This window comes from Streptomyces sp. Je 1-332, assembly GCF_040730185.1.
GTDB lineage: Bacteria > Actinomycetota > Actinomycetes > Streptomycetales > Streptomycetaceae > Streptomyces.
In genome coordinates, this window is the sequence record NZ_CP160402.1 from 7,060,300 (window position 1) to 7,174,021 (window position 113,722).

Below are 113,722 nucleotides of genomic sequence, written 5' to 3' on the forward strand. Positions count from 1 at the left end.
GCGCCCGTCCTCGCCTTCGTCGGCGGGGCGGCCCTCGCCTGCGTGGCGGGACTCACGTCGTACGGCAGCCCGTGGGTCGTCGTCGCCGCGGTGATCTACGTCATTACTTCGGGACTCGCCGTCGCCCGCCCCCTCAAGGGCGCCCTCGACTGGCTCGTCCCGCCGTTCTTCCGCGCGGCCGAGTACGGGACGATCCTGCTGCTCGCCGCCAACGCGGACGTGAACGGCGCCTTGCCCGCGGCTTTCGGGCTCGTGTCCGCTGTCGCCTACCATCACTACGACACGGTGTACCGCATTCGCGGCGACGCAGGCGCGCCGCCGCACTGGCTGGTGCGGGCGATCGGCGGGCATGAGGGCAGGACGCTGGTCGTCGCTCTCGCCGCCGCTCTGCTCACCGACACAGATTTCACCGTCGCGCTCACGGCTCTCGCCGTGGCCGTGGCACTCGTGGTGCTCGTCGAGAGCATCCGCTACTGGGTGACCGCTCACAAGCGCGGAGCACCCGCCGTACACGATGAAGGAGAACCCGCATGATCGGCCTCGTGCTGGCGGCCGGCGCCGGACGGCGTCTTCGCCCCTACACCGACACGCTTCCCAAGGCCCTGGTGCCGGTCGACGGTGACACCACCATCCTCGACCTGACCCTCGGCAACTTCGCGGAGATCGGTCTGACCGAGGTCGCGATCATCGTCGGCTACAAGAAGGAGGCGGTCTACGACCGCAAGGCGGCGCTCGAGGAGAAGTACGGCCTCAAGCTCACGCTGATCGACAACGACAAGGCCGAGGAGTGGAACAACGCCTACTCCCTCTGGTGCGGTCGTGACGCGATCAAGCACACGGTGATCCTCGCCAACGGCGACACCGTGCACCCCGTCTCCGTCGAGAAGACGCTGCTCGCCGCCCGCGGCGACGGCAAGAAGATCATCCTCGCGCTCGACACGGTGAAGAACCTCGCCGACGAGGAGATGAAGGTCATCGTGGACCCCGAGAAGGGCGTCCAGAAGATCACCAAGCTGATGGACCCGGCGTCCGCCACCGGTGAGTACATCGGTGTCACGCTCATCGAGGGCGACGCGGCCGACCAGCTGGCCGACGCCCTGAAGACCACCTTCGAGCGCGACCCCGACCTCTACTACGAGGACGGCTACCAGGAGCTCGTCAACCGCGGCTTCAAGATCGACGTGGAGCCGATCGGCGACGTCAAGTGGGTCGAGATCGACAACCACGACGACCTCGCCAAGGGCCGGGAGATCGCGTGCCAGTACTGACGAGGCTCATCCCCTCGCCGGTCGTCGTGGACATCCGGCCGGGGGCGCTCAACGACCTGGCCGGTGTCCTCGCGGACCAGCGGATCTGCTCGTCAACCGGCAAGCTCGCCATCGCGATCAGCGGCGGCTCCGGCGCGGTGCTGCGCCAGCGGCTCGAACCGTCGCTGCCCACCGCCGAGTGGTTCGAGGTCGGCGGCGGCACGCTCGATGACGCCATCAAGCTCGCCGACGCCATCAAGAAGGGCCGCTACGACGCGGTCGTCGGCCTCGGCGGCGGCAAGATCATCGACTGCGCCAAGTTCGCCGCCGCTCGCGTCGGCGCGCCGCTGGTCGCCGTAGCGACGAACCTGTCGCACGACGGCCTGTGCTCGCCGGTCGCCACGCTCGACAACGACGCGGGCCGCGGCTCGTACGGAGTGCCGAACCCCATCGCGGTCGTCATCGACCTCGACGTGATCCGTGAGGCCCCCGTACGGTTCGTGCGCTCCGGCATCGGCGACGCCCTGTCCAACATCTCCGCGATCGCGGACTGGGAGCTCGCCGCCCGCGAGCGCGGCGAGGACATCGACGGCCTCGCGGCCGCGATGGCGCGCCAGGCCGGTGAGGCCGTCCTGCGCCACCCCGGTGGCGTCGGCGACGACGGCTTCCTTCAGGTCCTCGCCGAGGGTCTGGTCCTCACCGGCATCGCGATGTCCGTGTCGGGTGACTCCCGTCCGGCGTCCGGCGCCTGCCACGAGATCAACCACGCCTTCGACCTCCTCTTCCCCAAGCGCGCAGCCAGCCACGGCGAGCAGTGCGGCCTGGGCGCGGCCTTCGCGATGTTCCTGCGCGGGGCACGCGAGGAGTCGCTGTACATGGTGGAGGTGCTGCGCAGGCACGGCCTCCCCGTGACGCCGGAGGAGATCGGCTTCACCGTGGACGAGTTCGTCCAGGTCGTGGAGTACGCCCCGCAGACGCGCCCCGGGCGCTACACGATCCTCGAGCACCTCAATCTGAATTCCGACCAGATCAAGGACGCATACGCCGACTATGCCAAGGCCATCGGTAGCTGAACTCCGCCCCGTCGTTCACCCCGCAGGGGTGAAGGACCGGCGCAGCGGTGAGCACTGGGCGGGACGCCTGTACATGCGAGAGATTTCGCTGCGCTGCGACCGCTACCTGGTGAACACCAGGATCACGCCCAACCAGCTCACGTATCTGATGACCGTGGCCGGTGCCCTGGCCGCCCCGGCGCTTCTGGTGCCGGGGATCACGGGCGCCGTGCTCGGCGTGATCATGGTCCAGCTGTATCTCCTGCTCGACTGCGTCGACGGCGAGATCGCCCGCTGGCGCAAGCAGTACTCCATGGCCGGGGTCTACCTGGACCGCGTCGCCGCCTACCTGTGCGACGCCGCGGTCCTCGTCGGCTTCGGCCTGCGCGCCGCCGACCTGTGGGGTTCGGGCCGTATCGACTGGCTGTGGGCCTTCCTCGGCACGCTCGCCGCGCTCGGCGCCATCCTGATCAAGGCGGAGACCGACCTCGTCGGTGTCGCCCGCCACCAGCAGGGCCTCGCGCCGGTCAAGGAGTCGGCCTCCGAGCCGCGCTCCTCCGGCATGGCCCTGGCGCGCAGGGCCGCCGGAGCCCTCAAGTTCCACCGGCTCGTGCTCGGCATCGAGGCGTCCCTGCTGATCCTGGTCCTCGCGATCGTGGACTCGGTCCGGGGCGACCTGCTCTTCTCGCGCATCGGTGTCGCCGTCCTGGCCGGCATCGCGATGCTCCAGACCCTGCTGCACCTCGTGTCCATCCTCGCCTCCAGCAGGCTCAAGTGAGTGCGGCGGGGAGCCGGCCCCTGAAGGTCGGCGCGGTCATCATCACCATGGGCAACCGGCCGCAGGAGCTGCGCGCCCTGCTCGACTCGGTCGCCAAGCAGGACGGCGACCCGGTCGAGGTGGTGGTCGTCGGCAACGGCGCCCCCGTGCCCGAGGTCCCCGATGGCGTACGCACCGTCGAGCTGCCGGAGAACCTCGGCATCCCCGGCGGTCGCAACGTCGGCATCGAGGCCTTCGGCCCCGGCGGCACCGACGTCGACGTCCTTCTCTTCCTCGACGACGACGGCCTCCTGGCCAACACGGACACGGCCCAGCTGTGCCGCGAGGCCTTCGCCGCCGACCCCGAGCTCGGCATCATCAGCTTCCGCATCGCCGACCCGGACACGGGGGAGACCCAGCGCCGCCACGTGCCGCGCCTGCGGGCATCCGACCCGATGCACTCCTCCCGCGTGACCACCTTCCTCGGCGGCGCCAACGCCGTGCGTACGCAGGTCCTGGCGGAGGTCGGCGGGCTTCCCGACGAGTTCTTCTACGCCCACGAGGAGACCGACCTCGCCTGGCGTGCCCTGAACGCCGGCTGGATGATCGACTACCGCGCCGACATGGTGCTCTTCCACCCCACGACCGCCCCCTCGCGGCACGCGGTCTACCACCGGATGGTCGCCCGCAACCGCGTCTGGCTCGCCCGCCGCAACCTGCCGGCGCTCCTGGTCCCGGTCTACCTTGGTGTGTGGATGCTCCTGACCCTGGCCAGGAAGCCCTCGGGCCCCGCGCTCAAGGCCTGGTTCGGTGGCTTCAAGGAGGGCTGGACGACGCCCTGCGGACCTCGTAAGCCGATGAGGTGGCGTACGGTGTGGCGCCTGACCCGACTGGGCCGACCTCCTGTCATCTGACAAGCTCGGGTCTGAGAACATCTGGGCCATACCCCGGTCCCTGGCCCACGCCTACGCCCGACCGGCTGCGCATCTGAAGACGAAAGTTTCCACTCGTGAGTGAGACAACGCATGACGGCGGGGTCGCGGTGACCGCGCCTCCGTCGCCCGATGACGGGCTCTCCCGGGCCGATCTCGCCGCCAAGTACGGTCTGACCGTCAGTGGCGCACGGCCCGGACTTTTCGAGTACGTCAACCAGCTCTGGGGACGGCGCCACTTCATCCTCGCCTTCTCCCAGGCGAAGCTGACCGCCCAGTACAGCCAGGCCAAGCTCGGCCAGCTGTGGCAGGTGGCGACGCCGCTCCTCAACGCCGCGGTCTACTTCTTCATCTTCGGACTGCTGCTCGGCGCCAGGGACGGCATCCCGCACCACATCTACGTGCCGTTCCTGGTCACCGGTGTCTTCGTCTTCACGTTCACGCAGAGCTCGGTCATGGCGGGCGTGCGGGCGATCTCCGGCAACCTCGGCCTGGTCAGGGCCCTGCACTTCCCACGGGCCTCGCTGCCGATCTCCTTCGCGCTCCAGCAGCTCCAGCAGCTGCTGTTCTCGATGATCGTGCTGGTCATCATCATGTGTGCGTTCGGGATCTTCCCCGCCCTGTCCTGGTTCCTGGTCCTGCCCGCGCTGCTTCTGCAGTTCGTCTTCAACATGGGCCTGGCGCTGATCTTCGCCCGGATGGGCAGCAAGACGCCCGACCTGGCGCAGCTGATGCCGTTCGTGATGCGGACCTGGATGTACGCATCGGGCGTGATGTTCAGCATCCCGGCCATGCTCGCGACCAAGGAGAGCGTGCCCAGCTGGATCGGGGACGTGCTCCAGTGGAACCCGGCCGCGGTCTACATGGACCTGATCCGCTTCGCCATGATCGACGACTACGGCAAGGAGTACCTGCCGGAGCACGTGTGGTACATCGCCGGCGGCTGGGCGGTCCTGTTCGGCGTGGTCGGCTTCGTGTACTTCTGGAAGGCTGAGGAGCGTTACGGCCGTGGCTGACGAAGACAAGAGCGTCGACAAGACGCACATCCCCACCGTCATCGCCGACGACCTGCACATCGTCTACCGCGTGAACGGCGCGAAGACGGGCAAGGGCAGCGCCACCTCCGCGCTGAGCCGCATCCTCAAGCGCGGCGAGGAGCGGGGCGTGCGCAAGGTGCACGCCGTGCGCGGCGTCAGCTTCACCTCCTACCGCGGCGAGGCCATCGGCCTGATCGGCTCGAACGGCTCCGGCAAGTCGACCCTGCTCCGTGCCATCGCGGGCCTGCTGCCCGCCGAGAAGGGCAAGGTCTACACCGACGGCCAGCCCTCGCTGCTCGGCGTCAACGCGGCCCTGATGAACGACCTGACGGGCGAGCGCAACGTCATACTCGGCGGGCTCGCGATGGGCATGACGCGCGAGCAGATCAGGGACCGCTACCAGGACATCGTCGACTTCTCGGGCATCAACGAGAAGGGTGACTTCATCACCCTGCCGATGCGCACGTACTCCTCCGGCATGGCCGCCCGCCTGCGTTTCTCCATCGCGGCCGCCAAGGACCACGACGTACTGATGATCGACGAGGCGCTCGCGACGGGCGACCGGAAGTTCCAGAAGCGCTCCGAGGCCCGCATCCGCGAGCTCCGCAAGGAGGCCGGCACGGTCTTCCTCGTCAGTCACAACAACAAGTCCATCCGTGACACCTGTGACCGCGTCCTGTGGCTGGAACGCGGTGAGCTGCGCATGGACGGGCCGACCGACGAGGTCATCAAGGAGTACGAGAAGTTCACGGGCAAATAGCCCACCGCGTACACCCGAATGGGCCAGGGCCCCGCCGGAGTCAACCCGGCGGGGCCCTGCCGCGTCCTGTGTGTTCGGCAGCCCCTTTGGTCGCCTCAAGTCCCTTGGGCGCAGGGAAGATTGACGTCAATCGGTGTGTTGTTGTGATGCGCGGAACACCCCGACGGCGCATGCCGCGTTGTACAACGTAAGCTGTACCGGTGCTGATTCGCGGCAAGTGGGGCGATATCGCGCGGCGCCCCGGCTCATGGCACGGTCCGCCTCGCGGCGGGCCGGGCGGCGTGTCCGAAATAGGATGTATTGGGTCGGCAGTGTAGAACGGGAGATGTGACGGCAATGGCTACGGATGATCTCCAGCTGCGCGACGCATCCGCCGTCCTCGCGAAGGCCGCGGACGAGAACTTCCCCGTGGCGCCCTTCTTCCTGCCCCGCGCCTGGCGCGACGACCTCATGGCCGTGTACGGCTACGCCCGCCTCGTCGACGACATCGGCGACGGCGACCTGGCCCCCGGCGGCGCCGACGCCCGGTACCTCGGCGTGGACCCCGAGGCCGCCGATGACCGGCTCGCTCTCCTGGACGCTTTCGAGGCCGACCTGCACCGGGTCTTCGACTCCACGCCGCGGCACCCGCTGATGCGCGCCCTCCAGCCCACTGTGCGGCGCTGCCGCCTCACCCCCGACCCTTTCCTCGGCCTCATCGAGGCCAACCGCCAGGACCAGCTCGTCGCACGCTACGAGACGTACGACGACCTTCTGGCCTACTGCGAGCTGTCCGCCAATCCGGTGGGCCGCCTCGTCCTCGGCATCACCGGCACCGCGACGCCGGAGCGGATCCGCCGCTCGGACGCGGTGTGCACCGGCCTCCAGATCGTGGAGCATCTGCAGGACGTCGCCGAGGACCTGGGACAGGGCCGCATCTACCTCCCTGCCGAGGACATGAAGCGATTCCATGTCCAGGAGCGGGATCTGACCGCACCGACAGCAGGCGCGTCGGTGCGCGCACTGGTTGCATATGAAGCAGAACGCGCCCGCTGCCTCCTGAATGAAGGCACCCCCCTGGTGGGTAGCGTCCACGGCAGGCTGAAGGTGCTGCTTGCAGGTTTCGTGGCTGGGGGGAGGGCGGCGGTCTCCGCGATCGCCGCCGCCGGATACGACGTACTTCCTGGACCGCCGAAACCCACCAAACCGCGTTTGCTGCGCGAGGTGGGGGCGGTTCTGCGAGGAGAGGGGTGAGCCGGACCGTGGAGTCAGGCCCGAACGTGTCCGCGCCGGTACTCGCCGCATACAGCTACTGCGAGGCCGTCACGGGGCAGCAGGCACGCAATTTCGCGTACGGCATCAGGCTGCTCTCGCTGCCCAAGCGCCGCGCGATGTCGGCGCTCTACGCCCTCTCGCGGCGCGTGGACGACATCGGCGACGGCGCGCTCGCGCCGGAGATCAAGGCCGAGCGCCTCGACGAGACCCGGGCCCTGCTTGCCCGGATCCGCGCGGGGAACGTGGACGAGGACGACACCGACCCGGTGGCGGTCGCGCTCGCGCATGCCGCGGAGCACTTCCCCATCCCGCTCGGCGGGCTCGACGAGCTGATCGACGGGGTCCTGATGGACGTCCGCGGTGAGACGTACGAGACGTGGGAGGACCTCAGGGTCTACTGCCGGTGCGTCGCGGGCGCCATCGGACGGCTCTCCCTCGGCGTGTTCGGCACGGAGCGGGGGGCGCTCAACGCCGAGCGCGCGCCGGAGTATGCCGACACGCTCGGCCTCGCGCTCCAACTCACCAATATCCTCCGTGACGTTCGCGAGGACGCGGAGGGTGGCCGTACCTATCTGCCAGCCGACGATCTCGCCAAGTTCGGCTGCTCCGCCGGGTTCTCGGGTTCCGAGCCGCCCGCCGGTTCCGACTTCGCCGGGCTCGTGCACTTCGAGGTGCGCAGGGCGCGGGCGCTGTTCGCCGAGGGATACCGCCTTCTTCCCATGCTCGACCGACGGAGCGGGGCCTGCGTCGCCGCAATGGCGGGCATCTACCGGCGCCTCCTGGACCGCATCGAGCGGGAGCCGGAGGCGGTCCTGCGCGGCCGTGTCTCGCTGCCGGGCCGCGAAAAGGCGTACGTCGCCGTGCGCGGTCTCTCCGGTCTCGACGCGCGCACCATCTCCCGACAGACCGTCAGGAGGCGTGCTTGATGGGCATCCCCGGCGAATGCGGTGAACGTAGGGCAGCCCCCTGCAACCGGCGGGCAACCCTCCGCCGCGCCCCGGCGTCCCAGACTGCAACCGCCCAGGGGGAAAGCGCATGAGAGACGATGACACGCGATCGGCCGCGGACGCCGACGGGCCTGCGGGCCGCGGTGCCGCCGTGGTGGTCGGCGGCGGCCTCGCCGGCATCACCGCGGCGCTGTCCCTCGCCGACGCGGGGCTGCGCGTGACGCTGCTCGAAGGACGGCCGCGCCTTGGCGGACTCGCCTTCTCCTTCAAGCGCGGCGACCTGACCGTCGACAACGGCCAGCACGTCTACCTGCGCTGCTGCACCGCCTACCGCTGGTTCCTCGACCGCGTCGACGGCGCTGCCCTCGCGCCCATGCAGGAACGTCTCGACGTGCCCGTACTCGACGCCGACCGGAACCGGCTCGGACGGCTTCGCCGCACCGCCCTGCCCGTGCCGCTGCACCTGGCGGCGAGCCTCGCCACGTATCCGCACCTGTCGCTCGCCGAGCGCGCCAACGTAGGCCGCGCGGCGCTCGCCCTCAAGGGGCTCGACCCGGCCGACCCCAGGCTGGACGGCCAGGACTTCGGCAGCTGGCTCGCCGCGCACGGCCAGTCGCCGCGCGCCATCGAGGCCCTGTGGGACCTCGTCGGTGTGGCCACGCTGAACGCCGTCGCGGGGGACTCCTCGCTGGGGCTCGCCGCGATGGTCTTCAAGACCGGACTGCTCTCGCAGCCGGGCGCCGCCGACATCGGCTGGGCGCATGTGCCCCTCGGTGATCTCCATGACACGCTCGCCCGCAAGGCGCTCGACTCCGCGGGCGTGCGAACCGAACTGAGGACACGAGTCACCTCCATCTCCCGTACGGAGAACGGCGGTTGGCAGGTCGAAGTTCCCGGCGAGACGATCGAGGCACAGACCGTCGTGCTAGCCGTTCCGCAGCACGAGACCCACGATCTGCTCCCGGACGGCGCCCTGGACGAGCCCGACCGGCTGCTCGACATCGACACCGCGCCGATCCTCAACATCCACGTCGTCTACGACCGCAAGGTCCTCAAGCGGCCCTTCTTCGCGGCCATCGGCTCGCCCGTGCAGTGGGTCTTCGACCGGACCGAAGCCTCCGGGCTCACCGAGGGCCAGTACGTCGCGCTGTCCCAGTCCGCCGCCCAGGATGAGATCGACGCGCCCGTCGCCGCGCTGCGCGAGCGCTATCTGCCGGAACTCGAGCGGCTGCTGCCCGCCGCGCACGGCGCCGAAGTACGGGACTTCTTCGTGACCCGGGAGCGCACCGCGACCTTCGCGCCGACTCCCGGGGTGGGCCGGCTGCGGCCCGGTGCTCGCACCAAGGCTCCCGGCCTTTACCTCGCCGGGGCGTGGACCGCCACGGGGTGGCCCGCGACCATGGAGAGCGCCGTCCGCAGCGGCATCAGCGCCGCAAGGGAAGCTCTCTCCGCACTAGACCGCCCACGCGATCACCTCTTCGACGTCGAGGAGGCCGCGTGAAGCCAGGCCCTGTCTCCCCGATCCCTGCGGGGAGACAGGACCTGGCCCTCCTGGGGTCAGGTCCCCAGGAAAACAGCACCGGAACAACCAGTACCGGAACAAGAGGAGAGACTGTGCCGACTGTGCCCTCGGCCGAATCGGCTGCCGACACGGTGGACGTGACCTCACTGCTCGAGCGCGGAAGGACGCTGGCCACCCCGGTGCTGCGGTCCGCCGTGGACCGCCTCGCGCCGCCCATGGACACCGTCGCCGCCTACCACTTCGGCTGGATCGACGCCGAGGGCAACCCGTCGGACGGCGACGGCGGCAAGGCCGTGCGCCCCGCCCTCGCCCTGCTCTCCGCGGAGGCGGCCGGCGCCGCGCCGGAAGTCGGCGTGCCGGGAGCTGTCGCGGTCGAACTGGTGCACAACTTCTCGTTGCTGCACGACGACCTGATGGACGGCGACGAACAGCGCCGCCACCGCGACACGGTGTGGAAGGTGCACGGCCCGGCCCAGGCCATCCTCGTCGGTGACGCCCTCTTCGCGCTCGCCAACGAGATCCTCCTGGAGATCGGCACCGTCGAGGCGGGCCGCGCCACGCGCCGCCTGACCACGGCGACCCGCGCCCTGATCGACGGCCAGGCGCAGGACATCTCCTACGAGCACCGCGAGCGGGTCACCGTCGAGGAGTGCCTGGAGATGGAGGGCAACAAGACCGGCGCCCTGCTCGCCTGCGCCGTTTCCATCGGCGCCGTACTCGGCGGCGCCGACGACCGCACCGCCGACATCCTGGAGAAGTACGGCTACCACCTCGGCCTCGCCTTCCAGGCCGTGGACGACCTGCTCGGCATCTGGGGCGACCCGGAGTCCACCGGCAAGCAGACCTGGAGCGATCTTCGCCAGCGCAAGAAGTCGCTGCCCGTCGTGGCCGCGCTCGCCGCGGGCGGGCCCGCGTCCGAGCAGCTCGCCGAGCTGCTCGCGGCCGACGCCAAGAGCAACGACTTCGACAGCTTCTCCGAGGAGGAGTTCGCCGCACGCGCCGCCCTGATCGAGCAGGCGGGCGGCCGTGAGTGGACCGCCGACGAGGCCCGGCGCCAGCACACCATCGCCATCGAGGCGCTCGACACCGTCGAGATGCCCGACCGGGTGCGGGAGCAGCTCGTCGCGCTCGCCGACTTCGTCGTCGTACGAAAGAGATGATCACTATCGGACGCATATGACTCGCAGTCGCCGGCCGGCGCCCAGCGCGTCGGCCGACGGCGGACCCACAGCAGAGAAGACGACTGCACGAAGGGGAAGCCATGACAGCGACGACCGACGGAAGCACCGGAGCGGTGACGCCCCGCGCAACCTCGGCCAGCCAGCCACTCGACCTGACCACGGTGACGGCACCAGGTCCACGTGACGCCGCCGCGCGCGCCATACAACGCTCGACCGAGTTCCTGCTCTCGCAGCAGGATGCCCAGGGCTGGTGGAAGGGCGATCTCGAGACGAACGTGACGATGGACGCCGAGGACCTGCTGCTCCGTCAGTTCCTGGACATCCGGGACGAGAAGACCACCCGCGCCGCCGCGCTCTTCATCCGCGGCGAGCAGCGCGAGGACGGTACCTGGGCCACCTTCTTCGGCGGCCCCGGCGAACTCTCCACCACCATCGAGGCGTACGTCGCGCTGCGTCTGGCGGGCGACGCCCCGGACGACCCGCACATGGCGAGGGCCTCCGCCTGGATCCGCGACCAGGGCGGCATCGCCGCGAGCCGCGTCTTCACCCGCATCTGGCTCGCCCTCTTCGGCTGGTGGAAGTGGGACGACCTGCCCGAACTCCCGCCGGAGATTCTCTACTTCCCCAAGTGGCTGCCCCTCAACATCTACGACTTCGGGTGCTGGGCCCGCCAGACGATCGTCCCGCTCACCGTCGTCTCCGCCAAGCGACCCGTCCGCCCCGCACCCTTCCCGCTGGACGAGCTGCACATTGACGCGCGCGTACCGAACCCCGCCAAGCCTCTGGCGCCCATGGGGAGTTGGGACGGCGTGTTCCAGCGCCTCGACAAGGCCCTGCACCTCTACCGCAAGGTCGCCCCGCGCAAGGTACGCAAGGCCGCGATGAACAGCGCCGCCCGCTGGATCATCGAACGCCAGGAGAACGACGGCTGCTGGGGCGGCATCCAGCCGCCGGCCGTGTACTCCGTGATCGCTCTCCACCTGCTCGGATACGACCTGGAGCACCCGGTCCTCAAGGCGGGCCTGGAGTCGCTCGACCGGTTCGCGGTCTGGCGCGAGGACGGCTCTCGGATGATCGAGGCGTGCCAGTCGCCGGTCTGGGACACCTGCCTCGCGACCATCGCGCTCGCCGACGCGGGCGTACCCGCCGACCACCCGCAGCTCATCAAGGCGGCGGACTGGATGCTCGGCGAGGAGATCGTACGGCCCGGCGACTGGTCCGTGCGTCGCCCGCAACTCGCCCCCGGCGGCTGGGCGTTCGAGTTCCACAACGACAACTACCCCGACATCGACGACACCGCCGAGGTCATCCTGGCCCTGCGCCGGGTGGAGCACCCCGACCGCCCACGCCTGGAGAACGCGATCGAGCGCGGCATGCGCTGGACCCTCGGCATGCAGTCCCGCGGCGGCGGCTGGGCCGCCTTCGACGCCGACAACACCAGCCCGTTCCCCAACCGGCTGCCGTTCTGCGACTTCGGCGAGGTCATCGACCCGCCGTCGGCCGACGTCACCGGGCACGTCGTCGAGATGCTCGCCATCGAGGGCAAGTCGCACGACCCGCGCACCCGGCGCGGCATCGAGTGGCTGCTCGCCGAACAGGAGCCGGACGGCTCGTGGTTCGGCCGCTGGGGCGTCAACTACGTATACGGCACAGGGTCCGTGGTGCCCGCGCTCACCGCGGCGGGGCTGCCGGCCTCGCACCCCGCGCTGCGCCGCGCCGTCGGCTGGCTGGAGTCGGTGCAGAACGACGACGGAGGCTGGGGCGAGGACCTGCGCTCCTACCGCTACGAGGAGTGGCGGGGCCACGGCGCCTCCACCGCGTCACAGACCGCCTGGGCGCTGCTCGCGCTGCTCGCGGCCGGAGAGCGGGACACCAAGGCCGTGGAGCGCGGCGTCGCCTGGCTGGCCGAGGCACAGCGGGACGACGGCTCCTGGGACGAGCCGTTCTTCACCGGCACCGGCTTCCCCTGGGACTTCTCCATCAACTACCACCTCTACCGGCAGGTGTTCCCGCTCACCGCCCTCGGCCGGTACGTCAACGGGGAGCCGTTCGCGGGCCTCTCCGCCAAGGGGGGCTGATGGAGAGGACCCCGGCCGTGCCGGGCCCCGCGCCGCTGCTGATCGCCTGCGCGCTCGGCATCGAGCACCTCGCCCTGCGCACGGGCGATCGCGGCGGCGCGCACGGGCGGCCCACCGTGCTCCGTACGGGCATGGGCCCCAAGAACGCCGAGCGTGCCGTCACCGGCGCCCTCGGCAAGGAGCCGCTGCGCCACGCCGCCGTCGTGGCCACCGGCTTCTGTGCCGGGCTCGCACCCGGCATGCACCCCGGCGATCTGGTCGTCGCCGACGAGACCCGTCACGCGGACGGCCACACGCCCTGCGTCGGCACTGATCTGCTGGTCAAGGAGCTGGAGCGGGCCGTGCCCGGCCGCACCGTGCACACCGGCCCGCTCACCGGCTCCGACCATGTCATCCGCGGCCACGAACGGGCCGCTCTGCTCGCCACGGGCGCGATCGCGGTGGACATGGAGTCGGCCGCGACGCTGCACAGCGCGCTGCGGGCGGGAGACCGTCCTGTTGCGGCCGTCCGGGTGGTCGTGGACGCCCCACAGCACGAACTCGTCCGCATCGGCACGGTGCGCGGTGGAATATCAGCTTTCCGTGTTCTCCGTTCCGTGCTTCCCGCGTTTTTCGAATGGCACCGTTCTTCTTTGCTCCCCCGGAGGTGAGCCAGATGGCCATGCCGCTGCGCCAGACCATCAAGGTCGCGACGTATCTCTTTGAACAGAAGCTCCGCAAGCGTGACAAGTTTCCGCTGATCGTCGAGTTGGAGCCGCTCTTCGCGTGCAATCTCGCGTGCGAAGGATGCGGCAAGATCCAGCACCCGGCCGGTGTGCTCAAGCAGCGCATGCCGGTGGCCCAGGCCGTGGGCGCCGTCCTTGAGTCCGGTGCGCCGATGGTGTCGATCGCCGGTGGCGAACCGCTGATGCACCCTCACATCGACGAGATCGTGCGGCAGTTGGTGGCGAAGAAGAAGTACGTCTTCCTCTGCACCAACGCCATGCTGCTGCGCAAGAAGATCGAGAAGTTCACGCCGTCCCCGTACTTCGCGTTCGCTGTGCACATCGACGGAATGCGGGAGCGGCACGACGAATCCGTCGCGAAGGAGGGCGTGTTCGACGAGGCGGTGGAAGCCATCAAGGAAGCCAAGAAGCGCGGCTTCCGGGTCACCACCAACTCGACCTTCTTCAGCAACGACACCCCGCAGAACATCATCGAGGTCCTCAACTACCTCAACGACGAGCTGCAGGTCGACGAGATGATGCTGTCGCCCGCCTACGCCTACGAGAAGGCGCCGGACCAGGAGCACTTCCTGGGCGTCGAGCAGACCCGCGAGCTCTTCAAGAAGGCCTTCGCGGGCGGCAACAGGCGGCGCTGGCGCCTGAACCACTCGCCGCTGTTCCTCGACTTCCTGGAGGGCAAGGCGGACTTCCCGTGCACCGCCTGGGCGATCCCGAACTACTCGCTCTTCGGCTGGCAGCGCCCCTGCTATCTGATGAGCGACGGGTACGTCCCGACGTACAAGGAGCTCGTCGAGGAGACCGACTGGAGCAAGTACGGCCGCGGCAAGGACCCGCGCTGCGCCAACTGCATGGCGCACTGCGGCTACGAGCCGACCGCCGTCCTCGCCACCATGGGCTCCCTGAAGGAGTCCATCCGCGCCGCCCGCGAAACGGTCTCCGCGAACCGCGCGGGGTGACGTCATGAGCCTCGGAACGCCCGTCGCACCGGGCCTTCCCGAGCTGCCGGTCCGGCCGATCTCGGAGCGCCGCCTCTCGCGGCACATCGAGGTCGGGCCGGTGGCGGTCATGGGGTGTGTCGTGAACGGGCCGGGGGAGGCCCGTGCGGCGGGCCTCGGCGTCGCGTCCGGCAACGGCAAGGGGCAGATCTTCGTCAAGGGCGAGGTCATCAAGACCGCCGTGAGCTGAGTTCAACCAGAGAGGGGGACGAGCATGACCATTCTGGAATCCATCCGGGGGCCGCGCGACCTGAAGGCGCTGACCGAGGACGAGCTCGACGAACTGGCCGGGGAAGTCCGGGAGTTCCTGGTGCACGCGGTCGCCAGGACCGGAGGCCACCTCGGGCCCAACCTGGGGGTGGTGGAACTCTCCCTCGCCCTCCACAGGGTCTTCGAGTCGCCGCTCGACCGCATCGTGTGGGACACCGGCCACCAGAGCTACGTACACAAACTCGTGACCGGCCGGCAGGACTTCTCCAAGCTGCGCGGCAAGGGTGGTCTCTCCGGCTATCCCTCGCGGGCGGAGTCCGAGCACGACATCGTCGAGAACAGCCACGCCTCGACGGCGCTCGGCTGGGCCGACGGCCTGGCCAAGGCCCGTCAGGTCCTCGGAGAGCGGGGCCATGTCGTCGCCGTCATCGGGGACGGCGCGCTCACCGGCGGCATGGCGTGGGAGGCACTCAACAACATCGCGGCCGCGAAGGACCGGCCGCTGATCATCGTCGTCAACGACAACGAGCGTTCGTACGCGCCCACCATCGGCGGTCTCGCGAACCACCTGGCCACACTGCGCACCACCGACAGCTACGAACGGGTCCTGGCCTGGGGCAAGGAGATACTCCAGCGCACCCCCGTCGTCGGGCACACGCTGTACGAATCGCTGCACGGCGCGAAGAAGGGCTTCAAGGACGCCTTCGCGCCGCAGGGCATGTTCGAGGACCTGGGCCTCAAGTACGTCGGTCCGATCGACGGGCACGACACCGGGGCCGTCGAGTCGGCACTGCGACGTGCGAAACGCTTCCACGGGCCCGTCATCGTCCACTGCCTCACCGAGAAGGGGCGCGGCTACGAGCCCGCCCTCGCCGACGAGGCGGACCGGTTCCACACGGTCGGCGTGATGGACCCGCTGACCTGCGAGCCGCTCGCACCCTCCAACGGCCCCTCCTGGACCTCGGTGTTCGGCGACGAGATCGTACGCATCGGGGCCGAGCGCGAGGACGTGGTGGCGATCACCGCGGCCATGCTGGGCCCGGTCGGCCTGACGAAGTTCGCCCAGTCCTATCCCGACCGTGTGTGGGACGTCGGGATCGCGGAACAGCACGCCGCGGTGTCGGCGGCCGGGCTCGCGACCGGCGGCCTGCACCCCGTCGTCGCCGTCTACGCCACCTTCCTCAACCGCGCCTTCGACCAGCTCCTGATGGATGTCGCGCTGCACGAGTGCGGCGTCACCTTCGTCCTGGACCGTGCCGGGGTCACGGGCGTCGACGGCGCCTCGCACAACGGCATGTGGGACATGTCGATCCTCCAGGTCGTTCCGGGGCTGCGGATCGCCGCGCCGCGTGACGCCGACCAACTGCGCGCGCAACTGCGGGAAGCGGTCGCCGTGGACGACGCGCCGACGCTGCTGCGCTTCCCCAAGGAGTCGGTCGGACCTGCGATTCCCGCGGTCGACCGGATCGGGGGCATGGACGTGCTGAGTCAGGAACCCCAAGTCGCCGACGCAGACGTGCTGTTGGTGGCGGTCGGCGTGATGGCGCCCGTCTGTCTGCGGGCCGCGGAGCTGCTGCGGGAGCGGGGACTCGGCTGCACGGTGGTCGACCCGCGCTGGGTCAAGCCGGTCGACGCCGAACTGCCCGCCCTGGCCGCACGGCACCGCGTCGTGGGCGTCGTCGAGGACAACAGCCGCGCGTCCGGGGTCGGCGCGGCGATCGCCCTCGCGCTCGGGGACGCCGAAGTCGACGTACCCGTCCGGCGGTTCGGCATCCCCGAGCAGTTCCTGCCGCACGCCAAGCGGGCCGAGGTGCTCGCCGACATCGGACTCACCCCGGTCGAGATCGCGGGCCGGATCAGCGCCACACTGGCAGCCAAGGAGCACGGAGCATGACCAAGGAGTTCGACCTCGGCAGACTCCTCGCCGAGCGGGGCGCCGAGCGCTACGAACTGCACGCGCGGCATCTGAACCACCAGCTGCCGCGCATGCTGCACACCATCGGTTTCGACAAGGTCTACGAACGGGCCGAGGGCGCGTACTTCTGGGACGCGGAAGGCAACGACTACCTCGACATGCTCGCGGGCTTCGGGGTGATGGGCCTCGGCCGCCACCACCCCGTCGTACGCAAGGCGCTGCACGACGTCCTGGACGCCTCGCTCGCGGATCTGACCCGCTTCGACTGTCAGCCGCTGCCCGGCCTGCTCGCCGAGAAGCTGCTGACCAGAAGCCCGCACCTGGACCGGGTGTTCTTCGGCAACAGCGGCACCGAGGCCGTCGAGACCGCGCTGAAGTTCGCGCGGTACGCGACGGGCCGACCGAGGGTGCTGTACTGCCGCCACGCCTTCCACGGCCTGACGACCGGCTCCCTCTCGGTGAACGGCGAGTCGGGCTTCCGGGACGGGTTCGCACCGCTGCTCCCCGACACCGCCGTGCCGCTCGGTGATCTGGACGCCCTGCGCAAGGAGTTGGCGAAGGGGGACGTGGCCGGGCTCATCGTCGAGCCCATCCAGGGCAAGGGCGTGCACGAGCCGCCGCCCGGCTATCTGCTCGCCGCCCAGGAGCTGTTGCGCCGGCACAAGGCGCTGCTCATCGCCGACGAGGTGCAGACGGGCCTCGGCAGGACCGGTGAGTTCTACGCCTATCAGCACGAGGAAGGCGTCGAGCCGGACCTGGTGTGTGTCGCGAAGGCGCTGTCCGGCGGCTATGTGCCGGTGGGTGCGACGCTCGGCAAGGACTGGATCTTCAAGAAGGTCTACTCGTCCATGGACCGGGTGCTCGTGCACTCGGCGAGCTTCGGGTCCAACGCGCAGGCCATGGCGGCCGGGCTCGCCGTCCTCTCCGTCATGGACGACGAGAGGATCGTCGAGAACGCGCGCGTCACCGGCGAACTCCTGAAGTCGCGGCTCGCCACGCTCGTCGACCGCTATGAGCTGCTGAGCGAGGTACGCGGCCGGGGCCTGATGATCGGCATCGAGTTCGGGCGGCCCAACTCACTGAAGCTGCGCAGCCGTTGGACGATGCTCCAGGCGGCACGCAAGGGTCTCTTCGCGCAGATGGTCGTCGTGCCGCTGCTGCAGAAGCACCGCATCCTCACCCAGGTCTCCGGTGACCATCTGGAGGTCATCAAGCTGATCCCGCCGCTGACCATCGGGGAGCGGGAAGTCGACCGGTTCGTGGAGGCCTTCACCGCCGTGATGGACGAGGCACACAGCGGGGGCGGACTGATGTGGGACTTCGGCAGGACGCTGGTCAAGCAGGCGGTGGCGAACCGCTGAAGCCCGAGCCCACCTGGCCGTAGAACTCCCTGGGACGAACCCGCCTTTGCCTCAGGGGCAAAAAAGTTGCCGCAAAGGCAAGGGGCTGGCTCAATCGAGGCATGAGCAACGCCGAGCCCGAACCGCTCGACCCGGAAGCTGCCGAGGCCCTGCCCGCCGTCGCCCCGCAACTGCGCGAGCTGCGGCGCCGCGCCGCGCTGACGCTGGAGGCGGCGGCCAACGCCGCCGGGCTCTCGCCGGCCCACCTCTCCCGTCTGGAGACCGGGCAACGCCAGCCGTCCCTGCCGCTGCTGCTCGCGCTGGCCCGTACCTACGGTACGACGGTCTCGGAGCTGCTCGGCGAGACCCCCGCAGGCCGGGACGCGGTCGTCCGGGCCGCGGACATGGAACCGACGCGCGCGGGCGGCTGGACCTACTGGCAGGCGGGCGCGCAGGCCCGTGGCATGCAGGCGCTGCGGGTGCACGTGCCGCACGGGGCGCAGGGCGACATCGTGCGCGTCCATCCCGGCGAGGAGTGGCTGTACGTTCTTGAGGGGCGCCTGCGACTGCGGCTCGGCGACACCGCCCACACGCTCGAATCCGGGGACAGCGCGCACTTCGACTCGCTGACCCCGCACCGGATCGCCGCCGCGGACCACGCCGGCACCGACCTTCTCTTCGTCCACACCCTGCTGCAGAGTCCCGCCACTGCGCTGTGCCTGGGCGGGACCTCGCGCAACCCCACCATGGGAGAGACGCGATGACGGAATCCGAAGAGCGGCGGCCCGACTCCGCTCCCGCTCCCGCTCCCGCGAAGAAGGCGATGTCCCTGGAGGAGAAGCTCCCCCGCGGACTCTGGATCCGGCTGATCGTCTACGTAGCCGTGGGCCACCTCTTCGCGGCCTTCGTCTACCTGTTGTTCTCGCTGGGCGCGCAGAACCAGTAGCGGGCGGAGGCGACGCGCAGGGTCAGTCCAGGAGGTGCTCGCGCAGCCGCTCGCGGGTCTCCGGGGCCAGCTCGAGGCCCTCGGTGAGGTAGGTCTCCGTGTCGCCCCAGAGCTGCTCGATCGTTTCGAAGGCCGCGGTCAGATACTCGATGCGGGCCTCGAAGAGCGGGCTGAGCAGCTGCATGACCTCGGGGGACATGCTGGGGGAGTTGTCGCCGCGGCGGACCTTGTAGCGGCGGTGGGTGGCGTTCGACTCCAGGTAGTCCGCCTCGATGGCGTCGCGCTCCACACCGACGGCGAGGAGCGTGACGGCTATGGAGAGGCCCGCACGGTCCTTGCCCGCGGCGCAGTGCATCAGGGCGGGCACGCTGTCGGCGGCCATCTCGTGCAGCACGCGGCTGTGCTCGGCGGTGCGGTCCCTGATGATCTCGCGGTACGTGTCGGACATGCGTCCCGCGGCCTGCCCGTCGGCGAGCACCTCGCGCAGTTGGTCCAGGTCGCCGTCGCGGACCATCGTCCAGAACTCGGCGCCGTGGGCCGGGTCGGTCAGCGGCAGGTTCACGTTGCGCACGCCGGGCAGCTCGACGTCCGGGCCCTCGAGACGCTGGTCGGCCCCGTTGCGGAAGTCGTAGATCGTGTGCAGCCCCAGGGTGGCGAGGAACGCCGCGTCGGCCGCCGTGGCGTGCGCGAGGTGACCGCTGCGAAAGAGCCGGCCCTGCCGGACCCGTCGGCCGTCCGCGGTCGGAAGTCCGCCCACGTCACGGAAGTTGCGGACTCCGGACAGCGTGGGCTCCGACAGCTCTGTCGGCGGGACTTGCTGCGTCACGGGGGCTCCTCCCCTCCGGCCGCCGGCGCGACTCGCCGGTGGGGTGCGGCTTCGACCATACGACATGGGTTCCTGAGGCAATCACTGCCCGCGCATGAGCGTTGCCTCACGGGTGGCGGTTGATGGGGGCCGAGACCGAAGGCGGCGAGCCGCGGCTCTAGTTGGCTCCGCCGGGGACCCTGACGCGGCGGTGCTCCGCGTCCGCCGGGTGTGAGCGGTGCGTCGCGCGAGAGGCGCGTCCGCCGGATGTAAGAGGCGCCCGGGCCGCTGCGTATTCCTTGCTTGGGTGAAACTTGACCGGTGGCTTATCTCACCCCCCGTCAACCCCTCCCTACGGTGGCGTAGGTCACTTGGCGAGGAGAAAGATACGACGACGTGAGAGCAGAGTCGACAACCTTCATCCCTGACCCATTCACCTCCTACGCAGCAGTCGGCGACAGCTTCACCGAAGGCGTGGGGGACCCCGGCCCCGACGGGGCGTTCGTCGGCTGGGCCGACCGTCTTGCCGTGCTGCTCGACGACCGGATGCCGGAGCACACCTTCCGGTACGCCAACCTCGCCGTGCGCGGCAAGCTGCTCGACCAGATCGTCGCGGACCAGGTGCCCCTCGCCAAGGAACTGGCCCCCGACTTCCTGACGTTCTGCGCGGGCGGCAACGACATCATCCGCCCCGGCACCGATCCGGACGAGGTCGCCGAGCGGTTCGAGCGGGCCGTCGCCGACCTCACGTCGTCGGTCGGTACGGTCATGGTGACCACGGGGTTCGACACCCGCACAGTGCCGGTCCTCAAGCATCTGCGCGGCAAGATCGCCACGTACAACGGCCATGTCCGCGCGATCGCCGACCGGTACGGCTGCCCGGTGCTCGACCTGTGGTCCCTCAAGACCATCCAGGACCGCCGCGCCTGGGACGGCGACCGCCTTCACCTCTCCGCCGAGGGGCACACGCGCGTGGCGCTGCGCGCGGCCCAGGTCCTCGGCCTCGAGGTCCCCGCGGACCCGGACCAGCCGTGGCCGCCGGAGCCGCCCCGCGGGACGCTCGAGGTGCGGCGCGACGACATCAACTGGGCGCGCGAGTACCTGGTGCCGTGGTTCGGGAGGCGCCTGCGGGGAGAGTCGTCGGGGGACCACGTGGAGGCGAAGGGGAGCGTGGACCCGTACACGGTGCGGATGCACATCAAGGCGGCGTCCTGAGCGGAGTCCGCCCGGCGGCCGGCCCGGCCCTAACCGCCGGGCAGCCTATCCACCTCTCGAGCGTGCGTTCGCGTACCAGCGACCGGCAAGCGGGCGCTCGGTCGGCGATCACGGCGCGGGGCCCGCGCGCCGCGCACCTAGATCTCCGCGCCGACGACGACAAGCAGCTCCGTATAGCGACCGGGCTGCTCTCCGGCCCCGTGCCTCCGGCGCGGGCGCGTGCGTGGCCGGTGTGGGGGCCTCCGGACGGCCGCTGTCGGAGGCGGCGCCCATAATGGAGATCTGACCTACCCCTTCCAGGAGGTGCTGTGTCCCGTTCGCTGAGCTATGGGCTCCGTTCGCTCAGGACCGCGCCCTTCGGCGCGGATCCGGCCGGTGAGCGGCTCGCGAGGATCCGCCGATCGCCGAACTTCGCTGATGGGTCCTTCCAGAACCCCGACGGCGCGCGGATCCGGCCCACCGGTTCGACACTCGAGTTCGCGAAGATCTACTTCCGTAAGGAGGAGCGGATCCGGCGCGGCCCCATGGGCACCGTCCCGGTGCATGCCACGACCCTCGCCGACCTCGCGAAGCCCTCGGCCAGTGGGCTGCGGATCACCTGGATGGGGCACTCCAGCGTGCTGGCCGAGATCGACGGGCGCCGGGTGCTCTTCGACCCGGTCTGGGGAGAGCGGTGCTCCCCCTTCTCCTGGGTGGGGCCCAAGCGGCTGCACCCCGTGCCGGTGCCGCTCGCGGCGCTCGGCCCGGTGGACGTCGTGGTGATCTCGCACGACCACTACGACCACCTGGACATGCCCACGATCCAGGCCCTGGCGGGCACGGACACGGTCTTCGCGGTACCGCTCGGCGTCGGCGCCCACCTGGAGCGCTGGGGCGTCCCCGCGGACCGGCTGCGCGAGCTCGACTGGAACGAGGCCGCGACGGTGGGCGGCCTGACCCTGACGGCGACGCCCGCGCGCCACTTCTGCGGCCGCGGTCTGCGCAACCCGCAGCACACGCTCTGGGCGTCCTGGGTCGTCGCGGGACCCGAACACCGCGTCTACCACAGCGGGGACACCGGCTATTTCTCCGGCTTCCGGGAGATCGGCGCCGAGCACGGCCCGTTCGACGTCACGATGATCCAGATCGGGGCGTACAGCGAGTTCTGGCCCGACATCCACATGACGCCCGAGGAGGGCGTCCGCGCCCACCTCGACCTCCAGAGCGGGGACCGTCAGGGCGGGCGGCCCGACGGTGTGCTGCTGCCGATCCACTGGGGCACGTTCAACCTCGCGCCGCACCCGTGGTCCGCACCGGGCGAGGGCACGGTCGCGGCGGCGGGCCGCGCGGGGGCGAAGATCGCGTTGCCCGTCCCCGGCGAACCGTTCGAGCCCGCTTCGGACGCCGTTCCCGCCGAGCCGTGGTGGCGCGGCATCGCGATCGAGCCCGAGGGCGGCTGGTCCCTTCCGGACGTCACCGCCGCGGCCGCCGAGCTCTCCGCACCCGCCGGACGCGCGGAGGGCACCGGTGAGCCCGAGGCGGCGCGCATCGGCTGACACCGGCTGACGGGGAGCCGCGGCTCGTCACCGCCGGCCGCCGAACTCCCAGTCGTGGACCTCGATGCCGTCGTACAGGTCCGGGGTCAGGACCGCGCGTGCCGCGTCCGGGTCCGGCGCCCGGACCAGCGCCGCCGTGCCCAGCCAGGCGGCGCCGTCGTCGGACAGCAGCGGCCCGTACGCGATCAGTCAGTCCCGGTCGCCCGGCACGTCGAGGTCGGCGGTGTGCCCGGAGCCGAGGCCGATGACCGCGTACCGGCGGCCACCGCTGCGGCCGCCGGGGAAGTCCCACATGGTGCGCCCCAGCGTGTTGCGCCACCGGCGCAGCAGCACGTCCCGGAACGCGCCCGCCTGGTAGCAGGGCTCATCGAAGGCGAACGCGCGAGCGGCGGCGGGATCCGGCAGGTCGACGATGTGCACGCTGCCGCTGGGCGTCTGACCGTCGGCGGCGAAGGTCGGCCCCCGGGCGATCAACTCCGCCGCGTACCGGTCCATGTAGGACCAGTGGTCCTCCACCAGCTTCTCGCGCAACGTCGTCGAGCCGGGCCGGTCGCGGTGATAGCAGAAGAACTCCATGCCGGGGACTCTCGCCGACGTACGGCGGAGGCTCAACAGGATTCCGTCCTCGGATTCGGACGGCCGTGCGACGTGTCATACCAGAGCGGGACGCTGGGTGCCGGACTTTGTCAACTGCCTCCCGCACATGAAGTGTTGGTGACTACCGTGAGTGTCCGCCGGTCGACGCAGGGATCATGGCAGCGGTCCTGCCTGTGCACCTGCCGACCGGTACGGCGATGCCGCGAAGCCACCGGTCGCGCGCCCGTCGGAGCCCGTTCCCCGACCGAGGACGCTGATGTCTCACCTCCGTGCACCGGCCGCCCGCGCAGACCGCCGTGAGGGCGGGCGGCACGGCAGGCCCGGTGGCCGACCCGTCACGGCGCTGCCCGAGGCCCGGATACGGCCCCAGCTCCTGCGTATCGCCGTGCTGCCCGCCGTCGCGGTGACCCTCTGCGCCGCGGCAGCCGTGCTGTTCATCGTCCGGTCGACCCCCGGCCCGTTCGAGCCGGCCCTGTTTCTCATCCTCGCCGCCGCCGGGGCCATCAGCCTCGCCAGCGTCGTGATCGCCGCCATCGCGGCAGGCCGCACCGCGACCTCCGTACGCGAAAGGGTCGGCACCCTGCGCCGCACCACCGCGCGCGGCCAGGCCGAGCTGCGCGAAGTCGTCGAGCAGTTGCGCCGCGGCGACGGCCCGCCCCCGCGCAGGACTCCCGTCAGATCCGCCCCGGAGGGCGACGACTTCGGGCTGCTCGCCGTCGAGCTCTCCCGGGCCCAGGACGTCGCCGTCACCGCCGTCGTGCAGGCCTCGCAGCTCTCCAGCCACGCGGGAAGCGAACAGAAGGTCGAGGTCTTCGTCAATCTGGCCCGGCGGCTGCAGTCCCTCGTGCACCGCGAGATCTCGATCCTCGACGAGCTGGAGAACGAGGTCGAGGACCCGGAGCTGCTCAAGGGCCTCTTCCACGTCGACCACCTGGCCACCCGCATCCGCAGACACGCCGAGAACCTCGCCGTGCTCGGCGGCGCCATCTCGCGCCGCCAGTGGAGCAACCCGGTCTCGATGACGGAGGTGCTCCGCTCGGCCATCGCGGAGGTCGAGCAGTACTCGCGCGTCAAGCTGGTGCCGCCGATCGCCGGCACCCTGCGCGGCCACGCCGTCGCCGACGTCATCCACCTCCTGGCCGAACTCGTCGAGAACGCCACGGTGTTCTCCGCCCCGCACACCCAAGTCCTGCTGCGCGCCAACGTGGTGACCGCCGGGCTCGCCGTCGAGGTCGAGGACCGCGGCCTCGGTATGCCGCTGACCGAGCAGAACAAGATGAACCACCTGCTCGCCGACCCGGACCAGGTGAATGTCGCGAGCCTCCTCCAGGACGGCAGGATCGGCCTCTACGTGGTCTCCGCGCTGGCCCGGCGCCACGGCATCGCGGTCCGCCTCCAGACCAACATCTACGGAGGCGTGCAGGCTGTACTGATCCTGCCGCAAGGGCTGCTCGGCACCGAGCCGCAGAACGAGCCCGTCACCGCGGGGGGCCCACAGCGGACCCCGGAAGCGGTGGCCGTGCCCCGGCAGCCGCAGCGGGACGCGCCACCGCCACCGCCCCCGCCGCCCGCCACGCGACCCGCTCCCGTGCCCCACGGCTCCCCGCCCGCCCCGCTGCCCGTACGGGGCCGGGAGGGCAGGGAAGGCAGGCCGACGCCGGCCGAGGCCGTGCCGGGGATCCGCCCCGAGGACCGGCAGGCCGCCGCCCAGAACGCGGGGGCACCGCCCACGCCCCTCAACGGCGACGCCGTACGCGGCCGGGTGGGCAAGCCCCAACTGCCCAAACGGCGCGCCCAGGAACACATCGCGCCCCAGCTGCGGGACGCGCCCTCGCCCCGCCCGGCGAGCGAACAGCACGTGGGCCACGACCCGGGCCTGATGGCGGCCTTCCAGCGCGGCATCGGGCTCGCCGCCGCACAGGAGACGCGCGACCCGGCGCCGCGGCCCGACCTCCATGTCCCCCACGACGGGGGCGACCAGGGTGGCTGAACCGCACCACCCCGACGGCACCACGTCTGCCCCGGCAGACCCTCGTACCTCAAGGAGTCGATCCACCATGGCGAGCGATGCGCCGACCGGGCAGGTTTCCGACCTCGACTGGCTGATGAGCGGACTCGTGCAGCGCGTGCCGCACACCCACAGCGCGGTCCTGCTCTCCTCCGACGGACTCGTGAAGTCGGTCCATGGCCTCGACCCGGACAGCGCCGACCACATGGCGGCCCTCGCCTCCGGGCTCTACTCACTGGGCCGCAGCGCGGGCATCCGGTTCGGGGACGGCGGCGACGTACGCCAGGTCGTCGTGGAACTCGACTCCACCCTCCTGTTCGTGTCCACGGCAGGCTCCGGCACCTGTCTCGCGGTGCTCGCCGGGCGCGACGCCGACGCCGCTGTGCTCGGCTACGAAATGACGATGCTGGTCAAGAGCGTGCGCCCCTACCTGCTCACCGCACCCCGGCAACCCGCCGGTGAACCCGCCCCGATGAGGCATTGAGCGTGGCGGCCCCGCACGACGGGCCCTGGCTCGACGAATCCGCCGGACGGCTCGTCCGGCCCTACACGGTCAGCGACGGGAGGACCCGGCCGACCGCCCAACTGGACCTCCTGACACAGGTGTTGGCCACCGGGAGCCCGGTCGTCGGCTACCTCGGCCCCGAGCACACGGAGGCGCTCGGGCTCTGCGCGGCACCCACATCGGTCGCGGAGATCGCGGCGCAGCTGAAGCTGCCCGCGGTCGTGACCAAGGTGCTGCTGTCCGATCTCGTCGACTGCGGGGCGCTCACCCTGAGAGCCCCGGACTTCTACCACAACCCCACCGACCGGTCCCTGTTGGAGGCAGTGCTCGATGGATTACGACGACAGCTCTGACCCCTTCCCCACCGCACTGAAGATCCTGGTCGCGGGAGGTTTCGGGGTCGGCAAGACGACCTTCACGGGCGCGGTGAGCGAGATCGCGCCGCTCAGCACGGAGGAACTCCTCACCACGGTCAGTGAGGGCACCGACGACCTGTCGGGCGTGGAGAACAAGACCACCACGACCGTGGCCATGGACTTCGGCCGCATCACCCTCGACCCGGAGCACGTCCTCTACCTCTTCGGCACGCCCGGCCAGGAACGCTTCTGGTTCATGTGGGACGAACTCTCCGAAGGCGCGCTCGGGGCGGTGGTCCTCGCCGACACCCGCCGCCTGGAGGACTGCTTCGCGGCGGTGGACTTCTTCGAGCAGCGCGGCATGGGATTCATCGTCGCGATCAACGAATTCGACGGCGCCCACCGCTACGAGCCCGAAGAGGTACGGGCCGCCATCGACCTGGACCCGCAGGTGCCCGTCGTGCGATGCGACGCGCGCATCTCCAGCTCGGGCATCGCCACCCTCCTCACCCTCGTCAAACACCTCCTCGCCCACGCCCCGGCCGCCACGAGCTACGGAGCCCACACCTGATGTACGACTCGACCGCGCCCCTGCTGCTCACCCCCGTCGACCGGGAGGCGCCGAGCCGGGTGCGGCGGCTGCGCAGGCTCGGCATAGGACACCGTCCCGACCTCGCCTTCGACGCCTTCGCCGACCGTCTCGCCGAGGTCACCGGCGCCCCGTACTCCATGGTCAACTTCATCGACGAGAACCGGCAGTTCTTCGCCGGCCTGCACACCCCGGACGCCTCCAGGGAAGGCTCCGAACTGACCTCGACGGCGGCCGCGGAGACCACGGCCTTCCGCTACATGGCGCGCGATCACGGCTACTGCCCGCATGTGATCGTGCGGCGCAAGGCCCTCGTCCTGGAGGACGTCTGCGACTATCCGCGGTTCGCGGGCAACCCGGTGGTCGACGAGATCGGCATCCGTTCCTATCTGGGCGCCCCGCTCATCGACCGCACGGGCATCGCGCTCGGCACGGTCTGTGTCGTGGACGTCGAGCCACGGCCCTGGGGCAGAGCGGGCCTGGAGACGATCAAGGCGATGGCGGCGGAGCTCGTCGAGCAGATCCACCGCCGGGAGGACGGCGGGATCTGACGCTCACACCTCCAGCAGGGTGCCGTCGGGGAAGCGGATGCTGGCGGCGTCGCCCTCCACCGTGCAGGTGATGGACTCCCTCAACGCCCAGGGCTGAACGGCGTCTTGAGACAGGGCGACCAGCGTTACGTGGGTGCTCGCGCCGCCCTGGTGGCCGCTGAAGGTCAGGTATGGCGTCGCCGAATGCGGCCCGTATGCGTTGGCGGCCACCTCACGGGCGATGCCCGCCTCCTCGTCCCAACCGTGGAGTGCGACGACGGCGCTGGTCAAGCCGGCCTCCGTACGGGTGAGGGCCCAGCCGGGTCCCTGCTCGGCGTACGGCTGCGTCCCGTCCGCGACCGCGTAGCCGCCCTCGCGGACCGTCACGCCTGCCGGGGCGTGGACGCGGTGGACGCGGATCTCCCAGGGGCCGTGCAGCGCGCTGGTCGACTGGATGGGGAACTCGCCTTCGATGCCCGGCAGTTGTGCGTCGTGGCGGGAGGTGGCCGTGCGTCCCTCGCACCGCACCGGGTGGATCCGGCGGCGGCGTGACGGTGTGCCGTCCGGCGCGAGGAGCGCGAGGTGGTTGTCCACGGTGCGCTCCCACGCGCTCGGAGCGGTCTCGGGGGCGGTCGCCGTGGAGTAGCCGAACTTGGCGTAGTGCGGGTCGTCGGCCGCGGCGCCTTCGAGCGGGTTGTGGTCGCTGCCGTGGTTGATCAGACGGACGATGCCGTCGTGACGTGTGCCGTGCAGGAGCCAGCCGGGCTGGGGCAGCGCCGTGTACTGGTCGGACTCCTCGACCGGGAGCGGGAGTTCGCGCTCCGTCCACACCGGGTGGTCGGCCGGCAGGAGCAGACCGAGGAAGCCCTTGCTCGCCCAGTACGGGGACGCCGGACCCGAGTACGCCTGGGTGGACGGCAGGAACGTCCCGTACCAGCCGAGCGGAAGCAGCCCTCGCTCGTCGGGCACGCCACGCTCCACGAAGTGCCGTGCGGTGCCGGACGCGAGGCGCCGGGTCAGGCCGGGCGCCAGGGGAGTGCAGTTCGCCAGGGCGCCCATCCAGACAGGGGCGGTCGCCGCGAAGCGGTACGTCAGGGAGCGGCCCTGGTGGACGGGGGCGCCGTCGGCGCCGAAGAAGTGCGGGTAGGAGGCGAGAAACTGGGTCAGCCGCTCGCGGTAGACCTGAGCGCGCCCCTCGTCGTCCGGGCCCGCCATGCGCGCCCAGAGCAGGGGGTAGAGATGCATCGCCCAGCCGACGTAGTAGTCGAAGTTGCGTCCGTCGCCGTCGCTGTACCAGCCGTCGCCGCGGTACCAGTCCTCGATGCGGTCGAGGCCACCGTCGATGTCCGCCCGGCTGTACGGCGCGCCGACGGAGGCCAGGAACTGCTCGGACACCACCTGGAAGAGCCGCCAGTTGTTGTCCCACATCCTGCCGCCGACGAACCCGGAGAACCAGTCGACGACCCGCTCCTGGACCCGGGGATCGAGCTTGTCCCAGATCCAGGGGCGGGTCTCGTGCAGCCCGATCGCGATCGACGCCGCCTCCACCATCTGCTGCGAGCAGTCGCTGAGTTCGGGCCACGCCTCACCGCCCGCCGCTTCGCGGTCCGTGCCCGTTGTCAGACCCTGCGCGTAGCGTTCGAGGAGGTGCGGATCCACCTCGCCGCCCGCTCCCGCGATCCGGAAGGAGGCAAGGAGGAATGACCGTGCGTACCCCTCGAGGCCGTCCGACACGACCCCCGACCAACTGCCACGCCCCGGCAGGCGGTACTGCGCGAAGTTCGGCGTCGCGTACGGGACGAGTGCCTCCAACTGCCGGTCGGCGAGCGCCTCCCAGTGCGCGCGGGTCCAGCCCGTGAGCGGGGAAAGGACCCGGTCGGTCGGCGGCAGCGGCAGGTGCGGTGCGGGCATGGTGGGTCGGTGCTTCCTGTGCGGGGGGGCTTCCTGTGCAGGGGGTGCTTCCTGTGCGGGGTGCTTCCTGTGCGGGGTGCTTCCGGGCGACAGAGCCCGTCACCTCAGGTGTGCGGTGTGCGTGTGGCCGCGTGAGCCCTCGACGCGGACGGTGACGACGGGGCGGCGGCCCGGGGTGACGGAGACCGTGTCGTCGGCGCGGACCACCTTCCGTACGGGGAAGGGAAGTTCCAGGGTGACCGTGGTGCCGGTGCGGCCCGGGTCGGCCACGGCCAGCGACATGCCGTCGCCGCCGCGTCGCGCGAGCACGGTGCAGGGCCCCGATGCCGATATCCCCGCCGCGCTGCCCGGCCCCCAGAAGTGGAGGGCGACGAGGCCGTGCCGCCGGGCCTCGACGGCCTGGGCGGTGGCGTTGTTGGCGATGACGCGGACCGGCCGTGCGTGGGACCAGACGGCGGTCGCGGTGGCGCTCGCTCCGGGCAGCAGGACATAGGCGTACGACGAAGCGGTGGGGGAGGTGCCGTGGTCGAGCCACAGGGTCAGATAGCGGCGGGTGAGGGGAGTGGTGCTGCCGCCGGTGTCCGCGCCGGTGTTGATCTCCCGCCAGGTGCCGGTGCGCTCCTCGCGCAGGGCGTGGAGGCGGGCGCCGTCCCTGCCGTGCGCAGGCCGGGCGGGGTCGTCGGGGAAGACATAGCCGCCGGTGCCGTCCAGGTGGGCCCAGCGGGCGCCGGGCAGGGGCGCGGACCAGCCGGTGTGCGAGGGCTGCCGCCGACCGTCGACCGTGAAGCGGGGTGCCCCGTCCTCGTACAGATTCCGGTTCTCGACGATCGTCTCGATGGTGCGTCCGTCGCTCGCGGTGATGTCCGCGCCCAGGGCAACGACCGCGTTGTCCAGGAAGAACCACGCCTTCCTGGCCCGGAGCGTGCTGCCGTCGGCGAGGAGTTCCATCGCGGCAGCGCCGAATCTTTCGTCGAGCACAGCGCCGCCCGCGACGGCGTTCTTCGGCAGGTAGGTCGCCGTCCCGCCGCCCGAACCGATGTCGGCGCGGGTCCGGGTGTCCACGGTGGTGCCCGGCAGGCGGTACGGGTCGACCGTCGCCCAGAAGCCGTCCCCGAACTGCCCCAGGTCGTCGCCGTCGTAGAGATACGTCATGCCGTCGCCGGTGTACCAGCCGTGCAGGTTCTCGCCGTTGCCCGCCTCATAGGCGGCGATGCGCTTCGAGGAGAGCGAGAGCGTGAGTGCCCAGCCGGGGCGCCGGTGCACCACCCGGTCCATGTCGGCGAACGCGAAGTGCCCGGTGAGCCGCTCGGTGGCGGGCACGGTGGTGTCGTCGAGGACGGCCTTGGCGCGGGCGAGAGCGGGTACGCCTACCAGGCTCAGATAGGGGTGGGACTTGTTACGCCTCATCCACCCCTTGGCCAGCGCGCGCCAGCGTGCGGCGTACGCGGCGGGCGCTCCGTCGGCCAGTTGCAGGATGTTGGTGAGGGCCGCCGCGCCGTCCTTGTGGTCCGGTGCCTTTTCGCGAGACGTCGCCCGGCCCCGCACCGCGTCCATCATCAGTCCGTCGAAGACCACCGGCGAGAAGGTCCGCTCCACCGCCTCGTACAGCACGGACGTCTTCGGGTCGGTGACGGCCCACTCGGAGTCCGCGAGCAGCGCGATCAGCACGCCGGCGCTGCCGAGCAGGACACTGCCGTACGTGCCCGTGTACGCGACGGAGCCGTGCTGCACGAACGACCCGTCCTCGTAGAACCCGTCGCCCGAAGTGACGTATGTGAACAGGCTGTTCTTGCCCTTGTCCCGGACGTCGGACAGGCCGTCGCGTGCGAGCGCCAGGGTGGCCGCGTCCTTCGCCAGGAGCCCGCGCAGGGCCACGATGACGGCTTTGTCGGCGCGGTTGGCACCCGTCTCGGACAGCGTCGGGATGCTGGTGCGGCGGTCGGGGTCCGGGCAGAACTTCGCCACCGTGGAGACGTACTTCGCCAGGTCGGCCGCGGGGATCTTCTCGTGCAGCAGCACGCAGGTGTCCATCAGGGCGCGGGGTGCGCCGATCTCCCAGAACCACCAGTTGCCGGTCTCGGGGCGATCCGGGTTGTAGGCGTCGGCGTGCAGGAAACGGAGGGCTTCGAGCAGAGCGTCCGCCGCTTCGGCGCTGTCGCTGAGGGACGTGCCGGGGGTGGCCCAGGCCGTCGCGATCGTGCGCAGTCGGGTGTAGCTCTGGCCGAAGTTGCCCGGGTCCTTGGCGGGGGAGAGGTCGGCCCACAGGGCGCTGCGGCCCGCGGACCGGTCCAAGTCCCGCCACCAGTCGGCCGCCTGGGTGTCGAGAGTCTTCATCGCCGCCGCGAAGTCAGGGTCGGCGGCGTCGAAGTCGCCTCCCGTGAGTTGCGCGGCGGCGCGGGCGAGCAGGGGGTCGAACGGGTCCGCGTCCACGTCCGTCTCCGCGGCCCACGCCGCACCGCCGGTCGACGGTGCCACCAGAGCGGATGCGGCACTCGCGGCGAGAAGCGTGCGGCGGCTGGGACCGGTGGAGCCGGAGCGAGGCGTGCGCATAGGGAACTCCCGTGAGGCGTCGGGGCGTCGGAGTGTGCGGAGCGACGGACGTGAGCGATTGCGCGACAGCATGTAAGCGGTTGCTACGCGGGGGCAAGGGGGTGCGGCATCTTTCTACGTTCTTTCTGTCCGGGCCTGGCCTCGGGGAGGAGAGGTCGTGTTGACGCTGACGGTAAGCGATTACTACGTTGCGGGCCCATGGCTGAGAACAGGACCCGAACCGCACGTGCTCGCAGTAACCGCACAGTTTGTGCCGCGACAGCGACCGCCGCGGCGGCCGCCACCCTCGCGCTCGCCCTCCCCGCCCAAGCGGCGCCCTTCGACCCGTCCCCGGGCGCGGACGGCGTCGGCGACCCGTTGTTCCCGACGCTTGGCAACGGCGGCTACGACGTCCGCCATTACGACCTCTCCTTCGACTTCACGCCGGTGACGTACGACTTCACCGGCACTATGAGGATCAAGGCGCGAGCCACCCAGGACCTGTCGTCCTTCAACCTCGACGTCGACTCGCTGGCCATCGACGCCGTGCAGGTCAACGGCAAGAAGGCCACCTGGGCGATCACGCCGGGACAGAGCGGCCAGGAGCTCACCGTCACCCCGGCGGGCGGTCTGCGCGACCGCCGGACCTTCGACGTCGAGCTGACCTACCACGGCAACGGCAGGACCAAGCCGATCAGCCAGCCGGGCTGGCGTTACATGTCCGGCGGCGGCTTCGCCTCCGCCGCCCAGGCCTCCCGCGCCGACACCTTCGCGCCGGTCAACGACCACCCCTCCGACAAGGCCACCTGGTCCTTCCACCTCACCGCCCCCGACGGCTGGACGCCCGGCGCCAACGGCAACCTCACCAAAACCCGCGACGCCGGAGCCAGGAAGACCTGGGACTTCTCACTCAAGTCCCCCATGGCGCCCGAGCTGTTGAGCATCTCCGTCAACAAGCAGGCCTACCTCTACGGCCGAGGCCCCCACGGAGTGAAACTGCGCCACCTCGTCCCCGAGGACCAGCAGGCCAAGTACAAGCCCATCGCCGAGGAGACCGGCGGGCAACTGGCGTGGCTGGAGAAGACCCTCGGCGTGCGCTACCCGTTCGACACGTACGGCGTGCAGATCGTGCGGGACGGCTACAGCGACGCGCTGGAGAACCAGACCCTCTCGCTCTTCGGCCCCTCGTGGTTCGACAAGCCCACCTACTCGACCACCATGATCCACGAACTGACCCACCAGTGGTTCGGCGACTCCGTCACCCCCGCGACCTGGCAGGACGCGTGGCTGAACGAAGGACCCGCCGTCTACTACGCGGCTGTGTGGGCGGAGCAGAAGGGCTTTCAGCCCATCGAGGAGAAGATGAAGACCGCGTACGCCGAGCTCGACGCGGTCCGCAAGACCGACGGGCCGCCCGGAAAGCCCACCGGACTGGGCGGCTTCAACATCTACGACGGTGCGGCCGTCTCCCTCTACGCCCTCCACCAGCAGATCGGGCAGGGGAAGTTCGACGCGGTCATGAAGGCGTGGCTGACCGGACACCGGCACGGCAACGCCTCCACCCAGGACTTCATCGACAACGCCGTCGAGGTCACCGGTGACGACGCGGTCGGCACGTTCCTCGAGCACTGGCTGTTCGACCTCGACAACCCGCCCATGCCGGGCCACCCGGACTGGGGAGTCGCGAAGTGAAGCCGCCGCGCATGACCGTGGGGGCATGCGCCTTCGCGGCCCTCGCGGCGGTCATCGCACCGCAGAGCGCCGCCCAGTCCGCCCAGGCAGCCCCCAGGCCCAAGATTTTCCACGTGGCCCCGGACGGCTCGGGAGCGTCCTGCACCGCCACCCGGCCCTGCTCCCCGCAGGCCGCGCGTGACGCCGCCCGCACCGTCAGTGGACGTGACATACGCGTCGAACTGGCCGACGGTACCTACGAGATGAGCCAGCCGCTCGAACTGGGCGCGGCCGACTCCGGGCGCGACGGGCACACCGTCACCTGGACCGCCGCGCCCGGCGCCCAGCCCGTGTTCTCCGGTGGCCGCGCGCTCACGGGATGGTCCGAAGCCGCCGATGGCACCTGGACTGCTGACGTTCCCGAAGGGGTCACCCCGCGCCAGCTGTTCGTGGACGGGAAGCGGGCCGTGCGGGCGCGGGGCGATGCGTGCGCGGCGACCACCTGCGACGCGACGAAGACCGGCATGACAGGGGCCACCGCCACCGGGATCGACAAGTGGCGGCGCCCCACCGGCGCGGAGGCCGTCATCAAGATCCGCTGGCGCGACTACCACTGCCGGATCGCCTCCGTGGACGGCGACCGGATGACCTTCGCGCAGCCCTGCTGGACCAACTCCGCCAGCGGCACGGACCGTACGGGCCCGGCGTGGGACTCCACCACCGTCGACTCGGCGCGCTACTCCGGAGTGGCATTCTTCGAGAACGCCCGCGAACTCCTGGACAGGCCGGGTGAGTTCGTCTGGAATGCCGACGACCGCACCGTCACCTACCTCCCGCGCAAGGGCGAGGACATGCGGCGCGCGGGCGTGCTCACCCCGGAGACCGAGCGCCTCATGGTCGTCGACGGCGCCCACGACCTCAGGGTCCAGGGCATCGGCTTCGCCCACGCCGCGTACGCCCAGCCCTCCACCGACGAGGGCTACGCGGGCACGCAGGCCGGTCTCACCCTCACCGGAGCGAGCGGCCCGGTCGATCACGCGGGCCGCCACTACACCAAACCGAGCGCGGCGCTGACGGTTCGGGGCGGTCGCCATGTGGCGGTCACCGGGGCCGAGTTCACGCAGCTCGGCGGCGCCGGAGTCATCTTCGAGGAGGGCACCAAGGACTCGTCGGTCACCCGCTCCCGCTTCACGGATCTATCCTCCGGCGCCGTCTACGTCGGCGACACCGAGCCGAAGCCGGACGCGGACCTCGCAGGTGAGCGGAACACGGTCGCGTACAACACGATCCGGCGCACCGGCGTCGAGTACACCGACGCGGTGGGCATCTGGGCCGGATACGAGGCCGGGCTGCGCGTCGACCACAACACCCTCGACGACCTGCCCTACTCCGGGATCTCCGTCGGCTGGGGCTGGAACCAGCCGGAGGCCCAGAAGTCCGTCCTGCGCGACAACCGGATCACGGCCAACCGCATCACGAACGTGATGCGCGTCGAGCACGCCCAGCACGACGGCGGCGCCATCTACACGCAGGGCGCCCAGCCCGGCACGGTTGTCTCCGGCAACTACATCAACCGCTCCGCCTACGGGAACACCGAACGCGACGGCAACGGCATCTACCTCGACGAGCAGTCCTCGTACATCCGCGTCGAAGGCAACGTCATCACCCGCGTCGGCTACAAGTGGGTCTCCAACTGGGCCGATTACGGCATCCGGAACCACGCGACCGGCAACTGGACCGACACCGACGCACCGGCCCTCACCGGCACCGGATCAACGATGAAGGACAACCACACCAAGCTCGACCGGCTGCCGTCGCGGGCACTCGCGGTGGCCGCACGCGCGGGCGCGCACGGAGCGCCGGCCGAGCAGCTGCGCCCCGACCTCGCCCGTGCGGGCACGGCGTCCCAGTCCTCCACGGACGGCGCGGCGGCGGCGTACGCCACCGACGGGGACACCTCGACCGACACCCGGACCCTTTCGCGACCGGGCGCCTGGTGGCAGGTGGACCTCGGCGAGACGCGCGGCGTGGGGCAGGTCGAGATCTGGAACGACACCTCCATGACCACGGCCGACTTCGACGTGCAGCTCGCGAGGAGCGCGGACTTCTCCGACGCCACGACCCTGCACTTCACCGGGCGAGCACTTCGGCCCACACTCCTCGACACGGACGCGGAAGCCAGATACATAAGGATCAAGCTCACCGGCACGGGACGCGTGGCGCTCGCCCACGTGCTCGTGCATCCTGCACGTACATAGCAACACCCGCACCCGCACAGGCATGTGCACAGGTATTGGTACGGAAAGGCACACCATGACCGACCTCCGTCTCGGCGTCCTCGGCTACGGCTTGCGCGGTTCGCTCGCCCGCACCGCACACCGGCCGGGCGCGGGCTCCCGCGTCACCGCGCTCGCCGACCTCGACGTCACCGCGAGGACGGAGGCGGCCGTGGCCTTCCCCGGAGCACTGATATCCACCGACCACCGCAAGGTCATCGAGGACCCGGACGTCGACGCCGTGGTGATCCTCACCCCGGACCACACCCACGCACAGCTCGCCTGCGAGGCGCTGCGCGAGAAGAAGCCCGTCTTCGTGGAGAAGCCGCTCGAAATCGGCATCGAGGCCTGCGACGAGATCCTGCGGACCGCGTACGAGACGGGAACGCGCCTCTACGTAGGCCACAACATGCGCCACATGCCGGTGGTCAGGCTGATGCGCGACATCATCAGGCGCGGAGACATCGGCGAGGTCAAGACGGTCTGGGTGCGCCATTTCGTCGCCTACGGAGGCGACTGGTACTTCAAGGACTGGCACGCCGAACGGCAGCACACCACCAGCCTGTTGCTCCAGAAGGCCGCCCACGACATCGACGTACTGCACTGGCTCGCGGGCGGCTACACGCGCCAGGTGCAGGCTCTCGGCGACCTCATGGTCTACGGCGACAACCCGCACCGCCGCGAGCCGGGCGAGCCGAAGTCGGACGACTGGTACACCAAGGACGGCCACTGGCCGCCGCACACCCAGCGTGACCTCAACCCGGTCATCGACGTCGAGGACGTCTCCCTGGTCAACATGCGCCTGGACAACGGGGTGTTGGCCTCCTACCAGCAGTGCCACTTCACCCCCGACTACTGGCGCAACTACACCGTCATCGGGGACGCGGGCCGCCTGGAGAACTTCGGCGACGGCCCGGGGGGAGTGGTGAAGGTCTGGAACGCGCGCCGCTCGACCCACCGCCCCGAAGCCGACGCCGAGTACGCGGTGCCTGACTCCCAGGACGAGGGCGGGCACGGCGGCTCCGACCCGCTCCTTATCGAGGAGTTCGTACGGTTCGTGCGCGAGGGAGGGCGCACCGACACCTCGCCGGTCGCGGCCCGGATGGCGGTGGCGGCGGGCGTGCGCGCCACGCAGTCGCTCCGGGACGGGGGCACGCCGCGTGAGGTGCCGGACCTGGACCCGGAGCTGGTCGCCTACTTCGAGCGGGGGCAGAGCCGGGCCTGAAGAAGGGCCTCAGGAAGGGTCCGAGGAAGGGCCTGAAGGAAAGCTGCGGCGGCGCTTAAGAAATCCTCGATGGACCAGGGCGCCGCCGTAGGGAAGATTCCTGTGTCGTCGGTGGAAGAAGCGACGTACGACAGGAGCCGCTGCGTTGAAGGCGCTGGTCAAGGAGAAAGCGGAGCCGGGTCTCCGGCTGATGGACGTACCGGAGCCGGTCATCGGCCACGGGGACGTCCTGATCAAGGTGCTGCGCACCGGGATCTGCGGGACCGATCTGCACATCCGGGCCTGGGACGGCTGGGCGCAGCAGGCGATCGCGGCGCCGCTGGTCGTCGGGCACGAGTTCGTCGGCGAGGTCGTGGAGACCGGGCGTGACGTCGTCGACATCAAGGTCGGCGACCGGGTCAGCGGCGAGGGCCACCTCGTCTGCGGCAAGTGCCGCAACTGCCAGGCGGGCCGCCGCCACCTGTGCCGCGCCACGGTCGGCCTCGGCGTCGGCAGGGACGGGGCGTTCGCCGAGTTCGTCGCGCTGCCCGCCGCCAACGTGTGGGTGCACCGCGTCCCCGTCGATCTCGATGTGGCCGCGATCTTCGACCCGTTCGGCAACGCGGTGCACACCGCGCTGTCCTTCCCGCTGGTCGGCGAGGACGTGCTGATCACCGGCGCCGGGCCGATCGGCCTGATGGCAGCCGCTGTGGCCCGGCACGCGGGCGCCCGCAACGTCGTCATCACCGACGTCAGCGAGGAGCGTCTGGAGCTCGCCCGCAAGGTCGGCGCGAGCCTGGCGCTGAACGTCGCCGAGACCTCGATCACCGAAGGGCAGCGCGCACTGGGCCTGCGCGAGGGATTCGACGTCGGCCTGGAGATGTCCGGCAACCCCGTCGCGATGCGCGACATGCTCGCCAACATGACGCACGGCGGCAAGATCGCCATGCTCGGTCTGCCGGCCGAGGAGTTCGCCGTCGACTGGTCCCGGATCGTCACGTCCATGATCACCATCAAGGGCATCTACGGCCGGGAGATGTTCGAGACCTGGTACGCCATGTCCGTGCTGCTCGAAGGCGGCCTCGACCTCGCTCCCGTGATCACCGGGCGCTACGGCCACCGTGACTTCGAGGCGGCCTTCGACGACGCGGCGAGCGGCCGCGGCGGCAAGGTCATCCTCGACTGGACCTCCTGAACCCCTTCTGACCTCCTGACCGACCTCTTCTTTTAAAGGAAGTCACCATGTTCGACTCCGTACGGGACGATCTCCAGGCCACCCTCGACGAGATCCGCGCCGCGGGCCTGCACAAGCCCGAGCGCGTCATCGGCACCCCGCAGTCCGCCACGGTCGCCGTCACCGCGGGAGGCCGCCCCGGTGACGTACTGAACTTCTGCGCGAACAACTACCTCGGCCTCGCCGACCACCCCGAGGTGATCGCCGCCGCCCACGAGGCCCTGGACCGCTGGGGCTACGGCATGGCGTCCGTGCGCTTCATCTGCGGTACGCAGGAGGTGCACAAGGAGCTCGAAGGGCGCCTGTCCGCGTTCCTCGGCCAGGAGGACACGATCCTCTACTCGTCCTGCTTCGACGCCAACGGCGGAGTCTTCGAGACGCTGCTCGGCGCCGAGGACGCGGTCATCTCCGACGCGCTCAACCACGCGTCGATCATCGACGGCATCCGGCTGAGCAAGGCCCGCCGCTTCCGGTACGCCAACCGCGACATGGCCGACCTGGAGCAGCAGCTGAAGGAGGCCTCCGAGGGCGGCGCCCGCCGGAAGCTGATCGTCACCGACGGCGTCTTCTCCATGGACGGGTACGTCGCCCCGCTGCGGGAGATCTGTGACCTCGCCGAACGTTACGACGCGATGGTGATGGTCGACGACTCGCACGCCGTCGGCTTCGTCGGCCCCGGCGGTCGCGGCACGCCCGAGCTGCACGGCGTCATGGACCGCGTCGACATCATCACGGGCACGCTCGGCAAGGCGCTCGGCGGCGCCTCCGGCGGTTATGTCGCCGCCCGCGCGGAGATCGTCGCGCTCCTGCGCCAGCGTTCGCGCCCGTACCTCTTCTCGAACACGCTCGCCCCGGTGATCGCGGCGGCCTCGCTGAAGGTCATCGACCTCCTGGAGTCGGCGGGCGAACTGCGCGAGCGGCTCGCCGCGAACACGGCGCTGTTCCGCTCGCGGATGACCGAGGAGGGCTTCGACATCCTGCCGGGCGACCACGCGATCGCCCCGGTGATGATCGGCGACGCCTCGGTCGCGGGCCGCATGGCCGAGCTGCTCCTGGAGCGCGGCGTGTACGTGATCGGCTTCTCGTACCCGGTGGTGCCGCAGGGCGCGGCCCGTATCCGCGTCCAGCTGTCGGCCGCGCACTCCACGGAGGACGTGAACCGCGCGGTGGACGCGTTCGTGGCGGCGCGGGCGGAGCTGGACGCCTGACGGTGCCGGGCTCCTCGGGTGACTGACTGGGCACCCTCGGGTGACTGAGGGGCCCGGCAGGACCGCTGGTGTCGGTGAGCCCGGCGGTTTGGGACAATCGACCCCATGATCGAAGCGCGGCGGCTGCACATCCTCCGTGCGGTGGCAGACCACCGCACGGTCACGGCCGCTGCCGCCGCGCTCTATCTCACGCCGTCGGCGGTCTCCCAGCAGCTGACCGCCCTGGAGCAGGAGACCGGCCACCGCCTGGTCGAGCGGGGTGCCCGCGGGGTCAGGCTGACCCCGGCGGGCGAGATCCTGCTCTCCCACACGAACGCGGTCCTCGCCCAGCTGGAACGGGCCGAGGCGGAGCTGGCCGCGTACAGCTCGGGCGCGGCGGGGACGGTCACCGTGGCGTCCTTCGCCACGGGGATCGCCCTGGTGGTCGGCCCCGCCCTCGTGCGCCTTGCGACCGCCGCGCCCGGTATCCGCGTACGGGTCCAGGACGCGGAGGGTGACGCGAGCCTGCCGATGGTGCTCGACCGGCAGGTCGACGTCGCCGTCGCGGTGGAGTACCGGGGCGCTCCGGGCGCGGACGATCCGCGGCTGACGCGCGTCCCGCTGTACGCGGAGCCGTTCGACGCCGTGCTCCCGGAGGCGCACCGCCTCGCGGACGCGGAGCGTGTGCCCCTCGCGGAGCTGGCCAAGGACGCCTGGATCGGGCCCTTCGTCGGCAACCCCTGCCATGACGTGGTGATCCTCGCCTGCGAGGCCGCGGGCTTCCAGCCTCTGCTCGAACACTGGTCGGACGATTTCCGTGCGGTGGTCGCCTTGGCGTCGGCCGGCGCGGGCGTGGCGCTCGTGCCCCGGTCCGCGCTGCGGGGGATGGACGTCTCGGGGGTGGTGATCCGCCCGGTGGAGGGCGCCGCTCCTACCCGCCGGGTCTTCGCCGCGGTGCGGTGCGGGGCGGAGGAGCATCCGCTGATCCGCCCGGTGCTCGACGCGCTGGGGGAAGCGGCGGGGTGATACCGCCGGGCGGTGGTTGCGTGCGGGTGTCCACCTGGGGGGGGCATCAACTGTCCGTTGAGAAGGGCTAGTTGGTGAGTCGCTCAACTCACCTCCGGCGAGATCGAATTGAGGTACCGGGCCAACCCTCCCGATACGGGTAAGGGGTCCCCGCCCCCGTCCGTATCTCCGTCCGCCTCCTCGTGACGCAGGACCCAGTCGTCGAGGTCGCGTGCCGCCTCCAGGGGATTGCCCGCCGTGTAGGCGCGCCACCAGCCCGAGCCGTCGAGGGCGCCGGTGGCCCGATCGGGCGAGCGCAGTTCCTCCCGGAAACGGGACTCGGCCGCGGCGAAGCGTGTCCGCGCTGTCCGCGCGTCCACACCCAGGGTGTCGCCGACGACCTGCCAGCTCGCGCCGCCGAGACGCTCGCACACGGCGGCTGCCCCAAAAAACCGGTGCGCGGCCCTGAGCACGTGGGCGGCGTCGGCAAGCACCGATCCGGGGGAGCGGCCGGCGCCGTCGGGGCGCAGCTCGTGCTCACCGACCGGTACGGCGGTACGCGCGAGCCGGGCCAGCTCGCACGCCTCGTAGGCCATCGCGAGGCGCGCTCGGGCCGCGTCCGCGCAGTCCTGGTCGGTCATGTCGATCAGCCTCAACCACGCACATCGCGCACGAAGTACAGGGCGGTCATCGTCACGGCGGAGGTCAGGATGATGCCGCGCAGCAGCCGGTCGGAGAGGCGGCGCGCGAAGTGGGCGCCGGTGAAGCCGCCGGCCAGCGCGCCGATCAGCATGGTGGCGAGGGTGAGCGGAGCGCTCAGCGCGTCCGAGGCGACGAGGAGCAGTGCGCTCGCGCTGAGGTTGATGGCCGCGATCTGCGTGACCCGCATCGGGTTGCCGGCCGCGGTGTCGAGGCCGAGGCCGATGCCCCACAGGGCGAACATCATGATGCCTACGGCCCCGCCGAAGTATCCCCCGTACAGAGCGAGGCAGAACTGGCCTGTCAGTACGCCCCGCGCGCCGATGCCGATCTCGCGGCCGAGCCTGCCGCTCACCGCGCGGGACAGGCGGCGGCCGAAGGCGAGGACCACCGTGGCGAACGCGAGCAGCCACGGCACCGCGGCGTCGAACGACGCCGCGGGGAGGGCGAGGAGCAGCGTGGCGCCGAGCCCGCCCCCGACCACGCTGACCGTGGTCAGCGCTTTCGTGGACGTCGCGCCGAGCGGGGCGAGTTCGCGTCGGTAGACCCACCCGCTGGCCACGGCTCCGGGCACGAGGGCGATGGTCGAGGTCGCGTTCGCCGTCACGGGGGACAGGCCGACCGCGACGAGGGCGGGCAGCGCCACGAACGTGCCTCCGCCGCCGACGGAGTTCAGCGCTCCGGCGGTGACGCCTGCCACCAGTACGAGGAGAAGTTCTGCCACCCGCCGAGCATCGGCCCGTGGCCGGTGTGCCCACAATGCGTTATCGGTGTACCCAGCCTAAGGCTGTGCCATAGGCTCCCGAGCGTGCGCTACGACCTGGACGATCTGCGGCTCTTCCTCGACATCGTGACGGAGGGGTCGATCACGGCAGGCGCCCGCCGCATGCACCTGAGCCTTCCTTCCGCCAGCGCCAGGGTTCGCTCCCTCGAACAGCAGGCCGGTGTGGAGCTGTTGATCCGCGGGCGGAGGGGCGTGCGCCCCACTCCGGCGGGGACCACGCTCGCCCGGCACGCGCGCGAGGTCCTCGCCCAGACGGTGCGGCTCGAGAACGCCGTCGCCGGGTACAGCCGCTCTCCGGCCGCTCCGCTGACGTTGCTGGTGGGCGGTTCCGCGATGCACCGTCTTGTGCCGCGCGCCCTGATCTCGTTCCTCCGGGCGCACCCGGACGTCGACGTCACGGTGTCCGAGAGCCGTACGCCGAAGACCGTGCGGAGGCTCGCGGACGGCGAGGCGGACCTGGGTGTGGTCGTCGACGACGAGGCCCGCGACTGCGGCCTGGCGATGGAACCGCTGGGCGACGACTCCCTCGTCGTGATCGGCCAGGCCGGCGGCATCCTCGCGGGCCGGACCGAGCTGACCTACCGCGAGGCGGCGGAGCACCCGCTGGTCGGTCTCTCCCCCGACTCATCGCTGGGGCGCTGGATCGAAAAGCACCTCGGCCCGCACGCCCCGGTCGCACGCCACCGGACCAGCGTCGCCCACCTCCACGCGGTAGTCGCGCTCGCGGCGGCGGGCGTAGGCCTCGCGGTGGTCCCACGCCACGCCATCGACCCGAGCAGGCCACTCGACATCTGCGAACTACAGGACCCCTGGGCCCGAAGGCAGCACCTACTGGCATGGGGCGCCAGGAACCCATCACCGTCCCCGGCGACGGAGGCCCTCGCCGAACACTTGCGGGCGGCAGCACTGCCGTAGTCCGGGCGGGGGGAGCTGCTGGGGGGCGAGGGGGAGTGGCCTGGTCGGATGGTGACGTGAGGGTGGGGCAATCGTCCGAGAAGCCGGACCCTACCCCGGCGCAACTGTGCTGGCCCGCAGCACGACCTCCCCCCGCACCCTCTCGACCCGCGACCTGGCCGCCCGTTCGCGCAGCGCCAGGGCCATGACGTCTCGGCCCATCTGCCTCAGCGGCAGCGCCACGGTGGTGAGGGGCGGCGTGAGTTCCCTGACCAGTGGGATGTCGTCGAAGCCCGCGAGCGATACGTCGTCCGGCACCCGGAGTCCCCGCTCGCGCAGGGCGCCCAACGCCCCCACGGCCATCACGTCCGTCACCGCGAAGACGCACGTGGGCCGCTGCCCCCGCCGCAGCAGTTCGAGCGCGGCCGCATGGCCGCCGTCCCGGGTGAAGGCGCCCTCCACGATCCGCTCCGGGGGAAGGGGGACGCCGGCCTCGGCCAGTGCCGCGCGGAAACCGGCCAGGCGGTCCGCGACCGTGGTGAGGCGTTCGGGGCCGGTGAGGACGGCGAACTCCCGGTGGCCCAGGGCCAGTAGAGCCCGCGCCAACGCACCTGCCCCCGCCCGGTTCTCGGGCTGCACCGTGTCCACGCGGAGGCTGCGGTGCCGGCTGACCACGGCGACGCGGCCGCCGTCTCGTATGTAGGGGGCGAGCTCGGACTCCAACGCCCGTTCCCACGCCGGGTCCTGGAAGCCCGAGCCGATCAGCAGGATCGCGCGCGCCCGCTGCGCCCGCAGCATCGAGACGTACGCGATCTCCCGCGCCGGAGCGCGGAAGGTGCTGGCCAGCATGACGAGCAGGTCCTGTTCGGCCGCCGCGGCCATGACCCCGCTCGCGATGGCCGCGAAGTAGGGGTCGCCGACGTCGTGACAGATGACGCCCACGGTGTTGTTCGACGAGCTGGCGAGCGCCTGTGCATGGGCGTTGGGGATGTAGCCGAGTTGATCCGCCGCTTCGAGCACCCGGCGCCGCAGGTCCTCGCGCACGCGCGTCGTACCGTTCAGGGCCCGCGAAGCGGTGGCGGGGGAGACCCCGGCGGTACTGGCCACGGCGTGCAGCGTGACGTGCGACCCGCCTTCGCGTCCACGCCCGGGGGGCGCGGCTTGCTGCTCACGGGGCTGCCCGGCTCCAGGCGGACCCGCGTGCTCCCGCCGCCCGGCTCCAGGCGTAACCGCCTGCCCCCGCCCCGATTCAGGCGCATCCGGGCGCCCCGGCCCCCCTCCGGGTGACCCCCCTCCAGGCAGCCCCCCGTACCCCCGCCCCGCCCCGGGTCCCTGCTCCCGCCCCAGCGCCACCGCGCCCCCTTCGTCTCGCCTCGCGAAACTTCGAGCCGACCTATTGACCCTGCGGTCAGCCAGTCATTAGCGTGGCGGTCACCTTATCAGAAAGCGCTTTCTGAAAGCGGTTTCCGGCACCATCGAAGCTCCGTATCCGCCTCCGAAGTTCGCTGACTGCCAGGGGAGTTCACCGTGAGCCAGAGCGCACTGCAGGCAACTCCCGTGAAGACCGCGGGCGTTGTGGAACGCAGCCGCCCCACCCTGAGGCAACGTACCGCCGAGGCGGCCGAGAAGAGCTGGCGGCCGCTCGTCCTGCTGCTCGTCTGTTTCGGCGCCTGGTGGCTCGTCGCCGCCACCGAGATGGTCGAGGCGTACCTCGTGCCCTCGCCCGGCGCTACCCTCGACGTGATCCTCGACAAGCCCGACTACCTCTGGCAGCACAGCTGGGTCACCACGTACGAGACCCTGCTCGGCTTCGTCATCGCCGTGGGCGTCGGGATTCTCGCCGCGGTCCTCATGGTCTATTCGACGACCGTCGAGAAGACGCTCTACCCGATCCTCCTGTTCGCCCAGGTCGTCCCGAAGATCGCCATCGCCCCGCTCTTCGTCGTCTGGCTCGGCTTCGGCATCGCCCCGAAGATCCTCATCGCCGTGCTCATCGCCTTCTTCCCCGTCGTCATCTCGATGGTGACGGGCCTGAAGGCCGTCGACCCGGAGATGCTCCAGCTCTCCGCCACCATGGGCGCACGGCCCTGGCAGACCTTCCTGAAGATCCGCTTCCCGGCATCGCTCCCGCATCTCTTCTCCGGCCTCAAGGTGGCCGTCACGCTCGCCGTGACCGGCGCCGTCGTGGGCGAGTTCGTCGGCGCGAACGAAGGCCTCGGATACGTGATCCTCCAGGCCAACGGAAACCTCGACACCCCGATGCTCTTCGCGGGGCTGCTCGTCATGTCGCTGATCGGTGTCGTCCTCTTCGTGCTCGTCGAGATCGCCGAGCACCTGCTCCTGCCGTGGCACGCGAGCCGCAGGGACGCGGCAGCCACCACGGCGTACTGACCCCCGCACACGCCCAGCCCTCCCCCCCAACTCCCCGAGCCCCCAGCCATGTCCGTCGTACGCGAAGAAGGGCCGTTCCATGCACGCGCGCAGACTGCTCACCGGCCTCGTCCCCCTGAGCCTTGTCGCGGTGACCGCGACGGCCTGCGGCGGCGATGACGACAAGACGAGCACCAGCGACTCCGGCAAGAAGCTCGACAAGGTGACGCTGACGCTCAACTGGTACCCGTACGGCGAACACGCGCCGTTCTACTACGGCAAGCAGCAGAAGATCTTCGAGAAGCACGGCATCGACGTCGACATCAGGGCGGGCCAGGGTTCGCAGAAGACGGTGCAGGCCACGGGCGCCGGTCAGACCGACTTCGGCTGGGCTGACACCCCGGCGGTGCTCGCGGGTGTCGACCAGGGCGTCAAGGTGAAGAGCCTGGGTGTGTTCCTGCAGACGACGCCCGCCTCGGTGCAGTTCTTCGAGGCCCAGGGCGTCAAGTCCCCCGCCGACCTCAAGGGCAAGACGATCGCGGGCACGGCGGGTGACGCGCTCACCAAGACCTTCCCGATCTTCCTCGCGAAGAACGACATGGAGCTCTCCGACGTCAACGTCCAGAACACCGACCCGGCGGGCAAGATCGCCGCGGTGATCTCCGGAAAGACGGACGCCCTGCTGGGGTACGCGAGCGACCAGGGCCCCACCATGCAGAACAAGGCCAAGAAGGACGTCTCGTATCTGCGCTTCTCCGAGAACGGCCTCAACTTCTACTCCAACGGTCTCATCGCCGGGCCCAAGACCCTTCAGGGCAGGGGTGATCTGGCCAAGCGTATGACCGCCGCGGTCAGCGAGTCGTGGGCGGTCGCCGAGAAGAACCCGGGGCCCGCGGTCGACTCGATGGAGGGCGCGTCCGAGCAACTGCCGCCCAAGGAGGTGCTGTCCGAGCAGTTCAAGACGACGCTGACCCTGCTGCACACCGACGCCACGAAGGGGAAGGCGCCGGGCGCCAACACCGAGGCGGACTGGCAGCAGACCATCGACGTCTTCGCGGAGGCGGGCATGGTCAAGAAGGCCAAGCCCGTCGCCGAGTACTGGGACGCGGCCAAGGGCATCAAGGGCTGAGGGGCGGCAGAGGAATGGCCAAGGATGCGACTCTCAAGATGAGTGACGAGCCACGCGCGACGGCGGGGGCCCCTGCACGGGAGGCGGTACGCCTCGACGACGTCGCCGTCCGCTTCCGTACGAAGAAGAAGGACGTCACCGCGTTGCGGGACGTCTCGCTCGGTGTCGGCGCGGGCGAGTTCGTGGCGATCGTCGGGCCTTCGGGCTGCGGCAAGTCCACCCTCCTGAAGCTGATCGCCGGCCTCCTCGCGCCCTCTTCGGGCGGTGTGCTTCTCGGCGGCGAGCAGGTGCGCGGGCCCCGCCGCGACATCGGTTACGTCTTCCAGCGGGCGGCGCTCCTCGACTGGCGCACCGCACGCCGCAACATCCTGCTCCAGGCGGAGATACGAGGAATCCCGGGAGCCGAGGCACGCGCGCGTGCCGACGAACTGATCCGCATGACCGGACTCGGCGGCTTCGAGGACGCCTATCCGCACGAGCTGTCCGGCGGCATGCAACAACGCGTCGCGCTCTGCCGGGCGTTGCTGCACGAGCCCCCGGTACTGCTCATGGACGAGCCCTTCGGGGCGCTCGACGCGCTGACGCGCGAGCAGATGAACGTCGAGCTGAACCGGATCTGGCGCGAGACCGGAACGACGGTGCTCCTGGTGACCCACTCGATCCCCGAGGCCGTGTACCTGGCGGATCGCGTCGTCGTGATGAGCCCGCGCCCCGGCACGATCACGGAAATCATCGACGTCGGCCTTCCTGCCGAGCGTTCCTACGCGACGACGCTGGCGACAGCGGAGTTCCGCGAGGCCACCGGGCGTATCCGCGAGCTGCTGGGGGCGGTGTCCGCGCACGAGTGAGGCATGGTCGCCGCGACGGCCGGTGCGTACACCGGGATTCGATTCGGATTCCAGCGCGGCGACAAGAGCCAGCTGTAGTTGGTGACTACGTTGATGAACGAGCCCTGAAGCGACGCTAGTTCGGCCATCGCGCGCGACTGGCACCGTTGTTCCGTTGTGCCCAGGTGCGGCTGAGCCCCCTCGGGAGCCCAGCCGCACCCCGCGCGCTCAGTACCGCAATGCAGCCAGATACGCGTAACTGTTCCGTGCCGTGGCGAACGGGTCGGTGGGGCTGTCGTGCTCCACCAGCCACTGCTTGACGCCGCCCGCGTGCGCGTGGGCGAACATCGCGGCGAAGTCCAGCGTCCCCGAGCCGACGTCGGCGAAGCCGCCGTCCGGGGCCATGTCCTTCACATGGAGCGCGGGGAAGCGCCGGCGGTGCCGCACGAAGTACGTCGCCGGATCCGCGCCGCCCTTCGCCGCCCAGTACACGTCCAGTTCGAAGCCGACCAGATGCGGGTCGGTCTCGGTGACGAGGATGTCGTACAGGCTCGTGCCGTCCACCACCACATGGTCCGTGCCGTGGTTGTGGAACAGCACCGGGCCGAGTCCCGCGTCGCGTGACGCCTGCCCGATGCGGTTGAACTCCCGTGCCGCTTCCCGGAATCCGTCCGGCGTGTGCAGCGCGCCCGGCAGACTCGGCACCACCGGCCACTTCGCGCCGAGGGTGTACAGATCCTCCAGAGCCTGGGGGAGCCCGCTGCCCTTGAGTGTGTCGTACGCGACGTGTTCGAGTACCGCCTTCAGGTCCACCGCGTCGAGCATCCGCCGGATGTCGGCCGCGCTGTTCCCGTGCCGGCCGCTCACGCCCACCGTCGCGTAACCGATGTCGGCGAGCTGTTCCAGTGTGCCCGCGAAGTCCCGGGCGAGGGCATCACGCATCGTGTAGAGATGCATGCCGATGCCCCCGCGTGGGATGCGCCGGCACCGTGACGCGTCACCCGCGCGCGCGGGCAGTGCGGTACCGACCGCTGCCGCGAGCCCCAACGACGTACCGAGAAAGGCGCGTCTGGTCCCGTTGAGACCGTTTCTCTTCATGGATGTCATGGCTGTCATGGGTGCCCCCTCACTTCGCCGTGATCCGGACCGCGCCGGTCGTCGTGTCGCCCTTGTCGTCGGTGACGGTCAGATGCGCCGTGTACGAGCCCTTGCGCGCGTAACTGTGCTCGGCGCTGCCGCTCTCCGTCCCCGAAGGCTTGGCGTTGTCGCCGAAGTCCCAGTGGTACGAGGCCGCGGTGCGGCCCTCGGGGAGCTGCACCGTGCTCGTGAGTTTCACGGCGAGAGGCGCGGTGCCGTCGGCCGGGGCCGCCTTGACCGTCACCTTCGCGCCGGTGTTCTTCTCGACTCCGGGGCCGTTGAAGTGCAGCCAGTCGACCGTCAGGAGATCGGCCTTCTCCGGCGACCACTCGGGGTTGGTGAAGACGGCGTACAGCTTGGTCGTGCCGGCGTGGTCGGCCAGGTCGGTGGTCGGCGAGATGAAGTTGCCCCAGCCGCCCGTGTTCGGCACGCTCACCTTGCCGAGCAGCTTGCCCGTGGGAGACCCGGCGCGGAACTCGATGTCACCGCCGAGTCCCGCCGAAGCCGCGCCCACCGTCACGGAGTCGACGCCCTTGAGGTTCACCGGGTCGAAGGAGACCCAGTCGCCGTCCTCGATCTCGATGAGCCGCTTGCCGCCGGAAGCGTCCGCGCGATCACCGATGTCCGCCCCGCCGTGCGCGCCGCCGGTCGCGGTCCGGTGCTCGGCCTCGCGGTAGGAGGTCCGCAGCGTCAGCGAGGAGGAACCTGTCAGTGCGGGCACACCCGACGCGCCCTTGTCCTCGTACTGGGCCGTGATCCCGTAGTAGAGATTCTGGCCGGGCCCGTGGCTGTCGCCCGCGTCCGTCACGATCTCGCCCGCGCAGCCGGTGTAGTTGTCCAGCGGATGCAGATGGGTGTCGTGCCCGAGCTGGGACTGGACGACGACCCGCTTGCAGTCGATCTTCCCGTCCTCCTTGTCGGTCACCTTGATCTTGAACGGAATCGTGTCCCCGAAGCTGAACATCCCGCCGTTGGGCGGTTGCTGGATGGAGACCACGGGACGGGTGTTCCCGACGGTGACCTCCTGGACGGCGAGACCGCTCAGCTCGTCCGGGCCCGTGACCTTGAGCCGCGCGCTGAACTGCCCCTTCTCGGTGTACGTGTGCGTCGGGTTGGCCTCGGTCGAGTCCGTCGTGCCGTTGCCGTCGAAGTCCCACGCGTACGTGACGGGTTTGTCGTCCGGCAGCCCCGAACCCTCGCTGGAGAACTTCACCTCCAGGGGCGCAGCGCCGTTGTCCGGGGTGGCCGTGACCCGGGCGTCCGGCAGCCGTCCGTCCGCCACGTAGTCGATGCGGTAGATGCCCGCGCCTTCGTTGCTGCCGCCACGGCCCGTGCCGCTGCCGAGACCGAAGTCGATGACGTACATCGCCCCGTCAGGCCCGAAGTCGGCGTCGAAGGGCTGGTTCCATTTCATGTCCGGGAAAATGGAGTTGATCGAGTTCAGATCGCCCGCCTTGGCCGGCTCGAAGCGCGGATCGGTGAACGTCTGGTCCTTCTCCTGCATGGAGAAGACCTTGAACCACTGCCTGGTCAGCTCGTAGTTGAACCACTTCCCCTCGAAGTACTCGGGGAACTTCGTCTTGTACGTGTTGTCGGCGTCGTAGTCGTAGACGGGACCGCTCATCGGGCCGCCGCCACCCGTACCGAGTTCGGGGAACTGCTCGGAGGCGGAGTAGGCGTACCAGACGTCCGCGGCCTGGGCCGGCGGCAGATCACGCAGACCCGTGTTGTTCGGGGAATCGTTCACGATCTTCGCGCAGTCGAATTTCGCGCCGGACTTCTTCGTCGCGAAGTCGTAGTCGTTGAACGGGGTGTTGTTGCCGATGCAGTAGGGCCAGCCGTAGTTGCCCGCCTTGGTGATGCGGTTGTACTCGACGGTCCCCTCGGGACCGCGGTCGGCGACCGCCGCCTTCGCGTCGGGCCCGTAGTCCGCCATCAGCAGGGCGCCGCTCAACGGGTCGGTGGTGATGCGGAAGGGGTTGCGCATACCCATCGCGTAGATCTCGGAGCGGGTCTTTTCCGTTCCCGGCGCGAAGAGATTCCCGTCGGGAACGGAGTAGGTCCCGTCGTCCTTCGGTGTGATGCGCAGGACCTTGCCGCGCAGGTCGTTCGTATTGCCGGAGGTGCCCTGCGCGTCCCAGGCGCGGCGGCCTTCACGCTCGTCGATCGGGGCGAATCCGTCCGACGCGAACGGGTCGGTGTTGTCACCCGTCGCGATATACAGATCACCCTTCTTGTCGAAGGCGATGGAGCCCGCCATGTGCGAGTTCGCCCGGCCTTCACCACGGAAGGTGGGAATGGAGAGGATCCGTTTCTCCGTGGCCGGATCCACCTTTCCGTCCGCTTCGGTGAAGCGGGAGAGGTTGATGCGTTTCTCGGTCTTGTCGGAGTTCAGGAGATAGACCCAGTGGTTGTCCTGGAACTTCGGGTCGAGCGCGAGGCCGAGCAGCCCGTCCGACTGGCTCGTCATCTCGGGGGTGTAGTCGAAGTCGAGCGCCGTGGAGACCTTCAGCGTCTCCTGGTCGATGATCTTCAGCTTCCCGGTGCGCTGGACGAAGAACACCCGGCGGTCCGGGGCGACGGCGAGCTCGAAGGGGTCGGCCAGGTCGTTCGTGGCGAGCGGCGTGCGCTGGAAGGCGCCGGTCTTGGTGGCGGTGCAGTCGCCGGGCTTGTTGCCGGCGGCCCACTCGATGCCGCCGAGCAGGTGCTTGAGGAAACCCTCTTCCTGGAAGGCCGACTTGGCGTGCCCGCCCGCCGTGTACCAGGAGCGCCCGCCGTCGTAGTTCTGGCACCAGGACCACGGCTGGTCGACACCCTCGTCGAGGCCGTTCACGCCGTCGCGCACCTTCACCTGTGCGAGCGTGTGCACCTTCCCGGTCGGATTGGCGCGCCAGTTGTACCACTCCTCCGTGCGCTCCCAGAGCTCCGGGAGGCCCTTGGTGGAGGGGTGCGCGTGGTCGAGCACCTTGATCCGCCCGGTCTGGACCTCGGGGTGCTTGTCGAAGATCGCGCCGACCAGACCCTCGTACCAGCTCCAGTCCCGCTCGCTGGCCGACGCCGCGTGCAGACCGACCCAGCCGCCGCCCCCGCGGACGTACTTCTGGAAGGCCGCGCGCTGCGCGGCGTCGAGCAGGTCACCCTTCTCCGGGGTGGAGTTGGTGTTGTTGAAGACGATGGCCTGGAAGCGGGCGAGGTTGGTGTCGGTGAAGGCGGCCGCGTCGTCGGTGGCCTCCACTTCGAAGCCGTTCTCGGTGCCGAGCTTCTTGATGGCCTCGACGCCCGCGGGGATCGAGTCGTGGGGGAAGTTCGTGACCTTGGAGAAGACCAGGACACGGAAGGGGGCCGCCGCGGGCTTCGGATCCGCCTGGGCGGTGGCGCGGTGCGGCGCGGTGAGGCCGAGGCCGATGACGAGGGCCAGCAGGGCGATGAGCGCGAGCCAGGGGCTCGGCGTGGTGGGGCCCGGTCTCGACAGGGCGGGTCCGCGTCTGGGCGCGGTGGGACTCGTGGAACTCATGGCGCTCCCTGGGCTGGGCGGGTGGACGGCTGCCGGTAGCCGGGTGTGCGGTGAGTGCGAGTTACGGGGGGTGCGAGTTGTGTGTGGAGGGGGCGAGTTACAGGGGTTGCTGGTGTGGGTGGTGCCTGGCTTGGAAGGCGGGTTAGAAAGCGCTTTCCCGTGCGCGTTGTTCAGCGTAGGTTCCTCGCTGATGGGGGGTCAATGGGTCGGAAGGGCCTGGCGTGAGAAGGGAGTCACGGAGAGGCACTGGTATGAGGGCGCGTGTGCGGGGGAGGGTTTCAGGAGCAGGGGACCCAGCTCTGCAGAAGTCGATCAAGAGCCCATCCCAGATGTCGTACAGGGGAGCCTTTCGCAATGCCTGACCACGCCTCGACGCCCGCCCCTGCCGCGTACACCGCCGGACTCGTGAACGCGGCGGACGGCGTCCCCGTCGCCACGTACACCTGGCTGCCCGACGGCGGCAGGCCGCGCGCCTTCGTGCAGATCGCGCACGGCGCCGGTGAACACGCCCTGCGCTACGACCGGTTCGCGCGCCATCTGACGGCGCACGGCTACGGGGTGATCGCGTCCGACCACCGGGGGCATGGCGCGACGGCGCAGGCGACGGGTGGATACGGGGTGACGGGCTCGTCATCCGACGCGGGAGCGTCCGAGCCGGCGGCGGCTTCCGGGGCGGCGGCCTCCGGGGCGGCGGCTTCCGGGCCGGGGGCTTTCGACAGCTGGCGCGCCATCGTCGACGACCTCAAGGCGATCGGCGACCAGGTACGCACGCTGCATCCCGGAACCCCGCTCTTCCTGCTCGGCCACAGCATGGGCTCGCACCTGGCCAGGGACTACGCGCAGGAGTACCCCGACGGGCTCGCGGGCCTGATCCTCTCCGGCACCTTCCGCTCCCTGCCCGGCGTCGGGATCGACGAGTCGATCGTCCGCCTGGAGCGCGAGATCGCCGAGGACGGCCGCGAGTCGCTCTCGTCGTACCTCCCCGAACTCTTCGCGTCCTTCAACGATCCGTACCCGCACCGCACCGGTTTCGAGTGGCTCTCCCGCGACGAGGCCGAGGTCGACGCGTACGTCGCCGACGAGCGCTGCGGCTTCCCCTTCTCCGCCGGGCTCTGCCTGGACTGGGTGCGTGCGGTGCGCAAGATGAACGACCCGCGGAACATCGCCCGGGTCCCGGCGGACCTGCCCGTCCATATCGCCGTCGGCACCGAGGACCCCTGCAACCAGGGCATGACGCTGGTGCACGAACTCGTGGAGGACTACCGGTACGTGGGCCTGGACGACCTCACCTTGAGGGGGTACGAGGGAGCACGGCACGAGATCCTCAACGAGACCAACAGGGACGAGGTGCAGGAGGACCTGAGGTCCTGGCTGGACAAGCACGTGCTGTGAGGTGGGTCGATTCAGGGCGCCGCTGTCAGTGGCGTTGGCTACGGTTCAGACATGTCTCGAGCTCATGCCAAGGCCCAGGTCACGGGTGACGACGTCCGGCGTATCGCACTTGCCCTGCCGGACACGACGGAGAAGGTCGCCTGGAGCATGCCCACCTTCCGGGTGGCAGGAAAGATGTTCGCCACGCTCCCCGAGGACGAGACGTCCATCGCCGTGCGGTGCCCGAAGGAGGAGCGCGACGAGTTGGTCCTCGCGGAGCCCGACAAGTTCTGGATCGCCGACCACGAGGCGATGTTCGCCTGGGTGCGGGCACGGCTCTCGGCACTCGACAAGGACGAACTGACCGACATCCTCGCGGACTCCTGGCGCCAGGCCGCCCCCACCCGACTCCTGGACGCGTACCCGGAGTTGGGCCTCCCGCCGACGAGCTGAATCTCAACGGCCACTGTCAGTGCCGCGTGGCATGATCCGTGCAGGGTTGGAGAGCGAGGGGCTCGTGGGGACGACGGGCCTTCGCTGTCGACCGGGGAGGGCCAGTCGCCAGGGGAGGGAACAGCGGTGCAGTCAGGGGGCGGGGCTTCGGGGGCCGGTGACGGGGAGGACGGGGTCGCCGAACGCGGGTGCGGTGAGGGTGGGTGCGACGAGGGGCTCCCTGCGGAGGGGCGGGGCAGGGGCGCCCGGTCCGCTCGCGAGGCCGAGCAGGGCAGGGGCATCCGGTCCACGCGCGGGGCAGAGCAGGGCAGGGGCATCCGGTCCACCACGCGCGGGGCAGAGCCGCCGCCCACTGGTGGCGAGGCTTCCGCTTACGTGGCTGGGCGGACGCTGGCCGGTGGCGAGGCTTCGCCACCGGCGGCAGGCCGGGAGGCCAGGTCGGTGGCAGCGGGCCACCAGGCCACCGGGGCGGGCGCCGACCGTCAGGCCGCGGGGACGGGCGCTGACCGTCAGGCCGCGGGGGCGGGCGCTGACCGTCAGGCCGCGGGGGCGGGCGCTGACCGTCAGGCCGCGGGGGCGGGCGCTGACCGTCAGGCCGGGGAGGTGTTCTCCGACCGACAGGCCGGAGAAACGGTCTCCGACCGTCAGGTCGTCGGGGTGGCCACCGGCCGTCAGCCCGTGGGGTCATCCGCAGACCGCAACAGCATCTGGTCGCGGGACTTCGGGTTCTTCTTCGGTGCGCGGACCATCGCCAAGCTCGGCGACACGATGCTTCCCGTGGCGCTCGCCGCGGGGTTGCTCCAGCACGGGTACGGTGCGGGCGCCGTCGGGCTCGCGATGGCCGCCACGACGGTCTGTTTCGCCGGCCTGGTGATCTTCGGCGGGGTCTTCGCCGACCGGTTCAGCACCCGCCTGCTGATGATCGGCGCGGACGTGGTCCGCCTCGGCACGCAGTCGGTCGCGGCGGCCCTCTTCTTCACCGGCCACGTCGTCCTCTGGCAGATCTGCGTGATCGGCGCGGTCAACGGCGCCGCGGGCGCGCTCTTCCAGCCCGGCGTCGCCAGCACGGTCCCGCGTCTGGCGCACGACGTGCAGAAGGCCAACGGCGCGATACGGGTGGCCGAGTCGGCCGCGGCCCTGGCCGGTCCTGCCGTCGCGGGCGTCCTCGTGGCCTTCGCCTCGGCCGGTTCCGTCTTCGCGGCGCACGCGGGGACGTATGGTCTGAGCGCCCTGTGCCTGCTCCTGCTCCGTCTCCCGCCCGCGCTCCCCGGCTCGCTCCCGCACAGCAGCGGTTTTCGGGCCGATCTGGTGCAGGGCTGGCGGGAGTTCAGGTCCCGCACCTGGCTCTGGGGCGTCATCGCGATCTTCTGCGTACTGATGATCACGACCACGGGCCCGCTGACACCACTGGTCGCCACACTGGTCGTCCAGGAGCACGGTTCAGGGGCGTACGGCCTGGTGAACTCCGCCCTGGGCGCCGGCACCGTGCTCGGCGGCCTGGTCGCCCTGCGGCTGCGCCCTCGCCGCATGCTCCGCGCCGGTTCCGTGGCCCTGATCGGATACTGCGCGTTCCCGGCGGCCGTCGGCGCGCAGCTCGGCGTCCCGTTGATGGCCGCGGGCGCCGCGGTGGCGGGCGCGGGGCTCTCCTTCTGGGGAGTCATGTGGGCGACGAGCGTCCAGACCCAGGTGCCGCCCGACGTCCTCAACCGCATACACGCCTACGACGTCGCGGGATCGATCGCCCTGCTGCCGGTCGGCCAGGCACTCGCGGGCCCCGCCGCGAGTGCCTTCGGCGCGGAGCAGGTACTGATCACGGGCGCCGTGACCACGGTCTTCGTCTGCCTGGCCCTGCTGTCGGTACCCGCGATACGCGGGTTGGTGCGAGTGGACGGCCGAGCACCCGTCCAGGGCGGGGGAGCCCGTCCCGGACGGTCGGATCGAAAGGCGGCTATACGAGAGCCCGCGCCCCCAGGAACCCGGTGACCCGCTCCCGCAGCGAGCGGACGTCGAGCCCGTGCGCCGCCATGTGCTCATCGACCTGCCCGTAGCGGCGCAGCTCGGCACGCCCCACGCCGAGCCCGAGCACCCGGTGCGGCACATCGCCGAGCGCGTCGTTCGCGGCGGCGGTGGAGGTCCCGGCCAGATAGGGCTCGACGACCACGACATCGGCAACGGCTTCTGCCCCCGTCGCGCGACGCAGTGCCTCCGCGTCGAAGGGCCGCACGGTGGTCGCGTACAGGACGGTGAGATCGAGGCCCTCGGTCGCGGCAAGGACGTGGTCCAGCATCGGCCCGACGGCGACCACCACCCCACCACGACCTTCGCGCACCGTGAGGAAGCGGGCCCCGTCGACCGGCAGAGCCCGAGCATTCGACTGCACGGAGAGCCGGACGTACACCTTGTCGTCGCCCGCGGCGACCGCGTGCCGCAGCAGCGTCTCGGCCTCGTCAGGATGCCCCGGCACATGAACGGTCCACCCGTCCAGGGTGTCGAGGAGCGCCACATCGCCCGGCGACATGTGCGTGTAGCCGCCGGCGGGCCAGTCGAAGGAGGCGGCGGCGCTGACCAGCACGCCGCCCACCCCCTGGTGCCCGAAGTCCAGCTTCACCTGCTCGAACGGCCGCTCCACGAGAAAGCTCGCGAAGGTGTGCATCACGGGCCGCAGCCCGGCCAGCGCGAGCCCGGCCCCGGCCCCGACGAGCAGCTGCTCCCGGATCCCCACATCGACCACCCGCTTCGGGTGCTTGCGCTGAGCCCCCGCGAACCCGTCCGAACCGATCACGGCGAGGACGACGGCGACGCGCGGATCCTCGTCGAGCAGGCGCGAGAGGGTGGGGGCGAAACGATCACGCATGGTGTCCATGACGAAAAACTCCAAATCGGGCGAAGAAGCAGAAAGGAAGAAGCAGAAAGAAGGCCGTCGTGCGGCACGACGACTACGGGCCTTTCGGCTCGACCCGGGCGATGACGACGCGTGGCTGCCCGGGATGTGGGGCGGTGAACGCCGCGTACAGGGCGTCGTGATCACGCCCGTCGACGGTCTCGGCGGACCACCCGGCGGCCTCGAAGCGCGCGGCGATGCCGCCGGGCCTCGCGTGCCGGGCGGAGGCGTTGTCGATCACGACGGTGTGCAGCTGCTCGAGCCCGGCGGGCCCGGCGAAGGCGATGGCCTCGTGATTGCTGCCCTCGTCCAGCTCCGCGTCCCCGACGAGCACCCACACCCGGGCGTCCACGAACCCGCTCGCCCCAAGCCCCAGCGCCGTGCCGACCGCGATCGGCAGCCCGTGCCCGAGAGACCCGCTCCCGATCTCGACCCCCGGCACGAGCACCCGGTCGGGGTGGTGCCCCAGCGGAGAGTCATACGCCCCGAACCCCTCGAGCCACTCCACGGGCACGAAACCCTTGGCGGCGAGGACGGCGTAGTACGCCATGGGTCCGTGCCCCTTGGAGAGCAGGAACCGGTCGCGCCCGGGGTCGTCCACCTGCTCGGGTGTGACGCTGAGCACCCGGTCGTAGAGGACCCAGAGCGCGTCGAGGGTGGACGTCGCGGCGGGCCCGTGCTTCTCGTCCCCCGTCATCCGCCCCATGAGGCGGGGCAGGTCCGCGTATCCGTATCCGTGCGCGCGTTGCGTTGTCGTCGTCATGCCACAGAGCGTGCAACCTCAAGTCCGCTTGAGGTCAACAGTGCGGGAAAGGCGTGAGCGATCACGCCTCGGAGTGCGGTATTGTTTCGGTGCACGTTCGGCCAGGGGAAACCCCAGGTCACACGGGCACCGGGACGTGGCGCAGCTTGGTAGCGCACTTGACTGGGGGTCAAGGGGTCGCAGGTTCAAATCCTGTCGTCCCGACAGTGATGTCGGTATGAGTCGCAGCTCAGGGGCCATCTTCGGATGGCCCCTGAGGCGTTTCCGGGGACTGTTCGGTGGACGGCCGCAGGAAGACGTGGTTATCGCGGTCGCCCTCTCGCTTGAGCTGTCGGCGTGAAAGGGGTCAGCCCTCGCAGCCGTCGACGTCGTCCTCGCATCCGTCCACCTCGTCGGAGGCGATCGTGGTCAGGCGCCATGCGACGAGGCCCGTACCGTGACGCCGGCCGTTTCCGCGGTCTCGCAGTGAATGGCTGGTGCCCCCTCCTCCTCCGCTACCCCCAGTGCGACGTCTGGTAGCTCACCATGTCGTCGCCGTGGAGCTGGCGTGACGCGTTGCCGATGCGCACCCAGAACTCCGTCGCCGTCCGTCCGCCGTCCGGCTTGGCGAACACGGGTTTACCGGAAGCCGCTACGGAGACCACGCACACCTCATTGCCGTCGACGGTTTCATAACGGATCCGCACGACGCTCGCGGTCTGCTGGGACAGGCTGGTGTCCAGAAGTTGACGAAGCCAGAGTTCGTACCCGTCGTGGTTGCCCCGTGGTCCGAGGGTCTTCCAGTCCGAGCCGAGACCGAGGACGTTCCCGCTGTCGTCCACGCCGATGAGCAGCGAGCCACCCTCGGCATTGAGCAGGGCGCACACGGTCTTGACGATGACGTGCTCGAGCTTGCGGTCGATCTGCCCGGCCCTGATGCTCCACCGTGCCGTGGACTTGAACTCGACGGTCTGGGACTCGCCGGCCTCGATCAGATCTTCGACGGTCGCCGAGGGTGAGGGAGACCGGTCGTTCCAGAGCCGGCTGAATCCGTCGCGGATCACCTGAGCCATGAGCCCTCGGCGACGTTCCACGAAGGTGGCGTAGTCGAGCTGTTCCCAGCCGACGGGCAGCGCGTGCCAGTACGTCTGGCGCTTCAGCCGCTCGGGCCCCAAGTCGTGGATCATGGCGGACCAGTAGTCGACGGGGTTGCCGGTGCCGATCTTGACGTTCTCCGGCCAGTCCATGAAGGCCATGTTGGCAATCGCGTTGACCTGCCTGCTGTGGGTGATGCCCTGGTCCGCGAGGAAGGATTTCGGGAAGAGGTGGTGGCGCTCCACCGACCGCGGTGTGACCACGTCGGGTGTCATCACGTCACGGATCTTCAAGCCGCTGAACAGCAGCTCGGCGTCGAGCAGGTTGAGGGCGGCGTAGTACGCGTACAGCGCCGGCGACCGGGACGCTGAGGTGTCCAGACGGTTGGGCAGGGAAATCTCCCAGTAGTCCCCGGTGAAGTTGGACCGCACCATCCGGTCGAGCTCTGCGCGGAAGGCGTCAGGGTTGCCGGGCTCGAGCGCGGCGATGCGCGCGAGGTCGGCCTCCACCTGGCTCTCCGGGGAGGTGGTGTAGCGGCCGGTGGTGTGGGCCATGAAGAACCAGCGGCTGATGACTGCGCGCAGGGCCGGGTAGTCCAGGGCGAAGCGGCGGCGCCCGATCAACCACAGGATGTACGTGAAGATGACCGCGTTCTCCGACGTGATCATCCTGCGGCCCCGGAATCCGGCAGCGGTCAGGCATTTCAGGTACTCGTGCCAATTGGTCAGGTCGATGACGTCGTCGTGGGCCTGGCGAAGGAGTTCGAACTGCGCCCTGCGACGCTCGGGACTCACACGCCCGGTCTCCAGGTCCTTGCCACGCAGCATGCTGTAGACGTGCTGGAGCCGACCGCGGTTGAAGGCGAGCCCCACCCCGACCCGCAGCAACTGGTCAGGGCTGGGTTCCAGGTACGGGTTCCTCGGTGAGGGGCCCGACAGGGCGGGGTCGACGGCCGCTCGGCAGAAGGCTTCCAGTTCGCGTCGGCCCTTCTCCCAGTGCACCGACATCAACGTGAGGATGAAGTCTGCCTGGTTGAGCTTCACGCCTTCCGAGTTGATGCGGACGAACACCTCCGCCACCTGTTCCTCGTCGGCGGTCACTCCGAGTTCGATCACTTGGAACCGGAAATCGCGGAGGTCACGAACTCGGTCGACCCGCTCCTCCAGCAGGTCCTGCTCGCGGTCGCTCAACGTGCCGTCCCTGCCGTCGGCGAGCCGGTTGAAGAAGGTGCGGACGGTGGACTTGTAGCCGCCGTTCCACAGCGTCGTGATGTCGGCGATGAACTCGGGGTCCTTCTCGATGGCCGCGTCAGTGACCTCGAATGTCTCGTCGGACGGGCGGAACGCAAGACGGATGCGGCGTTTCTCGAACGTCTTGGTGATCACGTGCTCTCCGGTCAGCACAGCGAACAGGGACGTCAGACGCTGCTGTCCGTCGACGACCAGCAACCGAGGGACGCGATCACTGTCGCGGCCGCCGATCTGCCGCGTCCCGACCTCGGCGCCGGTTTCCCAGAACATCAGCGTGCCGACCGGGTAGCCCCGGTACATCGAGTCGAAGAGGTCTCTGATCTTGGCGGTGGACCAGACGAACGGACGCTGGATGTCCGGGAGCGCGATGCTGCCGTGCTTGATCTCTTCGATCAGATGCGACAGGGCGTAGTTGGTGTCTCGGTACAGCGTCGCCGCCATGCTCACTACCTCCAGTGACCGGAAGCGGGGTAACGCCGTCATCCCGAGACGGCGACCGCGTACTGATTTCTATCAACTACCGCTACCCGCGTCCCGGTTTCGCGTCGACGTCGTCCTCGCATCCGCTGGTGATTAGAATCTTCTCTCATGTCGAAGCCTGACGAACTGCTCGTTGACATCGCCGCCCTGGTGGAGTCCGGGCAGAGCAATCAGATGTCCCTGACCGTGGTCGCCTGTGGCGCTGTCATCACGGGCCGGCTGGCTCCAGAATCGGTCTGGAGGCAGCGGGTGTCGGAGGTTCTGGCGGACTCGGCCCGCCTGAGCGATTTCTCCGCCATGTTCACCGCCGCGGCGCGTGGCGAGGGGCCGCCGAGGTACCTGCATTTCCACGTGGCCCGGATTCTGCAGGGCACGGTGGGGATCCCGGAGACCGGTGGGATGTACCGCGTGGCGATCGAGGATGTCAGCGCCTGGACCATCGGCGACTTCAGCTACTCCGACCACTGATCCGGGACTTCAGCTACTCCGACCGACCACTGATCCTGGACTTCAGCTACTTCGAACAGCGAGCCCGGACTTCAGCCGCCGAACCGCTGAGGGCCGGGCGCCACCCACGCGTTGAGGGGCCCGGGCGCCTTATGGCACCCGGGCCCCGAAGGAACTGCTACACCATCTGCCGACCTTGGAACTGCGTCGGCCTTCTGTTTCCGCAAACCCGGCTGGGATGCTGCCGGGGGTACGGGGATCGCGGTTGCTTGACCGAAGACCACCTCGCTATCGATGTCCTGCGGTACCCGGACTCAGGACTTCCGTCCGGGCGATCCTGATGGCGCCTTGCTCCTCCGTTCTTTCCCTCTGATCTTGCTGACTTGCTGAGCGGGAACTACAGGTACTGCGGTACTGCGTACTGCTCACGGCGGCCCCTGATCACCGCGGGCCGCCCGGTCCGGTCGTCAGCCCGTCGCCGTCCTGCGACTGCTCTGGCTTCGAAACTCCACCACCGCACCGTCCTGCGAACTGCTTGTACTGCTTGCACTGCTTGTACTGCTTGTACTGCTTGTACTGCTCGGAACTTCCTGTACTGCTGCCCGGCAGTTCTTGTCTGCCGGGCCTTGCTCGATCGCGACTACGAGAGAAACCATAACCACACCACCACCCAATGTCTACTACGGCCGACATAGATTTTCGCGTGTCGGACGGGCAGGTGTCGGGCGGAGGCGGTGGGTGCGGGTCGGGTCACGCCCCCGCGTCCAGCCTGAAGTGGAAGATCCCCCAGGTCAGGTGGGCGTCACGGCCGCCGACGATCCAGTGCCCGAGACCCTTCTTCATCTGGGTGAGGTAGTCGTGGCTGATCTTGTCGGCCAGCCCCTCGGCCTCCTCGCGCTCGGTCTCCTCCAGGACCCGCGTGTAGTGGTTCACCAACTGCTCGCGGTGCTCCTCGAAGCCGCCGTCGACGGCGGTGAAGCCGAGCCGGTCGAGCTCGCGCGTGTAGAAGCCGGGCGAGCCCATGTCGTCCAGATGGATCCGGTCGAGGATCGGCTGCAGCACATCGGTGCGGCCGCCGTCCACCGCCGCCATCGGGTCGGTGAAGATGAGGTGGCCGCCGGGCCGCAGCACCCGGGCGATCTCCGCGAGGACCCGGACCCGGTTCCCGCTGTGCAGGAAGGCGTCCTGGGACCAGATGACGTCGACGTGGTCGTCCGGGTACGGGATGTCCTCGAAGGACCCGTCCACGACCTCGATCCTGTCGGTGAGCGAGCGGGCCGAGTTCAGCTCCATGTGGCGCTGGTTCTCCACCTCGCTGAGGTTGAGGGCAAGGACCCGGCAGCCGTACGTCTGTGCCAGATATCGCGCCGAGCCGCCGAACCCCGAACCGAGGTCGAGCACCACGGATCGCCGGGTCAGCTCCAGCTTCGATGCCATCCGCTCGACGGTGCGCCTGCTCGCGGCCGCGATGGGTTCCATGGGGCTTTCGTACAGGCCGATATGGATGTCCTCGCCGCCCCACACCGTGGCGTAGAAGGTGTCGGCGTCGGGCGAGTTGTAGTAGCTGCGGGCGGTGCCCACCGCGCCCTTGTACCGGCCCTCCTTGTGCCGGCCCTCGTCCTTCGTCCGGTACTCCTTCTCCGCCACATGTACGAAGAAGTCCGGCTGCTCGCCCCGGTAGGTGTGCTGGAAGTCGCCGTAGGTCGCGATGTGCTGGAAACCCACCTCGGACATCAGCCGCCGCGTGTAGTCCTTGCGCAGCGGGAACATGTTGAGGTGGTAGATGGAGTTGTCCGGGAAGCTGTACCGCATGCGGCACAGGCCCTCGTCGACATACTCCGGCTCCACGATGACGTCCTCACCGCAGTAGTAGTACCTGTGCTTGCTGGTGGTGTAGCCGTCGTCCAGGACCGCGTCGTAGTTGCGCTGGTCGAGGACGAGGATGCCGTCGTGCTTGAGCATCGCGTAGAACTCGGCAAGCGCCTTGCGCCGGTCTCGTTCCGAGAAGAGATGCGTGAAGGAGTTGCCGAGGCAGACGATGGCGTCGTACTCGCCGTGGACGTCTCTGTTGAGCCAGCGCCAGTCCGCCTGGACGACCCGCAGGATGTGCCCTCCCTGCTTGGTGCCGTTCTCGAACGCCCTCGCCAGCATTTCCGCGCTGCCGTCCGCGCTCACGGTCTCGAATCCGGCGGCCAGCAGCCGTACGGAATGAAATCCCGTGCCCGTCGCGACGTCGAGCACGCTCCTCACCCCCCACTTGCGCAGCAGGTCGATGAAGAAGTTCCCTTCGCTCTCCTCCCTCTTCTCCCAGTCGATGAGGGAGTCCCACTTCTCGACGAAGCTGGGGACGTACTCCTCGGTGTAGTGCCCGGTTTCGCGTACTTCGACAGGGTTGTCGCCGAACTCTTGGGCCGGTCGCACGATGATGGGGACCCTTCAGCTATGAGGAATCCTGCCCTGGCGCGGCAGCCCGGCCGGCGCGTGCCGCAGGCCTGGGGTGCCGCGTGGTGTGAGCGGATTGCTATCCAGGACTGAGAGGTCTGATGCCTCCAACTTTCGTATACGGTACGGGAGTTGGCCCCTAAAGCGGGTTTGGCCAGCGCCGCTCCGGCCTCAAAGTTTTTTGCGGCACAGGGGGGGGCGGGACAGGGGCACGGCGTTCTGCGCGCCCTGGGGTGACCGGGGTGGCGGACTCCGCGCGGCCGAGCTCTCGGCTGAGGCCCCTGGGGTTATATGGAGTGCAGGTGCGAGTATGGGCCGCATGGATATACAAGCCAGGAACAATGTGACGGTCACGGGGCTGGCGGACGGGCCCGCGGTGGTCCTGGCGCACGGCTTCGGCTGTGACCAGAACATGTGGCGGCTGGCTGTGCCGGCGCTGGCGGAGCGCTACCGAGTGGTCCTCTTCGACTACGTCGGCTGCGGCGGTTCGGATCTGTCGGCCTGGGACCAGGAGCGTTACGCGTCACTCGACGGCTACGCCCAGGACGTGGTGGACGTCTGCACGGATCTCGGCCTCGAGCAGGCGGCCTTTGTCGGGCATTCGGTCAGCGCCATGGTCGGGGTGCTCGCCGCGCGAATGGCGCCGGAGCGGATCGGGTCGCTGGTGATGGTGGCGCCGTCGCCCTGCTACATCGACGGCGACGGCTATCGGGGCGGCTTCTCGGCAGAGGACATCGACGAGCTGCTCGCCTCGCTCGAATCGAACTATCTGGGCTGGTCGTCCCAGATGGCACCGGTGATCATGGGGAATCCGGAGCGGCCGGAACTGGGTCAGGAGCTGACCAACAGCTTCTGCGCCACCGACCCGGACATCGCCCGGGTCTTCGCCCGCACCACCTTCCTGTCCGACAGCCGCGAGGACCTGAAGAGCGTCACGGTGCCGACCCTGGTGCTCGAGTGTGCACAGGACGCGATCGCGCCGCGCGAGGTCGGCGCGTATGTGCACGCCGCGATCCCGTCATCCAGCCTGGTCACCCTGGACGCCACCGGGCACTGCCCACAGCTGAGCGCGCCGGAGGCCACCAACGAGGCCATTCTCGAATTCCTCGGGGCCCGGATTTGATGAGCCTCGGAGGCGACGAGCCCGAGCCTGCGGAGATCGGGGACGCCGCGGGGACGGACGCCGCGTTCACCGCGCTCCTGGAGGACAGCGCCGATGACCTGTACGAGACGGCTCCCTGCGGCTACCTGTCGACGCTGATGGACGGCACCATCGCCAAGATCAACACCACGCTGCTCGACTGGCTCGGTATGAAGCGCCAGGCAGTGGTGGGGCAGATCCGTTTCGCCGATCTCCTCACCGTCGGCGGCAAGCTCTACCACGAGACGCACTTCGCACCCCTGCTGCGCATGCAGGGTGAGCTGCGCGGCATCGCGCTCGAACTCAAGGGCGCCGACGGGAGTCGGCTGCCGGTGCTGGTCTCCTCCGTGATCAAGCACGGCAGCGAGGGCGAACCGCTGCTGATCCGCACGACCGTCTTCGACGCCTCCGACCGGCGGGCCTACGAGCAGGAACTCCTGCACCGCCGCCAGGAGGCCGAGCGGGCGCGGGCCGAGGCCGAGCGGGCGCGTGCGGAGGCGGAGGAGGCCCGGCGGCAGGCCGAGGCCGACCGGCAGCGGCTCGCGGACTCGCTCGCCGTGCTGCAGCAGTCCCTCGTGCCCTCCTCACTGCCCCCCGTGCCGGGCCTCGAGGCTGCCGTCTACTACCACACGGCCTCTCCGGACCGTCTCGGCGGCGACTTCTACGACCTGTTCGCCCTGGGCGACGGCCGGTGGGCCTTCTTTCTCGGGGACGTGTGCGGCAAGGGCCCACAGGCGGCTTCACTCACCTCACTGACGCGCTACACCCTGCGGGCCGCGGCGCTGCACGACCCCGAGCCCGCCGCTGCCCTCGCCACCCTGAACTCCGTCCTCCACGAGCGCTACGGCGCCAGTGGTGACCCGCGCTACTGCACGGTCATCTTCGGTGTCATCCAGCCCGGCGCCGAGGACGGAGACATCACCGTGCGCCTTGCGTCCGGCGGCCACCCACCGGCGCTGGTCCTGCGGGCCGACGGGACCGCCGACTACCTCACCACTCCCGGGGGGCTGCTCGTCGGCGTCCTGCCCACCGCCCGGTTCACCACCGCGGAGACCACGCTCGCCGCCGGTGACTCGCTGTTGCTGTACACCGACGGGCTCACCGAGGCCCGTACCGGCTCCACCCGCGAGAGCCTCTTCGGCGACGAGGCCCTTCAGGCCTTCGCCGCCGACCACGCCCCCACCACACCCCACGAGATGATCGCCGCTCTGACCGGGCTCCTGGAGAGCTTCGGCGACGGCCTGGACGACGACACCGCACTGCTCGCACTGGGCGTCCCCGCCGCCCACCCGGCAACGGATCACGCACAATGAGCGCTCTGAACATCACCTACCGCAGCACCGTCACCGGACCCGTTCTGCACGTGGCCGGCGAACTCGACTACGACCGGGCCACCGACCTGCGCGAACAGGTCGACTGTCTCGCCCTGGCCCGGGGCCAGAACCTGACCATCGACCTGTCCCGCCTGGAGTTCTGCGACTCCACCGGGATCAGCGTCCTGCTCGCCGCCCGCCACCGCGTGCAGGCGGCGGAGGCCGAGCTGATCCTGGTCGGCGTCCCCGCCGACACGCTGCGCATCCTGCGGATCGTCGGCCTGGACCAGGTCTTCACCATCCACCCCGCGAGCGAGACGGTCTGAGCTGTACGGCGAGGCCATGGGCCCCGCCCCGAGGGCTCAGGACTGCTGCGCGGGGCAGAGCCGGTGGGGCCTCGGCTCGTTCTTGAGCTGTGCGTCCACGCAGCCGCCCGGCAGTGACCCGTACGCCTTCTTCCCGAAGTTGGCGGTCACGGTCAGCTTGCCGTCGCCGAACTCCGAGCGCTGCACCGTCCCGTCAGCGGTGAGCCGCCGGAAGTTGGTCATCCGCTCGGTGCCCGCGGCCTTGTGCAGGGGCTCGAAATAGCGCTGGAGCGTCGCCATTTCCTTCCCCGTGGACTTCAGGTTCTTGTCCCCGAGCGTGAAGTTGAGCGGGGTGTTGTAGAGGGCGGACATCAGCGCTCGGTCGGTCTTCTGTGCCGGGAGTTTGTTGTACGGCATTTCCCAGCGGTCGGTGTTGATGACGGAGCCGTGGAGCGCGGTTTCGTACAGGGGGACGCGGTAGCGCGGGTCGTACATCGCCTTGGCCAGGGCGGGCGGCAGCTCTGCCTCCTTGAAGAAGAATGCCGGCTCGCCCTGCGGTGCGTAACCGCCCCAGTTCTCCTTGTCCTTCTCCACCTTCCACAGCCCGTCGGCGACCGGCGTCTGCCCACCGTGGTTAAAGGCGAGCACCGGGGCGGCCCAGGCGCCGGCGGACTCGGAGCCGAGGACGTACTTGTCGTCCGAGGCGAGCTTGCGCATGCGCTCGAGGCGGTTGGCGCGGTCCTGCTTCTTGTTCATGCGGTGGCCCTCGCTGCTGTCGGTGAACAACTCGCCCGCCGCGTCGACATCGAGGAAGTAGCTGTCGGCGCCGTTGGACGTGATCTTCTTCGCCCGGTCGGCCAGGTAGTGCTTGCCGGGCTCGGCCTGCTTGAACGCCTGCGAGCTCACATAGCAGCCGCGGCCGCCGAAGCCTTCCTTGATCACTCCCTTCCAGTCGCGTACGCAGAAGTCCGGGTAGACCGATCCGGGCCACTTCGAAGACGGGTTGTCGGCGCTCTTGGACGGCTGACCGTTGGCGTAGGAGTCGTACGGGCCGACCAGGTAGCCGTGCCCCTGCGCGGCCCGCACGGCTGCCTTGTCCATCGGCTGGTCGTCGGCGTCGTAACCGAGCCAGAGCCGGGAGACGCCGAGCTCGTGCAGCTCCTCCACGCCCTTGGCGGTACGGGCGCTGCCCCAGGCGTAGGCGTGCACCGCCCCGAGCAGCCGCCCGATCTCGGGGTTCTCCTTGATCTTCCGCGCCAGGGAACGCAGCTTGCCGTGTGCGTCGAGGTAGGAGCGGTAGTCGGCGGCGGAGGAGACCGAGGAGGAGCCGGTGAGGGAGAAGTGCACCGTGTAGTCGCGGGTCTGCTCGCGCCGCGAGAACTCGTGCCGGGCCGTGGAGTTGAGCCGGTCACCCTTCGAGGCGAAGCCGAGCGATGTGCCGACCTCCTCCGGCACGATGTAGCTGACACCGTGCTTGCCCTGGGTGTAGCCCCACGCGGGAAGGGTGAGGCCACCCGAAAGTTCGACCTCCGAGTCCTTGAGACCCGCATCGCCGGAGTTCCAGAAGGTGTCGCTCACCGGGACGCGCAGGCCCTCGCCGCGCGGAATCTGCAGGGCCCCGTCGGCACCGGGCGCGGTACTGGGCCAGGACAGCTTCTGGTCGGCGTCGGAGTGCACCGTCATGCGCAGCCGGCCGTGGTCGCTCTTCGCCGTGACGGTGAGCTTCTTGTCGGGGTACGACCAGCGGGCCGTGTCGCCGTCCACGCTGACCGCGCCGGGCTTGCCGAGCTGCTGTGCCGCCGCGCCGGACACCGGGAGCGATGCCCCGTCTTCGGCGCGCCCCGTGACGCGCAGCGAACCGGTGTCCACGCGCGCGGTGCCGCCGCGCACAGTGAAGTCGACCGTACTGCCGTGCACTTGGGGCGGCGCGTCCGGCGTACCGCCATCCGACGGGGGCTCGGCCACGGCGAGGTAACCGGCCGACGCCGTGGTGGCGGCGAGCACGACGGCCGCGGCGATGCCGTACGTACGGAAGCGGCGCCGACGCCGCGCGCCCGCGATGTCACTGTGCCGGGCTTCCCGCGGCAGGGTCTGACTGCTGTTGCTCTTCGCGTAGTTCACGGGGAGAGCGTCGGGGGTGGGGGTAAGAAGTTTCTAAGACGGGGACATCGCTGGCGGAACATCGGCATCTTCTGGCAGATTCTCGGAAGTGCGACACGGCTTCCGGCGTCGACGATGACGGGGTGCGAAGAAATGCCTCCATCACTCTGTTGTCCGCCGGGCACGCCTGCGTCGATCTCTACCAGGGCGCCGTCGCGTCCCTGGTGCCGTTCTTCGTCGCCGAGCGCGCCTACAGCTACGCCGCCGTGTCCGGCATCGTGCTCGCTGCCTCCCTGCTGTCCTCAGTGGCGCAACCGGTCTTCGGGCTACTCACCGACCGCTGGGCGATGCCGTGGTTGCTGCCGGTCAGCACGCTGCTGGGCGGGGCGGGCATCGCGCTGAGCGGCGTGAGCGGCTCGTACGCGCTCACCCTCGCGTTCGTGGCGCTGTCAGGAGTGGGCGTCGCCGCCTATCACCCCGAGTCCGCACGCGTCGCCCGGCTCGCGAGTCGCGGCAGCCACCGCGGGATGGCCTGGTTCTCACTCGGCGGCAACCTCGGCTTCGCGGTGGCTCCGCTCCTGGTCACCGCGGTCGTGGCGACGGGAGGTCTGCGCCTGACGCCCCTTCTTGCGCTGCCCGCGCTCGTCGGCTCCGTCCTGTGCCTGCCCGTGCTGCGCGCACTGGAGAAGCAGCGGCAGGCAGCCGGGGGCAGTGCCGAGGTGACCGCCGGGGAAGACGACCGGGCGTCGTTCGTGAAGCTGTCCCTGGCCGTGGTGTGCCGGTCGATCGCCTTCATCGGACTGAGCACGTTCCTCGCCTTGTTCGCCAAGGAGCGCATGGGAGGCAGTACGGCGGCGGGCACCGCGGCGCTGTTCGTGCTCTACCTCGGCGGCGCGGTGGGCTCCGTGCTGGGCGGCACGCTGGCCGACCGCTGGGATCGCGTCACCGTGGCGCGCTGGTCGTACCTGCTCACGGCCGGATGTGTCGCGGGTGTGGTGTTCGTGCCCGGCCCGGCGATGTATGTGTGCGTGGCGCTGACCTCGGCCGGTCTCTACGTCCCGTTCTCGCTGCAAGTCACGCTCGGGCAGGACTACTTGCCTTCCCGCATCGGGACCGCGAGCGGGATCACGCTGGGTCTGACCGTCAGCGTCGGCGGGCTGGTGAGTCCGTTCATCGGCAGCCTCGCCGACGCGACGTCCCTGCGGACCGCCTTGGCGCCTCTCGCCCTGATGCCCGTACTGAGCTGGCTGCTGTTCCGCACCCTGCCCGAACCGGCCGTTCCAGAGTCCGCCGTTCCAGAGCCTGCCGTTCCAGATGCTGCGGGGAGGGGCTCCGGCTGATCCGGAGCCCCCCCGATCCCCGCCGGTGCGGCTCAGTAGATGTTGGCCTCCACCGCGGGCCCGTCGCCCCGCGTGCTGTTGATCTGTGCCCGCAGCGAGATCTCGTCGTACACACGGAACTCCCGTACGATCCGGCCGTCCTGGATCAGGAACTGCGAGACGCCGAGCATCGTCACCGGCTGGTCGGTCAGCGGGCCGAAGTCCGGCGTGCCCCGGTAGGTGCCGTGCATGGTCCAGGTGACGGCCACCCGCAGTCCGGCGTACCGGGGCGAGTAGTTGGTCTGCACGTCCCGTACCTCGAACCGGGCGTCGGGGAAGGCGGCGACCATGGCCATCAGGTCGCTCTGGTACCGCTCCGGGCGGATGACGGTGCGGTCGCCGATCGTGTGCAGGAAGAGGTCACGCGTCATGAAGTCGTTGACCTTCTGCAGCCGGCGCTGGGTCCACACCTCGTCGATGAACTCCAGGACCATCTCGCACTCGGGCCGGAACTCGTCGGGCCGCGGTCCGCTGACACCGGTCAGCAGGACGTCCTTCGGCGCCTCCTCGGTCATCGATCCGCTGTAGCCCTGGAACTGCAGGGCGCGGGCCGCCTCGTCCGGGTCGTCGCCGCGCTGCAGACAGGTGGCCAGCTCGTCACGGACCACCCACTCCTCGACCATCCGGCCGCGGCGGTAGAGGCAGTTGGCGACCGTGCGCTTGCGGATGCGGATGTTGCGGCCGTCGACCAGGTGCTCGTCGTTGGAGAAGACGAGGTGCGAGCTGAGGAAGGCGTCGTTGCCGCGCGCCTCCCACACCACGTCCTCGGCCTGGCCGATGTGACCGGGCGTGCTGCCCATGCGCATCGTCGTGCCCTCGATCACGCCGTCACGGCCGACGACGGTGCCGAGGCTCGTGTGGACGATCGAGTCCGGCTCGTAGTTGTCGACGATGTACGAGATGTCACGGCCGACCCAGATGCGGTCGGTGACCTCGCGGATGAAGTCGTCGGGGTCGGCGTAGGGGAGGTAGGCGACGGGGTCGAGGGACATGGTGGGTACCTTTCGATCTGATGCTGCGGCGACGCCGGTAGGCGCAACGGGGTGCGAATGCGTATGTACGAGTAGGGGGAGCGACTCAGGCGGAAGTGGTTCGGGCCGAGGGGAACTTGTCCGCTCCCAGGTGGCTCCGGTACGTCTCCGTCATGAAGGCGCTGACGACCACGAGAGCCAGGATCGCGGCGGCCGCGAGGTAGACCCACACGGCGTAGATGGAGTCGAAGCTGCTGACGAGCAGGGCGGCGACGAACGGGGTGATCCCCATGAAGATGGAGAACGAGCTGTTGTACGCGATGGCGCTCGCGCTGAACCGGGTGCGCGTCGCGAAGAGTTCGGCCGTGAGGACGGTGACGATGCCCGTCAGGAAGAACTCGGGGATGATGTAGATGAGTTGGCTTGCCACGGCCGCGCCGAACGTACCGCCCTCGCCGACCCAGAAGGCCAGCGGGACCAGGACGATGCAGGCGATGGCGCCGCTGATGAGCATCGGCTTGCGGCCGATCCGGTCCGAGAGGATGCCCGCCAGGGGCAGCAGCGGCATGAGCACGGCGACCGATATCGCGTTGGACGCGAGTGCCATCCAGCGCGGCAGGCCCAGCGTTCCGGTCAGGTACTCGGGATAGAACGTGACCCAGCTGTAGGACAGGATCGCGAGCATGATGGAGACGCCGCACAGCGTGAGGATCGGCCGCCACTGCGTGCGCAGCGCCTCCCGGATCGGGGCCTTGACGACGTCGACGCCGCCTTCCGTGGCGCGGACGAACTCCGGCGACTCCGAGATGTGGCGTCGCAGCCAGATCCCGACCGCGCTCAGCGGCAGCGCGAGCAGGAACGGGATGCGCCACCCCCAGGAGTCGAGGGCGGGTCCCTGGACGAGCCAGCTGGTGAGCGCGGCGGTGCCGGCGCCGGCGAGGATGCCGGCGAAACAGCTGTTGGAGGCGTACGAGGCGTAGTAGGCGCGCCGGTTGGGCTCCGCCCACTCCACGATGAAGGCCACCGCGCCGACGTACTCACCGCCCGAGACCATGCCCTGGACGACGCGCAGGAGCAGGAGGAGCAGGGGCGCGAGGACCCCGATCTGCTGATACGTCGGCAGGGCCCCGATGAGGGCCGTGGTGACGCCCATGAACACGATGGTCCACAGCAGGGTCTTCTTGCGGCCCACGCGGTCGCCCCAGCGGCCGACGAGGGTGCCGCCGAGCGGGCGGAACAGACAGGCGATGGCGATGATCGCGTATGTGCTGAGCACGGCCACGGCCTGGTTGCTCTGCGGGAAGAAGGCGGGGGCGAGGACCGGCGCCATGTAGCCGTAGAGGCCGTAGTCGAACTGTTCGACGAAGTTTCCGATGCTTCCCGCGCCGATGGCACGGCGTATCGCACTCCGCTTCTCCGCCTCGGCCCGTTTGGGGCCGGCTGCGGTGGTGGGCGGCGCTACAGCGGACATGACTTCTCCGATCGCGCGGTTTCATGACTGTGCTTACGAGCTGTGCTTACGAGCTGTGCATACGTATGAACTTCCGCCGAACACTAAGGAGCGTGACGGGGGTCGTCAAGAGGTGGAGGAGAGGCTTCCGGAGACTTCTCGTGACGCGTGCCGGGCGTCGCGAGGGACCGGAAGGTGTCCATCAGGACCTGCGCCATGTTGAAGAGCACCAGTTGTGCTCCCGCACGCTCGGCGGCCCTCGCGCCCTCGGCGCCCGGCACGATGGTCATCACGGCCCTGCCCGCCTCGCGAGTGGCCCGGTGGGCCGTCGCGACCAGCGCGTCGACCGTGTCCTGATCCGGGAAGCCGCAGTCCGCCGCCAGGTCGGCGGGGCCCACGAGGACCGCGTCCACACCCTGGGTCGCGGCGATCTCCGGAGCGGCGGCGCAGGCCTGTTCCGTCTCGATCATCACCACCACCAGGGCGTTGCGCGACGCGGCCACGTGCTCGGCCGCCGTCACCGTGCCGAAGAGGCCCGCTCTGCTGTAGGTCGCGAACCCCCGGCTCCCCAGGGGCGGGTAGTGGACCGAGGTCACCGCCCGCCGTGCGTCCAGCGCGTCGTCGACGTGCGGATGGATGATTCCCGCTGCCCCCAGGTCCAGGCAGCGCAGGGCGAGAGCGGGCTCGGACGTACCGACGCGCACGAGGACGTCGATGCCCTGTGCCGCCGCGGCCGTCAGGTGGTGCTGGAGGAGCGCGGTGTCGGCGGGACCGTGCTCGCAGTCGATGACCACGTAGTCGAGGCCCGCCACCCCCGCCATCTCCACCAGCGTCTCCGAGGGAAGCCGCAGCAACGCCCCATACAGCCGCTCACCGGCCGCCAGCCGTTCCTTGAGGGGGCGGCGGCCCGGGAGCGGAACGGGGTTCCGCCCCCGGGGGCCTGTCTCCGGGCCCCTCACCGCGCGACCATCCCCGCCGAGAGGTCGATGTCGGCGCCGCACAGCCCCGGCATGCGGAGCATCGCGCTGACCGCCGCGCCGACCTCCTCCTCGGTGACCATCCGGCCCAGGGCCGACCGTGACACGAACGCCTCCTCGGCCTGCGCGTAGCTGCCGCCGGTGCGTTCCGCCTCCAGGCGGAAGTTCCGTTCCATCCTGGGGCCCGAAACCGGCCCGGGGGACAAGGAGTTGACCGTGACGCCCGCGGGCCCCACCTCGCCCGCCAGGGTGGTGGTCAGACCGATGACCGCCATCTTGGACGCGCAGTACGGCGTACGCCGCAGCAGGGGCCGCTTGCCCGACACCGATGCGATGTTCACGACGTCGCCCGCGCCCCGCGCCGTCATGGCGGGAAGGAACGCCCGGCACATCAGGAACACCCCGCGCACGTTCACGTCGAACACCTCGTCCCAGTCCTCGGGAGAGATCTCGGTCAGCGGCGCCACCGGCCCCGCGATCCCGGCGTTGTTGACGAGGACCGAGATCTCCTCGTCCGCGAGACTCGCGGCGAGCGCCTCGACGTCCTCGGGCCTGGAGACGTCGCAGACCCGGTGGACCACGCCAGGGCCAAGGCGTGCGGCGGTCTCCTTCAGGGCCTGCTCGTTGCGGCCGGTGATCACCACCCGGGCCCCGTCCGCGAGCAGGGCGCGGGTGATGGCGGCGCCGAGTCCGCTGCCGCCACCGCTGACCAGCGCGGTGCGCCCGGTCAGCGGGCCCGTCGCGCCGCTCACGCGCCCGCCTCTTCGTTCCACGGCAGCGTGCCGTCGCCGTACTTGGCCGCCCTGACGTCTCCGGAGCGGGCGTGTCCCTCGAACAGCTCGACACGCGCGGCGCGCCCGCACACCTCGCCGAGCAGCGCCGACGACGCGGTGTCCGTGACCTCTTGGTAGGTGACGGTCTTGAGGTACTTCCCCACCCACAGTCCGCCCGTGTAGCGCGCGGCGCCCCGGGTCGGCAGGACGTGGTTGGTGCCGATGACCTTGTCCCCGTACGAGACGCAGGTGCCCTCCCCGAGGAAGAGCGCGCCGTAGTCCCGCATCTTGTCCAGCGCCTGGCGCGGGTTCTCCGTCAGGACCTCGACATGCTCGCTGGCGTAGGAGTCCGCGATCTCGAAGGCCTCGTCGAGGGAGTCCGCGACGACGATCTCGCCGTGGTCGCGCCAGGCGGGGCCTGCGAAGTCCTTGGTCGGCATCCCGGGCAGCAGCCGCTCCACGTGGGCCTCGACCGCGCGGCCCAGCTCCTCGGACGTGGTGACGAGTACGGCCGGGGAGTCCGGGCCGTGCTCGGCCTGCGAGAGGAGGTCGACAGCCACCACGAACGGGTCGGCGTGCTCGTCGGCGATCACCAGGATCTCCGTCGGGCCCGCGAAGAGGTCGATGCCGACCTCGCCGAACAACTGCCGCTTGGCCTCGGCGACATACGCGTTTCCGGGGCCGGCGATGAGCGGCACCCGGCCGACCGACTCGGTGCCGATGGCCAGGGCCGCCACGGCCTGGACGCCGCCGAGCAGGTAGATCTCGTCGGCCCCGGCCAGATGCATGGCCGCGACCGTCGCGGCGGGTATCTCACCCCGGATCGGCGGGGTGCAGGCGGCGACCCGCTCCACCCCCGCCACCTTCGCCGTCACGATCGTCATGTGCGCGGAGGCGGTCAGCGGGTAGCGCCCGCCGGGTACGTAGGCTCCGGCGCCGGCGACCGGGACATGCCGGTGGCCGAGGCGGACGCCGGGCAGGGTCTCGATCTCCACGTCGTGCAGGGAGTCGCGCTGCGCCTGGGCGAACGTGCGCACCTGCCGCTGGACGAAACGGATGTCCTCCAGGACCGTCTCCGGCACACCGGCGACGATCTTCTTGATCTCGTCCGGGGACAGGCGGAAAGACTCGGGGCTCCAGTCGTCGAACTTCTCGGAGTACTGCCGGACCGCTTCGTCACCCCGGTCGCGGATGTCGTCGAGGATGGCGCTGACGCGGTCCGCGACATCCGCGCGGGCGGCGCTCACCGTGCCTGCGGGGACGGGGGACTTGAGGAAACGAGGCATGACGGCTCTCTTTCTCGGGTTCTCGGGCTTCAAAAAGGGGGGAGGTTCGTTCATTCAGATGTGCGGCCTGGCGTGGTGGCCTACAGCCGGGTCTCCCGCACCCGCGCCAGCAGGTCCCGCAGCGCGGCGGAGACGGCGTCGGGGCGCTGCCACGGCAGGAGATGCCCCGCCCCCGGGACCTCCCGCAGTTCGGCGTCGGGCAAGGCGTCGGCGATCGTCCGGTGGAAGTCCGGCGGGCACAGCGCGTCCCGCGTGCCCGACAGGACCACGGCCGGGCATCGCGCGCCGCGCAGCGCACCGACCGCATCGCGGCGGGTTGCCTGGGAGGCGAGCTGGGCACGCGCGGCATCGGGGCCCACGGCGTGCGCCATCCGCCGGTAGCGCTCCGCCGACTCGCTCGGTGGGCGTGGGGAGGGGAACATGCCGGGCAGCGTCTGTTCGACGACGTCCGGGAACCCGCCGTCCGCGATCAGGACGTCCATCGCGCGCCAGGCTTCGTACTGCTCGGGGCGTGGCGCTCCCGCGTTCGTCGACATGACGCAGAGCCCGGCGATCCGCTCCGGGGAGCGACGCAGCGCCTCGAAGGCGACGATGGCCCCGAGGCTGAGCCCGACCGCCACGAACGGTCCGGACACCGAGGCCAGCAGGTCATCGGCCAGGGCTCCGATGTCCGGCTTCCCCAGTTCGAGGTGGCGGACCGGATGGCCCTCGGGGAAGTCCACCTCCGACCATAGGCTCGGGTCGCACAGCATGCCGGGGACCACCACCAGCGGCAGCGGATCGGACGACGGCTCGACGCGGGGCACGGCGCTCACCAGCGGCGCGCGGAGCGGGGGAGGAGGGCGTACGGCGCCACGTAGCCGTTGTGGTCGATGCCGAGGCCCGCGTCGGCGGCGGCCCTGGAGACTTCCTCGTCCCACTCCAGGCGGACGCGGCCGTCACCGGAGTTGATGACCATGAGGTCGCCCCGCTCGTCGCCGACGTTGCGCAGGGTGCGCCAGGCGTCCTGCGGTACGGAGAGCATGTCGCGCGGGCCCAGGCGGACCGAGAGGGGGTCGGTGCGGTTGAGGGTGATCTCCCACTCCCCGTCCTTGACGATCAGCGTCTGCGTCTCGTGCTGGCGGTGCAGGGAGACGCCCTGGCCCGGTTCGGCGCGCAGCCAGGCGACGTTGTGGCCGTGCGGGTTGAAGATCCGGGGCTCCTGGTGGAGGTCCTCGGTCATGCCGTACCCGATGACGCAGCTCATGCGTACCCCGCCGCCCGGCAGGGTGCTGTCGAGGAACGGCCGCTCGGACCAGACCAGTTCGTCGGCCGCGGCCACCCGGCGCTTCATCTCGTCGACGCCGTAGTGGCGCAGGCGGTCGATGTACTCCTGGGTCATCGGCTCGGTCAGCTCGGTGCCGGGCGGGATCTCGTCACCGGCGACCGTGTCGATCAGCTTGTTGTCGGCGGTCAGGTACAGGCCGTGCCCCTCGGCCTCGCGCAGCACCGACGGGCCCCAGATGATGCCGCCGGTGTGGTCCATGCCGAGCACGGTGAACATCCAGCCGTCGTCGGGGCCGGTGTTGGTGAAGCCGCGGAAGATCCAGGTCGGGATGGAGGCGATGTCCCCCGCCTTGAGCTGGAGTTCGCCCTCCGTGCCGTCGGCGCCCCAGCGCAGCAGGTACTCGCCCTCGGTGCAGACGAACACCTCGGCCGTGTAGTGGAGGTGGAGGTTGTTGGTGATGCCGTGGGGCATGGCGGCCGCACCGATGTTGTAGCCGTGCGGAAGGCGGAGATTGACGTGCTGACCGGCGGCCTGCGAGACGCCGGGCCCGATCATCGCGTAGTTCTCCTTCCGGTCCGAGCCCGGTGTACGGCAGTCGATGAAGGCCTGGTTGCAGGAGACGAAGTCGCTGCGGCGCACCGTGCGACGTCCCAGCTCGGCGGTGGACACGACGACGTCGTTCATGGCTGCTCCTAGAGAAGACAACGGGACGGGCAAGACGTATGGAATACGTATGCATTCCATGACAGGTTCTGCGCTGTCCAATGTCAAGGGGTACGGCATACGTATACTGAGAAGCCGGTCGCCGCAGGGGCGCGCCGGGCGACGAGGAGAGGGCCGATGGCGATCACGAGTCACGACGTGGCGAGGCTGGCCGGCGTCTCGCAGCCGACGGTCTCCCGCGCCCTGCGGGACGACAGCCGGGTGTCCGCGGCGACCCGCGAGAAGGTCCGGCAGGCGGCGCAGGCCCTCAACTACGTGCCCAGCGAGGCGGGCCGCACCCTGTCGACCCGGTCCACCCGGCGCATCGGGGTGATCGTCACCGACCTGACGAACCCGTTCTACCCGCACGTCATCGCGCCCCTGCACGACGAGCTCCAGCTCCTCGGCTACCGCATGATGCTCCTCACCGAACGCTCCGACGAGGCACTGGCCGAGGAGAAGCTCCTCGACCAGTCCCTGGACGGCGTGGTGCTCGCGACGGCCACCACCGACTCCGCCCTCCCGGCCCAGCTCGACCGCCGCGGCATGCCGTACGTCTTCCTCAACCGCGACACGGGCGGCCGCGGGGACTACGCCTCGGTCGTCGACAACGAAGGCGGGGGACGCCTGGTCGCGCACACGCTCGCCGAGCTCGGGCACCGCCGCATCGCCGGCATCTTCGGCGCGGCCAACACGACGACCGGCCGCGAACGCGAACTCGGCTTCCGTCTCGCCTTGGCCGACGCGGGCATCGGACTGCCCGAGGACCGGGTGGCGCGGGGCGCCTTCGAGTACGAGACGGGGTATCAGGCGCTGCCGCGACTGCTCGACGCGGCGCAGACGCCCACCGCGGTCTTCTGCGGCAACGACGTGGTCGCCATCGGTGTCCTGAACGCGGCGCTCGCGGCCGGGCTCCGGGTCCCCGACGATCTGACGGTGATCGGTTTCGACGACCTCCCCATGGCTGCCTGGGAGGTGTTCCGGCTGACCACGGTCCGCCACGACCTGCGGGAGCTGTCGCGGCAGGCCGCGCGCCTGCTCGTACGGCGCATCGACGGCGACGCGGACCCCAAGGGTGAACGCCTCGTCCTGCCGACCGAGTTCGTGCCGCGGGCAACGCACGCCCGGCACCCCTGACGCCTCACCCTCGCCCGGCCGCCGCGAGGGGCCGCCGGTCGCCGTGCCGCCGCTGTCGCAGGACCCCCACGGTGACGAGGACCGCGGCCAGGGCGAGCGAGAGCCAGAGTTCGAGACGGTGGCCGGGCAGCACCGCCATCAGGACGAGGACGGCGGCGATGAAGGCGATCGTGGCGAGGGTCAGATAGGGGAACGCCCACATCCGCACCTCGCTCGGCCGCGGCCCCTTGCGCCGGGTGGCGTACTGGGTGATGGCGATGACCATGTACATCATCAGGGCGATCGCGCCGCTGGACGCGATGAGGTACGTGAAGACGCTCGGCAGAAGGTAGTTGGCGATGACGGCCGCGACACCGATGACGGTCGAGGCGAGGACCGCGTTACGGGGCACACCCGCCGCCGATGTGGCGGCGAGCGCGGCAGGGGCGTCCTGGCGGCGGGCGAGGGAGAAGGCCATGCGCGACGCGGTGTAGATGGCCGAGTTGAGGCAGCTGCTCACCGCCACGACGAGCACCACGTCCATGATGAGCCCGGCGCCCGGGATGTTCATGCGGTCGAGGACCGCCTGGTAGGAGCCCTCGGCGAGGGCGTCGGAGTTCCACGGCACCAGGCTGACCACGACGAAGATCGAGCCGACATAGAAGAGCCCCAGACGCCACACGACGGCACGGACGGCCTTCTTGATGTTCTTCTTCGGTTCCGCGGACTCGGCGGCGGCGATCGTGACGATCTCGCTGCCCTGGAAGCTGAACATCGCCGTGAGCAGACCGGCGAGCACGGCCACCCCGCCCTTGGGGGCGAACCCTCCGTCGCTCCACAGATGCGAGACACCGTGGGCGTCCGACCCGGGCAGGATCCCGAGGATCGCGAGCGCGCCGAGCACGAGGAAGGCGACGATCGCGACGACCTTCAGGAGGGCGAACCAGTACTCGAACTCGCCGTAGTTGCGCACGGCGAGGAGGTTGCTGCCCGCGAGCAGGGCGATCATGGCCAGTGCCGGGATCCAGCTCGGCACCGAGGTGAGCCCCGCGATGACCTCACCGGCGGCGATGGCCTCGATGGGGATCACGAGGATGTAGAACCACCAGTAGAGCCAGCCGATGGAGAAACCGGCCCAGCGGCCGAGGGCGCGGTCGGCGTAGGTGGAGAACGAGCCGGTGTCGGGGTGGGCGACGGCCATCTCCCCGAGCATCTGCATGACGAGCACCACCAGGGCGGCGGCCAGCAGGAAGGAGATCAGGACGGCCGGTCCCGCGGCCGCGACGGCGGTGGACGAGCCGACGAAGAGCCCGGCCCCGATCACGCCACCGATGGAGATCATGGTGATCTGGCGGCCCTTGAGGCCCTGTTGCAGGTCGGAGCCCGCGCCCGTGGGGGCTGGGTCGGAGGAGGGGTGGTGCATGGGGAGATCCTCGGGGAGTGGGAGCGCGGGTGCCCTCGCTACAGGACGGTACTCACTCGTGCCGGGCAGGTGATGCCGGTGGGGGCCCGGACGCCGGTCGCGGCCGGGGCGTGGTGCTCCGGGGGCCGGAACCCCCCGCCCCCGGCCGGATCCGGCACGGAGGCGAGGCGCGGTACTGGATCAGAGCTGCTCGCGCAGCGCTTCGGGGACCGCGTCGAACGCGCCGGAGGTGCGGCCGATCCGGTCGATCCGGATCGTGGCGGTCGCACCGTGGGCGGCGAGGCCCTCGAATGCGGAGATGCGTTCGACGGCGGGCGCCAGGGAAGCGGTGCCCTCCTTGACGGCCCGCTGGTACGTGAGGGGCTTGAGGAAGCGGGAGACGGACAGGCCCGCGTTGTAGCGGGAAGTCTTGCCGGTCGGCAGCACGTGGTTCGTGCCGGCGATGCCCTTGTCGGAGTAGGCGACGGTGGACCAGGGGCCCAGGAAGACCGAGCCGTAGTTGGTGAGGTTCTGGAGGTAGAAGTCGTCGTCCTCCGTCTGGATCTCCAGGTGCTCCGGGCCGAGGATGTCCGACACGGCGACGGCCTGGTCACGGTCGCGCACGACGATGACGGAGCCGAAGTCCCGCCAGGCGGGTCCGGCGATGTCACGGGTGGCGAGCGTCTCCAGCTGGCGGTCCATCTCGGCGACGACCGCACGGCCCAGCTTCTCCGATGTGGTGATCAGCGCGGCGGGGGAGTTCGGGCCGTGCTCGGCCTGGCCGAGCAGGTCCGCGGCGACCCAGGCCGGGTCGGCGGTGTCGTCGGCGAGGACGGCCACCTCGGAGGGGCCCGCGAGGAGGTCGATCCCGACCTGCCCGAAGAGCTGGCGCTTGGCCTCCGTGACGAAGGCGTTTCCGGCACCGACCAGCATGTCGACGGGGGCCTCGCCGAGCAGGCCGAACGCCATCGCGCCGAGGGCCTGGACGCCGCCGACGGCGAAGACGCGGTCGGCCTTGGACAGGTAGGCGCCGTAGAGCACGGCCGGGTGCGCGCCGTGCTCACCCGACGGCGGGGTGCACGCCACCACGGTGGGGACACCGGCGGCCTTGGCGACGCCCACGGTCATGAAGGCGCTGGCAAGGAGCGGGAAGCGGCCTGCGGGGAGATAGGCGCCGACGCGGGACACCGGGACGTAGCGCTGGCCGCCGGCCACTCCGGGGGCGAGCTCGATCTCGAAGTCGGTGAGGTGCTCGCGCTGTGCGGAGGCGAAGCGGTTCGTGCGCTCGTAGCCCATTTCCAGGGCGGTACGGACATCGGCAGGCAGGGCGTCCCCCGACTTCTTGAGCTCGGTGGCCCCGATCTCGAGATCGCCGGACCAGCCGTCCAGCTCCTGCCCGTAGGCGCGGACCGCGTCCAGGCCCTTGCTCTCGATCTCCTTCAGCATCTGGGAGACGCGCTCGACCACCTTGGGGTCGCGCTGGGCGGGGGGACCGTCGACCTCCGGCTTCTTGAGCCACTGGAAGGGAGCGAGGGTCTTCTGTTCGTCGTGCGTGATCTGCATGTCCGGGACGGTAGACGCGGCTGTTCCACAGGACTAGAGGGGCGATTCCTGCACTTCCCACAGGGTTTCCCTGTGGGAGAGGTCCAGCTCGACTTCCGGTCACCTCAGGTCAACAGACCGTTGCCGATCTCGCGGATGGTGTCCTCGGCGAGCCGGGCGAGTTCCCGGGTGGCGCGGGACAGGGGGTGGCCGCGGCGCCTGACGAGCGCGATGGTGTCGTAGAGGGGCTCGGAGAAGGGTGCCGTGTGCAACCCGGCGGGGAACGAAGGGCTGGCGATCACCGCCCGGCTCGCGATCGTGTCGCCGACCCCGGCCGCCGCCAACTTCAGTGCCGCTTCCACGTGTTCGAGCTCGATGAGGGGATCGATACGGGCTCCGGCAAGCTGCGCACGCTCGGCGAGCTGGCGCCGGGTCGGGTCCGCCCAGCCGTAGTGCGCGTCGTACAGCACGAGGGGTGCCCCGGCGAACGCCTCGATGCTCACGGGTTCGCGGGTGCGTTCGGCGCTCGCGCTGACGTAGAACACCTCGTCCCGCATGAGGGGCGTGATGGCGAGCCCGTCGTCGTCGATGGGCAGGATGACCAGGCCCGCCTCGATCTGCCCCGTCGCGACGGCCAGGGCGGTCTCGGCGGAGTTCTGGCCCACGAGGCGTACGCGGACCGCCGGATACCGGGCGTGGAACATCTGTACGAGGTTGGAGAGCAGGTAGTAGTCCGCGTTGCGCAGCACCCCGAAGGTGGCGGTGCCGCCGCCCAGCGACCCGAGGGAGTGCACGGCCCGAGTCCCGCTGTCAGCCGCCGCCAGCGCCTCCTGGGCGTACGGAAGCAGCTCGCGCCCGGCGGCGGTCAGGGTCAGGGTGCGGCTGCCGCGCAGGAACAGCTCGGCCTCCAGCTCCGTTTCAAGGCGCCGGACCAGCTCGGACGCGGACGCCTGCGCGATGTCCATGGCCTGCGCGGCAGCGGTGAAGGACCCGAGCCGCTCGGCTTCGACGAAGGCCCGCAGCTGATTGAGAGTCATGCCGCACGTCCCTTCCGGGGGGGTGCCGGGAGGCGGCTGCCGTGGGAGCGGAAAACGGCGGGGGCGGTGGTTCTGTGCATACCCGCACCTTAGGAAACCCAGCGCTCGACAGTCCTCACCAGCCCTTGCCAGTCCTCACCAGCCCTTCCCGGTCCTCACCAACCTGTGAACAGCAAGTGGTTCAGGGTGAGGGCGAGTGCCGCCTGGGCGGTGAGCCAGTAGCGTCGGCCCGCCTCCGGCAGGAGCGCCGCCGCCGGGAGCAGAAATGTGGCGAACGGCAGCCAGATGCGTTCTGTTTCCGCCTTGCTCATGCCGGAGAGATCGGCGGCGATGACCGTGACGAGAGCCGCCAGGACGAGGGCGGTCAGGCGGTCGGTGGGTGTGGTGCGGCCGGAGCGCAGGCGGCCGAGCGCGCCCGGCGCAGCGCCCACCGTCCTGCGAAGGCCCGCGACCGTTGCCAGGCCGACGACCAGCACCGTGCAGGCGAGGTTGGCCCAGACGAAGTAGGCGTACGGTCTGATGCCGCCCGCCCCCTGGTAGTACCGCTCGACGAGCAGGTGGTACGCCTCCCACCAGTCGAAGCCCGCCAGGGTGAAGACGAGCGGGGCCACCGCTGTACCCGCCAGGAACAGGGGGAGCGGGCGCGGTGTGCGGGTGATCAGCAGGACGGTGGCGGCGACGAGCGCGAACAGCGTCAGGCCGTACGAGAGATAGCAGGTGAGGCCGAACAGCAGGCCGGAGCCGAGTGCCGCCGCGGCGGGGGAGCGGACCTTGCGTGTCGCGGCGAGGGCGAGCAGGGCGATCATCCAGGCCGTGACGGCGGCGAAGTAGCCGTCCGCGGAGGCGCCGACCCAGATCGCGGCCGGGGCCAGGACGAGGAAGGGCGCCGCCCGGCGTGCGGTCGCCTCGTCGGCCAGCGCACGCAGGGTGATCAGGACGGCCACGACGGCGGTGCCGCCGACCGTGATGCAGAAGGCGCCTGCCCACGCGCCGCCCCCGAGGCCCACGCGGTCGAGGAGGACGAAGGTGAGCGTGGCGCCCGGCGGATGGCCCGCGGTGTGGGCCGGCCAGTGGTCGGGCGAGTCGATGAGGATGTGCCGGGTGAAGTCCCGCAGCGTCGCCGGGATGTCGTCGAAGCGGTCGATGACCTGGAGGTACTCGTACTTGGTGGTGAGCCGCCGCGCCACGCCCCGGTGCCAGCCGTCGATGAGCGCGAGCGACCAGATCCAGGCCGTCGAAGCGGTCCACGCGGTGAGGAGCAGAGGCCGCCAGGGGAGCCTGGCGGCGAGGGCGGGGGCGTACGCGATCACGGCGACGGCGACCGCGAGCGCGGCGGGTGTGCCCGGCCCGATGTGCGGGTCCCACCGGGCGTACAGGGGCGGCCAGTTGAGGTGCAGGGTGCCGTCCGCGTGCTCGATGGCGGCGCCGATGACGACGGCCGCCGCGACGAGTAGCGCCGCGACTCCGGACGCGGCCAGGTCGCGACGGCGTCCGGTGCGCTCGCAGGCCGTGTCACGAGGGGGTCCGGTGCGCTCAGTGGTGCTCACGTCTGCACCGTAGGCGCAGGTGGCGCGTGCGAACGCGCCGTGAGGGACGACGTCAGCGTTTCGTCATGAGTCGCGGGCCCGCTGGAGGACAGGGCCCGGCATACGGTCATTTCATGCCCTCCGCACCCCGCGTCACCCCGCCCACCGACCCCGGTTTCTGGCGCAGTCCGCTGCGCGGGCCGTGGCTCACGTCGGTTCTCGGCGTCGTCCTGCTGGCCGGGATCACCGTGCTGTTCGTGACCGGCCTGCTGTCGTACGCGGCGTACAACCCGAACCTGTCACCCGTCAACGACAAGACGCCGGACAAGGGACTCCTCGGCTTCTACCTCTTCGCCTGGCCGACCGACCCACCCTGGCTCTACCGCCTCAACCAGGGCCTGCACGTCACGGTCGGCATCACGCTGATCCCCGTGCTGCTCGCGAAGCTGTGGTCGGTGATCCCGAAGCTCTTCGCGCTGCCTCCGGCACGGTCGGTGGGGCACGCCCTTGAGCGGGTTTCGCTGCTCCTGCTGGTCGGTGGCGCGCTGTTCGAGTTCGTCACCGGTGTGCTCAACGCCCAGCTGGAGTACCTCTTCCCCGGCTCCTTCTATCCGCTGCACTTCTACGGCGCCTGGGTGTTCTTCGGCGCGTTCACGGCGCATGTCGCGCTGCGCCTGCCCCAGGTCGTACGAGTGCTGCGGGAGCGGGGGTGGCGCGAACAGCTGCGGGAGACGCGTCCCGAGCCGCCGGACGAAGGCGGTCTGGTGGCGACCCGGGCCGCGGCGCCGACCGTGTCGCGGCGGGGAGCGCTCGGCATGGTCGGCGCGGGGTCCGCCCTGCTGTTCGTGACGACGGCGGGGCAGAGCTTCGACGGGCCGCTGCGGCGGACGGCGCTGTTCGCTCCGCATGGCGGCGGCGATCCGGGAAGCGGGCCGAACGGCTTCCAGATCAACAAGACAGCGGCGAGAGTGGGGGTGGAGGAGCGGGACACGGGTGAGTCGTGGCGCCTCGTCGTCGACGGGCCACGGGGCGCGGCGGTGCGGCTGTCTCGCGAGGACCTGCTCCAACTCCCGCAGCATGACGCCGCGTTGCCCATCGCCTGTGTGGAGGGGTGGTCGACGTCGGATCAGCGGTGGCGTGGCGTGCGGCTGCGCGATCTCGCGGCGCTCGCCGGGTTCGACGAGGAGCCGCCGGGTGTGCTCGTGGAGTCCCTGCAACGGCACGGGGCCTTCCGCAGGGCCGCGTTGCGCGACAACCAGGTCCGCGATCCGCGGTCGCTGCTCGCCCTGCACGTCAACGGGGCGGATCTGTCGCCGGACCACGGCTATCCGGCGCGGATCATCGTGCCGGCCGCGCCCGGCGTCCTGAACACCAAGTGGGTGTCCCGTCTGACCTTCGGGGAGCTGTGATGACCGTTCTCATGCGTCGCCTCCGGCGGTGGTACGGCGAGGGCCTGCTCCAACTCCTCGTGCTGCTGGCCTCGTTCGCGCTCACCGGGTATGCGGGGGTGCGCCTGTTGGGCGGCGAAGGTGAGGGGTTGCTGATCGCGGTCTGGTTCGTCGGTGCGGCGCTGGTGCACGATCTGCTGTTCGTGCCCGCGTACGCACTCGTGGACCGGGCGCTGCGGGCTGCCGCGGGGCGGGGCAGCGGGGAGCGGGCCGGTGGGAGGCGGGCCGGTGGGGAGTGGGTCGGTGGGGGCTGGGTCAATTTTGTGCGGGTTCCGGCTTTCCTGTCCGGGCTGTTGTTGCTGGTGTGGTTCCCGCTGATCGCCGGGCGGGTGGAGCGGTACGAGTCCGCCACCGGGCTGCCGGCCGGCGTCTTCCTCGGACGCTGGTTGGCGGCGACGGTGCTGCTGTTCCTGGGGGCGGGTGCGTGGTGGGTGATTCAGGGGTGGCGGGTGCGGCGTAGGGCCAGGAAGGAGCGGCCTTCGGTGGTCCATTGATCGGCCGGGGTCCAGCCGAGGGGGTGGGCGTGGCGTAGGAGGGCGGGGGTGCCGAGGCGGGCCCAGGGGAACGGGGCGCCCGGTCGACCGTGGCCGTCGTCGACGTGCACCTCCACCCGCTCGTCCACGTCCATCGGCGCGGTCTCGGCGATCAAAAGGCCTGAGGGTGCGAGGAGTTGAGCCACGCGCTTGAGGAGTGCGGTGGGGTCGCCGCCGATGCCCACATTGCCGTCCATGAGCAGGGCCGTACTCCAACGTCCCTCGCCCGGCAGCGTGTCGAAGACGGAGCGGAGCAGGGCGGTGCCGCCGAGCCGTAGCGTGTGGTCGACGGCCGCCTGGCTGACGTCGACCCCCAGGACGCGGTGGCCGCGGGCCGCCGCCGCGGCCACCAGGCGGCCGGGGCCGCAGCCGATGTCGAGGACGCTGCCCTCGCAGCGGCGCAACGCGGAGAGGTCCGCCGCGTCGGCGCTCGCACACCAGCGTTCGACGTCGAGCGGCAGCAGCCAGCCGTCGCTGCGGCGCAGGAACAAGGGGCCGTGGCCGTTGCGCAGGGCGTTGGTGTACGGGTCCGCGTGCCAGGGCGCGGCAGCGGAGGCCGCTTCGCGGAGGCGGGTGTCCGGCGGTGCTGTGCTCATCGGGCGCCGCCCCTGTCCGCGTGCCCGGCCGCCGTCGCGAGGCGGGCGAGGGTGGCGGCGAACCGGCTGTCCGGCGCGGCTTCGGCGACCTCTCCGGCGTCTTCGGCCGTGTCGACGTCGCGCAGCAGGGGCAGTTCGCGCACCCTCAGTCCCGCCTCGGTGAGCCGGGCCCGTTGCAGGGCGCCGGTGTCGGGCCTCGACATCGGGACGCCGCGCAGCAGTCGCGGATCGGGCTCGGCCAGGCCGAGCGCCCAGAATCCGCCGTCCACGGCGGGCCCGAACCAGGCGTCGCAGTCCTGCCAGGCGTCGGGGCCGAGCGCGGGGGCGAGGAGGCCGGGAGTGACCTGGGGGGTGTCCATGCCGACCAGGAGGGCGGGCCCGGTGCAACCGCCGAAGGCCGCGCCCAGCCGCTCGTCCAGACCGCCCGCGCACTGGGGGACCACCTCGATGCCGGCGGGAAGCCAGGGCCCCGGCCGCCCGTCGAGGACGAGCACGCGCCGCCGGGCGGGCGCCGCGAGCACGGCGTGAAGCGTGTCGGCAAGGGAAGCTTCGGCCAACTCGGCGGCCTCCTCGGGGGAGAAGGGCGGGGAGAGGCGGGTCTTGACGCGTCCGGGAAGTGGTTCCTTGGCGATGACGAGCAGGGTTGTTCCGTGGGGGGTCACGCGGCACCGTCCGATGCTGGCTGCTTGCGGGATGAGGGCGGTGGGGTTGTACGCGGTGGTCGCGTGGGTGCGGAGGGGGAGGGCGGGGTGCTGCGTGTTCTTGCGTGGCCCGGGAGGGGTGTGCTGATGGGGCTCGCGGGGCGCCGTCCGATGCTTGCCGTGGGCGCTCGGCAGGAGTCGCTCGCGGTGGCGTAGGCGGGGAGGCGTGCGGGGTTGGTGGTCATGGGGTGCTGTCCGATGCTGGCTGAGTGTGGGCGCCGGGGGACGCTCGCAGTGGCGAAGGCGGGGAGGGGGCCGTCTGTCAGTTGCCTCGCGGGACCGGCGGTCGCGCGCGGTGGCGTAGGCGGGGAGGGGGCCGTCTGTCAGTTGCCTCGCGGGACCGGCGGTCGCGTGCGGTGGCGTAGGCGGGGAGGATGGCCGTCTGTCAGTTGCCTCGCAGGACCGGCGGTCGCGCGCGGTGGCGTAGGCAGGGAGGCGTGGGTTGTCGGGGGTCACGGGGTGTCGCCCGGCGTTCGGTGTGCTCGGGGAGTCGGGGCCTGCGCCAGGACCGCTCGCATGTCGCGCACCGCGTGCCACGTGCCCAGCCACGTTCCCGTGACCTTCGACTTCCCGGCGCGCGGGAGATACGGCACGTCCCGCTCCTCGATCCGCCAGCCGGCGTCGGCCGCCCGTACGACCATCTGCAGCGGATATCCGCTGCGCCGGTCGGTCAGGCCGAGCCCGAGCAACTCCTCGCGCCGCGCCGCCCGCATCGGGCCCAGGTCGTGCAGACGTACGCCGGTACGCCGCCGCAGCATCCTCGCGAGCGCGAGATTGCCCGCGCGGGCATGCGGCGGCCAGGCCCCGCGTCCCTGCGGGCGCCGTCGTCCGACGACCAGATCGGCTCCCCCGTCGAGCACCCTGCGTACGAAAGGCTGCAGCAGCCCCGGATCGAGGGAGGCGTCGCAGTCGCAGAAGCACACGATCTCCGCGTCGGACGCCATGAGCCCCGCGTGACAGGCGGCTCCGAAGCCGCGCCGGTCCTCCCGTACGACGGTTGCCCCCAGCGCGCGGGCGATGTCCGGCGAACCGTCCAAGGAGCCGTTGTCGACGACGATGGCCCGCCAGCCCTCGGGAACACGTTCCAGGACCCACGGAAGCGCCGCGGCCTCGTCGAGGCACGGCAGCACGACGTCGACCCGGACCGCGAGGGGGTCGGGAGGCTCGGGTACGGGTGTGACGGATGAGGGTGCGACGGATGAGGGTGTGACGGGTACGTGGGGTCCAGCGGGGTCCGGCGAGGGGGAGGGGGTCATGTGGCTCACCCTATGGATCTGAACCGGACATATGGGACTTGAGGTCCTTACGAAACAGGGACGTCGGCAACCGGGAGCAGCTCTGACCGGCGGGATACCCCGCGGCAGGTGCGAGGCTTGCCGTATGCAGCCACCACCGCAGGACCACCCGCCCGCCAGGTCCGCCGGGTCCGCCGCGCTCGGCACGCTCCGGGTGCTCGTCGTGGACGACGACCCGACCGTCGCCGAGGTCGTCGCGGGCTACCTGGAGCGCGGCGGCTACACGGTCGACCGCGCCGAGGACGGCCCCGGCGCGCTGGAGCGAGCCGGGGTGTTCCGGCCCGACCTCGTCGTCCTCGATCTGATGCTGCCCGGCATGGACGGCCTGGAGGTCTGCCGCCGTCTGCGCGCCAAAGGCCCGGTGCCCGTCATCATGCTCACCGCACGTGGCGATGAGGACGACCGGATCCTGGGCCTCGAGGTCGGGGCCGACGACTACGTCACCAAGCCGTTCAGCCCACGCGAGCTGGTCCTGAGGGTGGAGTCGGTACTGCGGCGCAGCCACGCCCCGCGCGCCCCCGAGGGTGTTCCCACGCTGGAGGCCGCGGGTCTGTGGGTGGACCCTGCGGCACGTCGCGCGACCAAGGGTGGGGTCGAACTCGCCCTCACCCTCCGGGAGTTCGATCTCCTCACCTTCCTTCTGCGCCACCCCGGGCAGGCGTTCGCACGCGAGGAGCTGATGCGGGAGGTGTGGGGCTGGGAGTTCGGTGACCTCTCCACGGTCACGGTCCATGTCCGCAGGCTGCGCGGCAAGGTCGAGGACGACCCGGCGAGGCCGCGGCTCATCCAGACGGTGTGGGGTATGGGATACCGGCTGGACGTGCCGGACGCGGCGGCTCCGCGCGGCCCGCATGGTGCCGCCGGACCCGCCGCCGCTCACGGTCGGACTGCGCCTCGCAGGACCCGCGACGTCCGTGCCCCCCAGAGCGACCGCGTACCGCCCCGAGCCGAAGGCTGAACCCCATGCAGGACATCCTCCTCATCGCCCTGTTCGCCTTCCTGGGCGCCGCGAGTGCCGGGCTGCTGGGAGCCGTGACCCTGCGCCTGCTGCGGCACCGCTCCCTCGTGGTGGCGATGACCGTCGTGGCGGCCGTCGCGGTGCTCGCGATGCTGGCCGGGACGCTCGCGGTGGCCTGGGAGATGTTCCTGTCGCCGCACGACCTGACCGTGGTCACCATCGTCGTGGCGATGGCCGCCGTGGTCTCGCTCGCCACCGCGCTGCTTCTCGGCCGCTGGGTGGTCGCCCGCAGCAAGGCGCTGACCCTGGCGGCCCGTTCCTTCGGTGACGGGGGCAGCTTCGCAGCGCCGCCCGAACCCGTGAGCGCGGAACTTGCCGCACTCACCCGGGAGTTGGAGTCGACCAGTGCGAAACTCGCGGAGTCCAGGGAGCGGGAGCAGGCCCTGGAACGTTCCCGGCGTGAACTGGTCGCCTGGATCTCGCACGACCTGCGCACCCCGCTGGCCGGGCTGCGGGCCATGTCCGAGGCGCTGGAGGACGGCGTCGCCGCGGAACCGGACCGCTATCTGCGCCAGATCCGTACCGAGGTCGAACGTCTCAACTCCATGGTCGGAGACCTCTTCGAGCTCTCCCGCATCCACGCGGGCGCGCTGGCGCTCTCGCCCTCCCGCATCTCGGTCTACGACCTCGTGGGCGACGCGCTCGCGGGCGTCGACCCGCTCGCCCGCGAGCACCGGGTGCGTCTCGTCGGTGACAGCGTCGAAGCCGTGCCGGTGGAGGTCGACAGCAAGGAGATGAGCCGGGTCCTGGGCAATCTCCTGATCAACGCGATCCGCCGTACGCCGGCCGACGGGACGGTGGCGGTGGCCGCGGAGCGTTCGCCGGACGGCGTGGTCCTGTCCGTGACCGACGGCTGCGGCGGCATCCCCGAGGAGGACCTGTCCCGCGTCTTCGACACCGGCTGGCGCGGCAGCCAGTCCCGCACACCCCCGGCGGGCGCGGGGCTCGGCCTCGCGATCGTGCGCGGCATCGTCGAGGCCCACCAGGGCCGCGCGGCCGTACACAACGTGGCGGGCGGCTGCCGCTTCGAGGTGACACTCCCGACGACGCCGGCGTAACCGCCCGCCCCCGGCTTCGCGACCGCCGCCAAGCGCGCGGCAACCACCGGGGCACCCTCGCGCCCTGGGTACGGCCGCCGCGCCGACGACCCCGCAACGGCGGCGCCCGCCACTCCCCGGCAACGGACCTCCGGCTTTTCGGCCCCCGCGAGAACGAGGGCATCCGCCGGCCCCGGCACCGGCGTCGATCGCCGCTCCCCGACAGGGGCCCGAAGCCCCCCGGGCCGCAGGCCCTGGACCGCCACTACGGCGCCGCCGAGCACGGGGCAGCCAGCCCCGAGGCGGCAGCCACCGGAGCGAGACCCTGGTCGCCCCCGCGAGAACGGGGCATCCGCCGGCCCCGGCACCGGCGTCGATCGCCGCTCCCCGACAGGGGCCCGAAGCTCCCCCCGGGCCGCAGGCCCTGGACCGCCACGACCGCGCCGCCGAGCACGGGGCAGCCAGCCCCGAGGCGGCAGCCGCCGCCGGAGTGAGACCCTGGTCGCCCCCGCGAGCGGTAGCCGCACGGCACCCGCGGCAGCGGTAGCCGCACGCCCCCGGTAGCGGAAGGCGGTCGGCTGCTGCCGAGGTGAGCCCTCAGTTACCCCCGCAGCGGTGCCTTCGCGAACGTCGTCATGCCCTCCGTGAAGGCGACCCCCGGCCGCCATCCCAGGTCCGACCGCAGCCGTTTCGAGTCCGCCGTGACGTGGCGGACGTCCCCGAGGCGGTACTCGCCCGTCACCTCCGGAGCCGGGCCGCCGAAAGCCCGCGCCAGTTCGCGGGCCATCTCCCCGACCGTGTGCGGTTCCCCGCTGCCGGTGTTGTACGCCGTGAACGCCCCCGCTCCCCGCTCACGCACCGCCTCCAGCGCCATCGCATTCGCCGCCGCCACATCCCGTACGTGGACGAAGTCCCGCCGCTGGAGGCCGTCTTCGAAGACCTGGGGTGCCTCTCCCCGCTCCAGCGACGAACGGAAGAACGAGGCCACACCGGCGTACGGGGTGTCGCGGGGCATGCCGGGGCCGTACACGTTGTGGTAGCGCAAGGACACCGCGCGGCCGCCGGTCGCCCGCGCCCACGCGGCGGCCAGATGCTCCTGCGCCAACTTGGTCGCCGCGTACACGTTGCGCGGATCGGTCGGCGCGTCCTCGCCCACGAGGCCGGGCCGCAACTCCGCCCCGCAGTCCGGGCAGAGCGGTTCGAAGCGCCCGGCGTCCAGATCCGCCGCCGCGCGCGGACCGGGCCGGACCACCCCGTGCCGCGCGCACTCGTACCGCCCCTCCCCGTACACCACCATCGACCCGGCGAGCACAAGGTCACGTACCGCCGTCTCGGCCATCGCGGCGAGCAGGACGGCCGTGCCCAGGTCATTGCAGCCGACGTACTCGGGCGCGTCGGCGAACTCCTTGCCGAGCCCCACCATCGCCGCCTGATGGCAGACCGCGTCCACCCCGCGCAGCGCGTCCCGCACGGCGTCACGGTCCCGGACATCGGCGACGGTCCACCGCTGTCCCTCGGGCGGGCGCGGCGGACCGGCGTGGGCGGAGGGCAGCAGGGCGTCGTACACCACCACTTCGTGCCCGCGTCCGATGAGGGCTTCGACCACGTGCGATCCGATGAACCCGGCGCCGCCGGTGACAAGTACGCGCATACGGCCACGCTAGGCGCGCCGAGCAGCAGTGAGGGCCACCGACGGGGCTTCGTCACGGGTCCGTAAGATCACGGGCCCGTAAGGCCACGGGTCCGTGAGGTCACGGGTCCGTAAGGTCCACCGGTCCGTGCCGTCACGATTCCACGCGCCACGCCCAGTTCCACCAGATCCTGCGGGCGCAGACGCAGCTGCTCCGCCGTCGTCCGGGTCTCCTCCCTCCCGCGCTTGAGGATCGCGGTGGCGAGCTCCGGGGCGATCACCGAGAAGTAACTGTCCGGCGTGGCCCAGAGGTTGTCCGGTGACGCGAGCGCGAGCGCGCCGCCGGAGCCGCCCTCGCCGATGACCAGCGATGTGACCGGCACCTGCGCGGCGGCGACGGCGGCGAACAGATCGGCGATCGCCGCGCCCGCACCCGCACGCTCGGCCACCGCGTCGTTCGCGGCACCCGGGGTGTCGATGAGCGTGAGGACGGGAATGCCGAGCCGCCCCGCGAGCCGGACGAGCCGCGCCGCGGTGCGGTACCCCGCGGGCGTCGTCGCCGTCCCGCACTGCGCCGCGTAGGCAACCGTCCGGCCCGCACGCCGCCCGAACCCGCACAGCATCCCCGGGTCCGCGCCCCCGCACCGGTCGCCGCGCAGCGGGGCCCGCTCGGCGAAGTAGGCGTCCAAGTAGGCGGTGGCGCGAGGGCGGTCCGGGTCGCGGGCACGGCTCACGGCTTCCCAGCCGGTGGCCGGCAGGTCGGAACGGCCGAGCGCACCGGGAGGTTCGGCGGCGGCGGGCGTGGACGCCCCCGCAGGAACGTGGCCGCCGCCGGGAGCGGACAGCAGGCCGAGACGCAGTACGAGCGCCTCGCGCAGCTCCTCGTGGCGTACGACGTCATCGATCGCACCCGCCGCCAGTTGCCCCTCGGCGGTGTACGCGGCCGGGTCGGTGTCCGCCGGGCGTACCCGGGACCCGGCGAAGCCGACCTGGCTGCCCGGCAGGGCGAGGACGAGGTCGGCTCCCGCGCCCAGGGTGGCCCATCCGCCGCCCGTGGTCGGATCGCGCAGGACGGCGATGCGGGCCAGGCCCGCCGCGCCCGTGAGCTCGGACTGCTTTGCCACGCGCTGGAGTTGGACCAGGGCGCGCATACCCTCCTGCATGCGGCTGCCCCCCGTGGCGATCAGCGAGACGACGGGCAGCCGGTGGTCCCGGGCATGGCGGTGCGCGGCTTCCAGGCGGTCACCCGTGCGCTCGCCGAGGGAGCCGCCCATAAAACCGAACTCGAAGGAGATGACCACCGCTCTGGTGCCGCCGAGGGTGGCGGTGCCGCAGACCACCGACTCCCGTTCGCCGGTACGTTCTTCGGCGCGGGCACGGGCTTCCGTGTACCCAGGCCAGGCGAGCGGGCCGTCCGGACGGGAGTCCGCGACCTCGAACTCGGCGTCACATGCGTCCAGTTCACGGAAACTGTCCTGGTCGGCCACGGCAGTGATGGCCGCGCGAGCGCCCAGGCGCCGGATCGTCCCGTCAGGCGTCGGCTCAGGCGTCGGCTCAGGCGTCGGCTCAGGCATCGGCTCAAGCATGCAGAGACCGCTTCATGATCTTCCCCATGTCGTTGCGGGGGAGTTCCGCCAGATAGCGAACGGCCCGGGGCCGCTTGTGCGGGGCGAGCTGGGTAGCCACATGGTCCGCCAAGTCGCCTTGCAGCGGCGGCTGTTCAGGGTCCGTCGGCACGATCCAGGCGACGATGCGCTCACCCAGGTCGTCGTCGGGCTCCCCGGTCACGGCGGCCTCCCGTACGCCCGGGTGCTCAAGCAGGGCGTTCTCGATCTCGCCCGCGCCGATCTTGTATCCGCCGCTCTTGATGAGGTCGGTGGCCTTGCGGCCGACGATGCGCACATAGCCGTCGTCGTCGCGCACCGCCATGTCCCCGGTGCGGAACCAGCCGTCGGCGGTGAAGGCGGCGGCCGTGGCGTCGGGCCGGTTCAGGTACTCGGTGAACAGATTAGGGCCGCGCACCTCGATCTCACCGACCTCCCGCGGGTCGGCGGTCTCGGCGCCCGTCTCGTCCACGAGGCGCAGCTCGACGCCGCTCAGCGGCACCCCGACCGTTCCCGCGCGCGGTTCGCCGTCGGCCCGCACGCTCGTGTTCATGAGGGTCTCCGTCATGCCGTACCGCTCGATCACCCGGCGCCCGGTGGCCGACGCGATCCGCTCGTGGTCGTGGACGGGCAGCGCGGCGGACCCGGAGACCAGGATCCGGGCGCCGGACAGGGCCTTGGCGAGGCCCGGGTCGTCGGGCAGCGCCTCCGCGATGCGGTGGTACATGGTGGGCACGCCGAACAACATCGTCGCCCCGTGGGCCAGTTCGTGCTTCACGCCCTCGATGGAGAACCGGCCCAGATGCCGTACCGAACCGCCCCGGCGCAGCGGCCCGAGGATGCCGAGGATCAGCCCGTGCACATGGAACAGGGGAAGCCCGTGCACCAGCACGTCGTCGGACGTCCACTGCCAGGCGTCCTCAAGGGCGTCCAGAGTGGTGGCGAGGGCCCGGCGGGGCAGCACCGCACCCTTGGGCGGCCCGGTGGTGCCCGAGGTGTAGACGATCAGGGCGGGTGACTCGGGGTCGGGCTCGGCCCAGGCTCCCTCCGAGGTCCTGCCGGTGCCGGTGAGGGTGACATCCGTACGCTCCAACGCCGCCAGCGCTGCGGGCAGTTCGTCTCCCGGTGCCGCGAGCACCACCGACGGCGCGCTGTCCGTCACGATGTGGCGCAGCTCGCGCTCCCCGGTCTTCGGGTTCAGCGGCACGACGGGAACCCCGGCAAGCAGCGCGGCCACCGCGCCGACGGCGGTCTCCAGGGTCGGCGTCGCCCACAGCGCGACCCGGCGCGCCGAGCCGATCGAGGCGGTTAGGGACCCCGCGGCGGCGGCGAGTTCGGCGTACGTCAGCGAGCGCTCGCCGAAGCGGAGGGCGGGGAGGCCGGGGGCCGCGACAAGGGCCGGGAAGAGGGGCGGATGGGGGGAGCTCACGCTGAGTATCTCCTTGGTAGTGGTCACGGACCGTTGTCCTGCGCTGGTTCTCTTGGGCTGGTCCCCTTGTGCTGGTTCGTCCTACCCGAAGCCTGGCACCACGAGGACGAGCCACACCGCTGCGGGCACCACGGCCACCACGATCCCGCCATACACCATCAGCTGCCGGAAGAAGCGCTCGCGGTCGACGTCAGGAGCGGCGGCGAGCACCAGCGCGCCGTTGGTCGAGAAGGGGCTGACGTCCACGACGGTGGCGGAGACGGCGAGCGCCGCGATCATGCCGACCGCCCCGATCTCGCCCTGGGCAAGGAACGGCACCGCGAGCGGGATGAGCGCGCCCATGATGCCGACGGAGGAGGCGAACGCGGAGATGAGCGCGCCGATGTAGCAGAGCAGCAGGGCGGCGAGGAGCGGGACGCCGATGTCGGAGACGCCCTCACCGGCCCAGTCGATGGTGCCCATCTCCTCCAGCACGCCGACGTAGGTCAGCACTCCGCAGATGAGAAGGACGGTCGGCCAGGCGATCTCACCGACGGCCTTGCGGCTGGAATCGGGCCAGAACGCGCTCAGGATCACGGCCAGGGTGATGGCGCTCAGTCCCGCGTCGAGATCGAAGCCAAGGACGGCGACGACGAGCGCGACCAGCGCGGCGAGCGTGGCGATCTTGGCCGGATCGAGCCGCGAATCTGCCTCGCTCTCGGCTGACTTGCCGGTGTCGCGCCCGCCCAGCTTCAGCCCCCCGAAGAGGACGAAGACGATCCCGGCGATCAGGAGATTCACGACGAGCGAGGCGAGGAAGAGCGCGACCTCGTTGCCCGGGAGCTTCTCGCGCTCCACGATGCCGTTGACGATCGAGCCGTAGATGCTGATGGGCGAGAAGCCGCCGCCCTGGGCGCCGTGGACCACCATGGCGCCCATCAGGAGCGGGCTGATTCCGTACTGGGCGGCGAAGCTCAGGGCGATCGGCGCGACGATCGCGACGGCGGCGGGACTCACCGCGCCGATCGCGGTGAGCGCCCCGGTGATCACGAACATCACCCAGGGGATCAGCGCGATCCGCCCGCGCACCAGCCGGATCGAGGCGTGCACCAGCCAGTCCGTGGTGCCGTTGGCGCGGGCTATCGCGAACAGATAGGTCACGCCGACCAGGACGACGAACAGGTCGCCGGGGAAGCCGGCGAAGATGCCGTCCGCGTCGAGGTCGGCGGCCAGCTCGCCGACCGCGAAGGCCGCGGCGAACGCGAGCGCGCCCATGTTGATGGAGCGAGTGGTGGCGATCACGAAGACCACCACGAGTACGAGGATGGAGATGAGTTCGGCGGACAACGTGGGCTCCCGTCCCTGGGGCCGTCCCTCAGTGGCCAAGTGGCTGAGCCAATCTGGCCGTTGGCGGAACTCAGCGTCGGGGTATCGGTTCCGGCCGTCAAGGGATCGGACACAAATTGGCTCAGCCACTTGCCCACTTGCGCACTCGTCCACTTGCGCACTCGTCCACCGGATCGGCCGCTGTTAGGCTGCGCACCCATCGGCACGGGGACCGAGATGGGGGGGTTGGGATGTCTGACGCGCTGCGCCCCATGGGCAGGACGAGGCTGTACGAGCAGGTCCTCGACCGGCTGCGTGCCTATGTCGGAGAGGGCGGTCTGCGCTCCGGCGACCGGCTGCCGACCGAGCGCGAACTGGCCCAGCGCCTGGGCGTTTCCCGCGCTTCCGTGAAGCAGGCGATCGTCGTACTGGAAGTGCAGGGGCTCGTCGAGGTGCGGCACGGCGGCGGCACCTATCTGGTCAAGGACAGCCTGGACGCCGAGCCCGTGGAGCGGCTCGTGGAGCGCAAGCGGCGGCTGCCCGACGTCCTTGAGGCGCGCGAGGCCCTGGAGACCAAGCTCGCCGAACTGGCAGCGGAGCGCCGCACGGACGAGGATCTGCGGGCGATGCGGGACGCCCTCGGCACGATGGCGCGGGAGATCGAGGAGGGCGAGCGCGGAGTCGAGGGTGACCGGCTCTTCCACGCCGCCGTGACCGCGGCCGCCCACAGCGCGCTGCTCGCCGAGTTCATGCGGTCCATCGCCGAGCAGATCACCGAGAGCCGCAACGAGTCGCTGCGCCAGGTGCGGCGCCCCGCCCGTTCACTCGCCCAGCACCACGCGATCCTCGACGCGATCGAGGCGGGCCGTGGCCGGGCGGCGGCGGCCGCGATGCGCCGGCATGTGCGGACGGTGGCGAAAGTGCGGCTCCTCGACTGGAACCCGGACGACGAGGCGAACGCCCCGGACCACTCGGAGGCGTAGTACCCGCGGTAACTTCCCTGCTGCACAGGTCTGTTCATTCGCCGCCGCAGACCCCACCATTCTCGGCACCGCTCAGGTGACACGTGTCCCGCGCCCCGCCGCGGTGAATGTGGTGACGTCCGCCCGACCGAGGGGGAACCCGTGCTGCGCCGAATCTCCGTCCCGCTGACCGTCGCGGCCGTCGCCGCTCTGCTGCTGCCGCAGTCCTCCGCCCAGGCGGACGTGCCCCGCGAGGCCGCCCGTACGCCGGTCATCTTCGTCCATGGCTACAACGCCGACCCGGGGGTGTGGGGCTCCCTGCGCGACGACTTCAAGGCGTCGGGCTACGCGGACGCGGAGTTGCACTCCTGGGGTTACGACACCAGCCAGTCGGTGAACGAGGTGCTGTCCGGCCGGTTCGCCGCGTACGTCGAGGACGTGCGGGCGCGGTCGGGCGCCGCCAAGGTGGACATCGTCGCCCACTCCTTCGGGAGCCTCGTCACCCGCTGGTACGTCAAGCACGGCGGCGGCACCGGCAAGGTCGCCCACTGGGCCTCCCTGGCCGGCCCCAACCACGGCACCGCCACGGCCTGGGCCTGCGCGGCCTGGTCCCAGGCCTGCCGTGACATGACACCGGGTTCCTACGTCCAGGACGGGCTCGCGGAAGGCGACGAGACACCGGGAGACGTCGCCTACGCGACCTGGTGGTCGAACTGCGACGAAGTCATCAACCCGGACAACAGCGTGCCTCTCGACGGCGCGACGAACAACGCCGCGGGCTGCCTGAAACACAACGACCTGCTGGGGGACGACGGGGTGTCACAGGGGGTCCGGGCCTTCGTCGGCGGCTAGCCCCCTGTGCTCGCCCTGACCTAGCGACGGACGCGCAGACGGGTCAACAGATCCTCGCCCGCCGGGCCCGACCCCGACTTGTCCACCACGTACGCGGAGCCGTCGGCCACGTGGACGTGATTGGGGAGCGCGGCGGTGGCCACGGTCTTCACGACGGCTCCCTTGCGCGGGTCGACGACCGTGACGGTGGCGGAGAGCCGGTTGACCGCCAGGACGTGTCCCGAACGGTGGTCGACGGCCACGGACTTGGTGCCCTCGCCCGACTCCACGGACCGGGTGACGGCGCCCTCGCGCAGGTCGACGACCGAGACGGTGCCCGAGGTCTGGTCACCGGTGTAGGCGGTGCGGCCGTTCTTGGACAGTGCCACCGAGAGCGGGCCGTCGCCGGTCGGTATGAGCCGCGGGCTCTTGGCGTCGACGGCGACCTCGATGATCCGGTCGCCGTTGTGGTCGGCCGCGTACACGGAGCCGGTCCGCTCGTTCACGGCGAGGCCCGTCGGCCCCGCGCCCGGCACGGTGACGCGCCGCTTCTCCTTGAAGGTGCCGGAGTCGAACGCGACGAGGGTGCCGTCACCGAAGGCGCTGGCCCACACCAGGTCACGCCGCTCGTCGACGACGACCTCCCGCGCGTGGTTCACGCCGGGCAGGGTGGCGAGGTGCTTGCCGCTGAGCTGGCTGTAGACGGAGACGGAGTTGTCCCGGGTGTTCGTCGTCCAGACGGTGTTGTGCTCGTCGTCCACGGCGACGCCGTACACGGACTGGACGGCGCCCGTGCCCGCGTTGACGGCAGGCGCGTACGACTTCTCCACCCGCAGGGTGTCCGGATCGGCCCTCAGCAGCCTGGACTCGGTGACGGGCGCCGGCGGCTGGCCCACGGAAGAGGCGACCCAGAGGGCGTCGTTCCGCTCCGAGTACGCGGACTGGTACAGGCCCGGCGCGAGCGGTGCGGAGGTGACGGCCGAACCGGCGCCCGCGGGTGCGGCGCCCGGGAGGGCCGCACTCGCGGTGCCGGTCGACGCCAGGGCGCTCCCCGCGGCGAGGGACACGGCGGTCGCGATGATGCGGACACGGTGGGTGGATGCGGTCATGCTGCGTCGATCTCCTTGGCAGGGGTGACTCCGGAGAGAGCCACTCGCCGATCAACTTAGCCGAGGCTTACCTAATCCGTCACCGCCCGATGTGCCCCACGCCCCTCCCGGCGCCGGTCAGGACAGGCAACCCGCGTGCGCCAGGGCCTGCTTGAGCAGGACACCGTGTCCGCCCGGCATCTCGTTCTGGACCACCTCGGACGCTGCCTCCTGCGGACTGAACCAGACCAGGTCGAGAGCGTCCTGGCGGGGCCGGCAGTCGCCGGCCACCGGGACGATGTAGGCGAGGGACACCGCGTGCTGGCGGGGGTCGTGAAACGGCGTGATGCCTTGCGTCGGGAAGTACTCGGCGACGGTGAAGGGCTGCAGCGAGGCCGGGACGCGGGGCAGCGCCACCGGGCCGAGGTCCTTCTCCAGGTGGCGCAGCAGGGCGTCCCTGACCCGCTCGTGGTGCAGGACGCGGCCGGAGACGAGGGAGCGGTTGACCACCCCGTCCCGCCCCATGCCCAACAGCAGTCCGATGCTGGTGACTTCGCCGCTGTCGTCTACGCGCACCGGCACCGCTTCGACGTACAGGATCGGCATGCGGTTGCGGGCCTGCTCGAGCTCGTCGGAGGGCAGCCAGCCGGGCGTGGTTTCGGTCGTGTCAGACATCGGCTGATCATACGTTCACTGGCTCCCGCCGTGCTGCTTCACCTCGCGGAGCGGGTGCCGGACCATGCCTGCCACAGGGAGGCGTAGGGCCCGGAACCCGCGCTCAGTTCGTCGTGGGTGCCGCTCTCCACTATGCGGCCGCCCTCCATGACGACGATCCGGTCCGCGGTCGCGGCCTGGGTGAGCCGGTGTGCGACGACCAGCGCGGTGCGTCCCTCCACCGCCCGGCTCGCGGCCTTCTCCAGGAGACGCGCGCCGGTGCTGCCCGCCTCGGCCGTCGCCTCGTCGAGCACGGCCACCGGCGGATCGGCCAGCATCAGCCGGGCCAGGGCGAGTTGCTGGACCTGGGCGGAGGTGAGGCGGTGGCCTCCGTCGCCCACGACGGTGTACAGGCCGTCGGGGAGTGCCTGGACCCAGTCGAGCGCCTCGACGTCGGTCAGCGCCGTGCGCAGCTCGTCGTCGGTGGCGTCGGCACGGGCCAACCGCAGGTCGTCCGCGAGCGGCCCGGCGAAAACATGTGTCTCCTGGGTGACCAGGGCCACCGGCAGGCCGTCGCCGTCGCCGCCCCGGCCCGCGGTGCCGGTCAGGTGCACCGAGCCCGAGGTCGGCCGGTGCACCCCCGCGATGAGCTTGGCGAGAGTGGTCTTGCCCGCGCCGCTCGGACCGACGAGCGCCACCTTCTCCCCGGCCCGCAGCGTGAGGTCCACGTTCTGCAGGACGTGCTGCCCGGGTACGTACGCGTGGTCGATGCCGATCACGGTGACGGTGCCGTCCGGCTGCGTACCGGACCGCGACGGTTCGGCGGCCCCCCGCGCCCGCGCCGGCTCGGGCGTCGGCTCGTCGGCGACCCCCACGAGGCGGGCGAGTGACGCCGTCGCCGACTGTGCGTCGTCGAGGAGTACGAGTGCGGAGTTGACCGGCCCGAACAGGCTGTGGAAGTAGAGCGCTGCGGCCGTCGCGGTGCCGATGGACACGGAGTCCGCGCGGACCAGGTAGAAGCCGGTGACGAGGACCGCGGCGAGGCCCGTGTACTCGGCGACGTGCAGGCGGTTGTAGAAGTCGAGGACCAGCCGGATGCCGCGCATCTTCAGCTCGACCGCGGTCGTCGAACGCCGGGTGACCCGCGCGGTGTGCTGCTCCTCGATGCGGAAGGCCCGCACCGTGCCCGCGCCGGCGATGGTGTCCAGCAACTGCTGCTGCTGGGCACCGGTGGCGACGCGCTGCTCGGCGTAGAGCGGAACGGCGTGCCGGACGTACCAGCGGGCCGTGGACGCCTGGACGGGCACCGCGAGGAGGGCCGCGAGCAGGAAGCGCCAGTCGAGGGCCGCCATCGCGCCCAGCGTCAGCAGGATGGCGAGCAGGGAGCGGGCCAGCTCGGGCAGGGCGCTGCGCACCGCCTCGCCGACCACTGAGACATCCCGGGTCACCCGCGCGGTGAGGTCTCCGGCCCCGGCCTTCTCCACCTGTTCGAGCGGCAGCCGCAGGGCCTTCTCCACGAACCGCTCGCGCAGCTGCGCGAGCACCGTCTCGCCGAGCCGGGAGACGAGCGTCAGGCCGAGCGAGGTGGTCCCGCCGTGCGCGAGGGCGACCAGGACGAGCAGGACGACCGGCAGGGTGAGGTCTCCCGCCGGACGCTGGTCGGCCACCAGGTCCACGATGCGGCCGAGCAGCGGCTGGACGAGGAGTCCCACAGCGGTCGCCGCGATCATCACGGCGAAGCCGCCGACCGCGAGACCGCGGTACGGGCGCACCAGCTCGCGGACCGCGGCGCGGGTGCGGGGCCCGGTGGCGGTGGGGAGCAGCTCGCGGGTGTCCGTGTGCTGCTCGCCCGAGGACTCGTTCACGCCATCAGCGTTCATGCCATCACCGCTCATGCCATCACCGTTCATGTCATCACGGTTCATGCCAACACCGCCGCGCGGTAGGCCTCATGACGTTGGATCAGATCTGCGTGCGGGGCCGTGTCGATGACCTGTCCCTCGTCCAGGAGCGCCACCCGGTCGGTGACCGAGAGCAGGGCGGGGCTGGTGGTCACCAGGACCGTGGTGCGGCCCTTGCGGATCTCGCGGACTCCGGCAGCGATACGGGCCTCGGTCACGGCGTCGACCGCGGTGGTCGGATCGTGGACCACGAGGACGGGGGGTTCGGCGGCCAGCGCCCTGGCGAGGGCGACGCGTTGGCGCTGCCCGCCCGAGAGGGAGCGGCCGCGTTCACCGACCGGCGTGTGCTCGCCGTCCGGCAGCGTCTGGGCGACCTGGGCCACTCCGGCGGCCGCCATCGCCTGTTCCGGGTCGGTGGCGTCGGAGGCGGCGGCCGTGACGTTGTCGCGGACGGAGCCTTCGAAGAGGTCAGCGTCGTGTTCGGCCACCAGCACCGCAGTGCGCAGCTCGGCCGGGTCGAGGTCGCGCAGGGGTATGCCGTCCAGCTCCACCGTTCCGGCCTCGGGGTCGGTCCGCCTGGCCAGGCAGCGCAGCAGGTCGTTGGCGTGCGCGGGGTCCGTCGCGACCACCCCGAGCAGCTCGCCCGGCGCGACGTCCAGGTCCACTCCGCGCAGCCCGCCGTGCCGTACGCCGTCGAGCCGCACCGCCCCGCGCACCGGCACGGGCAGCCTCCGGTCGCCGGCCGTGACGACGGGCGCGGTGGCGACGACCTCCGCGATCCGTCCCGCCGACGCCCTGCCCTGGGCGAACTCGGCGTTGACCCACGCGAGCACCTCCAGGGGGCCGACGAGGAAGAGCGCGAGCCCCACCGCCGACACCAGCTCGCCCAGGCTGATGCTGCCCTGGGCGGCCAGCCGGCCGCCGACCAGGGCGACGGTGGCGATCAGGCACCCCGTGAGGGCAAGGACCACGCCGCTCTGGAAAGCCTGCGCGCGCGCCGCCTTCAGCGTGGCGCCCAGGGAATCGCGGCTGGTGGTGCGGTAGCGGGCGATGGCCGCCGACTCACCGCCGATGCCCTTGAGTATCCGCAGGCCCGTCACCAGGTCGGCGGCGACGGCCGACGCGTGCGCGGCGCGCTCCTGCTCGGCCTCGCTGCGGGTCTCCAGCGGCTTGCTCAGCAGATGCCCGAGCCACAGCAGCACCGGCGTGCCGAGCAGCACGACGAGGCCGAGGGTCAGCGACATCCGCAGCAGGACGACCGCGCAGGTGAGGATGCCGGTCAGTGCCGAGATCCCGGCCATCACGGCCATGTTGACGGCGCCGACCCGCTTGGCGTCCTCGGTCGCGATGTTGGCGAGGGCGCCGGGCAGCCGGCCTTCCTCGGCTCCGCCGCCAGGGTCCAGAACGCGTCGTACGAGGGAGACGCGCAGGGTGTGCTCGGCGCGGGCGGCGGACCGCTCACCGGCCATGGCGCCGAAGCGGAAGCTCAGCGCGAGCGCCACATAGCCCACGGCGAGGACGCCGAGACATACGAGCAGGGCGCCGGTGTCGGAGTCGGTGACGGCCTGGTCGATCGCGACGCCGATCAGGACGGGGACCAGCGCCTCGCCTATCTGGTGCCCGGAACCCAGCACCGCTCCGACGGCGACATCGCGCCGCTGGCCCCGTATCGACTCTCTCAGGACGTCCCGCCCCGACGGACTTGAGGAACTCACCCGCCACCTCTCCAGGGCCGGACAGCAAAAAAATCTAGGTGAGGCTACCCTAAGTTGCCCCTCCATGGTGCCGTCCCGGGCCAGTGACCAGCGGATGCCGCTGAGGGGAGCCCCTAGGCTGCCTCCTGGCACCGGCCCCTACCCCTGGAGCGCACACAGTGTTCGACCCCGCACCGGAGCACCCCTACCCCGACGCCCACCGGCCGGACGAGGCGCCGGCGCCGCACGCGCTCCTCACGCCCGTGCTCGGACTCCTGGGTACCTGGCACGGCCGGGGCCGGGGTGAGTACCCCACCCTCGAGGCGGATTTCACGTACGCCCAGGAAGTCACCTTCAGCCATGACGGCCGGCCCTTCCTCCACTACGAGGCGCGGGCCTGGCTCCTCGACGCGGACGACGCGCCGCTTCGGCCGTCCGCGCGGGAGAGCGGCTGGTGGCGGCTGCAGCCCGACGGGCGGGTGGAGGCGCTGATCACCCAGCCCACCGGCATCGCGGAGATCGCGGCGGGCCGGGCGGCCGGGAACACGGTCGACCTCGCCACCGGCGAGGTGGCCCGCACCCCCACCGCCAAGGAGGTCAAGGCCACCCGCCGCCGCTACACGCTCACCGGCGACGGCGAACTCACCTTCGTCCACGACCTCGAAGCGGTCGGCCAACCGCTGCAGCACCACCTCTCGGCACGTCTGCGCCGCACGGCGTAGGCCGGGGGCCCTTGCTGGAAATCTCTCCGGTCATGCCCCTATGAACTGATACGCCCTCTGGTTACCCTCCGCCGCATGATTTCCACGGTTGTCTGGGGTACCGGAAATGTCGGCCGCGCGGCCATACGCGCCGTCGAGGCCCACCCGGCGCTGAAGCTCACGGCCGTGCTCGTCCACAGCCCCGACAAGGTCGGCCGCGACGCGGCCGACCTCGCCGGTCTCCAGGGGCAGTTGGGCGTCACGGCGACCGACGACATCGACGCGGTCCTCGCGGCATCGCCCCGGGCCGTGGTGTACGCGGCCTCCGGTGACATCCGCCCGGACGAGGCCCTGGACGACGTCGGCCGGGCGATCCGCGCCGGAGCCGTCGTCGTCACCCCCGCCCTCTACGCGCTCTACGACCAGCGCAACGCACCGGCCGAACTGCGGGACCCGATGCTCGCGGCGATCGCGGACGGCGGCGGCTCCCTCTTCGTGTCCGGCGTCGACCCCGGCTGGGGCAACGACGTCCTGCCGCTCCTCATCAGCGGCCTCGGCAGCACCGTCGACGGGATCCGCTGCCAGGAGATCTTCGACTACTCCACGTACGACCAGGAGGATTCCGTACGCCACCTGATCGGCATGGGGCATCCGATGGACTACGAACCGCTGATGCTCGCCGAGACCGCCCCGACCATGGTGTGGGGAGGTCAGATCCGGCTGATGGCCAGGGCTCTCGGCGTCGAACTCGACGACATCCGCGAGACGTTGGAGCGCCGCGCCCTCGACACCTCGGTGAGCACACGGACGATGGGTGACTTCGAGGCGGGCACCCAGGGGGCGGTGCGGTTCGAGGTCCAGGGCATCGTCGGAGGCGAGCCCCGCATCGTCATCGAGCACGTCACCCGCATCCATCCGTCCTGCGCCCCCGACTGGCCGACGCCGCCCGACGGCGCAGGCGCGCACCGGGTCATCATCGAGGGCCGCCCGCGCATCGAGGTCACGGTCGAGGCCACCGACGAGGGGGAGAACCGGTCAGCGGGCGGCAACGCCACCGCGGTCGGCCGACTGGTCGGCGCCATCGACTGGCTCGTGGCCGCGGAACCCGGACTCTACGACGCCCTCGACGTACCGCTGCGCCCCGCGACCGGCAAGCTCGGAAGGAGCAAACAATGAGCTCGATGCACATAGACATCCCCGAGGGGCAGGAGCCGATCGGGTACGTGTGGGGTGACATGGTCCCCGGGATCGGCATGGCCGCCGCGAACTTCTCGCTGTCGGTGTACGAGCACACGACCCTGGGGCTAAGGGAGTTCGAGGCCGCCCGGCTGCGCATCGCGCAGATCAACGGGTGCCTGTTCTGCCTCGACTGGCGGACCGAACGCGAGGGCCAGAAGGTCGAGGAGGAGTTCGCGGAAGCGGTGACCCAGTGGCGCACCACCGACGCCTTCGACGACCGGACACGCCTTGCCGCCGAGTACGCCGAGCGGTACGCCCTGGACCATCATGGACTTGACGAGGAGTTCTGGACGCGGATGACCGCGCACTACAGCCAGCACGAGATCGTGGAACTGAGCATGAGCATCGGCTCCTGGCTGGCGTTCGGCCGCCTCAACCACGTGCTCGGCCTGGACGCGGTCTGCGTACTCCCCGGCCACTGAGGGAAGTTGCTACACATCCACGGTGCTACACATCCACGGTGCTACACACGCCTGGTGCTACACATCCGTGGCGATGATCTTCTCGATGTTCCGTTCGGCGAGCGCGGTGATGGTGACGAACGGGTTGACGCTCGTGTTGCCGGGGATCAGTGAGCCGTCGATGACATAGAGGCCCGAATAGCCGTGCAGACGGCCGTAGTTGTCGGTGGCCTTGTTCAGGACCGCGCCGCCGAGCGGGTGGTAGGTGAGATGGTCGCCCCAGATCTTGTACGTGCCGAACAGATCGGTGCGGTAGATCGTCCCCTCCTTTGAGTTGATCTTGTCGAAGATGGTCTTGGCCGCGTCGATGGACGGCTGCTTCCACGCGGTCTGCCAGTTCAGGTCCACCTTGCCCGCCGCCGCGTTCCAGGAGAAGGCGGCTCGGTTCGGGTTCTTGGTGATCGAGAGGTAGAACGAGGCGTAGGTCTCGATGCCGGTGGGCAGCGGCGCGACCTCGGCGAACGCGCCTCCGGCCGCCCAGTTGTCGATGCCGGCGGTGGGAATGGACGACTGGACCTTGCCGGTCGGGTCCCACATGTGGTTGGCGCGGCCGCACATGACGTTGCCGTTGTCGCCCCAGCCCTTGCCGATCTCCCCGTTCAGGCCGGGCAGCGCGCCGGTGGCCTTCAGCTTCACCAGCAGCTTGCTGGTGCCGACACTGCCTGCCGCGAAGAACACCTTCTGCGCGGTGACGGTCTTGGTGGCGGTGGTGCTGCCGCTGGTGTTGAGCTGCTCGATGACGACGGTGTAGCCGCCGCCGGACGCGGGGGAGACCGAAGTGACCTTGTGCAGCGCGGAGATGCTGACCTTTCCGGTCGCGGTGGCCTTGGCGATGTAGGTCTTCTGGAGTGACTTCTTGCCGTAGTTGTTGCCATAGAGGATCTCACCGGCGACGGCCGACTTGGGAACTGTTCCTGCCGCCTCCTGCTTCATGTAGTCCCAGTCATAGACACCGGGCACGAAGACGAACGGGAAGCCGGAACGCTGGGCGTGCTTACGGCCGACCCGGGAGTACTGGTAGCAGTCGACGCTGTCGAACCAGGCGGGGTCGATGGTGCTGACGCCGAGTCCGGCGTTGGCGCGCGGATAGTAGGTGGAGTACATCTCGTCGGCGTTGACCGAGGGGAGGACGGCGCCGAAGTTCTCGCGCTTGGGCGTGACCGCCATCCCGCCGTTGACCAGGGAGCCACCGCCGACTCCACGGCCCTGGTAGACGAGGATGCCGCCCATGTCCTCCGCGTCGAGAATTCCGGTGTAGCGGGGGATGTTCCTGTCGATCGGGAAGCCGAGGAAGTTGCTCAGGGGCTGTTTGGTCTTGGTTCGCAGCCAGTAGGAGCGGCCGTCGGGTGAGGTCGTGTGGGCGAAGATCTTGCCGTCGGAGCCGGGGGTGTCCCAGGCCATGCCCATCTCGACCATGTGTACGTCGACGCCTGCCTGGGCGAGGCGCAGAGCGGCGACGGAGCCGCCGTACCCGGTGCCGATGATCAGCACGGGGACGCGGGCTCCGTCGCCGATGGGTCCGGCCGCGGCCGCGGCGTACGTCGGGGCCGCGGGGGCGAGCGTCGCCAGGGATGCGACGCCCAGAATAGAACTGGTTCCAGCTATGAATCTTCGGCGTGAAACGCCTCCGGAACCCTCAGAACGCATGGTGGTGCCACTCATGTGACGTTCCTCACTCTCGTAGGAATGGGAACGAGTTCTACTGCTAGTGGCGTATTAAGTCACGGCATACCTAGAAGTAACTTCTGTCCGATCTTGTCGGAGTGATCTTTAATGTCCGATCTTGTGCCTGCGGGGCGGTCGCGGAGATGTCTTGTAAAGAAACCTTTCTAAAGCTAGCTTTACATCATGTCGCAGACCCCAGAGCCGGCCTCCCCGGACGGCGCGCCCCGCAGCATCCGCCTCACGGACCCCCGCGCCCTGCGTGCTTACGCGCACCCCACGCGCATGGCCCTGGTCGGCTTCCTGCGGCGGAGCGGGCCGTTCACCGCGACGCGGGCCGCCGAGCTGACCGGCGAGTCCGTGGCCAGCTGCTCGTACCACCTGCGGATGCTCGCGAAGTACGGGCTCGTCGAAGAGGCGCCGGGCGGCCGGGGGCGTGAGAAGCCATGGCAGGCGACCGCCCAGTTCACCGACTGGCCCGGGTACAGCGAGGACCCGTCCGTCGCCGAGGCGTCGGACGCGCTGAGTGTGGCGGTCGCGGAGCGGTACTTCGAGCGCGCCGTCCGGGCCATCGAACAACGCCACCGGCTGCCCCGCGCCTGGCGCGAGGCGGAGCAGTTCAGCGACTCGCTCCTGCACCTCACGCCCGAGGAGCTGACCGGCATCGGCGAGCGCATCGAAGCGGTGCTGCAGCCGTACGAGGACCGTGAGAAGGACCCTGGCCGGCGCCCCGAAGGCGCGCGCCCCGTCAGCCTGATGCGGCTCGGCTTCGTCGACCGCGAGATCCCCGGGGAGGCGCCGGAGGCAGGTGGCACGGGGGCCGAGGGGTGAAGGCGCGGGAGCGCATACCCGGCCTGCTCCTGGAGCGCACCTTCCGGCGCTACTGGACCGGACAGACCGTCTCGCTCATCGGCGGCGAGATCTCGCTGATCGCCATCCCGCTCGCCGCCGTACTCGTCCTCGGCGCGGACGCCGCCGAGATGGGCTGGCTCAAGACCGTGGAGCTGCTGCCCACGCTCCTGCTCAACCTGCCGCTCGGCGCATGGGCCGACCGGCAGGCCCGACGGCGGCGCGCCATGATCGCCGCCGATCTGGCCCGCGCGGCGCTGCTCGTCACCCTCCCGGTCGCGTATCTGCTCGACGCCCTCACCCTCGGGCAGCTGTACGCGACGGCGTTCGCGATCGGTGCGCTGACCGTGCTCTTCGATGCCTGCAACAACACCCTGTTCGTGACGCTCGTGCCGAGCGAGCGCTATGTGCAGGCCAACTCACTGGTCAGCGGCAGCCGTTCGATGTCCTGGCTGGCCGGGCCCGGCATCGGCGGGCTCCTCGTACAGCTCCTCACCGCTCCCTTCGCCCTGCTCGGCGACGCCTTCACCTACCTCGTCTCGGCCCGCTTCCTCGCGCGTATCAAACCGGTGGAGCCCGTTCCCGAACCCGTCGGCAAGGGGCACTTCACCGCGGGGCTGCGCTGGGTGCTCAAGGAGCCGTCGATGCGAGCTCTGTTCGCGTGGTCCGGCACCATCCAGTTCTTCAACTACATGTTCCACACGCTCTTCGTGCTGTACGTGACGGTCGAACTCGGCCTGAGCGCAGGCGTTCTCGGCGCGATACTGAGCGCTGGGGCCATCGGCGGCCTGATCGGCGCCGCGTGCAGCGGCAGAGTCGTACGCCGCTTCGGCATCGGCCCTTCGATCCTCTGCGGATCCGTGGGGTTCACGCTGCCCCTGGTGCTCGTACCGCTCGCCGACGGCCCGTTGCCGCTGGTCGTCGCCACGCTCTTCGCCGCCGAATTCCTCAGCTGCGTCGGCGTGATGGTCATCGACATCGCCACCGCGTCACTCCAGATGGTGCTGATCCCGCAGACCATCCGCTCCCGGGTCATGGGCGCCTACCGCACCCTGAACCACGGCTTCCGCCCCCTGGGCGCCCTGCTGGGCGGCCTGCTCGGCACGGCCATCGGCCTGCGCCCCACGCTGTGGATCGGCACTGCGGGAGCGGTCCTCGCCGTCCTGTGGCTGCTGCCGTCGCCCGTACCTGGCACCCGGGAGCTGCCCGAACCAGCCGAACAGGGCGTCGTACCCGCTTAGTTGGGCTCTTTGCGCTGCGCGTCGCCGGGCGCGGGCACCGACTCGGCGTACGCGCGGCGGCGCTGGCGCGAGGCCCGTAGGTTCGCGGCGTTTCCGCAGCCGCGGGTGGAGTGCCAGACGCCGCTGTTGTTGCGGGAGCGGTCGTAGAACGCCGTGGCGCAGCGTTCGTTGCGGCAGATCTTCAGGCGCCGCCACTCGCCGGTGGTCTGCGCGAGCAGTGCCTCGCACAGCACGGCCGACGTCAGCCAGCGCCAGCCCTCACCCTCGGGCTCGGTGGTCACCGCGGCGTCGCCGTGCAGGCTGACCTGGAGGGCACAGGAGGTGAAGCGGGCGGTCTCGCCGCTTGTCGTGCCGCACCGGGAGAGCAGGGCGCGGCGCAGCTGTTCGCGCAGCTGCCGCAGCCTGGGCAGGTCCTCCTCGGTGAGGGTGAGCCGCACCGCCGCGCGCCCCGTCCGCTCGGCCCAGGTGGGCAGCGCCACGGAGATCCACTCCTGCGCGGCGGCCACGTCGTCGAGGAGATCGGCTTCGGGGACGCCGCAGGAGGGCGCGGTGTTCAGGATGTCCTGCACGAGCCCCAGGCCGCCGGGGACGGCGGTGGGGAAGTAGCGCTCGGTGGCAGGCCAGGTCATGGGCATATCGTACGCGACCGTGGGCGACAGCAGCGTATGGCATTAGCTGCCGTCGCCCGGCGGGGCACGCTCAGGCCAGGCTCTTCAGGAGCGACTTGTCGAAGGGCAGCGCGTCGCCGAGCCGGTCCTCCAGGGCCTTGGCCGCCCACTCGGGGTCGGCGATGAGGGCGCGCCCCACCGCCACCAGGTCGAACTCGGCACGCTCCAGGCGGTCCAGGAGCAGCTCGATGCCCGTGGCCGCGGAAGGACCCGCCCAGCCCTGCGGTCCGACGAACTCCTGGTCGAGACCGACCGAGCCCACGGTGACCACGGGCCTGCCCGACACCTTCTTGACCCAGCCCGCGAGGTTGAGGTCGCTGCCGTCGAACTCGGGCAGCCAGTAGCGGCGGGTGGACGCGTGAAAGACGTCCACGCCCGCGTCCGCCAGCGGGGTGAGCAGGCGCTCCAGCTCCTCGGGGGACTCGGCGAGCTTGGCGTCGAAGCTGCCCGCCTTCCACTGCGAGAGGCGGAAGAAGACGGGGAAGTCGGGCGAGACGGCGGCCCGTACGGCCGAGACGATCTCCGCGGCGAAACGGGTGCGGGCCTCGATGCCGCCGCCGTAACCGTCCGTGCGCCGGTTGGTGCGCTCCCAGAGGAACTGGTCGATCAAGTAGCCGTGCGCGCCGTGCAGTTCGACGCCGTCGAAGCCGATGCGCTCGGCGGCGGCCGCGGCGTCGGCGAACGCCCGTATCACGTCGTCGAGGTCATCGGATGTCAGCGCGCTGCCCTTCGGCTGCCCGTCGAGGTCGATTCCCGAGGGGCCCGCGGCGGGAGCGGAAGGTACCGGGCCCTTGCCCTCGTCGCGCGTGACGCCGACGTGCCACAGCTGCGGAATGATCTTCCCGCCCGACCCGTGCACCGCGTCGACCACCTTGCGCCAGCCTTCGAGGGCGTCGTCCCCGTAGAAGCGCGGGACCCGGTCGCTCGTACCGGCCGACGCGTGGTCGACGTACGTCCCCTCGGTGATGATCAGGCCGACGCCGGCCGCGGCCCGTCGGGCGTAGTACTCGGCCACGTCCGCGCCCGGCACGCCACCCGGTGAGAACTCCCTGGTCATGGGTGCCATCACGATGCGGTTGGGCAGGGTGAGGCTGCCGACACTGAAGGGGCGGTCGAGCGTCTGGGGGGCGCGCGCGGTCTGCGGAGCCGAGGTCATGTGTCCTCCTGGCAGGGGGTGAGTGGTTCGGTCGGGCGGGGGATGAGGGGTTCGATCGGGCAGGGGATGTCGGGTTCGATCTCCTGAGATCAATGACGTAAGCGTACGCGCTTTACTCCTGTCGTCTTACGAGGGGCACGACCCCAGTGGGCCGCCCGCCGCGCCGGTGGGTCGAGGCGGCCGTAGCGTGGGGCCCATGTGCTGGAGCGCGACGGCCGATCTCGTGGCGGGCGTGGGTGTGGCCGCCGTGGGGGCCGCCTGCGTGGCCCGCGCGGCGCGCGGCGGCCGACCGCGCGATCTGCCGATCGCCGCGCTGCCGCTGCTGCTCGGCGCCCACCAGATCATCGAGTCCGAGGTCTGGCGGAACGACGGTGGCACGGGATGGGCCACGGTCGCCTGGACCGTGATCGCCCTGCCCCTGCTCGCGCTGTGGGTGCCCGTGGCGGTGCTGTGCGCGGCTCCGCCGAGCGCCCGCCGCCGCCTCCTGGTCCCCCTGGTGCTGGGCATCGCGGCAGCGGCGGCGCTCTCCTCCTACCTGGCGCCCCGTACCGTGACGGCCGAGATCCGCGGCCACACGGTCGGGTACGCGCTCGGCCTGCCCCATACCGGGCTGCTCATCGCCGGATACCTGATCGCCACCGTCGGCTCCCTCCTCCTCTCCGGCGACCGGGGCCTTGTCCTCTTCGGCGTCCTGGTCGCCGTCGGGGCTGCGGTGTGCGTCTTGCTGTGGCGACGCGAGTACATCTCGACGTGGTGCGCCTTCGCGGCGGTGTGCTCGGTGTTCCTGTACTTCTGGGTCAGAAGGCGTTCTCGTCCAGTTCGAGCGCCGTCCGGTCCAGGCTCTCCAGGAGCGTGAACTGGGCGTCCGTCTTGGGCAGTTCATGGCGGAAGAAATAGCGGCAGGCGGCGCGCTTGCCGGCGTGGAAGTCCTCGGTGCCGTGCTCGGCCGCGAGCAGCTGCTCCAGCCACATCCAGGCGACGACCACGTGCCCGACCGCTTCGAGGTAGACGCTCGCGTTGGCGAGCGCCGTCTGCGGGTCACCGGTCGACCAGAGCCGCTGGGTCACCTCCACCGCACGCGCCGCGGCCGCGTCGAGCGCCCGCCCGTACCCGGACGCGGAGCCGCCCGCCGCGGCGGCACGGGCGGACGTCCGCGAGATCCGCTCGACGAGCAGCCGAAGGCCGCTGCCGCCGTCCATGATGACCTTGCGGCCGAGGAGATCGAGGCCGTGAATGCCGTGCGTGCCCTCGTGGATGGGGTTGAGCCGGTTGTCGCGGTAGAACTGCTCGACGTTGTACTCGCGCGTGTAGCCGTAGCCGCCGTGCACCTGGATCGCCAGGTTGTTGGCCTCAAGACACCACTGAGAGGGCCAGCTCTTGGCGATGGGTGTGAGCACGTCGAGCAGCAGCTTGGCTTCCTCGCGCGTCTGCGGCGATGTGCCGGTGTTCTGCTCGTCGAGCAACCGCCCGCAGTACAGGTTGAGCGCCAACGCGCCCTCCACGTAAGCCTTCTGGGCGAGGAGCATCTTGCGTACGTCGGCGTGCTCGATGATCGGGACCTGCGCCGACGCGGGATCCTTCGCCGCGAGCGGACGGCCCTGCGGGCGGGTGCGCGCGTAGTCGAGGGCGTGCAGATAGCCGGTGTAGCCGAGGGCGGTGGCGCCGAGGCCCACGCCGATCCGGGCCTCGTTCATCATGTGGAACATGTAGGCGAGCCCGCGGTTGGCCTCGCCGATGAGGTGGCCGACCGCGCCGGGCTCACCGCCGGGACGGTGGGCGCCCTCGCCGAAGTTCAGCAGGGTATTGGTCGTCCCCCGATAGCCCATCTTGTGGTTGAGGCCCGCGAGCACGACATCATTGCGCTCGCCGAGCGACCCGTCGTCGCCGACGAGCACCTTGGGCACGATGAACAGCGAGAGCCCCTTCACGCCGGGCGGACCGCCCGGAATCCGGGCGAGCACCAGATGCACGATGTTCTCCGAGAGCTCGTGCTCGCCGCCGGAGATCCACATCTTGTTCCCGAAGAGGCGGTACGTCCCGTCAGCCTGCTCCTCGGCCCGCGTCCGCACATCGGCGAGCGACGAGCCCGCCTGCGGCTCCGACAGGCACATCGTCCCCAGGAAGCGCCCCTCCACCATGGGGCGCACGAAGGTCTCGATCTGTTCCTTCGAAGCGTGCGCGAGGAGCAGATTGGCGTTGCCCATGGTCAGGAAGGGATACGCGGCCGTGCCGACGTTCGCCGCTTGAAACCACGCGAAGCAGGCCTGCGCCACCACGGCGGGCAGCTGCCCTCCGCCGATCTCGTGGTCCATGGCGCTCGCCAGGAGCCCCGAGTCCCCGAAGACCCGCAGCGCCTCCTTCACCTCGGGGATGATGTGCACCCGCTCCCCGTCGAAGGTGGGCTCCTGGGCGTCGTTCTTCTTGTTGTGCGGGGCGAAGTGGCGCGTGGCGATCTGCTCGCTGAGTTCGAGCGCGGCGTCGAAGGTCTTGCGGGAGTGGTCCGCGTACCGCTCCCGGCCGGTGAGCGCGGGCACGTCGAGCCACTCGTACAGCAGGAAGTCGAGGTCACGACGGGACAGGAGCAGGGATGCCATGCGGATTCTCCATGCGGTGACGGCGGAACCGATCCCGGGGCAGAGGGCCCCGCACACCCGATACTAAGCGGTTGCTTATGGGGTTTGTCGAGAGCGGCCCTGTGACGCCCGGCTCAGCCGACCGTGTCCCCCTGGAAGCCCCCCTGGAAGGTGGCCGCGTGCACCGCCTCGAAGAGATCCGTGACGTCCCGGCCCGTGAGCCCCGCCGACCGAGCCTGCTCCATCCACTGAGCAAGGGCGGTCTGCAGGGGGGAGTCGGGGCCCGCCTGGGGGCCGGCGAGCGAGCGGGTGATGAAGGTGCCAGCCCCCTGGCGGACCTCGGCGAGGCCCGCGCGCTCCAGCTCGCGGTACGCCTTGAGTGTCGTGTTCGGGTTCACCTTGGTGGCCGCGGCGACCTGGGCCGCCGTGGGCAGCCGGTCGCCCTCCACCAACGCGCCCATGCGCAGGGCCTGTTCGACCTGGCGCACGATCTGGAGGTATGTGGCCACACCGCTGCGCCGGTCGATGCGGAATTCGACCACTGTCCCCACTCTCTGCTCGTTTGCGGACACTTTACGTACTTACCTTC

General features: G+C 70.7%; 96 protein-coding genes, 1 tRNA gene and 2 pseudogenes (1 of these 99 cut by a window edge). 58 read left to right on the forward strand and 41 right to left on the reverse strand.

Translation table 11 applies throughout. The features are described from left to right. The 19 genes and pseudogenes from ABXJ52_RS31760 to ABXJ52_RS31850 all read left to right on the forward strand — a co-directional run. Window positions 1-534: the final stretch of a DUF5941 domain-containing protein gene (locus ABXJ52_RS31760; protein ID WP_367046734.1), read on the forward strand. Its footprint begins 1,110 nt before the window's first position; 534 of the gene's 1,644 nt are visible here — the last part of the coding sequence; its start codon lies off the left edge, out of view; it ends in the stop codon at window positions 532-534. Then, window positions 531-1,268 carry a phosphocholine cytidylyltransferase family protein gene (locus tag ABXJ52_RS31765; RefSeq protein ID WP_367046736.1) on the forward strand — a complete coding sequence of 246 codons (738 nt, stop codon included), beginning with the start codon at window positions 531-533 and terminating at the stop codon, window positions 1,266-1,268. The genes ABXJ52_RS31760 and ABXJ52_RS31765 overlap by 4 nt, the downstream gene beginning before the upstream one ends. Further along, window positions 1,256-2,320, forward strand: coding sequence for an iron-containing alcohol dehydrogenase family protein (locus ABXJ52_RS31770; RefSeq protein WP_363207562.1), 1,065 nt, complete (start codon window positions 1,256-1,258; stop codon window positions 2,318-2,320). Before ABXJ52_RS31765 ends, ABXJ52_RS31770 begins: the two co-directional genes overlap by 13 nt. Further along, the gene (locus ABXJ52_RS31775; RefSeq protein ID WP_249586469.1) at window positions 2,298-3,077 is read left to right on the forward strand and encodes a CDP-alcohol phosphatidyltransferase family protein; all 780 of its coding nucleotides are present in this window, start codon (window positions 2,298-2,300) and stop codon (window positions 3,075-3,077) included. Before ABXJ52_RS31770 ends, ABXJ52_RS31775 begins: the two co-directional genes overlap by 23 nt. Window positions 3,078-3,097: 20 nt before the next feature. Further along, window positions 3,098-3,970 carry a glycosyltransferase gene (locus ABXJ52_RS31780; protein WP_367049423.1) on the forward strand — a complete coding sequence of 291 codons (873 nt, stop codon included), beginning with the start codon at window positions 3,098-3,100 and terminating at the stop codon, window positions 3,968-3,970. Window positions 3,971-4,065: 95 nt separating this feature from the next. Continuing rightward, window positions 4,066-5,004 carry an ABC transporter permease gene (locus tag ABXJ52_RS31785; protein ID WP_367046739.1) on the forward strand — a complete coding sequence of 313 codons (939 nt, stop codon included), beginning with the start codon at window positions 4,066-4,068 and terminating at the stop codon, window positions 5,002-5,004. After that, window positions 4,997-5,785 carry an ABC transporter ATP-binding protein gene (locus ABXJ52_RS31790; RefSeq protein ID WP_367046741.1) on the forward strand — a complete coding sequence of 263 codons (789 nt, stop codon included), beginning with the start codon at window positions 4,997-4,999 and terminating at the stop codon, window positions 5,783-5,785. Before ABXJ52_RS31785 ends, ABXJ52_RS31790 begins: the two co-directional genes overlap by 8 nt. 336 nt (window positions 5,786-6,121) lie before the next feature. Further along, window positions 6,122-7,018 carry a squalene synthase HpnC gene (hpnC, locus tag ABXJ52_RS31795; protein ID WP_367046743.1) on the forward strand — a complete coding sequence of 299 codons (897 nt, stop codon included), beginning with the start codon at window positions 6,122-6,124 and terminating at the stop codon, window positions 7,016-7,018. Continuing rightward, complete coding sequence (gene hpnD / locus ABXJ52_RS31800; protein WP_367046745.1) at window positions 7,015-7,965, forward strand: presqualene diphosphate synthase HpnD; 951 nt, start codon at window positions 7,015-7,017, stop codon at window positions 7,963-7,965. Before hpnC ends, hpnD begins: the two co-directional genes overlap by 4 nt. Before the next feature lie 109 nt (window positions 7,966-8,074). Continuing rightward, window positions 8,075-9,487, forward strand: coding sequence for a hydroxysqualene dehydroxylase HpnE (hpnE, locus tag ABXJ52_RS31805; RefSeq protein WP_367046747.1), 1,413 nt, complete (start codon window positions 8,075-8,077; stop codon window positions 9,485-9,487). A gap of 122 nt (window positions 9,488-9,609) precedes the next feature. Further along, window positions 9,610-10,668 carry a polyprenyl synthetase family protein gene (locus ABXJ52_RS31810; RefSeq protein WP_367049425.1) on the forward strand — a complete coding sequence of 353 codons (1,059 nt, stop codon included), beginning with the start codon at window positions 9,610-9,612 and terminating at the stop codon, window positions 10,666-10,668. A 101-nt stretch (window positions 10,669-10,769) separates the two neighbouring features. Further along, the gene (gene shc / locus ABXJ52_RS31815; RefSeq protein ID WP_367046748.1) at window positions 10,770-12,767 is read left to right on the forward strand and encodes a squalene--hopene cyclase; all 1,998 of its coding nucleotides are present in this window, start codon (window positions 10,770-10,772) and stop codon (window positions 12,765-12,767) included. After that, entirely contained in the window at window positions 12,767-13,417 is a 651-nt protein-coding gene (locus ABXJ52_RS31820) for a 1-hydroxy-2-methyl-2-butenyl 4-diphosphate reductase (protein ID WP_367046750.1), read from the forward strand. Before shc ends, ABXJ52_RS31820 begins: the two co-directional genes overlap by 1 nt. 5 nt (window positions 13,418-13,422) lie before the next feature. Beyond that, on the forward strand, window positions 13,423-14,448 hold the full coding sequence (hpnH, locus tag ABXJ52_RS31825; RefSeq protein WP_367046752.1) for an adenosyl-hopene transferase HpnH: 1,026 nt from the start codon (window positions 13,423-13,425) through the stop codon (window positions 14,446-14,448). Window positions 14,449-14,548: 100 nt separating this feature from the next. Then, window positions 14,549-14,665 (forward strand): annotated as a pseudogene (locus ABXJ52_RS31830) (flavodoxin-dependent (E)-4-hydroxy-3-methylbut-2-enyl-diphosphate synthase); the annotation flags it as partial. Window positions 14,666-14,701: 36 nt separating this feature from the next. Further along, a complete protein-coding gene (gene dxs, locus ABXJ52_RS31835) occupies window positions 14,702-16,591 on the forward strand; it encodes a 1-deoxy-D-xylulose-5-phosphate synthase (RefSeq protein ID WP_367046754.1) in 1,890 nt (629 codons plus the stop codon). Next, on the forward strand, window positions 16,588-17,973 hold the full coding sequence (locus ABXJ52_RS31840; protein WP_367046756.1) for an aspartate aminotransferase family protein: 1,386 nt from the start codon (window positions 16,588-16,590) through the stop codon (window positions 17,971-17,973). The genes dxs and ABXJ52_RS31840 overlap by 4 nt, the downstream gene beginning before the upstream one ends. 101 nt (window positions 17,974-18,074) lie before the next feature. Next, a complete protein-coding gene (locus tag ABXJ52_RS31845; protein WP_367046758.1) occupies window positions 18,075-18,716 on the forward strand; it encodes an XRE family transcriptional regulator in 642 nt (213 codons plus the stop codon). Further along, window positions 18,713-18,898: a DUF6126 family protein gene (locus tag ABXJ52_RS31850; RefSeq protein WP_367046760.1), complete on the forward strand. Its 186-nt coding sequence runs from the start codon at window positions 18,713-18,715 to the stop codon at window positions 18,896-18,898. The genes ABXJ52_RS31845 and ABXJ52_RS31850 overlap by 4 nt, the downstream gene beginning before the upstream one ends. A gap of 22 nt (window positions 18,899-18,920) precedes the next feature. Here ABXJ52_RS31850 and ABXJ52_RS31855 read toward each other — a convergent pair whose 3' ends face one another. After that, window positions 18,921-19,724 carry a tyrosine-protein phosphatase gene (locus tag ABXJ52_RS31855; RefSeq protein ID WP_367046761.1) on the reverse strand — a complete coding sequence of 268 codons (804 nt, stop codon included), beginning with the start codon at window positions 19,722-19,724 and terminating at the stop codon, window positions 18,921-18,923. 375 nt (window positions 19,725-20,099) lie between these two features. Here ABXJ52_RS31855 and ABXJ52_RS31860 point away from each other — a divergent pair, with 375 nt between their 5' ends. Continuing rightward, the gene (locus ABXJ52_RS31860) at window positions 20,100-20,918 is read left to right on the forward strand and encodes an SGNH/GDSL hydrolase family protein (protein ID WP_367046763.1); all 819 of its coding nucleotides are present in this window, start codon (window positions 20,100-20,102) and stop codon (window positions 20,916-20,918) included. Between the two features lie 308 nt (window positions 20,919-21,226). Next, a complete protein-coding gene (locus ABXJ52_RS31865) occupies window positions 21,227-22,453 on the forward strand; it encodes an MBL fold metallo-hydrolase (RefSeq protein ID WP_367046765.1) in 1,227 nt (408 codons plus the stop codon). A 27-nt stretch (window positions 22,454-22,480) separates the two neighbouring features. Here ABXJ52_RS31865 and ABXJ52_RS31870 read toward each other — a convergent pair. Further along, window positions 22,481-23,029: pseudogene (locus ABXJ52_RS31870) on the reverse strand (YciI family protein). A gap of 277 nt (window positions 23,030-23,306) precedes the next feature. On the opposite strand from ABXJ52_RS31870, the gene ABXJ52_RS31875 reads away from it, so the two are divergent. The 5 genes from ABXJ52_RS31875 (at window position 23,307) to ABXJ52_RS31895 (ending at window position 27,059) form a co-directional block, all read left to right on the forward strand. Beyond that, the gene (locus ABXJ52_RS31875; RefSeq protein ID WP_367046767.1) at window positions 23,307-25,040 is read left to right on the forward strand and encodes an ATP-binding protein; all 1,734 of its coding nucleotides are present in this window, start codon (window positions 23,307-23,309) and stop codon (window positions 25,038-25,040) included. Between the two features lie 67 nt (window positions 25,041-25,107). After that, window positions 25,108-25,542 (forward strand): roadblock/LC7 domain-containing protein, encoded by a 435-nt coding sequence (locus ABXJ52_RS31880; RefSeq protein WP_160508763.1) that lies wholly within the window; start codon window positions 25,108-25,110, stop codon window positions 25,540-25,542. 2 nt (window positions 25,543-25,544) lie between these two features. After that, window positions 25,545-25,916, forward strand: a complete 372-nt coding sequence (locus ABXJ52_RS31885) for a DUF742 domain-containing protein (protein WP_367046769.1) — start codon at window positions 25,545-25,547, stop codon at window positions 25,914-25,916. Further along, window positions 25,894-26,490 carry an ATP/GTP-binding protein gene (locus ABXJ52_RS31890; RefSeq protein ID WP_367046771.1) on the forward strand — a complete coding sequence of 199 codons (597 nt, stop codon included), beginning with the start codon at window positions 25,894-25,896 and terminating at the stop codon, window positions 26,488-26,490. Before ABXJ52_RS31885 ends, ABXJ52_RS31890 begins: the two co-directional genes overlap by 23 nt. Beyond that, the gene (locus ABXJ52_RS31895; RefSeq protein WP_367049426.1) at window positions 26,487-27,059 is read left to right on the forward strand and encodes a GAF domain-containing protein; all 573 of its coding nucleotides are present in this window, start codon (window positions 26,487-26,489) and stop codon (window positions 27,057-27,059) included. Before ABXJ52_RS31890 ends, ABXJ52_RS31895 begins: the two co-directional genes overlap by 4 nt. 3 nt (window positions 27,060-27,062) lie before the next feature. Here the strand turns inward: ABXJ52_RS31895 and ABXJ52_RS31900 are convergent, their stop codons facing one another. Next, window positions 27,063-28,949: a DUF2264 domain-containing protein gene (locus tag ABXJ52_RS31900; RefSeq protein WP_367046773.1), complete on the reverse strand. Its 1,887-nt coding sequence runs from the start codon at window positions 28,947-28,949 to the stop codon at window positions 27,063-27,065. Window positions 28,950-29,048: 99 nt separating this feature from the next. Next, window positions 29,049-31,499 carry a polysaccharide lyase 8 family protein gene (locus ABXJ52_RS31905; RefSeq protein ID WP_367046775.1) on the reverse strand — a complete coding sequence of 817 codons (2,451 nt, stop codon included), beginning with the start codon at window positions 31,497-31,499 and terminating at the stop codon, window positions 29,049-29,051. A 198-nt stretch (window positions 31,500-31,697) separates the two neighbouring features. Here ABXJ52_RS31905 and ABXJ52_RS31910 point away from each other — a divergent pair, with 198 nt between their 5' ends. The 6 genes from ABXJ52_RS31910 (at window position 31,698) to ABXJ52_RS31935 (ending at window position 40,076) form a co-directional block, all read left to right on the forward strand. Further along, window positions 31,698-33,170, forward strand: a complete 1,473-nt coding sequence (locus ABXJ52_RS31910; RefSeq protein WP_367046777.1) for a M1 family metallopeptidase — start codon at window positions 31,698-31,700, stop codon at window positions 33,168-33,170. An 11-nt stretch (window positions 33,171-33,181) separates the two neighbouring features. Further along, window positions 33,182-35,407: a right-handed parallel beta-helix repeat-containing protein gene (locus ABXJ52_RS31915; protein WP_367046779.1), complete on the forward strand. Its 2,226-nt coding sequence runs from the start codon at window positions 33,182-33,184 to the stop codon at window positions 35,405-35,407. Window positions 35,408-35,462: 55 nt separating this feature from the next. Continuing rightward, complete coding sequence (locus ABXJ52_RS31920) at window positions 35,463-36,650, forward strand: Gfo/Idh/MocA family oxidoreductase (RefSeq protein ID WP_367046781.1); 1,188 nt, start codon at window positions 35,463-35,465, stop codon at window positions 36,648-36,650. Window positions 36,651-36,795: 145 nt separating this feature from the next. Continuing rightward, a complete protein-coding gene (gene tdh, locus ABXJ52_RS31925) occupies window positions 36,796-37,824 on the forward strand; it encodes an L-threonine 3-dehydrogenase (protein ID WP_367046783.1) in 1,029 nt (342 codons plus the stop codon). A 47-nt stretch (window positions 37,825-37,871) separates the two neighbouring features. After that, window positions 37,872-39,071: a glycine C-acetyltransferase gene (locus ABXJ52_RS31930; RefSeq protein ID WP_367046785.1), complete on the forward strand. Its 1,200-nt coding sequence runs from the start codon at window positions 37,872-37,874 to the stop codon at window positions 39,069-39,071. Between the two features lie 105 nt (window positions 39,072-39,176). Continuing rightward, window positions 39,177-40,076 (forward strand): LysR family transcriptional regulator, encoded by a 900-nt coding sequence (locus ABXJ52_RS31935; protein WP_367046787.1) that lies wholly within the window; start codon window positions 39,177-39,179, stop codon window positions 40,074-40,076. An 83-nt stretch (window positions 40,077-40,159) separates the two neighbouring features. On the opposite strand, the gene ABXJ52_RS31940 is transcribed toward ABXJ52_RS31935, so the two are convergent. Together ABXJ52_RS31940 and ABXJ52_RS31945 are read right to left on the reverse strand one after the other, a co-directional pair. Next, entirely contained in the window at window positions 40,160-40,696 is a 537-nt protein-coding gene (locus tag ABXJ52_RS31940; protein ID WP_367046789.1) for a hypothetical protein, read from the reverse strand. 11 nt (window positions 40,697-40,707) lie between these two features. Then, complete coding sequence (locus tag ABXJ52_RS31945; protein WP_367046791.1) at window positions 40,708-41,478, reverse strand: sulfite exporter TauE/SafE family protein; 771 nt, start codon at window positions 41,476-41,478, stop codon at window positions 40,708-40,710. An 84-nt stretch (window positions 41,479-41,562) separates the two neighbouring features. On the opposite strand from ABXJ52_RS31945, the gene ABXJ52_RS31950 reads away from it, so the two are divergent. Continuing rightward, entirely contained in the window at window positions 41,563-42,453 is an 891-nt protein-coding gene (locus ABXJ52_RS31950; RefSeq protein WP_367046793.1) for a LysR family transcriptional regulator, read from the forward strand. A 90-nt stretch (window positions 42,454-42,543) separates the two neighbouring features. Here the strand turns inward: ABXJ52_RS31950 and ABXJ52_RS31955 are convergent, their stop codons facing one another. Further along, on the reverse strand, window positions 42,544-43,539 hold the full coding sequence (locus tag ABXJ52_RS31955) for a LacI family DNA-binding transcriptional regulator (RefSeq protein ID WP_367046795.1): 996 nt from the start codon (window positions 43,537-43,539) through the stop codon (window positions 42,544-42,546). A gap of 420 nt (window positions 43,540-43,959) precedes the next feature. Here ABXJ52_RS31955 and ABXJ52_RS31960 point away from each other — a divergent pair, with 420 nt between their 5' ends. The 3 genes from ABXJ52_RS31960 (at window position 43,960) to ABXJ52_RS31970 (ending at window position 46,779) form a co-directional block, all read left to right on the forward strand. Further along, entirely contained in the window at window positions 43,960-44,823 is an 864-nt protein-coding gene (locus ABXJ52_RS31960; RefSeq protein WP_367046797.1) for an ABC transporter permease, read from the forward strand. A gap of 79 nt (window positions 44,824-44,902) precedes the next feature. After that, complete coding sequence (locus ABXJ52_RS31965; RefSeq protein WP_367046799.1) at window positions 44,903-45,931, forward strand: ABC transporter substrate-binding protein; 1,029 nt, start codon at window positions 44,903-44,905, stop codon at window positions 45,929-45,931. A gap of 38 nt (window positions 45,932-45,969) precedes the next feature. Continuing rightward, window positions 45,970-46,779 (forward strand): ABC transporter ATP-binding protein, encoded by an 810-nt coding sequence (locus tag ABXJ52_RS31970; protein ID WP_367046801.1) that lies wholly within the window; start codon window positions 45,970-45,972, stop codon window positions 46,777-46,779. Window positions 46,780-46,986: 207 nt separating this feature from the next. On the opposite strand, the gene ABXJ52_RS31975 is transcribed toward ABXJ52_RS31970, so the two are convergent. Together ABXJ52_RS31975 and ABXJ52_RS31980 are read right to left on the reverse strand one after the other, a co-directional pair. After that, window positions 46,987-47,865 carry a sugar phosphate isomerase/epimerase gene (locus ABXJ52_RS31975; protein ID WP_367049428.1) on the reverse strand — a complete coding sequence of 293 codons (879 nt, stop codon included), beginning with the start codon at window positions 47,863-47,865 and terminating at the stop codon, window positions 46,987-46,989. Window positions 47,866-47,884: 19 nt separating this feature from the next. Continuing rightward, window positions 47,885-51,409, reverse strand: coding sequence for a ThuA domain-containing protein (locus ABXJ52_RS31980; protein WP_367046804.1), 3,525 nt, complete (start codon window positions 51,407-51,409; stop codon window positions 47,885-47,887). A gap of 354 nt (window positions 51,410-51,763) precedes the next feature. Here ABXJ52_RS31980 and ABXJ52_RS31985 point away from each other — a divergent pair, with 354 nt between their 5' ends. The 3 genes from ABXJ52_RS31985 to ABXJ52_RS31995 all read left to right on the forward strand — a co-directional run bounded on the left by ABXJ52_RS31985 (window position 51,764) and on the right by ABXJ52_RS31995 (window position 55,216). Beyond that, on the forward strand, window positions 51,764-52,801 hold the full coding sequence (locus ABXJ52_RS31985) for an alpha/beta hydrolase (RefSeq protein ID WP_367046806.1): 1,038 nt from the start codon (window positions 51,764-51,766) through the stop codon (window positions 52,799-52,801). A gap of 51 nt (window positions 52,802-52,852) precedes the next feature. Then, a complete protein-coding gene (locus tag ABXJ52_RS31990) occupies window positions 52,853-53,233 on the forward strand; it encodes an MmcQ/YjbR family DNA-binding protein (protein ID WP_367046809.1) in 381 nt (126 codons plus the stop codon). Between the two features lie 657 nt (window positions 53,234-53,890). Further along, window positions 53,891-55,216: an MFS transporter gene (locus ABXJ52_RS31995; RefSeq protein ID WP_367049429.1), complete on the forward strand. Its 1,326-nt coding sequence runs from the start codon at window positions 53,891-53,893 to the stop codon at window positions 55,214-55,216. On the opposite strand, the gene ABXJ52_RS32000 is transcribed toward ABXJ52_RS31995, so the two are convergent. Together ABXJ52_RS32000 and ABXJ52_RS32005 are read right to left on the reverse strand one after the other, a co-directional pair. Next, window positions 55,182-56,096, reverse strand: coding sequence for a transketolase (locus ABXJ52_RS32000; protein ID WP_367046811.1), 915 nt, complete (start codon window positions 56,094-56,096; stop codon window positions 55,182-55,184). The genes ABXJ52_RS31995 and ABXJ52_RS32000 overlap by 35 nt on opposite strands. A 73-nt stretch (window positions 56,097-56,169) precedes the next feature. After that, a complete protein-coding gene (locus tag ABXJ52_RS32005) occupies window positions 56,170-56,877 on the reverse strand; it encodes a transketolase (protein WP_367046813.1) in 708 nt (235 codons plus the stop codon). A 130-nt stretch (window positions 56,878-57,007) separates the two neighbouring features. Here ABXJ52_RS32005 and ABXJ52_RS32010 point away from each other — a divergent pair. Beyond that, window positions 57,008-57,081: transfer RNA gene (locus ABXJ52_RS32010), tRNA-Pro, on the forward strand. 290 nt (window positions 57,082-57,371) lie between these two features. Here the strand turns inward: ABXJ52_RS32010 and ABXJ52_RS32015 are convergent. Then, the gene (locus tag ABXJ52_RS32015) at window positions 57,372-59,642 is read right to left on the reverse strand and encodes a DUF262 domain-containing protein (RefSeq protein ID WP_367046816.1); all 2,271 of its coding nucleotides are present in this window, start codon (window positions 59,640-59,642) and stop codon (window positions 57,372-57,374) included. Between the two features lie 147 nt (window positions 59,643-59,789). Between ABXJ52_RS32015 and ABXJ52_RS32020 the strand changes: the two genes are divergently transcribed. Continuing rightward, complete coding sequence (locus tag ABXJ52_RS32020) at window positions 59,790-60,149, forward strand: hypothetical protein (RefSeq protein WP_367046817.1); 360 nt, start codon at window positions 59,790-59,792, stop codon at window positions 60,147-60,149. A 729-nt stretch (window positions 60,150-60,878) separates the two neighbouring features. Here ABXJ52_RS32020 and ABXJ52_RS32025 read toward each other — a convergent pair. Next, window positions 60,879-62,549 carry a methyltransferase domain-containing protein gene (locus ABXJ52_RS32025; protein WP_367046820.1) on the reverse strand — a complete coding sequence of 557 codons (1,671 nt, stop codon included), beginning with the start codon at window positions 62,547-62,549 and terminating at the stop codon, window positions 60,879-60,881. A gap of 340 nt (window positions 62,550-62,889) precedes the next feature. Between ABXJ52_RS32025 and ABXJ52_RS32030 the strand changes: the two genes are divergently transcribed. From ABXJ52_RS32030 to ABXJ52_RS32040, 3 genes are read left to right on the forward strand one after another with little or no spacing between them, the layout of a single operon-like run. Beyond that, window positions 62,890-63,693: an alpha/beta hydrolase gene (locus ABXJ52_RS32030; RefSeq protein ID WP_367049430.1), complete on the forward strand. Its 804-nt coding sequence runs from the start codon at window positions 62,890-62,892 to the stop codon at window positions 63,691-63,693. Beyond that, window positions 63,693-65,024 carry a SpoIIE family protein phosphatase gene (locus ABXJ52_RS32035; RefSeq protein ID WP_367046822.1) on the forward strand — a complete coding sequence of 444 codons (1,332 nt, stop codon included), beginning with the start codon at window positions 63,693-63,695 and terminating at the stop codon, window positions 65,022-65,024. The genes ABXJ52_RS32030 and ABXJ52_RS32035 overlap by 1 nt, the downstream gene beginning before the upstream one ends. Then, window positions 65,021-65,350, forward strand: a complete 330-nt coding sequence (locus ABXJ52_RS32040; protein ID WP_367046824.1) for an STAS domain-containing protein — start codon at window positions 65,021-65,023, stop codon at window positions 65,348-65,350. Before ABXJ52_RS32035 ends, ABXJ52_RS32040 begins: the two co-directional genes overlap by 4 nt. Before the next feature lie 36 nt (window positions 65,351-65,386). Here the strand turns inward: ABXJ52_RS32040 and ABXJ52_RS32045 are convergent, their stop codons facing one another. Beyond that, entirely contained in the window at window positions 65,387-67,450 is a 2,064-nt protein-coding gene (locus ABXJ52_RS32045; protein WP_367046825.1) for a glycoside hydrolase, read from the reverse strand. A gap of 122 nt (window positions 67,451-67,572) precedes the next feature. On the opposite strand from ABXJ52_RS32045, the gene ABXJ52_RS32050 reads away from it, so the two are divergent. Continuing rightward, window positions 67,573-68,769: an MFS transporter gene (locus tag ABXJ52_RS32050; protein ID WP_367046827.1), complete on the forward strand. Its 1,197-nt coding sequence runs from the start codon at window positions 67,573-67,575 to the stop codon at window positions 68,767-68,769. A gap of 32 nt (window positions 68,770-68,801) precedes the next feature. Here ABXJ52_RS32050 and ABXJ52_RS32055 read toward each other — a convergent pair whose 3' ends face one another. The 7 genes from ABXJ52_RS32055 to ABXJ52_RS32085 form a co-directional block, all read right to left on the reverse strand. Further along, window positions 68,802-69,800, reverse strand: a complete 999-nt coding sequence (locus tag ABXJ52_RS32055; protein WP_367046829.1) for an ester cyclase — start codon at window positions 69,798-69,800, stop codon at window positions 68,802-68,804. Window positions 69,801-69,885: 85 nt separating this feature from the next. Beyond that, the gene (locus ABXJ52_RS32060; RefSeq protein ID WP_367046831.1) at window positions 69,886-71,250 is read right to left on the reverse strand and encodes an MFS transporter; all 1,365 of its coding nucleotides are present in this window, start codon (window positions 71,248-71,250) and stop codon (window positions 69,886-69,888) included. An 83-nt stretch (window positions 71,251-71,333) separates the two neighbouring features. Further along, entirely contained in the window at window positions 71,334-72,188 is an 855-nt protein-coding gene (locus ABXJ52_RS32065; protein ID WP_367046833.1) for an aldolase/citrate lyase family protein, read from the reverse strand. Further along, window positions 72,185-72,958 carry an SDR family oxidoreductase gene (locus tag ABXJ52_RS32070; protein WP_367046835.1) on the reverse strand — a complete coding sequence of 258 codons (774 nt, stop codon included), beginning with the start codon at window positions 72,956-72,958 and terminating at the stop codon, window positions 72,185-72,187. Before ABXJ52_RS32070 ends, ABXJ52_RS32065 begins: the two co-directional genes overlap by 4 nt. Next, complete coding sequence (gene hisD, locus ABXJ52_RS32075; RefSeq protein ID WP_367046837.1) at window positions 72,955-74,265, reverse strand: histidinol dehydrogenase; 1,311 nt, start codon at window positions 74,263-74,265, stop codon at window positions 72,955-72,957. Before hisD (ABXJ52_RS32075) ends, ABXJ52_RS32070 begins: the two co-directional genes overlap by 4 nt. Before the next feature lie 80 nt (window positions 74,266-74,345). Then, on the reverse strand, window positions 74,346-75,071 hold the full coding sequence (locus tag ABXJ52_RS32080) for an alpha/beta fold hydrolase (protein ID WP_367046839.1): 726 nt from the start codon (window positions 75,069-75,071) through the stop codon (window positions 74,346-74,348). A gap of 5 nt (window positions 75,072-75,076) precedes the next feature. Next, a complete protein-coding gene (locus ABXJ52_RS32085) occupies window positions 75,077-76,216 on the reverse strand; it encodes a cupin domain-containing protein (protein WP_367046841.1) in 1,140 nt (379 codons plus the stop codon). Window positions 76,217-76,372: 156 nt separating this feature from the next. Here ABXJ52_RS32085 and ABXJ52_RS32090 point away from each other — a divergent pair, with 156 nt between their 5' ends. Continuing rightward, window positions 76,373-77,371, forward strand: a complete 999-nt coding sequence (locus ABXJ52_RS32090) for a LacI family DNA-binding transcriptional regulator (protein WP_367046843.1) — start codon at window positions 76,373-76,375, stop codon at window positions 77,369-77,371. Between the two features lie 4 nt (window positions 77,372-77,375). Here ABXJ52_RS32090 and ABXJ52_RS32095 read toward each other — a convergent pair whose 3' ends face one another. The 4 genes from ABXJ52_RS32095 to ABXJ52_RS32110 form a co-directional block, all read right to left on the reverse strand. Further along, complete coding sequence (locus tag ABXJ52_RS32095) at window positions 77,376-78,773, reverse strand: amino acid permease (RefSeq protein WP_367046845.1); 1,398 nt, start codon at window positions 78,771-78,773, stop codon at window positions 77,376-77,378. A 180-nt stretch (window positions 78,774-78,953) separates the two neighbouring features. Next, window positions 78,954-80,315 (reverse strand): histidinol dehydrogenase, encoded by a 1,362-nt coding sequence (hisD, locus tag ABXJ52_RS32100; RefSeq protein ID WP_367046847.1) that lies wholly within the window; start codon window positions 80,313-80,315, stop codon window positions 78,954-78,956. A 104-nt stretch (window positions 80,316-80,419) separates the two neighbouring features. Continuing rightward, window positions 80,420-81,331, reverse strand: a complete 912-nt coding sequence (locus ABXJ52_RS32105) for a LysR family transcriptional regulator (RefSeq protein WP_367046849.1) — start codon at window positions 81,329-81,331, stop codon at window positions 80,420-80,422. Window positions 81,332-81,486: 155 nt separating this feature from the next. Continuing rightward, window positions 81,487-82,878 (reverse strand): hypothetical protein, encoded by a 1,392-nt coding sequence (locus tag ABXJ52_RS32110; protein WP_367046851.1) that lies wholly within the window; start codon window positions 82,876-82,878, stop codon window positions 81,487-81,489. A 113-nt stretch (window positions 82,879-82,991) separates the two neighbouring features. Here ABXJ52_RS32110 and ABXJ52_RS32115 point away from each other — a divergent pair, with 113 nt between their 5' ends. Then, window positions 82,992-84,266, forward strand: a complete 1,275-nt coding sequence (locus ABXJ52_RS32115; RefSeq protein WP_367046853.1) for a molybdopterin-dependent oxidoreductase — start codon at window positions 82,992-82,994, stop codon at window positions 84,264-84,266. Next, window positions 84,266-84,799, forward strand: coding sequence for a hypothetical protein (locus ABXJ52_RS32120; RefSeq protein WP_367046855.1), 534 nt, complete (start codon window positions 84,266-84,268; stop codon window positions 84,797-84,799). Before ABXJ52_RS32115 ends, ABXJ52_RS32120 begins: the two co-directional genes overlap by 1 nt. Here the strand turns inward: ABXJ52_RS32120 and ABXJ52_RS32125 are convergent. The 3 genes from ABXJ52_RS32125 to ABXJ52_RS32135 form a co-directional block, all read right to left on the reverse strand. Then, window positions 84,742-85,434 (reverse strand): class I SAM-dependent methyltransferase, encoded by a 693-nt coding sequence (locus ABXJ52_RS32125; protein WP_367046857.1) that lies wholly within the window; start codon window positions 85,432-85,434, stop codon window positions 84,742-84,744. The genes ABXJ52_RS32120 and ABXJ52_RS32125 overlap by 58 nt on opposite strands. Then, a complete protein-coding gene (locus ABXJ52_RS32130; protein ID WP_367046859.1) occupies window positions 85,431-86,096 on the reverse strand; it encodes a DUF2064 domain-containing protein in 666 nt (221 codons plus the stop codon). Before ABXJ52_RS32130 ends, ABXJ52_RS32125 begins: the two co-directional genes overlap by 4 nt. Window positions 86,097-86,587: 491 nt before the next feature. Beyond that, entirely contained in the window at window positions 86,588-87,391 is an 804-nt protein-coding gene (locus ABXJ52_RS32135; RefSeq protein WP_367046861.1) for a glycosyltransferase family 2 protein, read from the reverse strand. 124 nt (window positions 87,392-87,515) lie between these two features. Between ABXJ52_RS32135 and ABXJ52_RS32140 the strand changes: the two genes are divergently transcribed. Together ABXJ52_RS32140 and ABXJ52_RS32145 are read left to right on the forward strand one after the other, a co-directional pair. Then, window positions 87,516-88,388, forward strand: a complete 873-nt coding sequence (locus ABXJ52_RS32140) for a response regulator transcription factor (protein WP_367046863.1) — start codon at window positions 87,516-87,518, stop codon at window positions 88,386-88,388. A 5-nt stretch (window positions 88,389-88,393) separates the two neighbouring features. Beyond that, on the forward strand, window positions 88,394-89,506 hold the full coding sequence (locus ABXJ52_RS32145) for a HAMP domain-containing sensor histidine kinase (protein ID WP_367046865.1): 1,113 nt from the start codon (window positions 88,394-88,396) through the stop codon (window positions 89,504-89,506). Between the two features lie 580 nt (window positions 89,507-90,086). Here ABXJ52_RS32145 and ABXJ52_RS32150 read toward each other — a convergent pair. The 4 genes from ABXJ52_RS32150 to ABXJ52_RS32165 all read right to left on the reverse strand — a co-directional run bounded on the left by ABXJ52_RS32150 (window position 90,087) and on the right by ABXJ52_RS32165 (window position 95,474). Then, complete coding sequence (locus ABXJ52_RS32150; protein ID WP_367046867.1) at window positions 90,087-91,136, reverse strand: NAD-dependent epimerase/dehydratase family protein; 1,050 nt, start codon at window positions 91,134-91,136, stop codon at window positions 90,087-90,089. Window positions 91,137-91,204: 68 nt separating this feature from the next. After that, on the reverse strand, window positions 91,205-92,689 hold the full coding sequence (locus ABXJ52_RS32155; protein WP_367046869.1) for a carboxyl transferase domain-containing protein: 1,485 nt from the start codon (window positions 92,687-92,689) through the stop codon (window positions 91,205-91,207). A gap of 4 nt (window positions 92,690-92,693) precedes the next feature. Beyond that, window positions 92,694-94,148: an acyl-CoA synthetase gene (locus ABXJ52_RS32160; protein WP_367046871.1), complete on the reverse strand. Its 1,455-nt coding sequence runs from the start codon at window positions 94,146-94,148 to the stop codon at window positions 92,694-92,696. 81 nt (window positions 94,149-94,229) lie between these two features. Next, on the reverse strand, window positions 94,230-95,474 hold the full coding sequence (locus ABXJ52_RS32165) for an SLC13 family permease (RefSeq protein ID WP_367046873.1): 1,245 nt from the start codon (window positions 95,472-95,474) through the stop codon (window positions 94,230-94,232). A gap of 230 nt (window positions 95,475-95,704) precedes the next feature. Between ABXJ52_RS32165 and ABXJ52_RS32170 the strand changes: the two genes are divergently transcribed. Together ABXJ52_RS32170 and ABXJ52_RS32175 are read left to right on the forward strand one after the other, a co-directional pair. Beyond that, window positions 95,705-96,436: an FCD domain-containing protein gene (locus tag ABXJ52_RS32170; protein ID WP_367046875.1), complete on the forward strand. Its 732-nt coding sequence runs from the start codon at window positions 95,705-95,707 to the stop codon at window positions 96,434-96,436. A 141-nt stretch (window positions 96,437-96,577) separates the two neighbouring features. After that, a complete protein-coding gene (locus ABXJ52_RS32175) occupies window positions 96,578-97,267 on the forward strand; it encodes a triacylglycerol lipase (protein ID WP_367046877.1) in 690 nt (229 codons plus the stop codon). A 20-nt stretch (window positions 97,268-97,287) separates the two neighbouring features. Here the strand turns inward: ABXJ52_RS32175 and ABXJ52_RS32180 are convergent, their stop codons facing one another. The 4 genes from ABXJ52_RS32180 to ABXJ52_RS32195 all read right to left on the reverse strand — a co-directional run bounded on the left by ABXJ52_RS32180 (window position 97,288) and on the right by ABXJ52_RS32195 (window position 102,604). Continuing rightward, window positions 97,288-98,355 carry a YncE family protein gene (locus ABXJ52_RS32180; protein ID WP_367046879.1) on the reverse strand — a complete coding sequence of 356 codons (1,068 nt, stop codon included), beginning with the start codon at window positions 98,353-98,355 and terminating at the stop codon, window positions 97,288-97,290. Window positions 98,356-98,472: 117 nt separating this feature from the next. Then, a complete protein-coding gene (locus ABXJ52_RS32185) occupies window positions 98,473-99,009 on the reverse strand; it encodes an NUDIX hydrolase family protein (protein ID WP_367046881.1) in 537 nt (178 codons plus the stop codon). Window positions 99,010-99,047: 38 nt separating this feature from the next. Then, window positions 99,048-100,868, reverse strand: a complete 1,821-nt coding sequence (locus ABXJ52_RS32190) for an ABC transporter ATP-binding protein (RefSeq protein ID WP_367049431.1) — start codon at window positions 100,866-100,868, stop codon at window positions 99,048-99,050. Between the two features lie 41 nt (window positions 100,869-100,909). After that, window positions 100,910-102,604, reverse strand: coding sequence for an ABC transporter ATP-binding protein (locus tag ABXJ52_RS32195; protein ID WP_367046883.1), 1,695 nt, complete (start codon window positions 102,602-102,604; stop codon window positions 100,910-100,912). A gap of 158 nt (window positions 102,605-102,762) precedes the next feature. Between ABXJ52_RS32195 and ABXJ52_RS32200 the strand changes: the two genes are divergently transcribed. The 3 genes from ABXJ52_RS32200 to ABXJ52_RS32210 all read left to right on the forward strand — a co-directional run bounded on the left by ABXJ52_RS32200 (window position 102,763) and on the right by ABXJ52_RS32210 (window position 104,945). After that, window positions 102,763-103,305, forward strand: coding sequence for an FABP family protein (locus ABXJ52_RS32200; RefSeq protein WP_367046885.1), 543 nt, complete (start codon window positions 102,763-102,765; stop codon window positions 103,303-103,305). Window positions 103,306-103,380: 75 nt separating this feature from the next. Then, complete coding sequence (locus tag ABXJ52_RS32205; RefSeq protein WP_367046887.1) at window positions 103,381-104,460, forward strand: dihydrodipicolinate reductase; 1,080 nt, start codon at window positions 103,381-103,383, stop codon at window positions 104,458-104,460. Between the two features lie 5 nt (window positions 104,461-104,465). Continuing rightward, entirely contained in the window at window positions 104,466-104,945 is a 480-nt protein-coding gene (locus tag ABXJ52_RS32210) for a carboxymuconolactone decarboxylase family protein (RefSeq protein ID WP_367049432.1), read from the forward strand. A gap of 57 nt (window positions 104,946-105,002) precedes the next feature. On the opposite strand, the gene ABXJ52_RS32215 is transcribed toward ABXJ52_RS32210, so the two are convergent. Beyond that, window positions 105,003-106,646, reverse strand: coding sequence for a GMC oxidoreductase (locus ABXJ52_RS32215; protein WP_367046889.1), 1,644 nt, complete (start codon window positions 106,644-106,646; stop codon window positions 105,003-105,005). 186 nt (window positions 106,647-106,832) lie between these two features. Between ABXJ52_RS32215 and ABXJ52_RS32220 the strand changes: the two genes are divergently transcribed. Beyond that, window positions 106,833-107,477: a helix-turn-helix domain-containing protein gene (locus ABXJ52_RS32220; protein ID WP_367046891.1), complete on the forward strand. Its 645-nt coding sequence runs from the start codon at window positions 106,833-106,835 to the stop codon at window positions 107,475-107,477. After that, window positions 107,474-108,736 (forward strand): MFS transporter, encoded by a 1,263-nt coding sequence (locus ABXJ52_RS32225; protein ID WP_367046892.1) that lies wholly within the window; start codon window positions 107,474-107,476, stop codon window positions 108,734-108,736. Before ABXJ52_RS32220 ends, ABXJ52_RS32225 begins: the two co-directional genes overlap by 4 nt. Here ABXJ52_RS32225 and ABXJ52_RS32230 read toward each other — a convergent pair. Next, window positions 108,733-109,365 (reverse strand): CGNR zinc finger domain-containing protein, encoded by a 633-nt coding sequence (locus tag ABXJ52_RS32230; protein ID WP_367046894.1) that lies wholly within the window; start codon window positions 109,363-109,365, stop codon window positions 108,733-108,735. The genes ABXJ52_RS32225 and ABXJ52_RS32230 overlap by 4 nt on opposite strands. Window positions 109,366-109,435: 70 nt before the next feature. After that, window positions 109,436-110,560 carry an NADH:flavin oxidoreductase gene (locus tag ABXJ52_RS32235; RefSeq protein WP_367046896.1) on the reverse strand — a complete coding sequence of 375 codons (1,125 nt, stop codon included), beginning with the start codon at window positions 110,558-110,560 and terminating at the stop codon, window positions 109,436-109,438. Window positions 110,561-110,756: 196 nt separating this feature from the next. On the opposite strand from ABXJ52_RS32235, the gene ABXJ52_RS32240 reads away from it, so the two are divergent. Continuing rightward, entirely contained in the window at window positions 110,757-111,416 is a 660-nt protein-coding gene (locus tag ABXJ52_RS32240; protein WP_367046898.1) for a DUF6629 family protein, read from the forward strand. Here the strand turns inward: ABXJ52_RS32240 and ABXJ52_RS32245 are convergent. Next, window positions 111,358-113,154, reverse strand: coding sequence for an acyl-CoA dehydrogenase (locus tag ABXJ52_RS32245; protein ID WP_367046899.1), 1,797 nt, complete (start codon window positions 113,152-113,154; stop codon window positions 111,358-111,360). The genes ABXJ52_RS32240 and ABXJ52_RS32245 overlap by 59 nt on opposite strands. A gap of 113 nt (window positions 113,155-113,267) precedes the next feature. After that, a complete protein-coding gene (locus ABXJ52_RS32250) occupies window positions 113,268-113,684 on the reverse strand; it encodes a GntR family transcriptional regulator (protein WP_367049433.1) in 417 nt (138 codons plus the stop codon). Window positions 113,685-113,722: the final 38 nt, after the last annotated feature.

What these genes read in the sequence shown, in the direction of transcription:
- ABXJ52_RS32145 (WP_367046865.1), top strand. Translation starts at nt 88,394, where the DNA reads ATGCAGGACATCCTCCTCATCGCCCTGTTCGCCTTCCTGGGCGCCGCG.
- ABXJ52_RS31850 (WP_367046760.1), top strand. Translation starts at nt 18,713, where the DNA reads ATGACGGAATCCGAAGAGCGGCGGCCCGACTCCGCTCCCGCTCCCGCT.
- ABXJ52_RS31980 (WP_367046804.1), bottom strand. Translation starts at nt 51,409, where the DNA reads ATGAGTTCCACGAGTCCCACCGCGCCCAGACGCGGACCCGCCCTGTCG.
- ABXJ52_RS32015 (WP_367046816.1), bottom strand. Translation starts at nt 59,642, where the DNA reads ATGGCGGCGACGCTGTACCGAGACACCAACTACGCCCTGTCGCATCTG.
- ABXJ52_RS32190 (WP_367049431.1), bottom strand. Translation starts at nt 100,868, where the DNA reads ATGAACGCTGATGGCGTGAACGAGTCCTCGGGCGAGCAGCACACGGAC.
- ABXJ52_RS32245 (WP_367046899.1), bottom strand. Translation starts at nt 113,154, where the DNA reads ATGGCATCCCTGCTCCTGTCCCGTCGTGACCTCGACTTCCTGCTGTAC.
- ABXJ52_RS32060 (WP_367046831.1), bottom strand. Translation starts at nt 71,250, where the DNA reads ATGTCCGCTGTAGCGCCGCCCACCACCGCAGCCGGCCCCAAACGGGCC.
- ABXJ52_RS31990 (WP_367046809.1), top strand. Translation starts at nt 52,853, where the DNA reads ATGTCTCGAGCTCATGCCAAGGCCCAGGTCACGGGTGACGACGTCCGG.
- ABXJ52_RS31975 (WP_367049428.1), bottom strand. Translation starts at nt 47,865, where the DNA reads ATGACATCCATGAAGAGAAACGGTCTCAACGGGACCAGACGCGCCTTT.
- ABXJ52_RS32125 (WP_367046857.1), bottom strand. Translation starts at nt 85,434, where the DNA reads ATGAGCACAGCACCGCCGGACACCCGCCTCCGCGAAGCGGCCTCCGCT.
- ABXJ52_RS31880 (WP_160508763.1), top strand. Translation starts at nt 25,108, where the DNA reads ATGGCGAGCGATGCGCCGACCGGGCAGGTTTCCGACCTCGACTGGCTG.
- ABXJ52_RS32135 (WP_367046861.1), bottom strand. Translation starts at nt 87,391, where the DNA reads ATGACCCCCTCCCCCTCGCCGGACCCCGCTGGACCCCACGTACCCGTC.
- ABXJ52_RS31775 (WP_249586469.1), top strand. Translation starts at nt 2,298, where the DNA reads ATGCCAAGGCCATCGGTAGCTGAACTCCGCCCCGTCGTTCACCCCGCA.
- ABXJ52_RS32105 (WP_367046849.1), bottom strand. Translation starts at nt 81,331, where the DNA reads ATGACTCTCAATCAGCTGCGGGCCTTCGTCGAAGCCGAGCGGCTCGGG.
- ABXJ52_RS32185 (WP_367046881.1), bottom strand. Translation starts at nt 99,009, where the DNA reads ATGTCTGACACGACCGAAACCACGCCCGGCTGGCTGCCCTCCGACGAG.
- dxs (WP_367046754.1), top strand. Translation starts at nt 14,702, where the DNA reads ATGACCATTCTGGAATCCATCCGGGGGCCGCGCGACCTGAAGGCGCTG.
- ABXJ52_RS31890 (WP_367046771.1), top strand. Translation starts at nt 25,894, where the DNA reads ATGGATTACGACGACAGCTCTGACCCCTTCCCCACCGCACTGAAGATC.
- ABXJ52_RS31920 (WP_367046781.1), top strand. Translation starts at nt 35,463, where the DNA reads ATGACCGACCTCCGTCTCGGCGTCCTCGGCTACGGCTTGCGCGGTTCG.
- ABXJ52_RS32090 (WP_367046843.1), top strand. Translation starts at nt 76,373, where the DNA reads ATGGCGATCACGAGTCACGACGTGGCGAGGCTGGCCGGCGTCTCGCAG.
- hpnE (WP_367046747.1), top strand. Translation starts at nt 8,075, where the DNA reads ATGAGAGACGATGACACGCGATCGGCCGCGGACGCCGACGGGCCTGCG.
- ABXJ52_RS32120 (WP_367046855.1), top strand. Translation starts at nt 84,266, where the DNA reads ATGACCGTTCTCATGCGTCGCCTCCGGCGGTGGTACGGCGAGGGCCTG.
- ABXJ52_RS32240 (WP_367046898.1), top strand. Translation starts at nt 110,757, where the DNA reads ATGTGCTGGAGCGCGACGGCCGATCTCGTGGCGGGCGTGGGTGTGGCC.
- ABXJ52_RS32000 (WP_367046811.1), bottom strand. Translation starts at nt 56,096, where the DNA reads ATGGACACCATGCGTGATCGTTTCGCCCCCACCCTCTCGCGCCTGCTC.
- hisD (WP_367046847.1), bottom strand. Translation starts at nt 80,315, where the DNA reads ATGCAGATCACGCACGACGAACAGAAGACCCTCGCTCCCTTCCAGTGG.
- ABXJ52_RS32115 (WP_367046853.1), top strand. Translation starts at nt 82,992, where the DNA reads ATGCCCTCCGCACCCCGCGTCACCCCGCCCACCGACCCCGGTTTCTGG.
- ABXJ52_RS32035 (WP_367046822.1), top strand. Translation starts at nt 63,693, where the DNA reads ATGAGCCTCGGAGGCGACGAGCCCGAGCCTGCGGAGATCGGGGACGCC.
- ABXJ52_RS32055 (WP_367046829.1), bottom strand. Translation starts at nt 69,800, where the DNA reads ATGTCCCTCGACCCCGTCGCCTACCTCCCCTACGCCGACCCCGACGAC.
- ABXJ52_RS31765 (WP_367046736.1), top strand. Translation starts at nt 531, where the DNA reads ATGATCGGCCTCGTGCTGGCGGCCGGCGCCGGACGGCGTCTTCGCCCC.
- ABXJ52_RS32020 (WP_367046817.1), top strand. Translation starts at nt 59,790, where the DNA reads ATGTCGAAGCCTGACGAACTGCTCGTTGACATCGCCGCCCTGGTGGAG.
- ABXJ52_RS31840 (WP_367046756.1), top strand. Translation starts at nt 16,588, where the DNA reads ATGACCAAGGAGTTCGACCTCGGCAGACTCCTCGCCGAGCGGGGCGCC.
- ABXJ52_RS32040 (WP_367046824.1), top strand. Translation starts at nt 65,021, where the DNA reads ATGAGCGCTCTGAACATCACCTACCGCAGCACCGTCACCGGACCCGTT.
- ABXJ52_RS32210 (WP_367049432.1), top strand. Translation starts at nt 104,466, where the DNA reads ATGCACATAGACATCCCCGAGGGGCAGGAGCCGATCGGGTACGTGTGG.
- hpnH (WP_367046752.1), top strand. Translation starts at nt 13,423, where the DNA reads ATGGCCATGCCGCTGCGCCAGACCATCAAGGTCGCGACGTATCTCTTT.
- ABXJ52_RS31970 (WP_367046801.1), top strand. Translation starts at nt 45,970, where the DNA reads ATGAGTGACGAGCCACGCGCGACGGCGGGGGCCCCTGCACGGGAGGCG.
- ABXJ52_RS31940 (WP_367046789.1), bottom strand. Translation starts at nt 40,696, where the DNA reads ATGACCGACCAGGACTGCGCGGACGCGGCCCGAGCGCGCCTCGCGATG.
- ABXJ52_RS31985 (WP_367046806.1), top strand. Translation starts at nt 51,764, where the DNA reads ATGCCTGACCACGCCTCGACGCCCGCCCCTGCCGCGTACACCGCCGGA.
- ABXJ52_RS32170 (WP_367046875.1), top strand. Translation starts at nt 95,705, where the DNA reads ATGTCTGACGCGCTGCGCCCCATGGGCAGGACGAGGCTGTACGAGCAG.
- shc (WP_367046748.1), top strand. Translation starts at nt 10,770, where the DNA reads ATGACAGCGACGACCGACGGAAGCACCGGAGCGGTGACGCCCCGCGCA.
- ABXJ52_RS32150 (WP_367046867.1), bottom strand. Translation starts at nt 91,136, where the DNA reads ATGCGCGTACTTGTCACCGGCGGCGCCGGGTTCATCGGATCGCACGTG.
- hpnC (WP_367046743.1), top strand. Translation starts at nt 6,122, where the DNA reads ATGGCTACGGATGATCTCCAGCTGCGCGACGCATCCGCCGTCCTCGCG.
- ABXJ52_RS31965 (WP_367046799.1), top strand. Translation starts at nt 44,903, where the DNA reads ATGCACGCGCGCAGACTGCTCACCGGCCTCGTCCCCCTGAGCCTTGTC.
- ABXJ52_RS32180 (WP_367046879.1), bottom strand. Translation starts at nt 98,355, where the DNA reads ATGACCGCATCCACCCACCGTGTCCGCATCATCGCGACCGCCGTGTCC.
- ABXJ52_RS32085 (WP_367046841.1), bottom strand. Translation starts at nt 76,216, where the DNA reads ATGAACGACGTCGTCGTGTCCACCGCCGAGCTGGGACGTCGCACGGTG.
- ABXJ52_RS32230 (WP_367046894.1), bottom strand. Translation starts at nt 109,365, where the DNA reads ATGACCTGGCCTGCCACCGAGCGCTACTTCCCCACCGCCGTCCCCGGC.
- ABXJ52_RS32140 (WP_367046863.1), top strand. Translation starts at nt 87,516, where the DNA reads ATGCAGCCACCACCGCAGGACCACCCGCCCGCCAGGTCCGCCGGGTCC.
- ABXJ52_RS32005 (WP_367046813.1), bottom strand. Translation starts at nt 56,877, where the DNA reads ATGACGACGACAACGCAACGCGCGCACGGATACGGATACGCGGACCTG.
- ABXJ52_RS31905 (WP_367046775.1), bottom strand. Translation starts at nt 31,499, where the DNA reads ATGCGCACGCCTCGCTCCGGCTCCACCGGTCCCAGCCGCCGCACGCTT.
- ABXJ52_RS31915 (WP_367046779.1), top strand. Translation starts at nt 33,182, where the DNA reads ATGACCGTGGGGGCATGCGCCTTCGCGGCCCTCGCGGCGGTCATCGCA.
- ABXJ52_RS31930 (WP_367046785.1), top strand. Translation starts at nt 37,872, where the DNA reads ATGTTCGACTCCGTACGGGACGATCTCCAGGCCACCCTCGACGAGATC.
- ABXJ52_RS32030 (WP_367049430.1), top strand. Translation starts at nt 62,890, where the DNA reads ATGGATATACAAGCCAGGAACAATGTGACGGTCACGGGGCTGGCGGAC.
- ABXJ52_RS31845 (WP_367046758.1), top strand. Translation starts at nt 18,075, where the DNA reads ATGAGCAACGCCGAGCCCGAACCGCTCGACCCGGAAGCTGCCGAGGCC.
- ABXJ52_RS32205 (WP_367046887.1), top strand. Translation starts at nt 103,381, where the DNA reads ATGATTTCCACGGTTGTCTGGGGTACCGGAAATGTCGGCCGCGCGGCC.
- hisD (WP_367046837.1), bottom strand. Translation starts at nt 74,265, where the DNA reads ATGCCTCGTTTCCTCAAGTCCCCCGTCCCCGCAGGCACGGTGAGCGCC.
- ABXJ52_RS31875 (WP_367046767.1), top strand. Translation starts at nt 23,307, where the DNA reads ATGTCTCACCTCCGTGCACCGGCCGCCCGCGCAGACCGCCGTGAGGGC.
- ABXJ52_RS32235 (WP_367046896.1), bottom strand. Translation starts at nt 110,560, where the DNA reads ATGACCTCGGCTCCGCAGACCGCGCGCGCCCCCCAGACGCTCGACCGC.
- ABXJ52_RS31900 (WP_367046773.1), bottom strand. Translation starts at nt 28,949, where the DNA reads ATGCCCGCACCGCACCTGCCGCTGCCGCCGACCGACCGGGTCCTTTCC.
- ABXJ52_RS31820 (WP_367046750.1), top strand. Translation starts at nt 12,767, where the DNA reads ATGGAGAGGACCCCGGCCGTGCCGGGCCCCGCGCCGCTGCTGATCGCC.
- ABXJ52_RS32220 (WP_367046891.1), top strand. Translation starts at nt 106,833, where the DNA reads ATGTCGCAGACCCCAGAGCCGGCCTCCCCGGACGGCGCGCCCCGCAGC.
- ABXJ52_RS32155 (WP_367046869.1), bottom strand. Translation starts at nt 92,689, where the DNA reads ATGCCTGAGCCGACGCCTGAGCCGACGCCTGAGCCGACGCCTGACGGG.
- ABXJ52_RS31935 (WP_367046787.1), top strand. Translation starts at nt 39,177, where the DNA reads ATGATCGAAGCGCGGCGGCTGCACATCCTCCGTGCGGTGGCAGACCAC.
- ABXJ52_RS31910 (WP_367046777.1), top strand. Translation starts at nt 31,698, where the DNA reads ATGGCTGAGAACAGGACCCGAACCGCACGTGCTCGCAGTAACCGCACA.
- ABXJ52_RS32215 (WP_367046889.1), bottom strand. Translation starts at nt 106,646, where the DNA reads ATGAGTGGCACCACCATGCGTTCTGAGGGTTCCGGAGGCGTTTCACGC.
- ABXJ52_RS32095 (WP_367046845.1), bottom strand. Translation starts at nt 78,773, where the DNA reads ATGCACCACCCCTCCTCCGACCCAGCCCCCACGGGCGCGGGCTCCGAC.